This is a genomic window from Micromonospora sp. NPDC005206 (assembly GCF_040608175.1).
GTDB lineage: Bacteria > Actinomycetota > Actinomycetes > Mycobacteriales > Micromonosporaceae > Micromonospora.
The window spans coordinates 112,996-225,201 of record NZ_JBEXHU010000015.1; the positions used below are offsets into that span (position 1 = coordinate 112,996).

At 71.8% G+C, this 112,206-nt stretch carries 111 protein-coding genes, 3 tRNA genes and 4 pseudogenes (2 of these 118 cut by a window edge); 60 read left to right on the plus strand and 58 right to left on the minus strand.

All coding sequences use genetic code 11. From position 1 onward, the window contains the following. The 4 genes from grpE to ABZU69_RS23355 form a co-directional block, all read left to right on the plus strand. A protein-coding gene (gene grpE / locus ABZU69_RS23340; protein WP_354966456.1) for a nucleotide exchange factor GrpE crosses the window boundary here: on the plus strand, positions 1–603 show its 3' portion. The gene continues 162 nt to the left of window position 1, outside the view; only the last 603 of its 765 coding nucleotides appear in the window; its start codon lies beyond the left edge, outside the window; it ends in the stop codon at positions 601–603. Between the two features lie 85 nt (positions 604–688). Next, positions 689–1,870, plus strand: a complete 1,182-nt coding sequence (gene dnaJ, locus ABZU69_RS23345) for a molecular chaperone DnaJ (protein WP_354966457.1) — start codon at positions 689–691, stop codon at positions 1,868–1,870. A 30-nt stretch (positions 1,871–1,900) separates the two neighbouring features. Continuing rightward, a complete protein-coding gene (locus ABZU69_RS23350) occupies positions 1,901–2,341 on the plus strand; it encodes a helix-turn-helix transcriptional regulator (RefSeq protein WP_203173989.1) in 441 nt (146 codons plus the stop codon). 132 nt (positions 2,342–2,473) lie between these two features. After that, complete coding sequence (locus ABZU69_RS23355) at positions 2,474–2,686, plus strand: hypothetical protein (protein ID WP_354966458.1); 213 nt, start codon at positions 2,474–2,476, stop codon at positions 2,684–2,686. A gap of 92 nt (positions 2,687–2,778) precedes the next feature. Here the strand turns inward: ABZU69_RS23355 and ABZU69_RS23360 are convergent, their stop codons facing one another. The 4 genes from ABZU69_RS23360 to ABZU69_RS23375 all read right to left on the minus strand — a co-directional run bounded on the left by ABZU69_RS23360 (position 2,779) and on the right by ABZU69_RS23375 (position 6,521). Next, entirely contained in the window at positions 2,779–3,210 is a 432-nt protein-coding gene (locus tag ABZU69_RS23360) for a hypothetical protein (RefSeq protein ID WP_354966459.1), read from the minus strand. A 211-nt stretch (positions 3,211–3,421) separates the two neighbouring features. Next, entirely contained in the window at positions 3,422–4,627 is a 1,206-nt protein-coding gene (locus tag ABZU69_RS23365) for a cation:proton antiporter (protein WP_354966460.1), read from the minus strand. 5 nt (positions 4,628–4,632) lie between these two features. Further along, a complete protein-coding gene (locus ABZU69_RS23370; RefSeq protein WP_354966461.1) occupies positions 4,633–5,133 on the minus strand; it encodes a TrkA C-terminal domain-containing protein in 501 nt (166 codons plus the stop codon). Positions 5,134–5,384: 251 nt separating this feature from the next. Beyond that, positions 5,385–6,521 carry an epoxide hydrolase family protein gene (locus ABZU69_RS23375; RefSeq protein WP_354966462.1) on the minus strand — a complete coding sequence of 379 codons (1,137 nt, stop codon included), beginning with the start codon at positions 6,519–6,521 and terminating at the stop codon, positions 5,385–5,387. 85 nt (positions 6,522–6,606) lie between these two features. On the opposite strand from ABZU69_RS23375, the gene ABZU69_RS23380 reads away from it, so the two are divergent. The 9 genes from ABZU69_RS23380 (at position 6,607) to ABZU69_RS23420 (ending at position 14,840) form a co-directional block, all read left to right on the plus strand. Next, positions 6,607–7,260: a helix-turn-helix domain-containing protein gene (locus ABZU69_RS23380; RefSeq protein ID WP_354966463.1), complete on the plus strand. Its 654-nt coding sequence runs from the start codon at positions 6,607–6,609 to the stop codon at positions 7,258–7,260. 86 nt (positions 7,261–7,346) lie between these two features. Beyond that, complete coding sequence (gene clpB / locus ABZU69_RS23385; RefSeq protein ID WP_354966464.1) at positions 7,347–9,938, plus strand: ATP-dependent chaperone ClpB; 2,592 nt, start codon at positions 7,347–7,349, stop codon at positions 9,936–9,938. Between the two features lie 125 nt (positions 9,939–10,063). Continuing rightward, a complete protein-coding gene (locus ABZU69_RS23390; RefSeq protein ID WP_354966465.1) occupies positions 10,064–10,444 on the plus strand; it encodes a hypothetical protein in 381 nt (126 codons plus the stop codon). 143 nt (positions 10,445–10,587) lie between these two features. Then, positions 10,588–11,208, plus strand: coding sequence for a DUF4178 domain-containing protein (locus tag ABZU69_RS23395; RefSeq protein ID WP_354966466.1), 621 nt, complete (start codon positions 10,588–10,590; stop codon positions 11,206–11,208). A 92-nt stretch (positions 11,209–11,300) separates the two neighbouring features. After that, positions 11,301–12,140 (plus strand): hypothetical protein, encoded by an 840-nt coding sequence (locus tag ABZU69_RS23400; RefSeq protein WP_354966467.1) that lies wholly within the window; start codon positions 11,301–11,303, stop codon positions 12,138–12,140. A 72-nt stretch (positions 12,141–12,212) separates the two neighbouring features. Beyond that, positions 12,213–12,878, plus strand: coding sequence for a hypothetical protein (locus tag ABZU69_RS23405; RefSeq protein ID WP_354966468.1), 666 nt, complete (start codon positions 12,213–12,215; stop codon positions 12,876–12,878). Positions 12,879–12,887: 9 nt separating this feature from the next. After that, positions 12,888–13,697 carry an SDR family oxidoreductase gene (locus ABZU69_RS23410; RefSeq protein WP_354966469.1) on the plus strand — a complete coding sequence of 270 codons (810 nt, stop codon included), beginning with the start codon at positions 12,888–12,890 and terminating at the stop codon, positions 13,695–13,697. A gap of 168 nt (positions 13,698–13,865) precedes the next feature. Then, positions 13,866–14,405: an orotate phosphoribosyltransferase gene (gene pyrE, locus ABZU69_RS23415; protein ID WP_354966470.1), complete on the plus strand. Its 540-nt coding sequence runs from the start codon at positions 13,866–13,868 to the stop codon at positions 14,403–14,405. Positions 14,406–14,462: 57 nt separating this feature from the next. Further along, positions 14,463–14,840: a metalloregulator ArsR/SmtB family transcription factor gene (locus tag ABZU69_RS23420; protein WP_007454255.1), complete on the plus strand. Its 378-nt coding sequence runs from the start codon at positions 14,463–14,465 to the stop codon at positions 14,838–14,840. 170 nt (positions 14,841–15,010) lie between these two features. Here ABZU69_RS23420 and ABZU69_RS23425 read toward each other — a convergent pair whose 3' ends face one another. Together ABZU69_RS23425 and ABZU69_RS23430 are read right to left on the minus strand one after the other, a co-directional pair. Continuing rightward, on the minus strand, positions 15,011–15,832 hold the full coding sequence (locus ABZU69_RS23425) for a DedA family protein (protein WP_354966471.1): 822 nt from the start codon (positions 15,830–15,832) through the stop codon (positions 15,011–15,013). Positions 15,833–15,975: 143 nt separating this feature from the next. Continuing rightward, a complete protein-coding gene (locus ABZU69_RS23430; protein ID WP_354966472.1) occupies positions 15,976–17,571 on the minus strand; it encodes an LPXTG cell wall anchor domain-containing protein in 1,596 nt (531 codons plus the stop codon). Positions 17,572–17,739: 168 nt separating this feature from the next. Between ABZU69_RS23430 and ABZU69_RS23435 the strand changes: the two genes are divergently transcribed. Continuing rightward, a complete protein-coding gene (locus ABZU69_RS23435; protein ID WP_354966473.1) occupies positions 17,740–18,219 on the plus strand; it encodes a SigE family RNA polymerase sigma factor in 480 nt (159 codons plus the stop codon). 2 nt (positions 18,220–18,221) lie between these two features. Then, complete coding sequence (locus ABZU69_RS23440; RefSeq protein ID WP_354966474.1) at positions 18,222–19,286, plus strand: LCP family protein; 1,065 nt, start codon at positions 18,222–18,224, stop codon at positions 19,284–19,286. A gap of 1 nt (position 19,287) precedes the next feature. Here the strand turns inward: ABZU69_RS23440 and ABZU69_RS23445 are convergent, their stop codons facing one another. Next, positions 19,288–19,500, minus strand: coding sequence for a hypothetical protein (locus ABZU69_RS23445; protein ID WP_354966475.1), 213 nt, complete (start codon positions 19,498–19,500; stop codon positions 19,288–19,290). A gap of 121 nt (positions 19,501–19,621) precedes the next feature. Between ABZU69_RS23445 and ABZU69_RS23450 the strand changes: the two genes are divergently transcribed. Further along, entirely contained in the window at positions 19,622–20,005 is a 384-nt protein-coding gene (locus ABZU69_RS23450; RefSeq protein WP_354966476.1) for a phage holin family protein, read from the plus strand. A gap of 162 nt (positions 20,006–20,167) precedes the next feature. After that, the gene (gene fbaA / locus ABZU69_RS23455; RefSeq protein ID WP_089018268.1) at positions 20,168–21,193 is read left to right on the plus strand and encodes a class II fructose-bisphosphate aldolase; all 1,026 of its coding nucleotides are present in this window, start codon (positions 20,168–20,170) and stop codon (positions 21,191–21,193) included. 52 nt (positions 21,194–21,245) lie between these two features. Here fbaA and ABZU69_RS23460 read toward each other — a convergent pair whose 3' ends face one another. Beyond that, positions 21,246–22,445 carry a hypothetical protein gene (locus ABZU69_RS23460; protein ID WP_354966477.1) on the minus strand — a complete coding sequence of 400 codons (1,200 nt, stop codon included), beginning with the start codon at positions 22,443–22,445 and terminating at the stop codon, positions 21,246–21,248. A 248-nt stretch (positions 22,446–22,693) separates the two neighbouring features. Between ABZU69_RS23460 and ABZU69_RS23465 the strand changes: the two genes are divergently transcribed. Then, positions 22,694–23,122 carry a DUF3151 domain-containing protein gene (locus ABZU69_RS23465; protein WP_354966478.1) on the plus strand — a complete coding sequence of 143 codons (429 nt, stop codon included), beginning with the start codon at positions 22,694–22,696 and terminating at the stop codon, positions 23,120–23,122. 51 nt (positions 23,123–23,173) lie between these two features. Here ABZU69_RS23465 and ABZU69_RS23470 read toward each other — a convergent pair whose 3' ends face one another. Then, complete coding sequence (locus ABZU69_RS23470; protein WP_354966479.1) at positions 23,174–24,781, minus strand: chromosome partitioning protein; 1,608 nt, start codon at positions 24,779–24,781, stop codon at positions 23,174–23,176. A 208-nt stretch (positions 24,782–24,989) separates the two neighbouring features. Here ABZU69_RS23470 and ABZU69_RS23475 point away from each other — a divergent pair, with 208 nt between their 5' ends. Then, the gene (locus ABZU69_RS23475; RefSeq protein WP_354966480.1) at positions 24,990–25,466 is read left to right on the plus strand and encodes a hypothetical protein; all 477 of its coding nucleotides are present in this window, start codon (positions 24,990–24,992) and stop codon (positions 25,464–25,466) included. A gap of 340 nt (positions 25,467–25,806) precedes the next feature. Here ABZU69_RS23475 and ABZU69_RS23480 read toward each other — a convergent pair whose 3' ends face one another. Next, the gene (locus ABZU69_RS23480) at positions 25,807–26,883 is read right to left on the minus strand and encodes a hypothetical protein (protein ID WP_354966481.1); all 1,077 of its coding nucleotides are present in this window, start codon (positions 26,881–26,883) and stop codon (positions 25,807–25,809) included. A gap of 124 nt (positions 26,884–27,007) precedes the next feature. On the opposite strand from ABZU69_RS23480, the gene ABZU69_RS23485 reads away from it, so the two are divergent. The 5 genes from ABZU69_RS23485 to ABZU69_RS23505 all read left to right on the plus strand — a co-directional run bounded on the left by ABZU69_RS23485 (position 27,008) and on the right by ABZU69_RS23505 (position 32,169). Next, a complete protein-coding gene (locus ABZU69_RS23485) occupies positions 27,008–28,297 on the plus strand; it encodes an adenylosuccinate synthase (RefSeq protein WP_354966482.1) in 1,290 nt (429 codons plus the stop codon). 834 nt (positions 28,298–29,131) lie between these two features. Further along, on the plus strand, positions 29,132–29,413 hold the full coding sequence (locus ABZU69_RS23490; protein WP_354966483.1) for a DUF559 domain-containing protein: 282 nt from the start codon (positions 29,132–29,134) through the stop codon (positions 29,411–29,413). Between the two features lie 85 nt (positions 29,414–29,498). Then, positions 29,499–30,749, plus strand: coding sequence for a phosphoribosylamine--glycine ligase (gene purD, locus ABZU69_RS23495; protein WP_354966484.1), 1,251 nt, complete (start codon positions 29,499–29,501; stop codon positions 30,747–30,749). A 60-nt stretch (positions 30,750–30,809) separates the two neighbouring features. Beyond that, positions 30,810–31,331, plus strand: coding sequence for a SigE family RNA polymerase sigma factor (locus ABZU69_RS23500; protein ID WP_354966573.1), 522 nt, complete (start codon positions 30,810–30,812; stop codon positions 31,329–31,331). Between the two features lie 13 nt (positions 31,332–31,344). Then, positions 31,345–32,169 (plus strand): hypothetical protein, encoded by an 825-nt coding sequence (locus ABZU69_RS23505; protein ID WP_354966485.1) that lies wholly within the window; start codon positions 31,345–31,347, stop codon positions 32,167–32,169. Positions 32,170–32,175: 6 nt separating this feature from the next. On the opposite strand, the gene ABZU69_RS23510 is transcribed toward ABZU69_RS23505, so the two are convergent. The 3 genes from ABZU69_RS23510 to ABZU69_RS23520 form a co-directional block, all read right to left on the minus strand. Then, positions 32,176–33,738, minus strand: a complete 1,563-nt coding sequence (locus ABZU69_RS23510) for an AMP-binding protein (RefSeq protein WP_354966486.1) — start codon at positions 33,736–33,738, stop codon at positions 32,176–32,178. Between the two features lie 108 nt (positions 33,739–33,846). Beyond that, on the minus strand, positions 33,847–35,061 hold the full coding sequence (locus ABZU69_RS23515; protein WP_354966487.1) for an acyl-CoA dehydrogenase family protein: 1,215 nt from the start codon (positions 35,059–35,061) through the stop codon (positions 33,847–33,849). Position 35,062: 1 nt separating this feature from the next. Continuing rightward, on the minus strand, positions 35,063–35,515 hold the full coding sequence (locus ABZU69_RS23520) for an SCP2 sterol-binding domain-containing protein (RefSeq protein ID WP_354966488.1): 453 nt from the start codon (positions 35,513–35,515) through the stop codon (positions 35,063–35,065). Between the two features lie 69 nt (positions 35,516–35,584). On the opposite strand from ABZU69_RS23520, the gene ABZU69_RS23525 reads away from it, so the two are divergent. Continuing rightward, positions 35,585–36,223 (plus strand): TetR/AcrR family transcriptional regulator, encoded by a 639-nt coding sequence (locus ABZU69_RS23525; RefSeq protein WP_354966489.1) that lies wholly within the window; start codon positions 35,585–35,587, stop codon positions 36,221–36,223. Between the two features lie 11 nt (positions 36,224–36,234). Here ABZU69_RS23525 and ABZU69_RS23530 read toward each other — a convergent pair whose 3' ends face one another. After that, positions 36,235–36,882: a DedA family protein gene (locus ABZU69_RS23530; protein ID WP_354966574.1), complete on the minus strand. Its 648-nt coding sequence runs from the start codon at positions 36,880–36,882 to the stop codon at positions 36,235–36,237. Between the two features lie 167 nt (positions 36,883–37,049). On the opposite strand from ABZU69_RS23530, the gene ABZU69_RS23535 reads away from it, so the two are divergent. Beyond that, the gene (locus ABZU69_RS23535) at positions 37,050–38,195 is read left to right on the plus strand and encodes a histidine kinase (RefSeq protein WP_354966490.1); all 1,146 of its coding nucleotides are present in this window, start codon (positions 37,050–37,052) and stop codon (positions 38,193–38,195) included. Continuing rightward, positions 38,192–38,833 carry a response regulator transcription factor gene (locus ABZU69_RS23540; RefSeq protein WP_354966491.1) on the plus strand — a complete coding sequence of 214 codons (642 nt, stop codon included), beginning with the start codon at positions 38,192–38,194 and terminating at the stop codon, positions 38,831–38,833. Before ABZU69_RS23535 ends, ABZU69_RS23540 begins: the two co-directional genes overlap by 4 nt. 25 nt (positions 38,834–38,858) lie before the next feature. On the opposite strand, the gene ABZU69_RS23545 is transcribed toward ABZU69_RS23540, so the two are convergent. The 3 genes from ABZU69_RS23545 to ABZU69_RS23555 form a co-directional block, all read right to left on the minus strand. Next, positions 38,859–39,479 carry a DedA family protein gene (locus ABZU69_RS23545; RefSeq protein WP_354966492.1) on the minus strand — a complete coding sequence of 207 codons (621 nt, stop codon included), beginning with the start codon at positions 39,477–39,479 and terminating at the stop codon, positions 38,859–38,861. Positions 39,480–39,708: 229 nt separating this feature from the next. Beyond that, a complete protein-coding gene (locus ABZU69_RS23550) occupies positions 39,709–40,533 on the minus strand; it encodes a MaoC/PaaZ C-terminal domain-containing protein (RefSeq protein WP_354966575.1) in 825 nt (274 codons plus the stop codon). A 140-nt stretch (positions 40,534–40,673) separates the two neighbouring features. Continuing rightward, positions 40,674–42,038: a 3-oxoacyl-ACP reductase gene (locus ABZU69_RS23555; RefSeq protein ID WP_354966493.1), complete on the minus strand. Its 1,365-nt coding sequence runs from the start codon at positions 42,036–42,038 to the stop codon at positions 40,674–40,676. Between the two features lie 55 nt (positions 42,039–42,093). Here ABZU69_RS23555 and ABZU69_RS23560 point away from each other — a divergent pair, with 55 nt between their 5' ends. Continuing rightward, positions 42,094–43,386: an acetyl-CoA C-acetyltransferase gene (locus tag ABZU69_RS23560; protein ID WP_354966494.1), complete on the plus strand. Its 1,293-nt coding sequence runs from the start codon at positions 42,094–42,096 to the stop codon at positions 43,384–43,386. Positions 43,387–43,443: 57 nt separating this feature from the next. After that, the gene (purB, locus tag ABZU69_RS23565) at positions 43,444–44,868 is read left to right on the plus strand and encodes an adenylosuccinate lyase (protein ID WP_354966495.1); all 1,425 of its coding nucleotides are present in this window, start codon (positions 43,444–43,446) and stop codon (positions 44,866–44,868) included. 102 nt (positions 44,869–44,970) lie between these two features. On the opposite strand, the gene ABZU69_RS23570 is transcribed toward purB, so the two are convergent. Together ABZU69_RS23570 and ABZU69_RS23575 are read right to left on the minus strand one after the other, a co-directional pair. Continuing rightward, a complete protein-coding gene (locus ABZU69_RS23570) occupies positions 44,971–45,534 on the minus strand; it encodes a YbjQ family protein (RefSeq protein WP_354966496.1) in 564 nt (187 codons plus the stop codon). A 24-nt stretch (positions 45,535–45,558) separates the two neighbouring features. Further along, positions 45,559–46,241, minus strand: a pseudogene (locus ABZU69_RS23575) (trypsin-like serine protease). A 354-nt stretch (positions 46,242–46,595) separates the two neighbouring features. On the opposite strand from ABZU69_RS23575, the gene purS reads away from it, so the two are divergent. The 4 genes from purS to ABZU69_RS23595 all read left to right on the plus strand — a co-directional run bounded on the left by purS (position 46,596) and on the right by ABZU69_RS23595 (position 51,123). Further along, positions 46,596–46,859, plus strand: a complete 264-nt coding sequence (purS, locus tag ABZU69_RS23580) for a phosphoribosylformylglycinamidine synthase subunit PurS (protein ID WP_030332194.1) — start codon at positions 46,596–46,598, stop codon at positions 46,857–46,859. Continuing rightward, the gene (gene purQ / locus ABZU69_RS23585; protein ID WP_354966497.1) at positions 46,856–47,539 is read left to right on the plus strand and encodes a phosphoribosylformylglycinamidine synthase subunit PurQ; all 684 of its coding nucleotides are present in this window, start codon (positions 46,856–46,858) and stop codon (positions 47,537–47,539) included. The genes purS and purQ overlap by 4 nt, the downstream gene beginning before the upstream one ends. A gap of 106 nt (positions 47,540–47,645) precedes the next feature. Next, on the plus strand, positions 47,646–50,363 hold the full coding sequence (gene purL / locus ABZU69_RS23590) for a phosphoribosylformylglycinamidine synthase subunit PurL (RefSeq protein WP_354966498.1): 2,718 nt from the start codon (positions 47,646–47,648) through the stop codon (positions 50,361–50,363). A gap of 4 nt (positions 50,364–50,367) precedes the next feature. Beyond that, on the plus strand, positions 50,368–51,123 hold the full coding sequence (locus tag ABZU69_RS23595) for a 2-phosphosulfolactate phosphatase (RefSeq protein ID WP_354966576.1): 756 nt from the start codon (positions 50,368–50,370) through the stop codon (positions 51,121–51,123). A gap of 125 nt (positions 51,124–51,248) precedes the next feature. Here the strand turns inward: ABZU69_RS23595 and ABZU69_RS23600 are convergent, their stop codons facing one another. Beyond that, positions 51,249–53,306, minus strand: coding sequence for a hypothetical protein (locus tag ABZU69_RS23600; RefSeq protein ID WP_354966499.1), 2,058 nt, complete (start codon positions 53,304–53,306; stop codon positions 51,249–51,251). 160 nt (positions 53,307–53,466) lie between these two features. On the opposite strand from ABZU69_RS23600, the gene ABZU69_RS23605 reads away from it, so the two are divergent. The 5 genes from ABZU69_RS23605 to amcA all read left to right on the plus strand — a co-directional run bounded on the left by ABZU69_RS23605 (position 53,467) and on the right by amcA (position 58,183). Beyond that, positions 53,467–53,820, plus strand: a complete 354-nt coding sequence (locus ABZU69_RS23605; RefSeq protein ID WP_354966500.1) for a sterol carrier family protein — start codon at positions 53,467–53,469, stop codon at positions 53,818–53,820. 167 nt (positions 53,821–53,987) lie between these two features. Continuing rightward, the gene (purF, locus tag ABZU69_RS23610) at positions 53,988–55,526 is read left to right on the plus strand and encodes an amidophosphoribosyltransferase (RefSeq protein WP_354966501.1); all 1,539 of its coding nucleotides are present in this window, start codon (positions 53,988–53,990) and stop codon (positions 55,524–55,526) included. Between the two features lie 62 nt (positions 55,527–55,588). Beyond that, positions 55,589–56,743, plus strand: a complete 1,155-nt coding sequence (purM, locus tag ABZU69_RS23615) for a phosphoribosylformylglycinamidine cyclo-ligase (protein WP_354966502.1) — start codon at positions 55,589–55,591, stop codon at positions 56,741–56,743. Between the two features lie 131 nt (positions 56,744–56,874). After that, on the plus strand, positions 56,875–57,978 hold the full coding sequence (gene amcB / locus ABZU69_RS23620) for a cyclophane-forming radical SAM peptide maturase AmcB (protein ID WP_354966577.1): 1,104 nt from the start codon (positions 56,875–56,877) through the stop codon (positions 57,976–57,978). Then, positions 57,947–58,183: a multiple cyclophane-containing RiPP AmcA gene (gene amcA / locus ABZU69_RS23625; protein ID WP_354966503.1), complete on the plus strand. Its 237-nt coding sequence runs from the start codon at positions 57,947–57,949 to the stop codon at positions 58,181–58,183. The genes amcB and amcA overlap by 32 nt, the downstream gene beginning before the upstream one ends. 143 nt (positions 58,184–58,326) lie before the next feature. On the opposite strand, the gene ABZU69_RS23630 is transcribed toward amcA, so the two are convergent. Both ABZU69_RS23630 and ABZU69_RS23635 read right to left on the minus strand, forming a co-directional pair. Then, complete coding sequence (locus ABZU69_RS23630; protein ID WP_074315844.1) at positions 58,327–58,542, minus strand: DUF3073 domain-containing protein; 216 nt, start codon at positions 58,540–58,542, stop codon at positions 58,327–58,329. Positions 58,543–58,840: 298 nt separating this feature from the next. Next, positions 58,841–59,923 carry a Glu/Leu/Phe/Val dehydrogenase dimerization domain-containing protein gene (locus tag ABZU69_RS23635; RefSeq protein WP_354966504.1) on the minus strand — a complete coding sequence of 361 codons (1,083 nt, stop codon included), beginning with the start codon at positions 59,921–59,923 and terminating at the stop codon, positions 58,841–58,843. A gap of 193 nt (positions 59,924–60,116) precedes the next feature. Here ABZU69_RS23635 and ABZU69_RS23640 point away from each other — a divergent pair, with 193 nt between their 5' ends. Both ABZU69_RS23640 and ABZU69_RS23645 read left to right on the plus strand, forming a co-directional pair. Further along, positions 60,117–60,956, plus strand: coding sequence for a hypothetical protein (locus ABZU69_RS23640; RefSeq protein ID WP_354966505.1), 840 nt, complete (start codon positions 60,117–60,119; stop codon positions 60,954–60,956). A 250-nt stretch (positions 60,957–61,206) separates the two neighbouring features. Then, the gene (locus ABZU69_RS23645) at positions 61,207–61,416 is read left to right on the plus strand and encodes a BldC family transcriptional regulator (RefSeq protein WP_007073996.1); all 210 of its coding nucleotides are present in this window, start codon (positions 61,207–61,209) and stop codon (positions 61,414–61,416) included. 70 nt (positions 61,417–61,486) lie between these two features. Here ABZU69_RS23645 and ABZU69_RS23650 read toward each other — a convergent pair whose 3' ends face one another. After that, positions 61,487–61,876, minus strand: a complete 390-nt coding sequence (locus ABZU69_RS23650; RefSeq protein WP_354966506.1) for a PPOX class F420-dependent oxidoreductase — start codon at positions 61,874–61,876, stop codon at positions 61,487–61,489. A gap of 53 nt (positions 61,877–61,929) precedes the next feature. Here ABZU69_RS23650 and ABZU69_RS23655 point away from each other — a divergent pair, with 53 nt between their 5' ends. Continuing rightward, on the plus strand, positions 61,930–62,709 hold the full coding sequence (locus ABZU69_RS23655; protein WP_354966507.1) for a class I SAM-dependent methyltransferase: 780 nt from the start codon (positions 61,930–61,932) through the stop codon (positions 62,707–62,709). Between the two features lie 78 nt (positions 62,710–62,787). On the opposite strand, the gene ABZU69_RS23660 is transcribed toward ABZU69_RS23655, so the two are convergent. Beyond that, positions 62,788–63,090 carry a hypothetical protein gene (locus ABZU69_RS23660; protein ID WP_354966508.1) on the minus strand — a complete coding sequence of 101 codons (303 nt, stop codon included), beginning with the start codon at positions 63,088–63,090 and terminating at the stop codon, positions 62,788–62,790. Between the two features lie 176 nt (positions 63,091–63,266). Here ABZU69_RS23660 and ABZU69_RS23665 point away from each other — a divergent pair, with 176 nt between their 5' ends. Together ABZU69_RS23665 and ABZU69_RS23670 are read left to right on the plus strand one after the other, a co-directional pair. Beyond that, entirely contained in the window at positions 63,267–64,124 is an 858-nt protein-coding gene (locus ABZU69_RS23665; RefSeq protein ID WP_354966509.1) for a 3-hydroxyacyl-CoA dehydrogenase family protein, read from the plus strand. Beyond that, entirely contained in the window at positions 64,100–64,867 is a 768-nt protein-coding gene (locus tag ABZU69_RS23670) for an enoyl-CoA hydratase/isomerase family protein (protein WP_354966510.1), read from the plus strand. Before ABZU69_RS23665 ends, ABZU69_RS23670 begins: the two co-directional genes overlap by 25 nt. 66 nt (positions 64,868–64,933) lie before the next feature. On the opposite strand, the gene ABZU69_RS23675 is transcribed toward ABZU69_RS23670, so the two are convergent. Beyond that, positions 64,934–66,277, minus strand: coding sequence for an ABC transporter substrate-binding protein (locus tag ABZU69_RS23675; RefSeq protein ID WP_354966511.1), 1,344 nt, complete (start codon positions 66,275–66,277; stop codon positions 64,934–64,936). A gap of 155 nt (positions 66,278–66,432) precedes the next feature. Here ABZU69_RS23675 and ABZU69_RS23680 point away from each other — a divergent pair, with 155 nt between their 5' ends. Then, positions 66,433–66,822 (plus strand): hypothetical protein, encoded by a 390-nt coding sequence (locus ABZU69_RS23680; RefSeq protein ID WP_354966512.1) that lies wholly within the window; start codon positions 66,433–66,435, stop codon positions 66,820–66,822. Positions 66,823–66,878: 56 nt separating this feature from the next. On the opposite strand, the gene ABZU69_RS23685 is transcribed toward ABZU69_RS23680, so the two are convergent. After that, positions 66,879–67,319 carry a hypothetical protein gene (locus tag ABZU69_RS23685; RefSeq protein ID WP_354966513.1) on the minus strand — a complete coding sequence of 147 codons (441 nt, stop codon included), beginning with the start codon at positions 67,317–67,319 and terminating at the stop codon, positions 66,879–66,881. Positions 67,320–67,445: 126 nt separating this feature from the next. On the opposite strand from ABZU69_RS23685, the gene ABZU69_RS23690 reads away from it, so the two are divergent. Continuing rightward, complete coding sequence (locus tag ABZU69_RS23690; protein WP_354966514.1) at positions 67,446–68,150, plus strand: DUF2786 domain-containing protein; 705 nt, start codon at positions 67,446–67,448, stop codon at positions 68,148–68,150. A gap of 23 nt (positions 68,151–68,173) precedes the next feature. On the opposite strand, the gene ABZU69_RS23695 is transcribed toward ABZU69_RS23690, so the two are convergent. Next, positions 68,174–68,701 (minus strand): SRPBCC family protein, encoded by a 528-nt coding sequence (locus ABZU69_RS23695; RefSeq protein WP_354966515.1) that lies wholly within the window; start codon positions 68,699–68,701, stop codon positions 68,174–68,176. Positions 68,702–68,867: 166 nt separating this feature from the next. Between ABZU69_RS23695 and ABZU69_RS23700 the strand changes: the two genes are divergently transcribed. Then, entirely contained in the window at positions 68,868–69,776 is a 909-nt protein-coding gene (locus ABZU69_RS23700; protein ID WP_354966516.1) for a hypothetical protein, read from the plus strand. A 69-nt stretch (positions 69,777–69,845) separates the two neighbouring features. Next, the gene (locus tag ABZU69_RS23705; RefSeq protein ID WP_354966578.1) at positions 69,846–70,226 is read left to right on the plus strand and encodes a VOC family protein; all 381 of its coding nucleotides are present in this window, start codon (positions 69,846–69,848) and stop codon (positions 70,224–70,226) included. A gap of 105 nt (positions 70,227–70,331) precedes the next feature. Here ABZU69_RS23705 and ABZU69_RS23710 read toward each other — a convergent pair whose 3' ends face one another. Genes ABZU69_RS23710 through ABZU69_RS23720 form a run of 3 tightly spaced genes read right to left on the minus strand, consistent with a single transcriptional unit; the run spans position 70,332 to position 71,766 of the window. Beyond that, positions 70,332–70,958, minus strand: coding sequence for a dihydrofolate reductase family protein (locus ABZU69_RS23710; protein WP_354966517.1), 627 nt, complete (start codon positions 70,956–70,958; stop codon positions 70,332–70,334). Continuing rightward, complete coding sequence (locus ABZU69_RS23715) at positions 70,955–71,431, minus strand: SRPBCC domain-containing protein (RefSeq protein ID WP_354966518.1); 477 nt, start codon at positions 71,429–71,431, stop codon at positions 70,955–70,957. Before ABZU69_RS23715 ends, ABZU69_RS23710 begins: the two co-directional genes overlap by 4 nt. After that, positions 71,428–71,766: a metalloregulator ArsR/SmtB family transcription factor gene (locus ABZU69_RS23720; RefSeq protein ID WP_354966519.1), complete on the minus strand. Its 339-nt coding sequence runs from the start codon at positions 71,764–71,766 to the stop codon at positions 71,428–71,430. The genes ABZU69_RS23715 and ABZU69_RS23720 overlap by 4 nt, the downstream gene beginning before the upstream one ends. Before the next feature lie 176 nt (positions 71,767–71,942). On the opposite strand from ABZU69_RS23720, the gene ABZU69_RS23725 reads away from it, so the two are divergent. After that, positions 71,943–72,269: a hypothetical protein gene (locus ABZU69_RS23725; protein ID WP_354966520.1), complete on the plus strand. Its 327-nt coding sequence runs from the start codon at positions 71,943–71,945 to the stop codon at positions 72,267–72,269. A 412-nt stretch (positions 72,270–72,681) separates the two neighbouring features. Here ABZU69_RS23725 and ABZU69_RS23730 read toward each other — a convergent pair. From ABZU69_RS23730 to ABZU69_RS23765, 8 genes are all read right to left on the minus strand, one after another. Further along, positions 72,682–72,755 (minus strand) — tRNA-Phe (locus ABZU69_RS23730). A gap of 99 nt (positions 72,756–72,854) precedes the next feature. Further along, a tRNA-Asp gene (locus ABZU69_RS23735) sits at positions 72,855–72,928 on the minus strand. 31 nt (positions 72,929–72,959) lie between these two features. Further along, positions 72,960–73,032, minus strand: a tRNA-Glu gene (locus ABZU69_RS23740). Positions 73,033–73,186: 154 nt separating this feature from the next. Next, on the minus strand, positions 73,187–73,981 hold the full coding sequence (locus ABZU69_RS23745) for a polysaccharide deacetylase family protein (protein WP_354966521.1): 795 nt from the start codon (positions 73,979–73,981) through the stop codon (positions 73,187–73,189). A gap of 75 nt (positions 73,982–74,056) precedes the next feature. Continuing rightward, positions 74,057–75,001: a MerR family transcriptional regulator gene (locus ABZU69_RS23750; RefSeq protein ID WP_354966579.1), complete on the minus strand. Its 945-nt coding sequence runs from the start codon at positions 74,999–75,001 to the stop codon at positions 74,057–74,059. Continuing rightward, positions 74,991–75,611 (minus strand): isopentenyl-diphosphate Delta-isomerase, encoded by a 621-nt coding sequence (gene idi / locus ABZU69_RS23755; RefSeq protein WP_354966522.1) that lies wholly within the window; start codon positions 75,609–75,611, stop codon positions 74,991–74,993. The genes ABZU69_RS23750 and idi overlap by 11 nt, the downstream gene beginning before the upstream one ends. Further along, positions 75,608–77,089, minus strand: a complete 1,482-nt coding sequence (gene crtI / locus ABZU69_RS23760; protein WP_354966523.1) for a phytoene desaturase family protein — start codon at positions 77,087–77,089, stop codon at positions 75,608–75,610. Before crtI ends, idi begins: the two co-directional genes overlap by 4 nt. A 28-nt stretch (positions 77,090–77,117) precedes the next feature. Then, on the minus strand, positions 77,118–78,260 hold the full coding sequence (locus tag ABZU69_RS23765; protein ID WP_354966524.1) for a polyprenyl synthetase family protein: 1,143 nt from the start codon (positions 78,258–78,260) through the stop codon (positions 77,118–77,120). 65 nt (positions 78,261–78,325) lie between these two features. Here ABZU69_RS23765 and ABZU69_RS23770 point away from each other — a divergent pair, with 65 nt between their 5' ends. Continuing rightward, entirely contained in the window at positions 78,326–79,246 is a 921-nt protein-coding gene (locus ABZU69_RS23770; protein WP_354966525.1) for a phytoene/squalene synthase family protein, read from the plus strand. A gap of 38 nt (positions 79,247–79,284) precedes the next feature. Here ABZU69_RS23770 and ABZU69_RS23775 read toward each other — a convergent pair whose 3' ends face one another. Continuing rightward, the gene (locus ABZU69_RS23775; protein WP_354966526.1) at positions 79,285–80,385 is read right to left on the minus strand and encodes a serine hydrolase domain-containing protein; all 1,101 of its coding nucleotides are present in this window, start codon (positions 80,383–80,385) and stop codon (positions 79,285–79,287) included. A gap of 90 nt (positions 80,386–80,475) precedes the next feature. Between ABZU69_RS23775 and ABZU69_RS23780 the strand changes: the two genes are divergently transcribed. Then, on the plus strand, positions 80,476–81,951 hold the full coding sequence (locus ABZU69_RS23780; RefSeq protein ID WP_354966527.1) for an FAD-dependent oxidoreductase: 1,476 nt from the start codon (positions 80,476–80,478) through the stop codon (positions 81,949–81,951). A gap of 32 nt (positions 81,952–81,983) precedes the next feature. Here ABZU69_RS23780 and ABZU69_RS23785 read toward each other — a convergent pair whose 3' ends face one another. Further along, positions 81,984–82,181, minus strand: coding sequence for a DUF4267 domain-containing protein (locus ABZU69_RS23785; RefSeq protein ID WP_354966528.1), 198 nt, complete (start codon positions 82,179–82,181; stop codon positions 81,984–81,986). 216 nt (positions 82,182–82,397) lie between these two features. On the opposite strand from ABZU69_RS23785, the gene ABZU69_RS23790 reads away from it, so the two are divergent. The 7 genes from ABZU69_RS23790 to ABZU69_RS23820 all read left to right on the plus strand — a co-directional run bounded on the left by ABZU69_RS23790 (position 82,398) and on the right by ABZU69_RS23820 (position 95,664). After that, the gene (locus ABZU69_RS23790) at positions 82,398–83,399 is read left to right on the plus strand and encodes a LacI family DNA-binding transcriptional regulator (protein WP_354966529.1); all 1,002 of its coding nucleotides are present in this window, start codon (positions 82,398–82,400) and stop codon (positions 83,397–83,399) included. A 373-nt stretch (positions 83,400–83,772) separates the two neighbouring features. Next, positions 83,773–85,152, plus strand: coding sequence for an extracellular solute-binding protein (locus ABZU69_RS23795; RefSeq protein ID WP_354966530.1), 1,380 nt, complete (start codon positions 83,773–83,775; stop codon positions 85,150–85,152). An 87-nt stretch (positions 85,153–85,239) separates the two neighbouring features. Next, positions 85,240–86,193, plus strand: a complete 954-nt coding sequence (locus tag ABZU69_RS23800) for a sugar ABC transporter permease (RefSeq protein ID WP_354966531.1) — start codon at positions 85,240–85,242, stop codon at positions 86,191–86,193. A gap of 12 nt (positions 86,194–86,205) precedes the next feature. After that, a complete protein-coding gene (locus ABZU69_RS23805) occupies positions 86,206–87,093 on the plus strand; it encodes a carbohydrate ABC transporter permease (RefSeq protein ID WP_354966532.1) in 888 nt (295 codons plus the stop codon). Between the two features lie 99 nt (positions 87,094–87,192). Continuing rightward, positions 87,193–88,860, plus strand: a complete 1,668-nt coding sequence (locus ABZU69_RS23810) for a glycoside hydrolase family 13 protein (protein WP_354966533.1) — start codon at positions 87,193–87,195, stop codon at positions 88,858–88,860. 153 nt (positions 88,861–89,013) lie between these two features. Then, positions 89,014–91,878 carry a discoidin domain-containing protein gene (locus ABZU69_RS23815; protein ID WP_354966534.1) on the plus strand — a complete coding sequence of 955 codons (2,865 nt, stop codon included), beginning with the start codon at positions 89,014–89,016 and terminating at the stop codon, positions 91,876–91,878. A gap of 84 nt (positions 91,879–91,962) precedes the next feature. Further along, complete coding sequence (locus ABZU69_RS23820) at positions 91,963–95,664, plus strand: discoidin domain-containing protein (RefSeq protein ID WP_354966535.1); 3,702 nt, start codon at positions 91,963–91,965, stop codon at positions 95,662–95,664. A gap of 1 nt (position 95,665) precedes the next feature. On the opposite strand, the gene ABZU69_RS23825 is transcribed toward ABZU69_RS23820, so the two are convergent. Continuing rightward, positions 95,666–96,466 carry a crotonase/enoyl-CoA hydratase family protein gene (locus ABZU69_RS23825; RefSeq protein ID WP_354966536.1) on the minus strand — a complete coding sequence of 267 codons (801 nt, stop codon included), beginning with the start codon at positions 96,464–96,466 and terminating at the stop codon, positions 95,666–95,668. 79 nt (positions 96,467–96,545) lie between these two features. On the opposite strand from ABZU69_RS23825, the gene ABZU69_RS23830 reads away from it, so the two are divergent. Beyond that, on the plus strand, positions 96,546–97,397 hold the full coding sequence (locus ABZU69_RS23830) for a Rieske 2Fe-2S domain-containing protein (RefSeq protein WP_354966537.1): 852 nt from the start codon (positions 96,546–96,548) through the stop codon (positions 97,395–97,397). 565 nt (positions 97,398–97,962) lie between these two features. On the opposite strand, the pseudogene ABZU69_RS23835 reads toward ABZU69_RS23830, so the two are convergent. The 12 genes and pseudogenes from ABZU69_RS23835 to ABZU69_RS23890 form a co-directional block, all read right to left on the minus strand. Continuing rightward, positions 97,963–98,916 (minus strand): annotated as a pseudogene (locus ABZU69_RS23835) (LysM domain-containing protein); the annotation flags it as partial. Positions 98,917–98,930: 14 nt separating this feature from the next. Further along, positions 98,931–99,317, minus strand: coding sequence for a hypothetical protein (locus tag ABZU69_RS23840; RefSeq protein ID WP_354966580.1), 387 nt, complete (start codon positions 99,315–99,317; stop codon positions 98,931–98,933). A 68-nt stretch (positions 99,318–99,385) separates the two neighbouring features. Next, positions 99,386–99,853 (minus strand): TadE/TadG family type IV pilus assembly protein, encoded by a 468-nt coding sequence (locus ABZU69_RS23845; protein WP_354966538.1) that lies wholly within the window; start codon positions 99,851–99,853, stop codon positions 99,386–99,388. After that, positions 99,850–100,272, minus strand: a complete 423-nt coding sequence (locus ABZU69_RS23850; RefSeq protein WP_354966539.1) for a TadE family protein — start codon at positions 100,270–100,272, stop codon at positions 99,850–99,852. Before ABZU69_RS23850 ends, ABZU69_RS23845 begins: the two co-directional genes overlap by 4 nt. Positions 100,273–100,300: 28 nt before the next feature. Then, complete coding sequence (locus ABZU69_RS23855) at positions 100,301–100,504, minus strand: hypothetical protein (RefSeq protein ID WP_354966540.1); 204 nt, start codon at positions 100,502–100,504, stop codon at positions 100,301–100,303. Between the two features lie 24 nt (positions 100,505–100,528). After that, complete coding sequence (locus tag ABZU69_RS23860) at positions 100,529–101,386, minus strand: type II secretion system F family protein (RefSeq protein ID WP_354966581.1); 858 nt, start codon at positions 101,384–101,386, stop codon at positions 100,529–100,531. Then, the gene (locus ABZU69_RS23865) at positions 101,386–102,288 is read right to left on the minus strand and encodes a type II secretion system F family protein (RefSeq protein WP_354966541.1); all 903 of its coding nucleotides are present in this window, start codon (positions 102,286–102,288) and stop codon (positions 101,386–101,388) included. Before ABZU69_RS23865 ends, ABZU69_RS23860 begins: the two co-directional genes overlap by 1 nt. A 4-nt stretch (positions 102,289–102,292) precedes the next feature. Next, positions 102,293–103,837 (minus strand): CpaF/VirB11 family protein, encoded by a 1,545-nt coding sequence (locus tag ABZU69_RS23870; protein WP_354966542.1) that lies wholly within the window; start codon positions 103,835–103,837, stop codon positions 102,293–102,295. Next, positions 103,830–104,627: pseudogene (locus tag ABZU69_RS23875) on the minus strand (ParA family protein); the annotation flags it as partial. The pseudogene ABZU69_RS23875 and the gene ABZU69_RS23870, both read right to left, overlap by 8 nt. A 2-nt stretch (positions 104,628–104,629) precedes the next feature. Continuing rightward, positions 104,630–105,283 (minus strand): SAF domain-containing protein, encoded by a 654-nt coding sequence (locus ABZU69_RS23880; RefSeq protein ID WP_354966543.1) that lies wholly within the window; start codon positions 105,281–105,283, stop codon positions 104,630–104,632. Between the two features lie 37 nt (positions 105,284–105,320). Continuing rightward, positions 105,321–106,315 (minus strand): annotated as a pseudogene (locus tag ABZU69_RS23885) (hypothetical protein). Beyond that, positions 106,309–106,827: a hypothetical protein gene (locus ABZU69_RS23890; protein WP_354966544.1), complete on the minus strand. Its 519-nt coding sequence runs from the start codon at positions 106,825–106,827 to the stop codon at positions 106,309–106,311. Before ABZU69_RS23890 ends, ABZU69_RS23885 begins: the two are co-directional and overlap by 7 nt. A gap of 743 nt (positions 106,828–107,570) precedes the next feature. On the opposite strand from ABZU69_RS23890, the gene ABZU69_RS23895 reads away from it, so the two are divergent. Next, positions 107,571–108,290, plus strand: a complete 720-nt coding sequence (locus tag ABZU69_RS23895; protein WP_354966545.1) for an A24 family peptidase — start codon at positions 107,571–107,573, stop codon at positions 108,288–108,290. A 206-nt stretch (positions 108,291–108,496) separates the two neighbouring features. Here ABZU69_RS23895 and ABZU69_RS23900 read toward each other — a convergent pair whose 3' ends face one another. The 4 genes from ABZU69_RS23900 to ABZU69_RS23915 form a co-directional block, all read right to left on the minus strand. Then, positions 108,497–109,123, minus strand: coding sequence for a phosphatase PAP2 family protein (locus tag ABZU69_RS23900; RefSeq protein ID WP_354966546.1), 627 nt, complete (start codon positions 109,121–109,123; stop codon positions 108,497–108,499). 140 nt (positions 109,124–109,263) lie between these two features. Further along, on the minus strand, positions 109,264–109,728 hold the full coding sequence (locus ABZU69_RS23905; protein WP_354966547.1) for a hypothetical protein: 465 nt from the start codon (positions 109,726–109,728) through the stop codon (positions 109,264–109,266). A gap of 101 nt (positions 109,729–109,829) precedes the next feature. Beyond that, positions 109,830–110,063 carry a hypothetical protein gene (locus tag ABZU69_RS23910; RefSeq protein ID WP_354966548.1) on the minus strand — a complete coding sequence of 78 codons (234 nt, stop codon included), beginning with the start codon at positions 110,061–110,063 and terminating at the stop codon, positions 109,830–109,832. A 149-nt stretch (positions 110,064–110,212) separates the two neighbouring features. After that, on the minus strand, positions 110,213–110,554 hold the full coding sequence (locus ABZU69_RS23915) for a hypothetical protein (protein WP_354966549.1): 342 nt from the start codon (positions 110,552–110,554) through the stop codon (positions 110,213–110,215). A 187-nt stretch (positions 110,555–110,741) separates the two neighbouring features. Between ABZU69_RS23915 and ABZU69_RS23920 the strand changes: the two genes are divergently transcribed. Next, positions 110,742–111,902, plus strand: coding sequence for a low temperature requirement protein A (locus ABZU69_RS23920; RefSeq protein WP_354966550.1), 1,161 nt, complete (start codon positions 110,742–110,744; stop codon positions 111,900–111,902). 50 nt (positions 111,903–111,952) lie between these two features. Here the strand turns inward: ABZU69_RS23920 and ABZU69_RS23925 are convergent, their stop codons facing one another. Beyond that, positions 111,953–112,206: the final stretch of a P1 family peptidase gene (locus ABZU69_RS23925; RefSeq protein WP_354966551.1), read on the minus strand. It continues 790 nt past the right edge of the window; only the last 254 of its 1,044 coding nucleotides appear in the window; its start codon lies off the right edge, out of view; it ends in the stop codon at positions 111,953–111,955.

Sequence of the window (112,206 nt, forward strand, 5' to 3'; positions counted from 1 at the left end):
GGCAGCGACGTTCCGGCCGAGGGCCTGGTCGAGGACGCCGAGGTCGTGGTCGACGAGATCGAGATCGAGGCCACCCTGGTCGACGGGTCGGCGCCGTCCAGTCCGCCGGTGGTGGACGCCCCGGCGCAGCCGGTCGACGGTGCCGGCACCGGCACCGGCTCGCCGCTGGGTGCCGAGCTGGAGGCGCTCCGGGCCGAGCTGGACGAGCGGACGCGGGACCTGCAGCGGGTGTCGGCGGAGTACGCCAACTACCGCAAGCGGGTGGACCGGGACCGCAGCCTGGTGCAGGAGCAGGCGACCGGCTCGGTGCTGGCCGCACTGCTGCCGATCCTGGACGACCTGGACCGGGCCCGGGAACACGGCGACCTGGTCGGGCCGTTCGGATCGGTGGCGGAACAGCTCACCACCGCGCTGGGCAAGTTCGGCCTGACCGCCTTCGGCGAGCAGGGCGACCCGTTCGATCCGACCCGGCACGAGGCGGTCGCGCACCAGACCTCGGCCGAGGTCGGCGAGCCGACCTGCGTGCAGGTCATGCGGCGCGGCTACCAGCTCGGTGAGCGGCTGCTGCGCCCCGCGCTGGTAGCGGTCGCGGATCCGGAATAGTGCGAGACGGTGACCGGTTTGTCCCGCCCGCCGCGATGCGGTGGGCGGGACGGCCGGGCCACGAAGGTCGGAAGGGGGTGGACCGGTGAGTTCGAAGGACTGGCTCGAGAAGGACTTCTACGCCGTGCTCGGCGTGGACAAGGCCGCCTCCGCGGATGACATCAAGAAGGCGTACCGCAAGTTGGCTCGGGAGTCGCACCCGGACCACAACCCGGGCGACCCGAAGGCCGAGGAGCGGTTCAAGGCCGTTTCCGAGGCGTACAACGTGCTCTCGGACAGCAGCCGCCGCCGGGAGTACGACGAGATGCGCTCGCTGTTCGGCTCGGGCGCGTTCCGGCGTAACGCACGGGGCGCCGGCCAGCCGGGCGGCATGCCGTTCGACGTCTCCGACATGTTCGGCGGCGGGGCGGGGGGCGACCGTCGCTTCGGCGGGGCCGGCTTCCAGGACCTGTTCAGCTCGATCTTCTCCGGCGGCTCGGCCGGTGGGCAGTCCGCGCCGCGCGGTCCGGCCCGGGGTCGGGACGTGGAAGCCGAGGTGGCGCTGGACTTCGGCGACGCGGTGCGGGGCGTGACCCTGCCGCTGACGCTGCGCGCCCCGGGCGTCTGCGACACGTGCCACGGCAACGGCGCCAAGCCCGGCACCCAGCCGCGGACCTGCCCGGCCTGCCACGGCGCCGGGGTGACCACCCGCAACCAGGGGTCGTTCAGCTTCTCCGAGCCGTGCCGCACCTGCCAGGGCGTCGGCACGGTGGTCGAGGAGAAGTGCCCGGAGTGCCACGGCAGCGGTGGGGTCACCAAGACCCGCACGCTGAACGTGCGCTTCCCGGCCGGGGTGGCCGACGGCCAGCGGATCCGGCTGGCCGGGCGGGGCGAGCCGGGTGAGCGCGGTGGCCCGGCCGGTGACCTGTTCGTGCAGGTCAAGGTCCGGCCGGACGAGCTGTTCGGTCGTACCGGTGACGACCTGACGTTGACCGTGCCGGTCACCTTCGCGGAGGCCGTTTTCGGCACGGACCTGCGGGTGCCGACGCTCGACGGCGCGGTGACCCTGCGGGTCCCGCCCGGCACGCCGAGCGGGCGCGTGCTGCGGGCCCGGGGCAAGGGTGTGGTCCGCCGCGACGGGCAGGCCGGCGACCTGCTGGTCACGCTGGACGTGGTGGTGCCGGCTCGATTGTCGGACGAGGCGCGGACGGCACTGGAGGCGTTCGCCGAGCAGAGTCCGCCGGCGGCCAGGGAACATCTCGACGCTCGGGTGCGTCGGGTCAGTTAGTCCGGTGGGATGGACGCGGAGGTGAGCGGGATGTCGGGCGAATTCCTCGGTTCGAGTGACCCTGCCTACGAGGCCAAGGTGCTGATGATCTCGGTGGCGGCACGAATGGCGGGGATGCACCCGCAGACCCTGCGCCAGTACGACCGTCTCGGCCTGGTGCAGCCCGGCCGGGCGGCCGGCGGCGGGCGTCGCTACAGCGTCCGTGACGTGGTGCTGCTGCGCGAGGTGCAGCGGCTCAGTCAGGACGACGGGATCAACCTCGCCGGAGTCAAGCGGATCATCGGGCTGGAGCGGCTGCTGGAGCAGGCGCAGCAGCGGGTGGCCCGGCTGGAGGCGGAGCTGGACGCCGCGTACCGCCGGGTGGCCGAGCTGGAGTCGTTGGCCCGCTTCCCGGGCCGCGATCTGGTGCCCACCAACCGCACGTCCACCGCCCTGGTGGTCTGGCGACCCCGCCGTACGCCCGATCGCTGACCTGCTCTTCCGGTTCCTTTCTTCGGCCCGGCCCGCACCGGATTTCCCGGCGCGGGCCGGGCCGTTCCGGCTAGCCTGTCGATACGGGTTCTATCGGCTTAATTCGGACCTACCGGCATAGCAGGGGGAGCGATGGCGGAGCCGGCGAAGAAGATGGCCCAGCAAATGGCTCAGCAGACGGAGGACCGGCTCGAAGACCTGGCCGACACCGTCCGCGAGAAGTTCGACAAGGTGACCGAGGGAAGCTTTCGGGACCGGATCACCGAAGGGCGGTTCGCCGACCAGGTCGACCACGGCGTCGACCAGGCCCGGGCCGAGACCCAGCGAAAGCAGACCGACCGGTAACCGACGTGCGGGCCGGGACCCACGGGGGGTCCCGGCCCGTTCGTCGTCCTGAGTGCGGGCCGGGACGCAGTGACGCCCGCGGTGGGGCGGCGTCAGCCGAGGCGGCGGTTCTCGCGGACCAGGCCGCCTTCGCACCAGTCCCGGTAGACGAAGAGATCCGGTCGGGCCAGCAGCACGCGGCCGTTGTGTGCCCAGATCTTCATCAGCTCGTCGCCGTCGCGCTCGGCCTGCTCGACCAGCTTGCGGAAGCGGCGCTTGGGGTGGGCGCGGAAGTTCGTCCGGATGCCGTCGGCCGCGTAGATGTAGAGGCAGTGCAGCGCGAAGCGGCGGGCCGGGCAGGTCGGGTCCATCGCCAACTCGAAGAGCGTCAGGATGAGCCGGTCGCCGGAGACCAGTAGGTCCCAATCCGGCGGCATCGAAGCCAAGGGCACCGAATCGGGCTGGTACGCCCAAGCTCGCAACTCCGCCGGAGTCGGATCGACGGGGTTGGCGAAGCCGTGGAACGTCGACTCCTGCACGCTCACCGGCCAACCTTCCACTTTCGCCCGCGTTGGCACTGGCCACCCGCGGACCTTGGCTGCTGGGGCGAAACGGTAACCCGCCGTCGGGTGCTGCGGTAGTCCCCGCAGGGAGCAATTCAGCAACCGTTGGCCTGGCCTGGTCCACCGGATGGTCGGAGGGCCCGCCCACCGCCGTTGACGTGTCGATCGGGACCATGTCAACGGCGGTGGCGCGTCAGTCGTGGATCGGAACCGGCTCCCGCCGCTCGGCCGCCGCACGGGTGCGCAGCCACCGCTTGAACCACGGGAAGTCGGGCAGTCGGGCCAGCATCGGCCCGGTCACCACGGTAATCAGGACGTACGCCGTGGCCAGCGCCGCCAACCGCGGCTCGACGCTGCCGGCGGCCACCGCGAGCCCGGCGATGACGATGGAGAACTCACCGCGGGGTACGAGTGCCAGGCCGGCCCGCCATCGACCAGGTTCGGCGATGCCGACGCGGCGAGCCGCGAGGTAACCGGTGAGCGTCTTCGTCGCCATGGTGACCACGGCCAGCGCGAGCGCCGGCAGCAGCACGGGTGGGATGTCCCGTGGGTCGGTGACCAGCCCGAAGAAGACGAAGAACACCGCGGCGAACAGGTCCCGCAGCGGGGAGAGCAGCTCGGTGGCGTGGTGTGCCACCGGCCCGGAGAGCGCGATGCCGACGAGGAACGCGCCGACCGCCGCCGACACCTGGAGCTTCGCCGCGAGACCGGCGATGAGCAGGGTCAGCCCGAGTACGCCGAGCAGCAGCGCCTCCGGATCCTTCGCCGACAGGGCGGAGGAGATCAGATGGCCGTACCGGATGGCGAGCACCAGCACGAGCAGCACCGTTCCCACCGCCACGGTGAGCGCGATGCCGCCGCCGAGCAGGCCGGTGCCGGCCAGCACCGCGGTGACCAGCGGCAGGTACAGGGCCATCGCCAGGTCCTCGATCACCAGGACCGAGAGGATCACCGGGGTCTCCCGGTTACCGAGTCGGCCCAGGTCGCCGAGGACCTTGGCGATCACTCCGGAGGACGAGACCCAGGTGATGCCGCCGAGCACCAGGGCGGCCACCCAGTCCCAGCCGAGCAGCAGGGCGAACGCGGCGCCGGGCAGTGCGTTGAGTACGCCGTCGATCAGCCCGGCCGGGGCCGCCGACCGGAGGTTGCCGACCAGTTCGTTGGCCGAGTACTCCAGGCCGAGCATGACCAGCAGCAGGATGACGCCGATCTCGGCCCCGACCGCGAAGAACTCCTCGCTGGCCGCGAGCGGGAGCAGCCCACCGTGCCCGAACGCCAGCCCGGCGAGCAGGTAGAGGGGGATGGGCGAAAGACCGACGCGGCGGCTGAGTCGACCGAGGACACCGAGCAACAACAGCAGCGCGCCGACCTCGACGAGCAGTGTGGTGGAGTCGTGCATCCGCCTCAGCCGTCCGGGTCACTGTCGGCGAGGATGGCGGAGACACCGTCGAGACCCTTGCGGGTCCCCACGACGACCACCACGTCACCGGCTGCGAAGCGGAAGGTGGGAAGCGGCGAGACGATCACCTCGCCGTCGCGCAACACCGCCACGATGGAGGCGCTGGTGCGGGTACGCGCCTTGGTGTCACCGAGCTTCCGATTGACGTACCGCGACCCCGCCGTGATGGCGATCTGCTCGGTGAGCAGACCGGCGGCCTGCTCGCGCAGCCCGGAGAGCTGGCCGAGCATCAGCGACGCGCCGAGGATGTCGGCCAGCGCCTCCGCCTCGTCGTCGGTCAGCGGGATGTCCGCCTGGCAGGAATCGGGATCGTCGGGGTCGTAGAGGACAAGATCCCGGCGGCCATTGCGGTGGGAGACCACGCCCAGGCGGCGTCCGGACTCGGTCACCAGATCGTGACGTACCCCGATCCCGGGAAGGGCGGTCTGCTCGACTCGTACTCGCACCCGCCAAGGCTACCGCCTAGTGAACCAAGCCCAGATCTTGGTCGAGTTCGGCCCCTCCAGGGGCCACCTCCTTCCAAGATCGATGGCTCCCGCTCGATCTGAGGCCCTCGTTGATCGACTCGGTTTCGGCGATGTCGCGGTGTCCCGGCAGTCCGGACGCCCCGACTTCCGGGAAGCGGAGTGGACCTACCACTCGGGATGCGCCGGTACCCACCCCGGCAGAGCGGGGTGGGCACCCGGGCGCGCCACGGTCAGCGAAGGCTGGCGAAGAACTCGCGGACATCCGCGACCAGCACGTCGGTGGCCTGGTGGGCGGCGTAGTGGCCGCCGACGTCGCCGCGGCCCTCGACGTCCGTTCCGTACGCCGTCCACCGGACGATGTTCGCGTGGTCCCGCTCGGCGAAGCGGCGGATCGACTGGAAGTCACCGGGGAACATGGCCAGCGCGGTCGGCACGGTGGTCGGCCCGGTAGGCGCGTCGCCGGCGTGCGCGTCCTCCCAGTAGAACCGGATCGCCGAGGTGGCCGTGCCGGTGAACCAGTAGAGCGCCACGTTGGCCAGGATGAAGTCGGCGTCGAGGCTCTCGTCGAAGAGTTGGGCGTTCCAGGCCAGCAGCCCGACCGGCGAGTCGGCCAGCCCGAACGCCAGGGTCTGCGGCTGCTGGCTGTGCACCTGGTTGAAGGAGAACTTGTTCTCGTAGAACCACTGGAGGTGCTCGAGCGCCGCCTGGTCCGCCTCGGACAGCCCGGCGAACTCGGCCGGGTCGCCCGAGGGGAACGAGAAGAGCTGGGTGACGTGCACGCCGAGCACGTGCGCCGCGTCGATCCGGCCCAACTCCGGCGCGACCATTGAGCCGGCGTCGTTGCCGACCGCGCCGTAGCGGTCGTACCCCAGTCGGCTCATCAGCTCGGCCCAGGCGCGGGCGGTGCGGTACCGGTTCCAGCCGGCGCTGCGGGTCGGGCCGCTGAACCCGAAGCCGGGCAGCGACGGGATGACCAGGTGGAAGGCCGGCGCGTCCGGTGCGGTCGGCTCGGTGAGCGGGGCGATCACGTCCAGGTACTCCAGCACCGAGCCGGGCCAGCCGTGGGTGAGCACCAGCGGGGTGGCGTCCGGCCGGGACGACCGGACGTGCAGGAAGTGGATCTGCTCGCCGTCGATCTCGGTGACGAACTGCGGGTACCCGTTCAGTCGGGCCTCGACTGCGCGCCAGTCGAACCCGTCCCGCCACCGGTCGACGAGGGCGCGGACCCGGTCGGTGCTCATCCCGTAGGTGGCACCGGCGCCGGGCAGGTCGGCGGGCCAGACCGTGCGGCCGAGCCGGGCTGCCAGGTCGTCGAGGGCGGTCTGCGGGACCTCGACGCGGAACGGGCGGATCGCGGTGCCGGTCATCTCGGTACTCCTTCGGAACGGAATGTTTCGTTCCGCTACCACAGTAGCAGACCGGAACGGTCCGTTCCACTGCTATTCTGGTGGCATGCCACCTCCCCGCGGAAAGACGGACGCGCCGCTGGCCGGCCGCCGTGCCCAGGCCGCCCGCAACAACGAGGTGATCCTCGAGGCCGCCCGCGCGGTCTTCCTCGACGATCCGAAGGCGCCGATCGCCGCCGTCGCCGAACGTGCCGGCGTCGGCATCAGCGCGCTCTACCGGCGGTACGCGGGCAAGGAGGACCTGCTGCGCCAGCTCTGCCACGACGGGTTGCGCCACTACATCGCCGAAGCCGAGACCGCCATGGCGGAGCCGGACGACTGGGCCGCGTTCGCCGGGTTCCTGGCCCGGGTGGTCGACGCCGACGTGCACTCGCTCACCGTTCACCTGGCCGGCACCTTCACTCCGACCGAGGAGATGGGCCGGGACGCGATGCGCGCCAGCGAGCTGGCCACCGCCCTGTTCGAGCGGGCCCGCTCCAGCGGGCGGCTGCGCCCCGACGTGGTCGTGCAGGACCTGGGGCTGCTGCTGGAGGCGTGCGCCGCGGTGCGCGTACCCGATCCGGAGCGGACCGGGCAGCTGCGCCGCCGTCAGCTCGCGGTGCTGCTGGCCGGACTGTCGACCGGGCCGGACACCGACCCGCTGCCCGGCCCGCCACCGGCGGCCGGGGAGTTCGACTGGCGCTGGCGTCGCCGAGAGTGATGGGCGTCACAGCGTTAGGGTTGAGCGGAATACGCTCAACTCTGGTTGGGTCCAACCCAATGGACAACGCCGATCCGGGGGAGCCCATGAACACCGAACGCCTCACCACCAAGAGCCGCGAGACCATCACCGGTGCCGTCGCCCTGGCGAACCAGCGCGGCCACGCCACCGTGGAGCCCTGGCACCTGCTGCTGTCACTGCTGGACACCGACGGCTCGACCGCCGCCGGCCTGCTGCGCGCGGTCGGGGCCGACCCCGCCGAGCTGCGCCGGGCCGCCCAGCGCGCGGTCGACGCCCTGCCGGCCGCGCGGGGCTCCAGCATCGCCGAGCCCACGCTGGCCCGGGAGTTCGTCAACGCCATCGGCGCCGCCGAGCAGATCGCCCGGCCGCTGGGCGACGAGTACACCTCCACCGAGCACCTGCTCGCCGGCCTGGCCCGGGTCGGCGGCGCGGTGTCCGGCGCGCTGACGTCGGTCGGCGCCACCGAGGAGACCCTGGTCGCCGCCTTCCCGAGTGTCCGGGGTGGGGACCGGCGGGTCACCACCGCCGACCCGGAGCAGACCTACCAGGCCCTGGCCAAGTACGGCGTGGACCTGACCGCCAGCGCCCGCGACGGGAAGATCGACCCGGTGATCGGCCGGGACTCGGAGATCCGCCGCGTGATCCAGGTGCTCTCCCGACGTACCAAGAACAACCCGGTTCTGATCGGCGAGCCCGGCGTCGGCAAGACCGCCATCGTCGAGGGGCTCGCCCAGCGGATCGTGGCCGGTGACGTGCCCGAGTCGCTGCGCGACAAGAAGCTGGTCTCACTGGACCTCGGCGCGATGGTCGCCGGCGCCCAGTACCGCGGCCAGTTCGAGGAGCGGCTGAAGTCCGTGCTGGAGGAGATCAAGAACTCCAACGGGCAGGTCATCACCTTCCTCGACGAGCTGCACACCGTCGTCGGTGCCGGCAAGGGTGAGGGCTCGATGGACGCCGGCAACATGCTCAAGCCGATGCTCGCCCGCGGTGAGCTGCGGATGGTCGGCGCCACCACGCTGGACGAGTACCGGGAGCACATCGAGAAGGACCCGGCGCTGGAGCGCCGCTTCCAGCCGGTGGTGGTCGGGGAGCCGACCATCGAGGACACCATCGGCATTCTGCGCGGGCTCAAGGAGCGCTACGAGGTGCACCACGGCGTGCGGATCACCGACGCCGCGCTGGTCGCCGCCGCGTCGCTGTCCGACCGCTACATCACCGACCGGTTCCTGCCGGACAAGGCGATCGACCTGGTCGACGAGTCCGCGTCCCGGCTCCGGATGGAGATCGACTCCCGGCCGGTCGAGGTGGACGAGATCGAGCGGGCGGTTCGCCGGCTGGAGATCGAGGAGATGGCGCTGGCCAAGGAGCCCGACGCCGCGTCCGCCGAGCGGCTGGAGCGGCTGCGCAAGGAACTGGCGGACAAGCGCGAGCAGCTCACCGTGCTCTCCGAGCGTTGGCAGACGGAGAAGAGCCACATCACCAAGCTCTCCACGGCCAAGGAGGAGCTGGAGCGCCTGGGCGGCGAGGCCGAGCGGGCCGAGCGCGACGGGGAGCTGGAGCGCGCCGCCGAGCTGCGCTACGGCCGGATCCCCGCGCTCAAGGTCGAGCTGAAGCAGGCCGAGGAGGAGCTCGCCCAGCTCCAGGCCGACGGCGCGATGCTGAAGGAGGAGGTCGGCGCGGACGACATCGCCGCGGTGGTTGCCTCCTGGACCGGCATCCCGGCTGGCCGGCTGCTGGAGGGCGAGACGGCCAAGCTGCTCCGGATGGAGGAGTCGCTGGGCGGCCGGGTGGTCGGCCAGGCCGAGGCGGTGGGCGCGGTCGCCGACGCGGTGCGCCGGGCGCGGGCCGGCGTGGCCGACCCGGACCGCCCGACCGGCAGCTTCCTCTTCCTCGGCCCGACCGGTGTCGGCAAGACCGAGCTGGCCAAGGCGCTCGCCGAGTTCCTCTTCGACGACGAGCGGGCGATGGTCCGCATCGACATGAGCGAGTACGGCGAGAAGCACTCGGTGGCCCGCCTGGTCGGTGCCCCGCCCGGCTACGTCGGCTACGAGGAGGGCGGCCAGCTCACCGAGGCGGTGCGCCGTCGGCCGTACTCGGTGATCCTGCTGGACGAGGTGGAGAAGGCCCATCCGGACGTCTTCGACGTGCTGCTCCAGGTGCTCGACGACGGTCGGCTCACCGACGGTCAGGGCCGCACGGTCGACTTCCGTAACGCGATCCTGATCCTCACCTCCAACCTCGGGTCGTCGGTGATCAGCGACCTGACGCTGGCCGATGAGCAGCGCCGGGAGGGGGTCCTCGCCGTGGTCCGGTCGCACTTCAAGCCGGAGTTCCTCAACCGGCTGGACGACATCGTGGTCTTCGCCTCGCTGCGGGGGGACGATCTGCGCTCCATCGTGGACATCCAGCTGGACCGGATGCGAAAGCGTCTCGCGGACCGTCGATTGGCGCTGGACATCACCGAGTCCGCGCGCCAGTGGCTCGCCGAGCACGGCTACGACCCGATCTACGGCGCCCGCCCGCTACGCCGCCTGGTCCAGACCGCGATCGGCGACCAGCTGGCCAAGGCCCTGCTCTCGGGCACGATCCGCGACGGCGACACCGTCAAGGTCGACCTGACCACCCCCACCAACACCCTGACGGTAACCCCGGCCTGACCCCACCCCGCCTCCCGGCCCAACCCGCGGTGATCAAGAGGTTTGCGTCATCGAGATGTCCTCTCATGATGCAAACCTCTTGATCAACAGGGTGGAGCGGGGGTGGGCGGGGAAAGGATGGGGGCATGTTCGGCATCGGGAAGAAGTGGGAACGGGAACTGGGCTCGGCCGTTGACGAGTTGGTCGCGGCCGACACGCTTGCCTTCGGTGGCGTCGGCTTCGCCGGCACGCTGCTGCCGGTGACCGAGGCGTACCAGCGGGTCGAGGCCGCCCTCGACGACCACCCCGAGGAGGTACGCCGGCAGCTCGACCGGGTGCTGGCCGAGGGCTCACCCGCCGGCCGGGCGTACGCGGCCACGCTGCTGGAGCGGATCGACCCGACGGCGGCCCGGGCGACCTGGACGTCACTGCGGGACGACCCGACGGAGTTCACCACCTTCGTCGGCTGCGTGATGGGGCGCTCCACCCTCGGCGAATACGCCACCCAACGACTCGCCGCAGCGTGATCCACCGCTCTGTCCACAGTGCAGACGGCCACGCGCGGCAACGCCCCGGCCGCCGTGAGTAGCTGAGCTTTCCGTCACGACGCGAGTCGCTTCGGTGTCGGGGGTTGTTACCGTCTGCGCCGACGTACCTGGGGAGGTGGTCGGTGGACGGGTCGGTGACGTACCTGGTGGCGGCGGTGGCCGTACTCGCGGTGGCCGTGTTCGTGATCATCGTGCGGGCCCGGCGACGGGCGGCGACCCGGCCCGGCGGTGCGGTGCCCGGCGGGCGGCCGCCGCGCGGCCGCGCGGCGGAGTCGCTGCGCGGTGGCCCGCACCGTCTGGCCCCCGGCGACCGCGTGCGGATCCGCGAGCGGGAGTACGCGGTGAGCGGCACGATCCGCCTGGTCGAGGGGGACTGGAGCTGGGTGCAGCACCTGCTCGACGACGCCTCCGGCACCCGCCACCGGTTGTCCGTGGAGGACGGCCCCGACCTGGAGTTGGTGCTCTGGACCGCCGAACCCGGCGCGACCGTCACCCCGGGCGCCCCGACCATCGACCTCGGCGGGCGGCGCTACACCTGGGCCGAGACCGGGCAGGCGCGGTACACCGCCACCGGCGAGACCGGGCTGCCGGCGGCCGGGACGATGCGCTACCACGACTACGAGTCCGGCGGCGGCGCGCGACTCTCCTTCGAGGCGTACGGCGAAGAGGGCTGGCGGGTCGCCGGCGGCGACCTGCTCGACCCCGCCGAGCTGACGATTCGACCCACCACCCAAGAGCGCTGAGCCGGTCCCGACGGGCGCGCCGGGTTGGCCACGGCATGCCAGAGTGGCCAGTTGCCGATACGGTGTGGGCGCGATCTTAGGGAAGGAGAATCGTGGTCGATTCCCAGAGCACGCCGGCCCGCCAGCGGCCATCCATCGTGACGATTTCCAGCTACCTGCTCTTCCTGTTCCTGGCGTGCCAGGTGATCAGTCTGATCCTCACCCTCGCCACCATCGGCAAGACCCGTGACGTGCTCCGCGAGGCGTACGAGGGCAGTTCCGCGAACGGTGCCGAGCAGGTGGCGGACTTCTTCTTCGCCTTCGGCATCGGCAGCAGCATCGTGCTGCTGCTGCTCGCGGTCGCCCTGGCCGTGCTGGCCCTGCTCAACAACCAGGGTCGCAACGGCGCCCGGATCACCACCTGGATCATCGGCGGCATCATGGTCTGCTGCGTGGGCGGCACCCTGCTCAGCGGGGCCGCCGGCAGCTTCACCACCGGCGTGGACACCGGCGGCGACATGCCGAGCGGCGAGGAGATCCAGCGCCGGCTGGACGAGGCGCTGCCCTCCTGGATCACCCCGGTCAGCCTCCTGCTCGGCGTGATCAGCCTGCTCGCGCTGCTCGCGGCGCTGATCCTGCTGGCGCTTCCGAAGGCCAACGAGTACTTCCGCAAGCCCACCGCGGGCTGGGAGCCGCCGACCCCGGGCGCCAGCTACCCGGGTTACCCGCAGGCGCCGGGCCAGCCCGGCTACCCGCAGGCCCCCGGACAGCCGGGCAACCCGTCGAGTGGCGAGCCGGGTTACCCGTCGACGCCGGGCCAGACGACCGGGTCGGAGCCGGCTTACCCGCCGCCGCCCGGCCCGTCGCCCTCGTCGGGCCCGTCCGGCACGGACCGACCGGACGACACGCCGCCGGCCGACCGTCCCGGGCCGACCCCGCCGTCGACGAGTTGACCGTTCGATAACCACGACGCCGACGATCCCTCCGAGTAGGTTGCAACCCGACGCCTACCGGAGGGATTCGTCGTGTCGTACCCGGAATCGGCACCGGCGCGCCGGCCGGCCGTGGTCTTGCTGGCCGCGGCCGTGCTGCTGGTGATGGCGATCGCCGCACTCGCGTACACCGTCATCGACCTGGCGGTGCTCGGCCGCACGGTCGACGCGTTCCGCTCCGCCGCCCGGGACACCTCGGCGAGTCCGCAGCAGGTCGACGATGTGGTGACCCTGCTGCGCGTGTCCGCGGCAGTCTCGGCGGTGGTGGCGGCGCTCTCCACGCCGGTGCTCGCCGGTCTGGCCGTCGGGTTGCTGGCGGGTCGTGCCGGCGTCCGGGTGGCCACCTGGGTCGTCTGCGGGCTCGGCCTGCTCGCCGGCTGCTGCAGCGTGGCGGTGCTCATCGGTGAACGGGCCGCGCCGCTGCGGCTGGGCGCCGGCGAGCGGGCCACCGCCGAGTTGCTGGGCCTGATCGGTGACGCGTACCCGTCGTGGTGGATCCCGCTCAACGCCGGACTTTCGGTTGGACAGGGCCTCGGTTACCTTGTGGTAGCTACGCTGCTGGCCCTGCCGGCGGCCAACGCCTGGTTCGGTCGGCACCGTCCGACAACGCCTACCGTGCCGTCCGCTCCGCCCGGGTTCCCACCCGCCCCGCACCAGCCCCCGCCGGCGCAGACCGCGCCCCCGTACCCGCCCAGGTGAGGACCGCCCGTGACGCTCGACCCCGCGATCGCCGAGCGACGGGCCCTGATCACCGGCGCCACCGCCGGCATCGGCGCTGCGTTCACCCGCCGGCTGGCCGCTGACGGCTGGCACCTGGTGCTGGTCGCCCGGGACGCGGGCCGGTTGACCGAACTGGCCACCGAGCTGGGTGCCCGACACGGCCGCGAGGTCGAGACGATCTCGGCGGACCTGTCCACCGACGACGGCTGCGCCGTGGTGGAGCAGCGGCTCACGGACGGCGGCCCCGTGCACCTGCTGGTCAACAACGCCGGGATCAGCCTCAACAAACCGTTCCTGCGCTCCTCTGCCGAGGACGAGGCCCGCCTGCTGCGGCTCAACGTGCACGCGGTCATGCGGCTGACCCTGGCGGCGCTGCGGCCGATGACCGAACGGCGCGATGGGGCAGTGATAAATGTCTCTTCGGTTGCCGGATTCGGCGCGGTGATGCCGGGATCGACCTACTCGGCCAGCAAGGCGTGGGTCACCAATTTCAGTGAGTCCGTCGGCCAGTCGGCACGGCCGTTCGGGGTCCGGGTGATGGCCCTCTGCCCCGGCTACACCCGTACGGAGTTCCATCAGCGGGCCGGCATCAACATGTCGAAGACGCCCGAGTGGATGTGGCTGCGGGCCGAGGATGTGGTCGACGAAGCCTTGCGTGACCTGGGCAAAGGCAAGTTGGTCAGCATTCCGGCGTGGAAGTACAAAGTGGCCGTTGCCGGCCTGCGGCACGCGCCGCGAAGGCTGCTCCAGGCGGTCGCCCGGGACACCCGCGGCAGGATCGGTCGAGACGAGCGCTGAGCACCCAGGGCCGCCCGGTCTCCCGGCGCCAGTGCCGGTACGTTGGCTCACCGCGATCGGGCCGATTGCTGAGCGTAGTCGGACATCGCCAACCATCTGTCCCCCAGCGGGCTGATCAGGGTGGACCCCACACGCGGCGTCCAGACTTGCGCAGTAACCTCTATCGCCATGGGGGACCACGACGACCTGCGTAAATTCATTACCGACCTGGCTGTGGTCCACGGACGGGTCGTGCTCTCCTCGGGGCGGGAGGCAGACTGGTACGTCGATCTGCGTCGCGTCACGCTCCATCACCGGGCCGCCCCGTTGGTCGGCCGGGTGCTGCTCGACCTCACCGCCGACTGGGAGTACGACGCCGTCGGCGGGCTCACCCTGGGCGCGGACCCCATCGCGCTCTCGATGCTGCACGCCGCTGCTCCGACCGGTCGGGCCCTGGACGCTTTTGTGGTGCGCAAGGCGGGTAAGGCGCACGGTCTACAACGGCGCATCGAGGGACCGGAGGTGGTCGGCCGCCGAGTGTTGGCGGTGGAGGATACGTCCACGACAGGCGGAAGTGTGTTGACCGCGGTCGAGGCGCTTCGTGAGGCCGGGGCTGAAGTCGTGGGCGTGGCGGTTATTGTTGATCGAGGCGCCGGCGACGCGGTGCGAGCCGCCGGATTGCCGTACAGGGCGGCCTATACGTTGGCTGACCTCGGCCTTGTGGCGTAAAAGTTTGCCGATTCGGATCTGCTGATATGCAGGCGGATCGATGCTGCTGGTGGAAGGATGGAATACGTGGGAACTGCGTTGGCCGAAATGACTATGCCTCAGATCTCGCCGCTTGCCGGTGAGCCGATCGAACGTGCCGATGCCGAGCGTCTCGCGGGGGTCCTCAAGGCCCTTGCCGATCCCGCTCGGTTGCGGCTGCTCAGCCTGATCCAGTCGGCCCCTGAGGGCGAGGCGTGCGTCTGTGACCTGACGGCGCCGCTCGGCCTCTCTCAGCCGACGGTCAGTCACCACCTGCGTATCCTCACCGAGGCCGGCTTGCTGGAGCGGGAGAAGCGCGGTGTCTGGGCGTACTACCGGCTGGTCCCGAGTGCGATCGCGACGATCGCCGACCTGCTGACCCCGCCGCGTAAGCGGGCCACCAAGAAGGCCCGCTGAAGCAGGCGCTGCACGCCGTCCCGCGCCGGGATGGTGTTCGGTGGCGAGCCAGGGGTGGCGCCACCGCTCGGTGACGTCTGCTCGTCCCCGGCCGCACCGCCGGAGGCCGGGTCCGACATGCCGACGGCCGACCCCCTCACCAGGGGGCCGGCCGTCGTCGTACCCAGGGTTCAGCGCTCCTGCCCGTGCTCCGGACGCTGGCGGCCGTGCGGGTGCTCGTCGTGGTCGAACGTCTCGCGGACTGCTTCGACCGCGCCGACGGCGCTGGCCGCCGCGACCACCGCGACCGCCTCGCCACGCTTGCGTGCCCGCCGGTCGCGGAGGAACTCGAAGAAGATCGGCAGCACCGAGATCACGATGATCAGGGCCACCACCGGCAGGATGTAGTGGTCGATCTTGTCCCCGATGGCCTGGTAGATCTGCTCGGCCAGCAGGTAGCCGATCAGCAGGATGCCGTCCACCCACAGCACCGCGCCGACGATGTTCCAGAGCAGGAACTGCCGGGCCGGCATGCCGAGCGCGCCGGCGACCGGGTTGAGGAACGTCCGGACGATCGGGATGAAGCGGGCCAGCACCACGGCCTTCGCCGGGCCGAACTTCTGGAAGTAGTACTCCGCCTTCTCCACGTACTCCTTCTTGAAGAGCCGGGAGTTGGGCCGCTCGAACATCCGCCGGCCGTACCGCGCGCCGAGCCAGTGCCCCACCTGGGCGCCGACGATCGCGCAGATCGGACCGCCGATCAGCAGGCCGGCCAGGGAGAGTCGGGTGCCGTCGCCGAAGATGGCGTCCGCCACGGGCGAGGCGGCCACCCCGGCCAGGAACAGCAGCGAGTCGCCCGGGAAGAAGAAGCCCACCAGCAGGCCGGTCTCGGCGAAGAGGATCACCCAGACGCCGATCAGCCCGAAGGTCTGCAACAGCTCCTTGGGATCGAGCGGGTTCAGGGCGACGCTCTCCGCGAGCGTGCGGGTCTTCTCAGCTGTGTCCACGGCCACAAAGGGTACCGAAGACCGCGTCTCTTGCCGCGCCGGACCGTACCCACACCACCCGCTGGCGCATCCCCCGAGGCGAAGGGTGTCGCAACGACGGTGCCCCGCCGACCGGGATGGTCGGCGGGGCACCGGTGGTGCGGGTTGGATCAGGCGACGAAGCGGGTCCGGCGGCGCTTGGCCACCAGGTAGCCGCCGACGCCCGCGGCGAGCAGCAGCGCGCCGATGCCGGCGATCAGGCCGGTGGACTGGCCGGTGATCGGCAGCGCGCCACCGTCGTCACCACCCTGGCCGCCGCTGCCATCCTGGTCGCCCTGGTCGCCCTGGTCGCCCTGGTCGCCGGACGCGTTCACCAGGATCTTGGCGGTGTCGTTGGCCGGCTTCAGGTCGGCGTAGAAGCCGCCCTCGCACTCGCACGGGACGTTGACCTTCACCGCGCCGGTGGCGTTGGCGATGACCTTGTCGATACGGAACTTGAACTCGCCGGTCAGTTCCTCGCCGGCCGGGGCGAACGGCCCGGGATAGCAGCGGTATTCGGCAGCGCCGGGAGTCCCGGCGTCCTCCCACTCCGCGTCCTCACCGGTACGCGGGGCGCACTCGGCCGGCACCTCCACCGCGGTGGTGCCGGTCGGCACCGTGACGTCGACGAAGGTGACGTCGGTCTCGGTGCGGATGTACTCCAGGGTGGCCGGGCCGTTGTTGCGGAAACCAAGGGCGGCGGTCACCACCGCACCCTTGGCGCCGGTGAACTTGGCGCCGACGGCCTCCAGGTCCGTACCGTTCTTGCCGGTGACCTCCACCCGCAGCGCACTGTGGTTGTTGCTCGGGTCGGTGTCCGTCTGCATGGCGCGGCTCGCACCCGGGGCCTGGGTCAGCGACAAGGTCTTGCCCGTACCCAGGCGGGCCGCCTTGGCGCCGGCCTCCTCGCGGACGCCGGCGAAGTCCTCGAAGTCTCCCGTGGTCATGAACCAGATGTCGCCGAACTCGGTGCTCGGTGCGTAGGTGTCCTTGGCCAGCTCGTAGTTCAGGGTCGTCGTAGCGCCCTCACCGACCGGAATCTTCTCGTCGAACTCGCAGGCGAACAGGAAGTCCTCGGCGTAGTAGCAGTTGTCGAACCGCTCCTTGGTCCGGATGCCGTAGTCGTTGTCGAACAACGCCACCACACCCTCGATGTCGGTCTTGCCGACGTTGCGGACAGTCAGCGGGGCCTGGAACGCGGCACCGGGCGCTGCCTTGACCTGGGTTTCGGGTCCGCCCGCCAGGTCGACGCCCTCGCCGACGCGGATGCGGGAGACGTAGTTGGCGACGTCCTTGCCGGCGGTCTGGAGGCTGACCTTCAGCTCGCCGGCGTCGCCGGTAGCCGCTTTGTCGGTCGGGGCGATGATGACGTCCCCGAGGAATCCTCCGTACAGCTCGTCGACGACCACCGGGAAAGGTTCCGTGCAGACCAGCACTCCGGCATCGTCGGCGGAGCAGTCGTTGCCCGTGTCGCCGGCCAAGGTGATCTTGTCGGCCAGTGAGCGGTAGTCGTAGCGGACGGTGACCTCGTTGAGGACGGTCGGCTCAGAGCCGAACAGCTTCGGCCCCCGGACGACGCCGGGCGAGTCGGCCGCGACGGTGACGTCCTGGAAGTAGAGGTCGAATTCGGCAGCCGGATCGGCGATGGCCGGACTGGCGGAGGCGGCGACGAACGCGCCTGCTACGCCCAGTCCGGCGAGCAAACGCCGGGTGGAGTGGGTGAGCATGTGGGGGTTCCTCCAGTGGGGGATTCAGGTGGAGCCTGCGGATCCTAAGGAATCGCTAAGGTTGGCCGCCGCCCCGAATGCCAAGACCGGCCGAAAGGTTGATCGGCGTCACCGCAACGTTCGATCGCCCCGCTTCCGTCATCTGAGGCAGGAGCCCCGGGAGGTGCAGTGACGTACGAGGAGTTCGCGGACACGCGACTGGCCCCGCTGCTGCGGTACGCGGTGATGCTCACCGGCGATCCGCACCAGGCGCAGAATCTGGTGCAGGAGACGATGGTCCGGGTCCAGCTCAACTGGCGACGGGTCGCCCGAGCGGACTCACCCGAGCGCTACGTGCGCCGGATGCTCACCAACCAGTACGTCGACTGGAAGCGCGGTTCCTGGATGCGCCGGGTGCTGCTGCGCGGGGAGCCCGATGAGGCGCTGGCGGCACCCGTCGACCACGCCCAGTCCGCCGTCGACCGGGACCAGATCTGGTCCTGGCTGTCCCGGCTGCCGCGCCGGCAACGGGCCACCCTGGTGCTGCGCTACTACGAGGACCTGCCCGACGCCGAGATCGCCGACATCCTCGGCTGCGCCGTCGGGACCGTACGTTCGTCCATCTCCCGGGCCCTGGCCACGCTCCGGGCCGAGTACGTGGAGGCGTGAACATGATCGAGGATGACCTGCGTGCCGCCTTCGCCCGGCACGAACCGATGACCCCGCCGACCGGTCCGCTGCGGGCCACGATCGACCGCCTGGTGACCCGGCGGCGGCGTCGTCGCCGCCGGTGGCAGGCCGGCAGTGCGGCGTTGGCGCTGCTCGGTGCACTGGGGATCGGGGTGCCCCTGCTGACTCCGGAGCGCGCCGGACCGCCGCCCGCCGCCGATCTGATCGGCGAGTCCGGTCGGCCGGTGCCGACGGGCGCGCTGAACATCCTGCTGCTCGGCCTCGACGGCGACCGGCGGGAGGTGTCGCGAACTGACGCGATGCTGTTGGTGCACATCCCGGCCGACCACAGTCGTCCGTACCTGATCTCGCTGCCGCGTGACCTGGGGGTGCCGATCCCGGGCTACGGCACCAACAAGTTGAACGCCGCGTTTCCGTTCGGTGCCGGGTTCACCCGGCCGGAGATGACCAAGGGTTACGAGCTGACTCGGCGTACGGTGACCGAGTTGACCGGGATCCGGGTGGACGCTGGTGTGGTGCTGACGTACCCCACCGTGCGCGCGCTGACCGACGCCGTGGGCGGAGTGCCGGTCTGTCTGCCCGAGCGGGTGCTCTCCGTCCACACGAAGCGGGTCTTCCCGGCGGGCTGTCAGCGTCTCGGCGGCGCCGCGTCGGTCGACCTGCTCCGCCAGCGCTACGGTCTGCCCGAGGGCGGCCACGACCGGGACCGGAACGCCCGGCTCTTCGCTGCCGGTCTGGTCCGCCAGGCCACCGACCAGGGCGTGCTCACCGATCCGGTACGCCTCACCAGACTGCTGGCCGCCGTCGGCCCGGACCTCGTGGTGTCACCCGACCGGGCCGCCGTGCTGGACCTGCTGCGGCTCGTCCCCGCGCTGCGATCGGTCGAGCCGGTCGGGCTCAGCCTGCCGGTCGTCGAGCCGACAGGGCAGGACCGGTACCTGCGCCTCAACCCGAAGCTCGCCCCGGAGTTCCTGACCGCGCTGCGGGAGGACCGGCTCGACGAATGGACGGCCCGTCACCCGAAGCTGGTCGACGCCGGCCGCTGATTCAGCGGTAGTCGTCCTCGTCCCCGGTGACCACCCGGGCCTGCTCCATCGCGTCCCAGTCGTCGACCTCCAGGCCGCGGTGCGGCTCGCCGTCGACGTCGGCGGGGCCGACCACCGCGGCCTGCTCGACCGCGTCGGCCGGCTCCGCCTCGGGGTCGCGTTCGTCCGGGGCGAGGTGGTCGCCGGGGGTGAAGTCCTCATCGGGCTGACCCATCGTTCCTCCCGGGGGCTCGGTGCACGGTTCCCACCCACCGTACGGGCTGTGCCGGCGCCGCGCGGAAGTCGAGTCGGTCGAATCACCCATGGGCGGCGCGGCCCGGTGCCAGGATGGGGCCGTGGGCTTCCTCATCCGGCTGGCGATCACCGCGGTCGCGTTGTGGGTGACCACGCTGATCGTGCCCGGGGTCGAGGTGCACGGACGCTCGGGTGGCAACACCGTGCTCACGCTGATCGTGGTCGCGCTGATCTTCGGCGTGATCAACGCGGTGCTCAAACCGGTGATCAAGGTCGTCGGTTGCGTGTTCTACCTGCTGACCCTGGGCCTGTTCGCGCTGGTGGTCAACGCGCTGCTGTTCCTGCTCACCGACCGGATCGCCCGCGGGCTCGACCTGCCGTTCCAGGTGGACGGTTTCTGGGCGGCGTTCTGGGGCGCCATCGTGATGACCGTGGTCACCTGGCTGATCAGCGTCATCGTGCCGGACCGCCTGGGCAACCGGTGACCGGATCCCTTGCCACCGCCCGACGGGTGGGCCAGGGCCGGGTCGGTTGTTTCGGCGCACCTCACCTACGGGATACTGCCGGGCGGAGGACAGCGCGGTCCGGCGCACCCGTGAACAACAGCGGCCAGCACGGCCGAGAGTGGTAAGTAAGGAGCGTTCGATATGCCCATCGCTTCCCCCGAGGCTTACGCGGAGATGCTGGACCGCGCCAAGGCTGGCCGGTACGCGTACCCCGCGATCAATGTCACCTCCTCCCAGACGCTGAACGCGGCGCTCAAGGGCTTCGCCGACGCGGAGAGCGACGGCATCATCCAGGTCTCGACCGGTGGCGCCGAGTACCTGTCCGGCCCCTCGATCAAGGACATGGTCACCGGCGCGGTGGCGTTCGCCGCGTACGCGCACGAGGTGGCCAAGAAGTACCCGGTCAACATCGCGCTGCACACCGACCACTGCCCGAAGGACAAGCTGGACGGCTTCGTCCGGCCGCTGATGGGCATCTCGCAGGAGCGGGTCAAGCGGGGCGAGCAGCCGCTGTACCAGTCGCACATGTGGGACGGCTCGGCCGTGCCGGTGGCGGAGAACCTGCAGATCGCCTCCCAGCTCCTCGACGAGGCCGCCAAGGGCAAGATCGTCCTTGAGATCGAGGTCGGCGTCGTCGGTGGCGAGGAAGATGGCGTCGAGAACGCCATCAACGACAAGCTCTACACCACCGTCGAGGATGGCCTGGCCATGGTCGAGGCGCTCGGCCTCGGCGAGAAGGGCCGCTACATGGCGGCCCTGACCTTCGGCAACGTGCACGGCGTCTACAAGCCGGGCAACGTCAAGCTCCGGCCGGAGATCCTCAAGCAGATCCAGGACGCGGTCGGCGCGAAGTACGGCAAGGACAAGCCGCTCAGCCTGGTCTTCCATGGCGGCTCGGGCTCCCTGCTGAGCGAGATCCGCGAGGCGCTGGACTACGGCGTGGTGAAGATGAACATCGACACCGACACCCAGTACGCCTTCACCCGGCCCGTCGCGGACCACATGCTCCGCAACTACGACGGCGTGCTGAAGATCGACGGCGAGGTCGGCAACAAGAAGCAGTACGACCCGCGTACCTGGGGCAAGGCCGCCGAGGCCGGCCTGGCCGCCCGGGTCGTCGAGGCGTGCGAGCACCTGCGCTCCACCGGCACCACGATGTCCAAGTAACGACGTCCCACCGACGGCCGGCCCCCTCGGGGAGCCGGCCGTCGTCGTTTCGTCAGGCGGACGCGGTGAGCAGGCGGACGGCCTCGCGGACGTCGTCGGTCAGGTGGATCGTCGACGACAGGTCGCCGAACGGGGACGCGGCCAGCAGCGGGCGCAACAGCGCCTCCACCGGCAGCTCCCGGGTCCAGTACGCCCGGTCGAGGAAGACGTAGGCGCCGCTGACACCGTCGGTGCCGTAGTAGGTCTTGGTCGCCGCCTGGAACACCTCCTGCACCGTGCCCGCCCGCCCGGGGGCGAACACGATGCCACCCCGGGCGAGCCGCAGGATGGTGTCCTCCCGGATCGCGTTCGAGAAGTACTTGGCGATCCGCCCCGCGAACAGGTTCGCCGGCTCGTGCCCGTACAGCCAGGTCGGGATGGCCAGCCCGCCGGCCCGCGCCCATCCCGCGTCGGCGCCGCGCTGCCGGGGCACGCCCGCGTACCGCTGCCGGACCGTCAGCGCCACGGCGGTGTACCGCTGGTGGTCGGTGAAGTCGGGCGCGGTGGCCAGCAGGTCGATCGCCGCGGTCAACTCCGCCGCCGGCTGGTCCGCCAGGTAGGCGCCGAGGTTCGCCGCCTCCATCACCCCGGGACCGCCGCCGGTCACCACCAGCCGGTCGGCCCGGGCCAGCTCCCAACCCAGCACGGCCGCCATCCGGTACGCCGGGCTGCCGCGCCGCACCGCGTGCCCGCCCATGATGCCCACCACCGACTGCGGCCCGTGCTCGTCCAGCCAGGCCCGGGTGGCGTCGGTCAACGCGTTGTCCACGCCGTGGTCGTGCAGACGCTGACCGAGCGCCTCCTTGACGTCCGGCAGCGCGCCGCCGTGCGCCCGGTAGTGCTCGTACACCCGGGTGTCGTACATCCCGGTGAACCCGCCCTCGGCGAACCCGGCGGCCAGCTCCTCCGGGGTGTAGAGGTGCGCCGGTTGGGTCGGGTACGGCAGCCCGGAGAACGGCGGCACGACGTTCGCCCCACGCCGGACCAGGTCGGCGCCGACCTCCCGGGAGGCGAACCGGCAGCCGACGAAGAGGGTGCCGGTGACCTCGACGCCGGTCAGGTCGGGCACCGGGGCCAGGTCGAGGCGGAGCCCCTGCACGGTCAGGCCGGTCAGGCGGCCGGTGGCCAGCTGCTGGTCGAACTCGTCGCGGGTCTGGACCTCGTTGACGTGCAGGTGCGGCTCGATGATGTCCGCGGGAGGTGGGGTCGGCACCCGGCCATCCTGCCCGTCCGCCGGGACCAGCCAAACCCCGGGCCGGGGCGGAACCGACAGGAGCCCGGCGGCCGTGGCCACCGGGCTCCTGCGTAACCGGGTCCTGGGGAGGCTCCGGACCATTAGTTGTAGTGGAAAACACCTGGCGGCGGCATAGGCCGCAGGCGTGACCAACTCCTCAGCCGTTCAGCGGAGCACGTCGGCCGACCCGCTCGCGTGTCGCCCTGTCCAGCGGGTTGAATGGGACGATGCAGAACCTGTTGCCAGAGCCACCGGCCACCCTCCTACCCGCGAACCACGAGGCCGACGCAGCCCTGGCCGCCGCCGAACAGGCAGCCAGCGACCAGGCGTACGCCGAGGTGGCGGCCCGATTCCCGACCTACAGCGCCGCCTGGGCCGAGCTCGCGGCCCGGTCGTTCGCGCAGGGCCAGGTGGTGACGGCGTACGCCTACGCGCGCACCGGCTACCACCGGGGCCTGGACCAGCTGCGCCGCAGCGGCTGGAAGGGCCACGGCCCGGTGCCGTGGTCGCACGAGCCGAACCAGGGCTTCCTCCGCTGCCTGTACGTGCTCTCCCGGGCCGCCGACGAGATCGGCGAGGCCGACGAGGCGGCCCGCTGCGCCCAGTTCCTCCGCGACTGTGACCCGGCGGCGGCGGACGCGCTGGCCAGCAACTGACACCCGACCCGACGGCCGGTCCGGCACACGTCCGGGCCGGCCGACGGCGGGCTACAGACCCTCGGCGACCGCGGCGGCGATCTTGAGCCAGGCGTCCCGGGTGGCCGAGGAGAGCCCCCCGTACCGGATCGGCTCGCCGCTGTCGATGAGCCGCTCGTACGGCGCCAGCAGCACCGCCCTGGTCCGGGCCGCGAAGTGCTCCTGGATGGCCGGTAGGTCGATCTCCTTGCGGGACGGTGGCATCGACACCACCGTCACCGCCTGCCGGACCAGCCGTTGCCGGCCGCTCTGCTCGAGGTGGTCGAGCATCCGGGCGGCCGTCTCCGCCGAGTCGTTACGGGCGGACATGGTGACGACCAGTTGGTCGGTGGCGTCCATCGAGGCCTGCCAGTTCTGCGCCCGGACGTTGTTCCCGGTGTCCACGAAGATCAGCTTGTAGAACCGGCTGACCACCTCGCGGATCTCGGCGAACGCGGCCGCGGTGAGCATCTCGCCGCCGGTGGCCGACTCGTCCGAGGCGAGCACGTCGAACATCCCCTCGCCCTGCGAGCGGACGTACTGCGACAGATCGCCGACCCGCCCGTGGGCGCCCTGGAACTGCCCGAGGTCGCGCAGCATGTCGCGCACCGTGCGGGAGTGGAAGTCCTGTTGGGCCCGCATCCCGAGAGTGCCCTGGGTCTCGTTGTTGTCCCAGGCCAGCACGTAGCCGCCGCGCTTCTGGCCGAACGTCATCGCGAGCAGCAGGATGGCCACGGTCTTTCCGGCGCCGCCCTTGGGATTGACCACGGTCACCTGCCGCAGCCCGCCGAAGTTGCGGCGCACCATCTCGATGTCCCGCTTGAGCTCCTGCTCGTGCCGCCCGGGAGCCAGCCGGAGCAGCCCCATCTTGTTGACCACCGCGCGGACGCCCATCGTGGCCACCGGATCGGCCGGCCGTACCTGTCGGCGCCGGGCGAAGTCCTCCGCGGTCGGCGCCGCGGTGGTCTCCGGCTCCCAGGTGGCGTCCGGATAGCCGGTGGCCGGCACCCGGGTCACCCCCGCGGCCTCCTGATACGACTGCGGCTGCGCTGGGGGTGCTCCGGGGGCGCTCTGCTGCCAGGGTGGCGGATACCAGCCCGGCGACGGCGGGAACGGCCCCGGAGGCGGGGCCACCGGGCCAGCCTGCTGCGGCGCCGGGCTGCCGTGCGGCGGCTCGGCGAACTGCGTCGGGCCGGGCGGGGGCGGGATCGGTGCCGGGCCGGCCTGACCGGGGATCGCCGGCGGGTACGCCTGGCCGGGATACGCCTGGCCGGGATACGTCTGGCCGGGGTGCGTCTGGCCGGGCCCGGCGTTCGGGGCGGCCGGGTGCGGTGGCGGTGGGACGGGAGGCGCGGGGACCGGCGGCGTTCCGGCGGCCGCCTCGTCGTGGGCCGTCCCGGTCGCGCCGGCCGGCCGCTGCGGCGGATACGCCCAGGGCGACTCGGTCGCCGGCCGTGCCGTTCCGGCAGATCCGTCCTCACCGGTGCCGGCCCGGCTCGCCGCCGGCCCAGCCGTGGTGGGGTCCGCGGTCGCGACTTCGTGTGCTGCCGGTGCGACCGGATCCGGGCCGGCGGCGGGCGCGGCGGACGCCGCCGGGCGGTCCAGGGAGAACGGCAGGTCCAGGTCGACGCCACCCGGCACGATCGGCGGGGCCGGGACGGCGACCGGACCCGGATTGTCGGCCCGCCCCGGTGCCGTTCCCGACGCGGAAGGCTCCGACCCGGGCAGAGTGGCTGCCTGCGGCGCGGGACCGGCTGCCTGCGGAGTGGCGCTGGCTGCCTCGAACGTGGGACCGGCCGCCTGCGGCGCGAGGCTGGCTGCCTGTGGCGCGGGGCCGGGTGCCTGCGGCGTGGCGCTGGCCGCCTCGGGCGTGGAGCTGGCTGCCGCGGACGCGTTGCCTGCCGGCCCGGGCGGGCTGTTCGTGGCCGTCAGCGCGGTGCTCGGTGTCGCGGCGCTGGCCGGGCCACCGTTGCCGCCGGGTGTGTCGGTGCTGCTGCTCGCGGGCCTGGTCGAGCCGGTCGCCGAACCGGCGGCCCCGACCACCGCGCCGGTCGCCGGGGCAGGGCTGGTAGCCGGGGCCGGGCTGGTAGCCGGGGTAGGGCCGGTCGATGGGGCTGGGCCGGTCGCCGGGGTGCTGGGCGCGGCACCGGTGGTCGACGGCGTCGGTCGGGCGTCGTCAGCCGTCCCGCCGGGAGCGTCGGGGGTCGGTGGGTCGGCCGGCGGTGGCCAACTCGGCCGGGCCGGGGCCCAGCCCGACGCGCCGCCGGAGGGGCCGGTGACGCCCCAGCCGCCGGGCGCCGGCACGGCACCCGTGAGCGACGGATAGTCGGACGGTGACGGTGGAGTCCGCGCCGCTGCCCCGGGCTGCCCGGGTACCGGAGGACGGCCCATCGGCGGCGCGGCCACAGGTGGCGGCACGGTCGACGGCGGTGCGGCCGACGGCGGGCCACCTCGCTGCTCGGAGATCGACGCCCATGGCGGTGCCGCGGCATCCGCTCCCGGGTCGGCCGGATCCGGTGGCCAGAGTGGTTCGATGTCCCGCTCCGGCACCGGCTGCTGGCCGGGCAGCTGCGCCCGGTCGGCGTTCTCGTCCATTACGGTTCCTCCCCAGTCCTCCTGCGAGGATAGGCCCACCGGCCGACGAGGGTCGGTCGGCGCAGCCGGGGTCAGATCGCCCAGATCGCCCAGGCGCCCGGTTCGATCCACCAGGACCGCTTCCGGGTCAGCTCGCCTTCGACACCGTCGTCGAGGTAGGGCACCTTTCCCTCCCGGGGCAGCACCGACACCGCCCGCCCGCGAGCACGCCGCACCTCCAGGCGTACCCGCTTCCTGCCCAGCGCCGAGCGGCCGACCACCGGCACGGCCACCGCGACCTCGACCTGGCCGTCGGCCGGGTCCGGCGCGGCCAGCAGCGTCACGTCGTCGACCATCGCGTACCCACCGGCGTTACCGATCGCACAGGCCAGCAACAGTTCGTCACCGTCGGTGAGGACGGTGTCGTCCACCTCGACCCGGGCCCGCCAGTGCAGCGGCCGGCCGGCGTCGTCGGCGGCGCCGAACAGGGCGCCGTCCAGGGTCACCGAGCCGCCGTCGTTTCGCAGCAGATCCAGCCGGCGCGGCGTGCCGTCCAGCACCGCGGCGGCCACCGCAGCGGGGTCGCGGGGCAGCCCGAGCTGCGCGGCCAGGTCCCGGTGGGTGCCGCCGCGCGCCGGGTCGAGCGGGAGTACGGCAACCGGGGGCAGGTCGGGCAGGGTTCGATCAGCGGGCAGGTCCGCCGGGCGGCGGCTCGGCGCTGGCGCGTACCGCCGGACCAGCCGGCGCAGCACTGCGCGCAACTGCCCGTCGCTGGCCGTGGCGACGACCAGCCGGGTCTTGCCGTCCGGGTCCGGCCAGGTGAGGCCGTCCGGGCGCGGCGGACCGTCGAGACGGGACAGCGCCTCGTCGATCTCGGCGTCCGAACGCGCGGTGACCGTCTGCACCCGGGCGCCCCGGGCGGTCAGGGCGTCGGCGCAGGCCAGCACCGGCACCCGGGGCCGCTCGGTGGCGCACCCGTCCGCATCGCCCCGCGCCCCACCGCCGTCACCCGTCGTGTCACCGCCGGTCGTGTCACCGCCGGTCGTGTCACCGCCGGTTACCGGGTCGGTGTCGGCTCCGGTCGCACCGCCGCAGCAGGTCCCGCCGCTGCCGCACCCCCCGGAAGCGTCCCGCTCCGAACCGAGGGTGAGCAGCACCACGTCGTACACCGAAGGAGCCTCCTGCCTCTCGCCGCGACCCCTGCCGGCCGCGCCGTCACTACTTGTTAACCTGACACCCCGGGCTCGCCAACCGGTCGCCACCTGGCACCCGAGCCTTCTGGAGGCGGAAAAGATGCCAGCGATCGTGCTCCTCGGCGCTCAGTGGGGCGACGAGGGCAAGGGCAAGGTTACCGACCTGCTGGGTGAGCGGGTCGACTACGTCGTGCGCTACTCCGGTGGCAACAACGCGGGCCACACGGTGATCACCCCGGACGGCCAGAAGTACGCACTGCACCTGATGCCCTCCGGCGCGCTCTCGCCGAGCGCGATGATCGTCATCGGCAACGGCGTGGTGGTCGACCCGAAGGTGCTGCTCACCGAGATCGACGGGCTGGCCGAGCGGGGCGTGGACGTGTCCCGGTTGCGGATCTCCGGCGACGCGCACCTGATCATGCCGCACCACCGGGCGCTGGACCGGGTGATCGAGCGGTACCTCGGCTCGTCCCGGATCGGCACCACCGGCCGGGGCATCGGCCCGGCGTACGGCGACAAGGTGGCCCGGATCGGCATCCGGCTCCAGGACCTGCTCGACCCGGGCATCCTGCGCAAGAAGCTGGAACTCGCGCTGCGCGAGAAGAACCAGATCCTCTTCAAGGTCTACAACCGCAAGGCGATCGACCTCGAGGCGACCGTCGAGGAGTACCTGGGATACGCGGAGCGGCTCAAGCCGTACATCGCCGAAACCCGGGCGATGCTCTGGGACGCGCTGGACCGGCACGAGACGGTGCTGCTCGAGGGCGCCCAGGCCACCATGCTCGACATGGACCACGGCACGTACCCCTTCGTGACGTCATCCAACCCGACGGCCGGTGGCGCCTGCGTGGGTGCCGGCATCCCGCCGACCGCGATCAGCAAGGTGATCGCGGTGAGCAAGGCGTACACCACCCGGGTCGGCGCGGGCCCGTTCCCGACCGAACTGTTCGACGCCAGCGGCGAGCACCTCCGCAAGATCGGCGCGGAGTACGGCACGACCACCGGGCGGGAACGCCGGTGCGGGTGGTTCGACGCGGTGGTCGCCCGGTACGCCTGCCGCCTCAACGGCGTCACCGACCTGGTCATCACCAAGCTGGACGTGCTCACCGGGCTGCCCAAGGTGCCGATCTGCGTCGGCTACGAGATCAACGGCGTCCGGGTCGACGACATGCCGATGAGCCAGACGGACTTCCACCACGCCACGCCCGTGTACGAGGAGCTCGACGGCTGGTGGGAAGACATCACCAAGGCCCGCACGGCTGACGAACTGCCGGAGAACGCCCGCCGCTACATCGCCCGCGTAGAGGAACTCTGCAACACCAGAGTCAGCGTCGTAGGCGTAGGCCCCGGCCGCGACGAAAACGTCCTCCTCCACCCCCTCCTCCCCTAACCCCACCCCGGGCCCCCGGCCCCCCGGCCTCTCACCCCGCTGATCAAGAGGTTTGCGTCAGGATCCGGCTCCAAACTGACGCGAACCTCTTGGTCAACTGTGTGGGAACTGGTTCTCCACAGGGTTGTGGGGGTTATCCACAGGGGCTTTGGTGGGGTGGGGTGCGTGGGCAGAGTGGGGCGGTGGGACCACACCAGCTTCTTCGCGACGTCGCGGCCGAGCAGGATGGGATGGTCACCCTGGCGCAAGCGTTACGCGCCGGCCTGACCCGGGACCAGGTCCGACAGCTTTGCCGATCCGGCAGGTGGCAACGCCTCGTCCGGAGCTGTTTCGTGCCGACCGCCGAGTTGAGTGACGCGGCATTGCACCGGGCGCGGGTTCGGGCAGCAGTGACAAGCCTTGGCCCAGGTGCCTTCGCTGTCTTCGACACCGCACTGGAGCTGTACGGCATCGCGGGGCTTCGCCGGGCTTCGCAGGTTCACGTCTCGGTTGCGATTGACCGGCCACGATCCCAGCGCGCTTTGGCGCCGTGGCTCGTCGTGCACCAGTTGACCGTCGGTCCCGGCGACATCACCGTGGTCGCGGGTGTCCGTGCCACCTCCCCGCTCCAGAACGTCTCCGACGTCATTCTCCAAGTCGATCGTTACCCAGCGGTCTCCGTCCTCGACTCAGCACTGAACCAGGGCCGGCTCACCTCAGCGCAACTGGCGATGATCCCGAGCCTGATTTGCGGCCGGCGGGGTGCGGTCGCGGCGCGGGTCTGTCTGGCAGAGGCGGACGGGCGGGCGCAGTCGCCGCTGGAGACCCGTACCCGACTCCGCTGCGTCGACGGCAGTGCCGCCCGACGCGTTGCAGCTAGAGATCCGCGACGTCGACGGCTATCTGCTCGGAATCGGCGACCTCGGCTGGCGCGCCCCGCGGGTGATCGCAGAGGCCGACGGCCGGGACGCGCACGCCTCGCCGCAGGCGGCCTTCGCCGACCGCCGCCGTCAGAACCGCCTGGTCAACGCCGGTTGGACCGTCCTCCGCTTCACCTGGTCGGACACCCTCCAGCCGGACTACATCCCCTGGACAGTCCGCCAAGCCCTCGCCGCCGCCCGCTCTCGTCGATCATGAGGTTGGCGGCTCAGTGGATCGCCAATGGGCCCGCCAACCCCATGATCAACGGGGGTGGGGGTGGGGGACAGTAGGATCCTGGGTCGTGCGGGTTCTTCTGGTGGGTGGTGGGGGGCGGGAGCATGCGCTCGCGCTCGGGTTGGCCAACGATTCGGCCGTTACCGCGCTGATCGCGGCGCCGGGCAATCCGGGGATCGCCAGCGTGGCCGAGCTGCGGGCGGTGACTCCGACCGACCCGGCCGCGGTGGCCGCGCTGGCCGTGGAGACCGCGGCGGACCTCGTGGTGATCGGGCCGGAGGCGCCGCTGGTCGCCGGGGTCGCCGACGCGGTACGCGCCAAGGGCATCGCCGTGTTCGGGCCGTCGGCCGAGGCTGCCCGGCTGGAGGGTTCCAAGACGTTCGCCAAGGACGTGATGACCGCCGCCGGTGTCCCGACCGCGCGGGCCTACACCTGCACGGATGACGAGAGCACCGGACGGGCGCTGGACGAGTTCGGCGCGCCGTACGTGGTGAAGGACGACGGGCTCGCCGCCGGTAAGGGCGTGGTGGTCACCGACGACCGGTCCGTCGCGCTGGCGCACGCCCGCGAGTGTGGCCGGGTCGTGGTCGAGGAGTTCCTCGACGGGCCGGAGGTCAGCCTCTTCGTGGTGACCGACGGCGAGGCGGCGCTGCCGCTGCTGCCCGCGCAGGACTTCAAGCGGATCGGCGACGGCGACACCGGCCCGAACACTGGAGGCATGGGCGCGTATGCGCCGCTGCCCTGGGCCTCGCCCGGCCTGGTCGACGAGGTCATGCGCGACGTGGTCCACCCCACCCTGGGCGAGTTGCGCCGCCGCGGCACCCCGTTCGGCGGCCTGCTCTACGTCGGGCTCGCGATGACCGCTGCGGGCCCCCGGGTGATCGAGTTCAACGCCCGGTTCGGCGATCCGGAGACCCAGGTGGTGCTGGCGCTGCTGGAGACGCCGTTGGGCGGGCTGCTGCACGCGGCGGCCACCGGCACGCTGGCCGGGCACCCGCCGCTGCGCTGGCGGTCCGGCGCCGCGGTCACCGTAGTGCTCGCGGCCGAGGGCTATCCGGCCGCGCCGCGTACCGGCGACGTGATCACCGGCGCGGACCGGCCGGGCATCATCCACGCCGGCACCGCCCGCCGAGCCGACGACGGGGCCCTGGTCTCCGCCGGTGGCCGGGTGCTCTGCGGTACGGCCACCGGCACCGACCTGGCCGCCGCACGGGCTGCCGCGTACGCCCTGGTGGACGGGGTGGAATTGGCCGGCTCGCAGCACCGCACCGACATCGCCGCCGCTGCAATCGACGGCCGGATCAGAATTCCCGGCTGATTCGGGCAACCCTCGCCCGTCCCGCCTCCGTTTGAACCGTGAGGCGAGGAGGTGGCTGGATTGCCGGCCGACATCGAGGGTTACCGCGAGCACGTGGGTGCGCGGCTGGAGCCGCTGCGCCGCACCGCGTACCTGCTCTGCGGTGACTGGCACACGGCCGACGACCTCGTGTCGGCGACGCTGGTGAAGCTGCTCCGGCACTGGCGCCGTGTGTCCGGGATGGACAGTCCGGACGCATACGTCCGCCGTACCCTCCTGCGGGTCTGGTTGGACGAGCGGCGCCGGCCCTGGCGGCGGGAGGCCGCCTGGGCGGAGGTGCCGGACCGTCCGGCGACGGGCGGCGGCACCGAGGGCACGGCGGACCGGCTGACCATCCTCGCCCTGCTGGCCGAGCTGCCACCACGCCGGCGCGCGGTCCTCGTGCTGCGCTACTTCTGCGACCTGTCCGTCGAGGAGACCGCGCGCGAACTGGGCTGTACCCCGGGCACCGTCAAGAGCCAGTCGGCGCGGGCGATCGAGGCGCTGCGGGGGCGCCTCGTCGGTGCGTCGGCGCGAGCCGAGGAGGCAGGCACCGATGGATGAACTCTCCGACCAGATGCGCGCGGCGGTGGCGTCGTCGCCGCCCACCGGAATCGACGTCGACCGGCTGATCGCCGACGACCGGCAGCACCGCCGCCACCGTGCTTGGGCGATGGCGGGTACGGGGACGGCGGTTGTCGCGCTCGCGCTGACATCGGCACTGGTGGTCGGGCCGGTTCCGGACACTCTGAAGCTGCCGGGCGGCTCACCGTCCGCCGGCCCGTCGCTCTGTGCGGAATGGAAACGGCCGTCCAATCGGCCCGAACCGCCACTTCAGACGTACGACACGGTGCGCGCCCGCCCGACCGAGCCACCCGACGAGGGCGTGGCCCGGCTGACCGGCGTGCTGCGACGGGCCCTGGAGGAGCACCTGCCGGCCGGGCTGACAATCACCAATCGGCAGCCCACCTGTGACCTGGTCCAGTTCCGCTACTCCCCGAGCACGCCGTCCTACGGGACCAGCCCGGAAGTCAGGAGGGGAGAGCAGGTCGAGGATCTGTCCGTGACGCTGGGCCCGGCGGGTGTCGACGAGCCGCGGGGATGCGATGCCGTGACGGATGGCAGCAGCTGCACGAGCACCCGTCTTGCGGATGGCAGCCTTCTCACTACCAGCACAGCGCTGAATCCGATGCACAAGGGGGTGGACCAGCGTTCGGCGCAGGTGTGGCGAACCGACGGCACCCACGTGTTGGTGAGCACCAGCAACTTCCTGACCATGGTAGAGAACCTCGACAAGAATCCCGACGGTCCCCGCTCGCTGGATCCCGCCCCGCCGCGGTTGATCAGCATGGAGCAGTTGACGGCCATCGCCACCACGCCCGGCCTGACGCTCTATCCCTGACCGGGCTCAGCCGTAGTAGCGGCGCAGTTCGCGGCTGACCACCTTGCCGGTGGCGTTGCGCGGCAGGTACTTCACGAAGATCACGTCACGGGGTACGGAGAAGCGGGCCAGGTAGTGCCGGACATACTCGCGGACCGCCTCGGGGTCGAGCGTCTCGCCGGGGTGCAGGGCGAGGAACGCGGCGAGCCGCTGGCCGTACTCCGGGTCGGGCACTCCGATCACCGCGGCCTCACGAACCTGCGGAAGCCGGGCGAGCAGGTCCTCCACCTCGGACGGGAAGACGTTCTCACCACCGGAGACGATCATGTCGTCCGCGCGGCCGTCGACGAAGAGCAGGCCGTCAGCGTTGACCCGGCCGAGGTCGCCCGTGTCGAGCAGGCCGTCGTGGGTCTCCCGGGTCGCGCCTGACGTGTACCCCTCGAACAGCATCTCGTTGCCGACGAGGATCCGGCCGACCCGGCCGCCGGGCACCGGCTCGCCGTTGTCGTCGAGGATCTCCAACCGGGTGCCGTGCGGGGGTCGGCCGGCGGTGGTGGGTGCCTCCCGCAGGTCGACCGGACCGGCGATGGAGGCCCAGGAGACCTCGGTCGATCCGTACAGGTTGTAGAGCACGTCGCCGTAGGCATCCATGAACGCCGGGGCGAGCCCGCCGGGCAGCGCCGAGCCGCTGACCGCGACCACCTTCAGCGCGGGCCGCGGGTCCGGTGGCGGCACCTCCAGCAGCCGTTGGAGCATCACCGGTACGGCGAAGAGGGCGTCACACCCGTGCGCGGCGAGCGTTGCCAGCGTGGCGGCCGGGTCGAAGCGGCGGTGCAGCACGATGGTGGCCCGCAGCGCGAAGGACACTTGGAGCGCCGCGTACCCCCAGGTGTGGAAGATCGGTGCGGCGATCATGACCGTGTCCCGGGTGTGCAGCGGGATCCGGTCGATGATGGACACCAGCGGGCCGAAGCCGTTCGGGGTGGGCCGGCGGGCGCCCTTGGGCGAGCCGGTGGTGCCGGAGGTCAGCACGATGATCCGGCCGTCCCGCTCCGGTGGGCGCAGCTCGCCCGGCAGTGCCCCGGCGATCAGCTCCGCGTGGGCGCGCTCGTCGACCCGGTGCAGCTCGGCCGGGAGCCCGAGGACCAGCTCGGCGAACTCGTCGTCGTGCACCAGCACCCGCAGTCGTTGCTCCTCGGCGACGGTGGCCAGTTGCGCGGCGGACAGGCCGGTGTTGACCAGGACCGAGTCCACGCCGAGCAGGGTCGCGGCCACGATCGTCTCGATGAGGCCGTGGTGGTTGCGGCAGAGCAGACCGATCCGGTCGCCGGCCTGTACGCCGAGCGCGGCGCGCAGCGCGCGGGCCAGCCGCTCGGCCCGGTCGAGCAGCTCCTGATAGGTCAGCTGGGTGCCGTGCTCGTCGAGCACCGCCGGGCGGCCGGGGTCCCGGGCGGCGGCTTGGCGCAGCTCACCGGCGAGGCTCCAGCCCCAGGTGCGCAGGGCGTTGAGCTGTGCGGCGACGCGGATGGGTCGGCCGGGGGTGAGCAGGCCGCGTCGGGTCAGCGTGGCGACGACGAACGGCAGGTCCATGCCCTTGGGCCTCCTTCAGTGGTGCACGGATGGGCCCCCGGAGGGGCCCATCCTCGGACTCTGCTGTCGATCATGCACCGGATCCGCCGGGCTGCCCAACCGCTGTGATCAGCGGATCTGCATTCCGGAGATCGCCCGGGAGATCACCAACCGCTGGATCTCGGAGGTGCCCTCGAAGATGGTGTAGATCTTCGCGTCCCGGTACCAGCGCTCCACCGGGTGGTCGCGCAGGAAGCCGGCTCCGCCGAGCAACTGCACCGCCTTCTCGGTGACCGACACCGCGACCTCGCCGGCCTTGAGCTTGGACATCGACCCCTCGCCGGCGGTGAACGGGCGGTTGTTGCGGCCCATCCAGGAGGCCCGCCAGACCAGCAGCCGAGCCGCGTCGATCTCCATCCGCATGTCGGCCAGCGCGAACGCGACCGCCTGGTTCTCGATGATCGGCCGTCCGAACTGGACCCGCTCCTTGGCGTACTCCAGGGCGTACTCGTAGGCGGCCCGGGCCACGCCGAGCGCCTGCGCGCCGACGGTGGGTCGGGACAGCTCGAAGGTGCGCATCGCGGCCTGCCCGCTGGCCCGCTGCCCGGAGCGGGCCCGGTCCAGGCGTTCCAGCAGGGCGTCCCGGCCGCCGAGCAGGCAGCGCCCGGGCACGCGTACGTCGTCGAGGAAGACGTCGGCGGTGTGCGACGCGCGCAGCCCCAGCTTGCGCAGCTTGCGGGTGGCGGCCAGGCCGGGGGTGCCCGGCGGTACGACGAACGCCGCTTGGCCCCGGGAGCCGAGCGTGGGGTCGACCGAGGCGGTGACCACGTGCACCCCGGCGATCCCGCCGTTGGTGGCGTACGCCTTCTGCCCGGTCAGCACCCACTCGTCGGTGGCCTCGTCGTAGACCGCCCGGGTGCGCATCGCGCCGACGTCGGAGCCGGCCTCCGGCTCGCTGGTGCAGAACGCGGCGACGGCCGGCGAGTCGACGTCGCCGAAGCACTGTGGCACCCACTCGACCATCTGGTCGGGGGTGCCCGCGCCGTAGATGGCGGCGACGGCGAGCGCGGTGCCGAAGATGCTCAGCCCGATGCCGGCGTCACCCCAGAAGAGTTCCTCGCTGGCGATGGGCAGGGAGAGCCCCGTCGGGTCGGCCCAGCAGGTGGCGAGGAACTCGAAGCCGTAGAGGCCGACCTTGGCGGCTTCCTGGATCACCGGCCACGGGGTGTCCTCCCGCGCGTCCCACTCGGCGGCGGCCGGGCGCACGACCTCGGCGGCGAAGCCGTGCACCCAGTCGCGCAGATCCCGCTGTTCCTCGGTCAGGTCGAGCGAGAACTCGGCCATCTCAGGCCTTGGGGATGTCGAACAGGTTGGCGATGTTGGCGGCCAGACCGAGGTCGCCCTTCGCCTTCAACTTGCCGGTCATGAACATCATCACCGGGTTGGCGCCACCGGAGACGATCTTCAGGAACTCCACCGGGCCCATGGTCAGGCTCAGCTTCGGGTCGTGCTGCGGGGTCTCGTTCACGTCGCACTTGCCGTCCGCGATGACCACCTCGTAGGTGTCGCTGCCGCCGTCCGGGCGACCGGTGATGACCCAGTGGATGACCGCGTTGGTGGAGCCGGCCCGGTCCGCGCGGAACAGCGACGGCATCCGGTCGAACACCTCGCCCAGGACCTTGCCGCGCAGATCACCGGACATCACCTGGGCGATCTTGTCGTCCGGGGTGGACTTGACCAGCTGGGCGAATTCCTTGGGGCCCACGTTGGCGAAGGTGGCCGGGTCGAAGTCAGTCATGAGACGCGCCTTCCGGGAAGATTTGGCTACTCGCGCGTAACCCTACGCACGAGTAGGTATGCTCGCAAGGTGTCCACCGCTCCCGCCTTCAAGCGCCTGCCACGGGCCGTCCGTGAGCAGCAGATGCTCGACGCGGCCGTGAAGGTCTTCTCCCGGCGTGGCTTCCACGCCGCCAGCATGGACGAGATCGCGGAGGACGCCGGCATCTCCAAGCCGATGGTCTACGCGTATCTCGGCACGAAGGAGGAGCTCTTCGTCGCCTGCCTGCACCGGGAGGGCACCCGGATGATGCAGGCCATCGCCGGCGCCGCCGCGCCCGACCTGCCGGCCGACGAACGGCTCTGGCGAGGGTTGCGGGCGTTCTTCGGCTTCGTCGGCGCGTACCGCGACGGCTGGGCCGTGCTCTACCGGCAGGCCCGGGGCGAGCAGCCGTTCGCCGGCGAGCTCACCACCATGCGGGCCCGGCTGGTCGAGGTGGTCGCCGGGATGCTGGACCACGCGCTGCGCGCCGAGGGCCGCGAGGTCACCGCCGTCGACCTGGAGGTCGTCGCGTACGCCCTGGTGGGAGCGACCGAGTCGCTGGCCGACTGGCTCGCCGACCACCCGGAGGCCGACCCGGAGAAGACCGCCACCCGGATGATGAACGTGGCCTGGCTCGGCGCCGGCCAACTCCTGCACGGCGTCACCTGGCGTCCGCCGGCCGACTGACCGCCCGGACATCACCGCACCGGTGTCCGACCCACCGGCTCGGCCGTCTGAGCCGGTCCCGCGGATCGGCGACGGTTGCGGAGCCAGCGGACCACCTCGACGACCAGGGTCACCGTCAGGGCGAGACCCAGACCGAGCAGCAGGCCGCGCACCGGGTCCTGCTCGAAGGCCATCCCGCCGAGGTAGCCGACCAGCGCCGAGTAGAGCCCCCACGAGCCGGCGGCCAGCGCGTCGAAGGCCAGGAAGCGTCGACGGGGGTAGTGGACGGCTCCCATGGTGAGGGTGACCGCGGTTCGACCGCCCGGCACGTAGCGGGCCACGGTGAGGATCAGGCCGCCCCGGTTGGCGATCCCCCGACGGGCCCACTCGATGGCGGCCCGGCGCCGTCCGTCGGACGGCACCCGGTCGATCAGCCGGCCGCCACCGCGCCGACCGATGGCGTACGAGACGTGGTCGCCGACGAGAGCCCCGGCGGCGGCAACCAGGATCACCGCGGGCAGGTATGGCGCGCCGGATGCCGCGAACACCCCGGCGGTGATCACTGCGGTCTCGCTCGGCACCACCGGGAAGAAGCCGTCGAGCACCGCGATCGCGAAGATCGCCAGGTACACCCACGGCGAGGACATTGTCTGGTGCAGCAGGTCGAGCAGGTCCATGATCCCGATGCTGGTGCCGGCGGCGGCCGCCGCCATCGGCCAGTGGTCAGCCGAGCGACACGACTTAGGTAGCGTCCGGCCCGGACGGCGGGTAGGGGTCTTCCCCCACCGCACCCGGGTCTGTCGGGCGCGGACGGCACGATCCGGCAGTGGAGCCCTACGCTCGCTGCGTGGTTTCCCAAGCCGTCGTCCTGCGGTGGGTCGTCGACCGGTACGCCCCGCTGCTGCTCGCCGTCGTGGTCGCCGCCGCCGTATGGGCCAGCGCGACCGGCGCGATCGGGGTCCGCTCGCCGTTGCCGGGGGTCGTCGCACTGCTTGTGGCGCTGGCTTCGGGTTGGGCGGTCGGCCTGGTTCGGACCCGCCGTTGGCCACTGTTCCTGGCCGCCGCGGTCAGCTGGCTGGTGCTCGCCGCCGCGGCACCCGGAGTGGTCGCCTCGTACCAGGCGGGCCTGCGGCTGCGTGGCCGCCGGCTCACCAGGTACCTCGTCGGGGTCGCCCTGGTGCTGACCGGTGGCGTGCTGGTCGGGCTGGCAGTGGGCGGTGTGCGTCGACTCACCACCGCCACCTTCGGCAACGTGCTGCTGCTGACCGCCTGCCTGGTGGGGCTTCCCCTGGTCGTCGGCCTCTGGGTGCGGGCCCGTCGGGACACGCTCGCCGCCCTGCGAGACCGAACCGAGCGGCTTGAACGCGAACAGGAGGCCCGCGCCGACCGGGTCCGCGCCGAGGAGCGGACCCGGATCGCCCGGGAGATGCACGACGTGGTGGCGCACCGGGTGTCGCTGATGGTGGTGCACGCCGGGGCGCTGGAGGTGACCGCCACCCACCCCGAGACCGTCGAGGCCGCCGCGCTGATCCGCGAGACGGGTCGGCAGGCGCTCACCGACCTGCGCGAGGTGCTGGGCGTGCTGCGACAGGCCACCCCGGTGCCCGAGCTGGCACTCGACGCGCTGGACGAACTGATCGGGGAGTCCCGCGCCGCCGGGCTGCGGGTGTCCCGGCGGGACGAGGGCGTGGCGACGACGCTGCCGGCAACTGTGGGACGCACCGCGTACCGGGTGGTGCGGGAGGCGCTGACCAACGTGCGCAAGCACGCCGCCGACGCCGAGACGACGGTCTGCCTGCGCTACCTGCCGGGCGGGTTGGAGGTGGCGGTCCGCAACGGCCCGTCCACGGGCGGGCGGGCCCTGCCCGGTGCCAGCCACGGGTTGCTCGGGCTGCGCGAGAGGGTGGAGCTGCTCGGCGGCCGCCTGGAGGCGGCGCCCGTGGAAGGTGGGTTCCTGGTCCGTGCCCTGCTCCCGGTGGCGGGTGCGGCGTGATCCGGGTGGTGGTGGTCGACGACGAGCAACTGGTCCGCACCGGGCTGCGGCTCATTCTGGAGGCGGCGCCGGACATCGTGGTGGTGGGCGAGGCGGCGGACGGTGCCGGCGCGCTGGAGCAGGCCCACCGGTTACGCCCCGACGTGATGCTGCTCGACGTGCGGATGCCGGGCATCGACGGGCTGACCGCCGCGCCCGAGGTGGTCGCCGCCGGCCCCAAGGTAGTCATGTTGACCACCTTCGACCTCGACGAGTACGTGCACCGGGCGTTGCGGGCCGGAGCGGTGGGCTTCCTGCTCAAGGACACCCCTCCCCGGGAGCTGGCCGCAGCCGTCCGCACGGTGGCGGCCGGGAACGCGATGCTCGCCCCGACGGTGACCCGGCGACTGATCAGCTCGTTCGCCGAGCGTGGTCCCGCCCGTCGGGACGCGGCCCGCCAGCGGCTCACCCGGCTCACCGACCGCGAGCTGGACATCGTCCGGGAGGTGGCGCGCGGGCGCGGCAACGCGGAGATCGCCCGGCGGCTCACGATGAGCGAGGCCACTGTGAAGGCGCACGTCAGTCGGGCGCTGGCGAAGCTCCAGGCGGACAACCGGGTGCAGCTGGCGATCCTGGTGCACGACGCGGACCTGCTGTGAGCGGTGGCAGCCCACCCCGGCCCGGTCACTGGCGGGGGGTGGGGTGGCGACGCGCCCGGCGGCGTAGCCAGCGGATCAACTCCAGCAGGAACGTGATCGCCACCGAGAGGCCGATCCCGGCGAGGATTCCCTTGATGGGGTGGCGCTCGAAGACCAGTCCACCGAAGTAGCCGAGCAGACCGCAGTACAGCGCCCAGGTGATCGCCGCGATCGTGTCGTAGAGCAGGAACGTCCGGCGGGGATACCGCACCGCGCCCATGGTCAGGGTGACCGCCGTCCGGCCACCCGGCACGTACCGGGAGGTGGTCAGGATCACCCCGCCGCGCCGGTCCACCGCGCGTCGGGCCCACTTGGTGCTTGCCTGCCGGCGGCTGCCGGCGGGAAACCGGGCGAGCCGGTGCGCGCCGCCGCCCCGCCCGACGGCATACGAGATGTGGTCACCCACGAGCGCACCGAGGGCGGCGCTGATGATCACCAGGGCCAGGTTGGGGTGGCCGCCGTTGGCGGCGAGCACTGCTGCGGTGATCACCGCCGCCTCGCCCGGCACCGCGGGGAAGAACGCGTCGACCGCGGTGAGCCCGAAGATCAGCAGGTACACCCAGGGTGAGGTGACCAGCTGTCGGAGCAGGTCGAGCGCGGAATCCATGCCTTCATGCTCGCCGGGTGCGACCCGGCGGGGTGGCCGAGTCGCCGGATCACCCGAGTGTGGCCACGAGCGTCAGACCGAGCGGGCCAGAGCCGGTGGGGCGAGCAGTGGGACGTGCGGGGTCTTGTCGCCAGCGGTGGGACCGTCCGAGGTCAGTACCACCGGCTGCGGGGGTCGGCCAGCGGCAGGGTCGGGTCCTGCCAAGCCCGAATCCGACTCGGCGGGGGCGTCAGCTCACGAGACCCGCCAGATGTGGTCGACCGCGCGAGTCGTGCAGGGCGAACCCGCCGTCCGGTAGCAGGGCGAAGCTCGCCGTGCTCGGTAGCGGTACAGGCAACTTGAAGGCGACCTCGACGGTGTAGGCGTCCGGCAACCGGTTCTCCAGTGCGGCCAGGCAGCGCGCCTTGCTCCACATGCCGTGCGCGATCGGTCGGCGGAAGCCGAACAGCCGCGCCCCGAGCAGGGAGGTGTGGATCGGGTTGTGGTCCCCGGAGACGCGCGCGTACCGCGTGCCGACGCGGGGCTCCACCCGCCAGCGGGCCGTGGCGACCGGCGCCTCGGGGCGTCCGCTCTGGTGGCGCCGCTCACCGCCTCCGGGCTTGCGCTCCCGACCGAGGTACGTCGACACGCCGCGCCAGACCTCCTCCCCGTCGACCGAGCCGACCAGCACCACGTCCACCTGCCGCCCCCGGTCGTGCGGGCGCAGGTCCTGGGCGTACGTCGTGAAGTCGAGGGTCTCGTCGGCGGTGATCGGGCGGCGCACGGTGATCCGGTTGCCCACGTGCACCACGCCGGTCAGCGGAATGGGGAACTCCGGCGCGGTCATCAGCCGCAGGGCCAGCGGGAAGCCCATGACGTGCGGGAACGTCGCGGGCAGCCGGTCGGTGAGCCGAAACCCGCAGACCCGGTCGTAGTCGGCCAGGTGCGCCCGGTCGACGGTGACCCCGCTCGCGGCCAACTCGACCGCCGGCAGGCCGGGCCCGCGCCGCCCGCCGCCGAGGCCGGGCAGCGCGCCGAGCAACGCCCGCCGGTAGAGCGCCCCGGCTTCCGGCATCCGGGGCAGTTCGACCCGGGTACGGCCGCCCGACTCCGGCAAGCCTGCCGCGGCCAGCGTCTCCGCCGACAGCGCCTCCGTCGGGCCGTCGATCAGCTCGTGCAGGGAGACGTCGTCGTCCGGCTTCCTCCGCGCGCCCATCACGCCCCCAGCAGGCTCTGGCCGCAGACCCGGACCACGTTGCCGCTGACCGCGCCGCTGGCCGGCCAGGCGAGCCAGCCGATCGTCTCGGCCACGTCGACCGGCAGCCCGCCCTGGGCCAGGCTGTTCATCCGCCGACCCGCCTCGCGGACCACCAGCGGGATGCGCGCGGTCAGCCGGGTCTCGATGAAGCCGGGGGCCACCGCGTTGACGCTGATCCCCCGGTCGTGCAGGGCCGGGGAGAGCGAGTCGACCAGACCGATCACGCCGGCCTTGCTGGTGGCGTAGTTGGTCTGCCCCCGGTTGCCGGCGATCCCGGCGATCGAGGAGACCGACACGATCCGCCCGCCGGCGGGGATGAGCTTCCGCTCCAGCAGCACGTCGTTGATCCGCTCCTGGCTGGAGAGGTTGACGTCGATCACCTGGTCCCACCGGTCGGCGTCCATCCGGCCGAGCGTCTTGTCGCGGGTGATGCCGGCGTTGTGCACCACCACGTCGACCCGGCCGTGCCGGCTGGCCAGGTGGTCGGCGAGCCGGGTCGGCGCGTCCGGCGCGGTCAGGTCGAGCTGGACGGCGGTGCCGCCGATGTCGTTCGCCACCGCCGCGAGGGCGTCCCCGGCGGCGGGAATGTCCAGCGCCACCACTTGGGCGCCGTCGCGGGCCAGCACCCGGGCCAGCGCGGCACCGATACCCCGGGCGGCGCCGGTGACCAGCACGACCTGCCCGTCCAGCGGGCGGTCCCAGTCGGCCGGCGCGCTCGCGGTGCCGGTGCCGACCCTGATCACCTGCCCCGAGACGTACGCGGACCGGCCGGACAGAAGAAATCGGAGCGTGGACTCCAGACTGACCTGGGTGGCCGCGTCGGCGTTCTTCGTGACGTACACCAGTTGGGCGGTGACGCCCCGGCCGAACTCCTTGCCGATGCTGCGGACCAGCCCCTCCAGGGCCCGCTGGGCGGTCGCCGCACGGGGCGTCGGGCACTCCCGCGGCGGGGTGCCCAGCACGATCACCCGACCGCTGGGCAGCACGGCCCGGGCCTGCGGGTGGAAGAAGTCGTAGAGCTGGCGCAGGTCGGTCGAGTCGGTGATTCCGGTCGCGTCGAAGAGCAGTGCGCCGTACCGCTGCGGGGTGTCGGTGTGGGTCGCGGCGGCCGGGTCGGCCAGCTCGACCCCGGCGGTGGTCAGGATCCTGGCGACCGGCTCGGCGAGCCGGCCGCCGGTGGCCGCGCCGAGCAGCGCCGGCCCGGGCAGCAGCGGGTCGCCGGGGTGGTGTCGGCGCAGTCGCGGCGGGTCGGGCAGCCCCAGGCGCTTGACCAGCGTGCGACCGGCGGCCGATTGGACGAAGCTCGCGTACCTGTCGGTCATGGGCGTAGCCTACTGGCGAGTAGGGTTCGAGCAACACATGTCGAGGAGGCGGATCGTGCAGAGCATCCGGCGGGTCGCGGTCATCGGGGGCAACCGAATCCCCTTCGCCCGTTCCAACTCCCGCTACGCGGAAGCGTCCAACGCGGACCTGCTCGGCGCGGCGCTGGACGGTTTGATCGCCCGGTACGGGCTGGCCGGGCAGCGGGTCGGCGAGGTGGTGGCCGGGGCGGTGCTCAAGCACTCCCGTGACTTCAACCTGACCCGGGAGGTCGTGCTCGGGTCCCGGCTCGATCCGCACACCCCGGCGTACGACATCCAGCAGGCCTGCGGCACCGGCCTGGAGGCGGCCATCCTGGTCGCCAACAAGATCGCCCTCGGGCAGCTGGACGTGGGCATCGCCGGTGGCGTCGACACCACCTCCGACGCGCCCCTGGCGGTCAACGAGGAGATGCGCCGGACCCTGCTCAAGCTCAACTCCGCCCGCACCCTGGGCGAACGGCTCAAGATCGCCGCGAAGCTGCGCCCGCTCCAGCCGTTCAAGCCGGAGATCCCGCGCAACGCCGAGCCGCGTACCGGGCTGTCCATGGGAGACCACGCCGCCCGCACCGCGCTGGGCTGGCAGATCGACCGGCGCTCCCAGGACGAGCTGGCGCTGCGCTCGCACCAGCGGCTGGCCGCCGCGTACGACCGGGGTTTCTTCGACGACCTGATGACGCCGTACTTGGGCCTCACCCGCGACCAGAACCTCCGCCCCGACACCAGCCTGGACAAGCTGGGCACGCTCAAGCCGGTCTTCGGCACCCGTGGCCCGGACGCCGAGCAGGCCACCATGACCGCCGGCAACTCGTCGCCGCTCACCGACGGCGCGTCCACGGTGCTGCTGGCCAGCGAGGACTGGGCGAAGGCGCACAACCTGCCGGTGCTGGCCTGGTTCAGCTGGTCGGAGGCGGCGGCGGTGGACTTCGTGCACGGTGACGAGGGGCTGCTGATGGCCCCCGCGTACGCGGTGCCCCGGATGCTGGCCCGGGCCGGGCTGACGCTCCAGGACTTCGACTACTACGAGATCCACGAGGCGTTCGCCTCGCAGGTGCTGGCCACCCTCGCCGCCTGGGAGTCGCCGGAGTTCTGCAAGGACCGGCTCGGCCTGGACGCCCCGCTCGGCGCCATCGACCGGGACCGGGTGAACGTCAACGGCTCCTCCCTGGCCGCCGGGCACCCGTTCGCCGCCACCGGCGGGCGGATCGTGGCGACCCTCGCCAAGCTGCTGGCCGAGAAGGGCAGCGGACGCGGGCTGATCTCAATCTGTGCCGCCGGAGGTCAGGGCGTGACGGCCATCCTCGAACGCTGAGCGGGCATCCTCGGCCCGGTCCGGGTGCTGGCCGGCACGTGCGGGACAATGAGGTACGTGACGACGATCCCCAACGTGCTCGCCAACCGGTACGCCTCGCCCGAGTTGGTCGCCCTCTGGTCACCGGAGGAGAAGGTCCGGATGGAGCGGCGGCTCTGGCTGGCCGTGCTCCGCGCGCAGCGCGATCTCGGTGTGGCCGTGCCGGACGGCGTGGTCGAGGCGTACGAGCGGGTGCTCGACCAGGTGGACCTCGCCTCCATCGCGGAGCGGGAGCGGGTCACCCGGCACGACGTGAAGGCACGGATCGAGGAGTTCAGCGCGCTCGCCGGGTTCGAGCACGTGCACAAGGGGATGACCTCCCGGGACCTCACCGAGAACGTCGAGCAGCTCCAGGTGCGCGCCTCGCTGGAGCTGATCCGGGATCGTGTGGTGGCCACCCTGGCCCGGCTCGCCTGGCTCGCCCACGAGCACACCGAGCTGGTGATGACCGGCCGTTCACACAACGTGGCGGCGCAGGCCACCACGCTGGGCAAGCGCTTCGCGTCGGCGGCAGAGGAGCTGCTCATCGCGTACGAGCGGCTGGAGGAACTGATCGCCCGCTACCCGCTGCGCGGGATCAAGGGGCCGGTCGGCACAGCCGCCGACCAGCTCGACCTCTTCGACGGCGACGCCGACAAGGTGGCCGAGCTGGAGCGCCGGGTCGCCGAGCATCTGGGCTTCTCCCGGGTGCTGGACAGCGTCGGGCAGGTCTACCCACGATCGCTGGACTTCGACGTGCTGGCCGCGCTGGCGCAGACCGCCGCCGCGCCGTCGTCGCTGGCCACCACGATCCGGCTGATGGTCGGCCAGGAGCTGGTCACCGAGGGCTTCAAGCCGGGTCAGGTCGGCTCCAGCGCGATGCCGCACAAGATGAACACCCGCTCGTCCGAGCGGGTCAACGGCTTCGCCGTGATCATCCGGGGCTACCTGTCGATGGTCGGCGAGCTGGCCGGTGACCAGTGGAACGAGGGGGACGTGTCCTGCTCGGTGGTCCGCCGGGTCGCCCTGCCGGACGCTTTCTTCGCCGCCGACGGGCTGTTCCAGACCTTCCTCACCGTGCTCGACGAGTTCGGCGCGTACCCCGCCGTGATCAACCGGGAGCTGGAGCGGTTCCTGCCCTTCCTGGCCACCACGAAGATCCTGGTGGCGGCGGTCCGACGCGGCGTCGGCCGGGAGGTCGCGCACGAGGTGATCAAGGAGCACGCGGTCGCGGTGGCGCTGGCCATGCGCGAGAAGGGCTCGCCGGAGAACGACCTGTTCGACCGGCTCGCGGCGGACGGCCGACTCAACCTGTCCCGCGCCGACGTCGACACCCTGGTCGCCGACCGCACCGCCTTCGTCGGCGCCGCCTCCGCCCAGGTGGCAGCGGTAACCCGCCGCATCACCGAGGTGGTCACGGCCCACCCCGAAGCCGCCACCTACTCCCCGCCCCCCATCCTCTAACCCCCTGGACCCTTCACTGGTTGATCATGAAGTTATTGCCCCGACACGCCGAGGCGAAGGGCACTAACTTCATGATTACCGGGCTGGGCCGGGGCGGTTGGGTCAATCGCCGGTGGGGGTTTCGGGCGCGGTGCGGAGGTTGGGGGCGCTGGCTGGTTCGGCGATGCCGCCCGGTGCCTCCACGACTGCTGGCTGCTGCGCGGTCTCCGCAGCGATGGCGGGCTGGTCGGCGGGCATGACGTCCGGCATGACGGGTGCGACGATCACCGCAGTGCCGTACGCGCAGATCTCCATCCACATCTCGCCGCAGTCCCGGCTGTCGAACCGCATGCCGATCACCGCGTTGGCGCCGAGCCGCAGGGCCTCCTCGCCGAGCCGGGCCACCGAGTCGGTGCGCCAGCGGGTCAGGTTGTCCGGGGCCATCGGGTCGTACGCGCCGCCGCGCAGGTTCTTGACCCCCTCGCGGTACGGGTTGCGCGTCCTGGCCATCGATGACACCACCTCACCGAGAATCTGGCGGATCTCGTAGCCGGGCAGTTGCTCCGTCGTCACGACCAGCACGATTCCGATGCTGTCAGGAGCGGCGTGACCCGATCGTGCGCATTGTTCACCTGATCGGATGCTGCAAAACGACGCGGCGCGGACGGCCGGCGCAGGGCCTGCCATCCACGCCGCGTGGGGCGCTAACCGTCAGACACCGGCCACCGAGGTGATCCAGGCCCGGTTGTACGCGACACTGCCGTAGTTCTGGATGCTGGAGCCGTCGGCCGTCGAGGCCACCCCGACCTGCTGGCGTTGTAGAACTGCGGGCCGCCCGAGTCGCCCCGCCAGGCGTTGCCGTTGATCCTGCTGCTGCGGATCGCCTGGCCGCCGTACGCGTCGGTGGCGCTGTTGCTGGTCACCCGGACGGTGGCGGTCTTGAGCTGGCTGGACGCCGAGCAACCGCTGTAGCAGGTCATGCCCCAGCCGTAGATCGAGTTGGTCGAGTTGATCGGCGGGTTGCTGCTGGCCAGGCTCACCGCCGAGGTGCTGACCGCGCTGGAGAGGCGCATGAGGGCCAGGTCGTTGCGGGTGTAGGTGGCGCTGACGGTACGGGTGACCCCGCCCGAGGAGCGGTAGACGCTGCCGACCCGGACCGACATGGTGCCGCTGATGCAGTGCCGGGCGGTGAGCACCCACTGCGGGGCGATGACGCTGCCGGAGGAGGTGAACGAGCCGTTGCTCATCACGGCGGCGGCCCAGGGGGCGGACGAGACGGTGCCGCCGCCGATGATGGGTTGCGGGCCGGCCGGGGCGGCGGTCGCGCCGGACGCGGCGCCGAGGACGCCGGCGAGCGCGATGCCGAGCAGGGCGAGCAGGGGACGGATGCGTATCGGGTGGACTCCTTGGGCGGGGCGGACCCCGGGGTCGCCGGGTGCGGGAGGGCGACAGCGGGGGTCCCCGCCGTCGCTGACATCGAACGATGTCGATACAGTAGAGCCCCCGGCGACTGTTTTCAAGAATTCGATCGAGGTTAACCAATGTAACGGTTCGGCCACCCTCAGCGCCGTATATGCCCTGGTGAGGCCGCGTGTCCCGCGTGGCGGCCCGTCCCGGCCGCCGGTTGTGCCGAGCACTGCCTGAACTGCAGCCGGCCGGTGCGGCCGCGGCGGTATCTGCCAGGTACGCTGGCTGCGCTCGCCCGTTGTGGGTCGGCACCCAACTGCGTACACAGTCAGGAGTGCCCAGTGCCTCGCGTCGTCGTCGACGTCATGCTCAAGCCCGAGATCCTCGATCCGCAGGGCCAGGCCGTCGCAAACGCGCTGCCCCGGCTCGGCGTCAGCGACGTCGCCTCGGTTCGGATCGGCAGGCGGATCGAGATCGAGTTCACCGGTGAACCGGACCTGGACCGAGCTCGGGAGATCGCCGACAAACTGCTCGCCAACCCGGTCATCGAGGACTTCACCGTCCGCCTGGTCGAGGCCGACGAGACCGCGGACGCCCGCTCGTGACCGCCCGGGTCGGTGTGGTCACCTTCCCCGGCTCGCTCGACGACGGGGACGCGGCCCGAGCCGTCCGGATCGCCGGGGCCGAGCCGGTCCGGCTCTGGCACGGTGACCCGGACCTGCACGGGGTGGACGCGGTCGTGCTGCCCGGCGGCTTCTCCTACGGCGACTACCTGCGCTGCGGCGCCATCGCCCGGTTCGCTCCGGTGATGGAGACGATCGTGGACGCCGCCCAGGGCGGTCTGCCGGTGCTCGGCATCTGCAACGGCTTCCAGATCCTCTGCGAGGCGCACCTGCTGCCCGGGGCGCTCACCCGCAACCAGCACCTGCACTTCCGCAACCGGGACCAGATCCTGCGCATCGAGTCGGCCGGCACCGCGTGGACCAACGCGTTCCAGCCCGGCCAGGAGGTGCTCGTCCCGGTGAAGAACGGCGAGGGCTGCTACGTCGCCGACACCGCCACGCTGGATCAGCTCGAGGCCGAGGGTCGGTTGGTCGCCCGCTACGTCGGCGGCAACCCGAACGGGTCGCAGCGTGACATCGCCGCGATCACCAACGCCGCCGGCAACGTGGTCGGCATCATGCCGCACCCCGAGCACGCGGTGGAGGCGCTCACCGGCCCCTCGCTGGACGGCCTCGGCTTCTTCACCTCGGTCCTCAAGCACCTGGTGGGGGCGCCGGCGTGAGCGCGAGGAGTGAACCGCGAACGAAGTGTGGGGCGGTGACCGGCGGCACGATCATCGGTCAGCTCAACCGCCGGTCGGGCGGGCACGAGCGCAGCGAGGAGAGGTCATGACCACCCATCCGGACCCGGTACGGGACACACCGGAGGCGTACTCCGCCCCGGCGCAGCCGACCGAGCCGAGCCCGGCGCAGCCCGCCGCCCCGGCGACCGCTCCCGCCCAGCCGGCCGCCGTCGACTGGACCGAGGGCGTGGACACCGTGCCGCGCGCCGGTGGCACCCCGGGAGAGCTCCAGCCGTACACCGAGCTGGGGCTCCGTGACGACGAGTACGACCGCATCCGGCAGATCCTCGGCCGTCGGCCCACCCAGTCCGAGCTGGCGATGTACTCGATCATGTGGAGCGAGCACTGCTCCTACAAGTCGAGCAAGGTGCACCTGCGCCAATTCGGTGAGAAGGCCCCGCACAGCGACCGGCTGCTCGCCGGCATCGGCGAGAACGCCGGCGTGGTGCAGGTCTCCGACGAGCTGGCGGTGACCTTCAAGGTCGAGTCGCACAACCACCCGAGCTTCGTCGAGCCGTACCAGGGTGCGGCGACCGGTGTCGGCGGCATCGTCCGGGACATCCTCGCCATGGGCGCCCGCCCGGTCGCGGTGATGGACCCGCTGCGCTTCGGCGCCGCGGACCACCCGGACACCGCCCGGGTCCTCACCGGCGTGGTCGCCGGCGTGGGCGGCTACGGCAACTGCCTCGGCCTGCCCAACATCGGTGGCGAGCTGGTCTTCGACCCCTCCTACCAGGGCAACCCGTTGCTCAACGCCCTCTGCCTGGGTGTGCTGCCGGTCGACCGGTTGCAGAACAAGGCCGCCGCCGGCCCCGGCAACGTGGTCGTGCTGATGGGCGCCAAGACCGGCCGGGACGGCATCGGCGGTGTTTCGGTGCTGGCCAGCGCCACCTTCGACGAGGGCAGCGAGCAGCGCCGCCCCGCCGTGCAGGTCGGCGACCCGTTCACCGAGAAGCTGCTGATCGAGGCCTGCCTGGAGCTGTACGACGGCCAGTTGGTGGTCGGCATCCAGGACCTCGGCGGCGCCGGGCTGACCTGCGCGCTAACCGAGACCGCCGCCGCGGCCGGCACCGGCATGCGGGTCTGGCTGGAGCGCGTGCCGCTGCGTGAGCCGTCGATGGACCCGCACGAGATCCTGGCCAGCGAGTCCCAGGAGCGCATGCTGTTGGTCGTCGAGCCGGACAAGCTCGACGCGGTGCTCAAGACTGCCGAGAAGTGGGGCGTGCTGGCCACCGCCATCGGCGAGGTCACCGCGCCGGAGCCGGACGGCAGCCCGGGTCGGTTGCTGATCACCTGGCAGGACCACCTGGTGGTCGACGTGCCGCCGGGCTCGCTGGTCGACGACGGTCCGGTCTACGCGCGGCCGATGCGTGAGCCGGCCGACCTGATCCTGCTCCAGGCCGACCGGGCCGAGACGCTTCCCCGCCCGGCCGACCCGGAGGCGCTGCGGGAGACCGTGCTGCGCATGATCGCGTCGCCCAACCTGGCCGACAAGACCTGGGTCACCGAGCAGTACGACCGCTACGTGCTGGGCAACACCGTGCTCGCCCAGCCGGAGGACGGCGGCGTGATCCGGATCGACGAGCGGACCGGGCTCGGCGTGGCGCTGTCCGTGGACGGCAACGGCCGGTACGCCCGGCTCGACCCGTACAACGGCACCAAGCTGGCGCTGGCCGAGGCGTACCGGAACGTGGCGGTGACCGGCGCGAAGCCGATCGCCGTGACCAACTGCCTCAACTTCGGCTCCCCGGAGGACCCGGGCGTGATGTGGCAGTTCGCCGAGGCTGTACGCGGTCTGGCGGACGGCTGCCTGGAGCTGGGCATCCCGGTCACCGGCGGCAACGTCAGCTTCTACAACCAGACCGGCGCGGCGGCCATCCACCCGACCCCGGTGGTCGGCGTGCTGGGCGTGCTGGACAACGTCGCCGACCGGGTCCCGATGGGCTTCGTCCCGCGCGCCGGTGGCGACCACGACCAGCTCTACCTGCTCGGTGAGACCAACGTGGAGCTCTCCGGCTCGGAGTGGGCCTGGGTGACGCACGAGCACCTCGGCGGCATCCCGCCACAGGTCGACCTGGCCCGCGAGAAGGCGCTGGCCGACCTGCTGGCCGAGGCCGCCCGGGTGGGTCACCTCACCTCGGCGCACGACCTCTCCGACGGTGGCCTCGCCCAGAGCCTGGTCGAGGCCTGCCTGCGCCGCGGCGTCGGCGCTCGGATCGCGGTGCCGGAGCACTTCGCCGGCGGCTCGATGCCGTTCGTGTACCTGTTCAGCGAGTCGGCCGCACGGGCGCTGGTGTCGGTGCCGCGCGGCCACGACAAGGCGTTCGCGGCGCTCTGCGCCGAGCGCTGGGTGCCGTTCGAGCTGATCGGCGTCACCGACCCGGCCGGCGGCGCGCTGGAGGTGCACGGCCAGTTCCGGATCGGGCTGGACGAGCTGCGCGCCGCGCACACCGAGACGTTGCCGCGCCTCTTCGGCGGCGCCGCCGCCGTCGAGGTGCCCGCACCGGCTGCTGGCGTGGCGGGGGCGGTCGAGGCCGTGCCGCTGCCGGTCGCGCAGGCCGAGCTGGTTGCTGCCGAGCCCGTTGATGTGGCGGCGGTGGTCTCCGAGCCGATCGCGTCGGCCGGCCCGGTTCCGCAGGCCGGTGCCGTCGAGCCGGTCGCCGAGGCTGCCGAGAGCCCGGTCGAGCACACCGAGCCCGCCGGGCCCGGTGAGTCGTCCGAGGCTGACTCCGGTGTCACCGAGCCGTCGCCTGACGAGCGCTGAGGCGTTGGCGGCCGCCGTCTACGGCCAACCCGGCTCCGGTGCCCGGTTCGACTGGGGGCTGACCGGGGCGGCGGAGCTGGGTCGGGTCTGCGCCGCGCTGGTGGTGGTGGACGTGCTCTCGTTCACCACCTCGGTGGAGGTGGCGGTCGGCCGGGGCATGCGGGTGCACCCGTTCCCGTGGGGTGAGCAGGCCGCCGAGTACGCGCTGCGGGTCGGCGCGGTGGCCGCGGTGGGCCGTCGGCGGGTGACAGCGGAGCATCCGTGGTCGCTCTCGCCCGCCGCGCTGAGCACCGCGCCGGTGGTGGCGGATTTGGTGCTGCCCTCGCCGAACGGCTCCGCGATCAGCGCCGCCGCCAGCGCCACCGGGCTGCCGGTGGTCGCGGCGTGCCTGCGCAACGCCGGGGCCGTCGGGCGTTGGCTGCGCCGCCAGGGGTACGGCACGACGGACGCCCCGATCGGCGTGATCGCGTCGGGGGAGCGGTGGCCGGACGGTTCGCTGCGCCCGTCGGTGGAGGACCAGCTCGGCGCGGCCAGCGTGCTCGACGGCCTCTCCGGCGTGCCGGGTGGGCTCTCCGTGGAGGCGGCCATGGCGCTCGCCGCCCTGGCGAGCACTCCGGACGTGCCCGCCGCGGTGAGAGGTAGCGTCTCGGGCCGGGAGCTGACCGAGGGTGGCTTCGCCGAGGACGTCGACGTCGCCGTCCAGGTCGGCGTGTCGGACGTCGTTCCGGTGCTCCGCCAGGGCGTGTTCTCCGCCGCCTGACCGCCGGGCGTCGGCCTGCCGTTACACCCCGACCTCACTGTCCACGAGTGAACCTTCCGACAGCGAAACGGCCGCCCGGATCTCCGGGCGGCCGTTTCGCTGTGCCGTAGGCAGTGCGTGCCGGGTCAGTCGTCCAGCCAGTCGAGGCGTCGACCCCCCCGCTCAGTCGGCGGCGGGCTGTCCGCCGGCCGAGCCCGGCCGGACTGCTGACCGTAGCCGCCCTGGTCGTAGCCGCGGTCGTCGTAGCCGCCGCCGCGCTGGGCCGGGGGCTCCTGGCCGTAGCCGCCCTGGTCGTACCCGCCAGCGGCCTGTTGGCCGTAGCCGCTCTGGTCGTAGCCGCGGTCGTCGTAGCCGCCGCCGCGCTGGGCCGGGGGCTCCTGGCCGTAGCCGCCCTGGTCGTACCCGCCAGCGGGCTGCTGACCGTAGCCACCCTGGTCGTACCCGCCGGCCTGCTGGCCGTAGCCACCGGTCGGCTCTGCCGCCCGACCGCCGTACGGGGCGGGGTCGGACTGGCCGTACCCCTGGCCCTGCTCCGGCTGGTAGACGCCGGTGGCGTACGGGTCGGCCGGAGCCGGGTACTGCGTGCTGTCGCCGGTGTACCGGCCGGTCGGCTCGTCGAAACGCTCGCCGTAGCCCGCACCGCCAGCGGGAGCCGGCGGATAGCCGGCCGCACCGGCCGGGGCCGTGTAGTCGCGGCTCCCGTAGCCGCCGTCGGAGGACGGCGTGCCGCCGTAGCCGCCGCCGGAGGACGGTGCGCCGCCATAGCCCGCACCGGAGCCGGGCGCGCCGTAGCCGTCGCCAGCCGCGCCAGCGCCGTAGCCGTCGCCAGCTGCGCCCGCACCGTAGCCGTCACCGGCTGCGCCGTAGCCACCCTCGGGAGTTGCCGCCGTGCCGTAGCCGCCACCCGAGGCGGAGGCGTTGCCGTAGCCGCCCGCGCCGTACCCGCCGGGTGCCGGCTCGTCGCCGTAGCCGGTGCCGCCCCAGCTCTGCTGGCCCGCCGCGCCGTACGGCTGCGCCGGCGCGCCGTACGGGTCCGGTGGGACGTCGTCGACCACCGGGCGGTGCATCATCGTCGGCGCCTCGCTCAGCCCCGCACCGCCGACCATCGTCGGGTCCGGTGCGCCGAGCGGGCGGTTGACCACCCGCGTCTGGTCGTCGGCCCCGCGGAACCCGCCCCGGGCCGCCGGCACGGCGCCGGCACCGGCAGGGTCGTCGTCCTCGTCGCCGTTCTCCTTGCGCTTCATCCAGAGCAGCACGATCGTGCCGACACCAGCGGCGACGAGCAGACCGCCGAGCAGGATGATCAGGTACGAGCTGAGGCCGCCGCCGTCCTCCTCGTTGGAGGCGTTCGCCGGGGCGCCCGCGCTGGCCTCCTCGGTGGCCTCCTCCTCGGTGCCCTCCTCGACCGGTTCCTCGGTGGGGGTGGCCTCGGCGCTGGCGGACGGGGTGGGGCTCGGGGTCACCTCGACCTTGAGGGCCAGGCTGACCCGCTGGCCGGTGACGGACTGCCCGGCGCCCGCGTTGATGGTCTTCCGGCCGAGGACGTTGTCGAAGCTGGCGCCCAGCTCGAGTCTGCCGGGCGCGATCGGGTTGCCGGTGGTGCCGGTGAAGCGGAAGTTACCGCTGCCGTCGCTGGTGGTGTCGTGGCGCTTGCCCGCGCTGTCCAGGAGCATCACCACGGCGTTCGGCACGGCGTCGCCGTTGGCCTGCACGATCACCTTGCCGGAGACCGACTTCACGGTCTGCGCCTGCGGCGGTGGTGGCGCGGCCTTGCCCTTGACGGTCAGCGAGAAGGTCTTGGTGTCCGGGCCGGAGTCGGCCTCGACGGCCACCGTGACGGTGGCGGTCGCGTCGCCCGCGTTGTCGTTGGCCGCGATCCTGACCAGCACCGACTTCGCTTGGGGATTGCCAAGGCCGGGGAAATCGACGTCGCCGCACCCGCTGGCGCAGCTGACGCCCGACGGTAGCCCGGAGAGGCTGATCTTCGCGTTACGGTCGCTGTCATCGGGAGTGACGCGCACGGTGATCGTGGCGTCGCTGCCGGCGCTCACGGTGACCGACCCAGGTGATACGTCGACACTTGCGGCCAGGGCTGGTGTGGCGGGGACGGCGAGCAGAGCGCCGGCAACCAGCGCTACGACCACACCGGCCCGCTGCTTCCAGGCACGTCGGTGTGTTGACACGTCCACCGCCTTCCGGACTGACTTCCCTTGACCGGCGGGGCGCCGGGCCGGGGATTATCACGGTACGAATACGCCGTCGGCAACTATGCCTTGTCTGACTGGATCGGCGCGACCCAGGGCCAACGTCGGGCACTCTGCCCGCGGGTCGTATCGTCCCGTCGTGTCCTCTCCGTACAGAAAGTCCGCCGCCGTTGCGGCGGTATTGTCGGCGCTCGACGAGGGGCGTACGCCCGAAAGGCCGGTAGTCCGGGAGGCGGTCCGGTCGTTGTTGGCCGGCCTCGCGGAGCGCGCCCCCGGCCGATCGGTGGAGGTGCGCGTCCCACCATACGGTGCGATCCAGTGCGTTCCTGGCCCTCGACACACCAGGGGAAACCCGCCAAACGTGGTCGAGATGGCCCCGGACACCTGGCTGGCGCTGGCCACCGGGCGAATTGGTTGGGTCGAGGCGGTCACCGAGGGTCGCATCCAGGTGAGCGGAGTCCGGGCGGACCTCTCGGCATATCTGCCCCTCTAGCTGCCCGGATGTCCAGCTCTCCGTGACGCTCGGCAGGGAAATCGTGACTTTCTGTATTGACGGCGATTCGCGTACACTGTCAGGCGACGACAGTGGTCCCGGCAGAGGAGTGTGGATCCACCCGTGATCCCCGCCAAGCCGGTCCAGACCAGCATGAGGGAGCGGTAGTGCCCCGAGGCGACGGCCGGCTGAGCCACGACCTTGACCCCCAACGACCCGGCCCCCAGGATGCCTGCGGCGTCTTCGGCGTCTGGGCCCCCGGTGAAGAGGTCGCCAACCTGACCTACTTCGGTCTCTACGCGCTGCAGCACCGCGGCCAGGAGGCGGCGGGCATCGCGGTGAGCGACGGCTCCGGCGTGGTGGTCTACAAGGACCTCGGCCTGGTGGCCCAGGTCTTCGACGAGCCCACCCTGGCCAGCCTGCGCGGCCACCTGGCGATCGGGCACGCCCGCTACTCCACGACCGGCGCCTCGAACTGGGAAAACGCCCAGCCGACGATCCGGTCGACGAGTTCCGGCACGACCATCGCCCTGGCCCACAACGGCAACCTGGTCAACACCACCGAGCTTGAGAAGGAGGTCGCCGAGCGCGGCCTCGTCGCGGACGGCTCGACGAACGACACCTCGCTGGTGACCATGCTGCTGGCCAGCCGTCCGGACCTGTCGGTCGAGGCGGCCGCGCTGGAGGTGCTGCCGCAGCTGCGGGGCGCGTTCAGCTTCGTCTTCATGGACGAGACGACGCTCTACGCGGCCCGCGACCCGCACGGCGTACGCCCGCTGGTGCTCGGCCGGTTGGAGCGCGGCTGGGTGGTGGCCAGCGAGACCGCCGCGCTGGACATCGTCGGCGCCAGCGTGGTGCGCGAGGTCGAGCCGGGCGAGCTGATCGCGATCGACGAGGACGGGCTGCGCTCGACCCGGTTCGCGTCGCCGGAGCCGAAGGGCTGCCTCTTCGAGTACGTCTACATCGCCCGCCCGGACGCCACGATCGCCGGGCGCAACGTGCACGCGGCGCGGGTGCAGATCGGCCGGCAGTTGGCCAAGGAGCACCCGGTCGAGGCCGACCTGGTGATCCCGGTGCCCGAGTCCGGCACCCCGGCCGCGATCGGCTACGCCGAGGCGTCCGGCATCACCTACGGCGCCGGCCTGATGAAGAACCCGTACGTGGGGCGCACCTTCATCCAGCCGTCGCAGACCCTGCGCCAGCTCGGCATCCGGCTGAAGCTCAACCCGCTGCGGGAGAACGTCCGGGGCAAGCGGCTGGTGGTCGTCGACGACTCGATCGTCCGCGGCAACACGCAGCGGGCCATCGTGCGGATGCTGCGCGAGGCGGGGGCGCTGGAGGTGCACGTCCGGATCTCCTCCCCGCCGGTCAGCTGGCCGTGCTTCTACGGCATCGACTTCGCCACCCGGGCGGAGCTGCTGGCCAACGGGTTGGACAACGACGGCATCCGGCGGTCCATCGGTGCCGACACGCTGGGTTACGTTTCGCTTCCTGGCCTGATCGCCGCGACCGAGCAGCCGAAGACCCGGCTGTGTCGGGCGTGTTTCGATGGGGAGTACCCGATCGAGCTGCCGGCTGGCAACCTGATCGGCAAGCACGTGCTCGAAGGGGTGGGCCGACGGGTCGCCAACTCGGCACCGGAGGCCCCGCACACCGACGGCCCGCTCGTCGCCACTCCAGGTGGCGTGACCGCAAACCGCCCGTAGCACCAAACTGGCGCGGCCCGGCCACCGCCGGCGCGGCACCGAGAACCACAAAGGGGAGAACCGTGACGCACGTGTCCGAGCGCAGCGGCGCAGGAAGCAGCCCGACCGGCGCCGGCGGCGACCGCCAGCTCTGGACGGCCGGCGCCAGCCGTCAGGCGCGCAAACGCTCGGTCTCGTACGCCGACGCCGGTGTCTCCATCGACGCGGGCGACCGCGCGGTGGAACTGCTCAAGTCGAAGGTGCGCCAGACCCGTCGCCCCGAGGTACTGGGCGACCTCGGCGGCTTCGCGGGCCTGTTCCGTCTGGACACGACGAAGTACAAGAACCCGATCCTGGCCTCCTCCACGGACGGTGTGGGCACCAAGCTGGTGATCGCCCAACAGATGGACATCCACGACACGGTCGGCATCGACCTGGTCGCGATGGTCGTCGACGACCTGGTGGCCTGCGGTGCCGAGCCGCTCTTCCTGCTCGACTACATCGCCACCGGCGAGGTTGTCCCGGACAAGGTCGCCGAGATCGGCGCGGGCATCGCCGACGGCTGCCGGTACGCCGGCTGCGCGCTGCTGGGCGGGGAGACCGCGGAGCACCCGGGTGTGCTCCGCCCGGACGAGTACGACATCTCGGCGACCGGCGTCGGCGTGGTCGAGGAGAGCGACATCCTCAGCCCGGATCGGGTCGAGGTGGGTGACGTGGTGATCGCCATGCGCTCCTCCGGCCTGCACTCCAACGGCTACTCGCTGGTCCGTCACGTGCTGCTCGGCGCGGCCCGGATGCGGCTGGACATCGTGATCGACGACTTCGGCCGGCAGCGGACCCTGGGTGAGGAGCTGCTCACCCCGACCAAGATCTACGCCAAGGACTGCCTCAAGCTGATCGCCGAGGCCGAGGTGCGGGCGCTGGCCCACGTCACCGGTGGTGGCATCCCCGGCAACCTGGTCCGGGTGCTGCCGGAGCACGTCGACGCGGTGGTCAACCGGTCCACCTGGAAGCCGCAGCCGGTCTTCGACCTGATCCAGTCGAAGGGCCGGATCGACGACCCGGAGATGGAGTCGACCTTCAACATGGGTGTCGGCATGTTCGCGATCGTCTCGGCCGAGGACGCCGACCGGGCGCTGGCCACGCTGACCGGCCGTGGGGTCGAGGCGTGGCAGGCCGGCGAGATCATCGAGGGCACCGGCAAGGTGCAGATGGTTGGCCAGCACACCCGCGGCTGATCACGCTCTGGTGATCGTACGGGCACCTGATCAGGGCTTCACCCGAGTGGCCAACGCCGCCTAGCCTGAAGGGCACCCCTCAGGCTAGGTGGAGGAGGGCGATGGCTGCTCGGGGACGGTCGTTCAGCGGGATGCGTGGCCTGGCCACGGTCCCGTCGTACGTCGTCATGCAGCCCACCACCCTCTGCAACCTCGACTGCGCGTACTGCTACCTGCCCTTCCGGGCCGCCGACCGGCGGATGCCGGTGTCGGTGGCCGAGGCGGTGGCGGCGGTGGTCAACCCGTGGGCGGCGGCCGGCCGCTTCTCCGTGGTCTGGCACGGCGGAGAGCCGCTGGCGGCCGGCCGGGAATGGTTGGGCGACCTGATCGCGCCGTTCGGGCCAGAGGTCGAGCACCACGTGCAGACCAACGCCACGCTGATCGACGATGACTGGTGCGCCTTCTTCGCGGAGCATGACGTGCGGGTGAGCGTGAGCGTTGACGGGCCCCGGGAGCGCAACGGCGACCGGGTCAACCGGGGTGGTCAGCCCGCGTACGACCGGATTCTGCGCGGGGTGGACGCGTTGCGCCGACACGGCCTGCCCTTCTCCGCGCTGGCCGTGGTGTCCCGGCCGGAGCCGGGGCTCGCCGCCGAGCTGTACGACTACTTCCTCGGCCTGGGCTGTGACGTGCTGGGCATCAACATCGAGGAGACCGAGGGGGTCAACACCCGGGACAACCGCCACGACCGGGCGGCGGTGACCGCGTTCTGGGCGGAGCTGGTGGCGGTCTGGCGCCGGGAGCCGCGGATCCACCTGCGCGAGATCGAGTGGTCACTGCGCTACGCGGCGGCGGTGCTCGATGACTCGGCGGACGCGGTGCTGCCCCGCCGGTTGGACCCGATCCCGACCATCGGGCACGACGGTTCGGTGACCGTGCTCTCCCCGGAACTCGCCGGCTTCACCGACCCCCGCTACGGCGACTTCAGCAGCGGTAACGTGCTGACCACCCCGCTGGCCGAGATTCTCACCGGCGCCGGGGCGACCCCGTGGGTGGGCGAGTTCCTGGCCGGGGTGGAGGCGTGTCGGGCCTCCTGCTCGTACTTCGGGTTCTGCGGCGGCGGTCATGCCGCCAACCGCTACTTCGAGTTGGGGCGGTTCGACGGCACGGAGACCGAGCACTGCCGCAACAGCAAGATCCGCCTATTGGAGGGAGTGTTGGAGCATGCCCGAGACCACCAGTCACCGGCGCCCTGAGCGCGGAGCGGATGACGCTCCGGACGGCGTCGCCGAGCGGGTGCGGGACGCGGCCCCAGGGCTCGTCGCGCTCCTGCAGGAGGCCGAGGACGCGCGACGGCTGCGGGCGGAGGTGCCGGGCGGAGGCGGCACCAGCGCCGTCTGCGCCTGGAACCACTTCGAGAACATCCCGACCTTCTACAACTGGAACAACCGCCCGCGCTGACGGTGACCGCGATCAGGGGCCTGTCGGCCGGCCGGAGTGGTCTCCGGCCAGGACAGGCCCCTGATCGTCGGCACCGGTGTCGCTCCCGACGGGCACATGCGTGAGCACGCGGGGGTCACCGCGTGCTCAGCTACGTCGAGAGGTCAGCGGGTCGGACGGATCCAGGGATCCGGGTCGTCGTCCGCGTGATCCTCATCATCGTCGTCGACGAACTCTTTAGAGTCGTCGTCGAAGTGGTGCTCAGACTTACCAGCACCCGCCAGTTCACGCTGCAAGGCGGTGAGGTCGGTGTTCGGGGAGTGGTACTTCAACTCCCGGGCCACCTTCGTCTGCTTGGCCTTAGCACGGCCGCGCCCCATGGCTCGACCCCCTCGCACAGAATGCGGGGCAGCCCGAAGGCGGGCCCCGATGACGTCAGGCATCTCTCGTGGCTCTTACGGTACATGGGGATGCCATCGTTCGGCACCTCGGGTTACCGTCAGCCGGCTCTGCGAGTCGCGGCGAACCGGCCGTCACCCAGTGTACCTGGTAAGGAGCGGAGCGGAGAGCACCCGTGACACCGGACAAACACCCTGAAGTTGACCCGACCCCAGCCTACCGATCGCGGACCGGCGCGGGGCCCGGAGGCGGATCCGGTCGGTCCGCCTCCGGGAACGCTCAGCGCAGGTGGATCGTGCGCAGCCGGCCGACCTCGGCCATCCGCCGCTCCGCCAGCCGGTCCGCGGCCACCGCCGGCGGCACGCCCTCGGCATCGGCCAGGTGCAGGATCTGACGGGTGGTGTCGTAGATCCGGGTGGCGCGCAGCTTCGCCCGGTCGAAGTTGAAGCCCTCGATCTCGTCCGCCACCTGGATCACGCCGCCAGCGTTGACCACGTAGTCCGGCGCGTACAGGATGCCCCGGTCGGCGAGCAGCTTCTCGATGCCCGGGTGGGCGAGCTGGTTGTTCGCGGCCCCGGTGACAACCTTGGCCCGCAGCGCCGGCACGGTCTCGTCGTTCAGCGCGCCACCCAGCGCGCACGGGGCGTAGACGTCGATGTCGGCGGCGACCAGCGCGGCGGCGTCGTCCACCAGGGTGATCTGCGGGTGGTTGGTGCGTGCCCACTCCAGCGCCTTGGGGTTGACGTCGGTGGCCACCACCTCGGCGCCGTCCTCCAGCAGGTGCCCGGTCAGGTACTTGCCGACCTTGCCCAGGCCGGCCACGCCCACCCGGCGGCCGTGCAGGCTCGGGGTGCCCCACACGTGCTCGGCGGCGGCCCGCATGCCCTGGAAGACGCCCCAGGCGGTCAGGATCGAGGAGTCGCCCGCACCGCCGTGCTCCACGCTGCGGCCGGTCACGTAGCTGGTCTCCCGGGCCACGATGTCCATGTCCGCCACGTACGTGCCGACGTCGCAGGCGGTGTAGTAGCGGCCGGCCAGCGACTCCACGAAGCGGCCGTAGGCGCGCAGCAGCGCCTCGCTCTTGATCTGCTCGGGGTCGCCCCAGATGACCGCCTTGCCGCCGCCCAGGTCAAGCCCGGCGAGAGCGTTCTTGTACGCCATCCCGCGGGACAGGTCGAGCACGTCGGCGAGCGCCGCGTCCTCGTTGGCGTACGGGTAGAAGCGGGTGCCGCCCAGCGCCGGCCCCAGCGCGGTGGAGTAGATCCCGATGATCGCCTTCAGGCCGCTCTGCTTGTCCTGGCAGAACACGATCTGTTCGTGACCGGTCGATACCGGGTCGTCGGTGCTCGCGAATACGCCCATGGCTTGCTCCTGGAGTGGTGTGCGCCCTTGTGGGACGCGGACCTGGTGGACCCCGGCGGGGATGCTGCCGGTGTGGTCGAGCCTAGTATCGGCCGCCGTGGCGTCGCCCGACGCGCCGCCGCCGTCTCACGTTGCGGCGCGCGTGGTCCGGCCGCTGACCGCGTAGGGGTGCGGTTCGTGGGAGGATCGCGCCGTGCCGTCGCTCTTCGCTTCTTACCTGCGCGTGTACGAACCGCTGACCGCCTTCGACCGGGACCGCCAGAGTTACTGGCGTCGCTACGTCTCCGAGGGGCGGGCGGTGGCCCCGGTGGAGGGCCCCGGCCGGCAGCGGACGGCGGTGATCGAGGCACTGGGTGCGGGCTGGACGCGGTTGCCGGACCCGCCGGACGAGGCGTACGTCCTGGAGACGGACGACAGCCTGCTGGTCTGCCCATGGAACCTGCGGATCCGGGTCGCCGAGGCGGCGCTCAGCGCCCGGGACGGGGTGCCCTCGGTGCTCGCCGACGCCTTCGTGCCGCAGGTGCTGGCCGGGCAGGCCAGAGCGGTCGTGGACGACTGGCGCAGCGGCGCCCGGGTGCTGGAGCACGGGGTGCCCCGGGTGCACGAGCAGATCGCCACCTGGGGCGTGCCGCTGCGCTGGTTCGTGCTCTTCGACCCTGCGGAGCGGGACCTGGTCACCCAGCCGGGCCGCCGCGCGCTGCGCTACCGCACCGAGATATCCAAGGCCCGCCGCCGTTCGTCGCGGGCGCTCTCGGTGCTGCGCAAGTCGGTGGGCGAGGCGCCGATCACGGAGGCGGTGGAGGAGGCGGCCCGCTGGCTGGAGGAGTTCCACCCGCGCTCGGTGGTGGAGCTGGACTACGGCGGTCTGGTCGACCTGCTCTCCGATGAGACGCTGGCCGCGGACGATTCCCCTGAGCTGGTCGCCGGCGGTCTCGCCGGGTTGTCCCGTGGTGAGGCCGACGAGGCGTCCGCCGCGTACGACAAGCTGGTGGCACGGTGGCGCGCGGTGCAGCTGCTGGAGCGGTGCAACTGAGGCAAATCACCCGCACAGCGCTCCCAAGGCGAGGTGCGCTCGTAGTTGACGCATCACGAACCGTGATCATGAGTCCGAATAAGGTACTTTCTTCCGTGTAAAAGTCGTAAAAATCGGGCATGGTTCATCCGTCCGTCTAGGGACCTTCATCCGTTCGGCCCATGTCGGACATCGGGGACTAGCCGGACCATGGGAGACGCGTCGGCCGGCGGGACCCCGGCCGATGTCTATACATGTGGAGGAGTGACCGATGGCATCGCGAACGCACGAACCAGAGCCGCTACTCACGCCGGCCGAGGTGGCGTCGATGTTCCGTGTCGACCCGAAGACGGTGACCCGGTGGGCCAAGGCTGGCAAGCTCAGCGCCATCCGCACGCTGGGTGGTCACCGTCGATACCGCGAGTCGGAGGTCAGGGCGCTGTTGCAGGGCCAGATCCCGCAGCAGCGGCAGGGCGACTGAGCCGGCAGTAGTTTTCCGGGAAAGGGGCGGTGGATCGCGATCCACCGCCCCTTTCCATGCCCGGCCGGCCTCAGCCCTTTTCCTCGGCCAGCGTCACCCGGATGCCGACCGTGCCACCCTCACCCCGGCGCAGCCGGCTGCCGAGCAGGCTCAGTCGACCGATCAGCCGGTACTTGTGCTTGAGCAGGTCGCGTATCCGGCCGGTGTCGCCGCCGTCGCAGATCGTCGCGTGGGCGGTCACCTCCGCCCCGTGCGGCCGACCCCGCACGTCGCACGGCGCCACGGTCACGTCGCCGTTGCGGCGGATCCGCTTGACCTTGCCGGAGTCGGCCCGGGTCCAGACCGCCAATGTCTCGCCGTCACGGACCGACCAGACGGGCGTCGGCACCGCCCGACCGTCCTTGCGGAAGGTCGTGAGCAGGATGTACTTCTCAACCGACAGCCGGTCCAGCATGGTCACGCCGCCAGGATACGGCCGCTGCGGGCCGCTGAGTGGCCGGATAGCGTGACGTCATGACGGGGGAGCCTAAAGTCGGTGACGTGATCGGCGAACTGTTGCGGGACACGCTCGCCGTGGCCACCGGGGTGGGCCCCCGACCGCTGGTCGGCGGGCGGCTGCCCCGGCCGGTCATCGAGATCATCGAGCGGGACGACGGGTTGATCAACGGTGCGCCGGCCGCGCACTACCTGGACGGGCCAGCGGACTGGCAGCCGTACGACCACCGGGCGGTGGACCGGGTCCGGGGCGAGACGCTGGACATCGGCACCGGTGCCGGCCGGATCGCGCTGCTGCTGCAGGAGCGCGGCGTACCGGTCACCGGGCTGGACACCTCGGCGGGTGCGCTGACGGTGAGCCGGCGCCGCGGGGTCCAACGGCTGGTGCACGGCACCGTGGACACGCACGTCGCCGACGGCCAGCGGTACGACACGTTCCTGCTCCTCGGCAACAACCTGGGGCTGTTCGAGGGGCGGGAGCGGGCACCGCAGTTCCTGGCCGCTCTCGCCGCGCTGGCCCGGCCGGGGGCGCAGATCATCGCGCACGGCACCGACCCGTACGGCACCCGCGACCCGCTGCACACCGGCTACCACGAGCGCAACCGCCGCCGGGGCAGGCTCGGCGGCCAGCTCCGGCTCCGCCTGCGCTACCGGGAGCTGGGCACCGAGTGGTTCGACTACCTGGTCTGCTCGGCCGACGAGTTCGCCGAGCTGGTGCGGGGCAGCGCCTGGCGGCTGACCGATGTGGACGACCGGGACGCCCCGTACTACCTGGCCACCCTGCGCCTCGCCAACTGACCGCCCGGCACGCCCGCCCAGTGTTAGGAAGGGCCCCTTGTTATCGCCAGGCGATAACAAGGGGCCCTTCCTTACGGCTCAGACCTGGACGGTCGGGGGGAGCTGCTCGGGCGGGAGGCCGCCGTCGCCATCGACCACCTCGTCGGGGGTACCGTCCTCGTCGATGTCGACCATGGTGATGTCCACCTTGCCGTCACCGTCGGTGTCGAACTGGAACAGGTCGGCCTTGCCGTCGCCGTCGGTGTCCACCACCCACACGTCCGTTTGGCCGTCGTTGTTCGTGTCGGCGCGCAGCAGGTCGACCCGCTCGTCTCCCCGGGTCTCCACGGTCTCCCCGTCGGTGCTGCCCGGGTCGGTGACGCTCTCCGGTGCCTGGCTCATGTCGACTGGTCCTTCCCTCGGTTGACGGGCCGTCTGTACCCGATCCCACGCTCCCCCACGCATGGGCCGGCTCCACGTGCTGAATAGGGTCGCACCATGAGCGAGCGGACCAGGCGGATCACCCGGGCCGGCGTGGCGGGGACCCCGCGCGCCGCCGGGCGGGACAGGGAGGCGTGATGAGCGATCGTTTCGTGGTCGTCGGTGCGGGCACGATGGGGCTCGGCATCGCGTACGTGGCGGCCGGCGCCGGGCACGCCGTCGAGCTGGTCGAGGTGGACCCCGACCGGGGCGCGACCGCGCTGAACCGGCTCGCCGAGCTGTGGGAGCGGGCCGTGCAGCGCGGGAAACTGGACGCCGACCAAGCCGCGGCGAACCGTCAGCGGGTGACGCTGCGTCCGACTCTCGCCGAGGTCGCCCCCGCGCCCGAGGTGATCGTGGAGGCGGTGCCGGAGCGGCTCGACCTGAAGCGGGCGGTGCTGCGTGACGCCGCCGCGCTGCACCCGGCGCTGCTGGCCAGCAACACCTCCAGCATCGCCATCGGTGACCTGGCCGCCGGTCTGGACCGGCCCGAGCGTTTCCTCGGTCTGCACTTCTTCAACCCGGTCTGGGCGATGGCGCTGCTGGAGATCGTGGTCGGCCCGGCCACCGCCGAGGAGACCACCGCCGCGGCCGTCGCGCTCGCCGCCCGGCTGGGCAAGGACCCCGTCGTGGTACGCGACCTGCCGGGCTTCGCCACCTCGCGGCTCGGGGTCACCCTCGGCCTGGAGGCGATCCGGATGGTCGCCGACGGGGTGGCCAGCCCGGCCGACATCGACAAGGCGATGGTGCTGGGCTACCGGCACCCGGTCGGGCCGCTGGAGCTGACCGACCTCGTCGGCCTGGATGTGCGGCTGGACATCGCCCGCACCCTCCAGGCCGCGTACGGGGATCGCTTCGCGCCGCCGCCGTTGCTGGTCGAGATGGTGGCCGCCGGACGGCTGGGCAAGAAGTCCGGGCACGGTTTCTACCGGTGGGACGGCGGTGCCAAGCAGTGAGCGGGGGACTGCGGATCGAGGAGCGGCCGGACCGGCTGGTGGTCACCCTGGACCGGCCGGAGAAGCGCAACGCCATCGACGCCGACCTGATCACCGAGCTGCACCAGGTCTGTGCCGAGTTGGAGGCGCACCCCCGGCTGCTGCTGCTCACGGGGGGCGCGGCGGGCATCTTCGCCGGTGGCGCCGACATCGGTCAGCTCCGCGAGCGGGGCCGTACGGACGCCCTGGCCGCGATCAACTCGGCCGCCTTCGCCCGGATCAGGGCGCTGCCGATGCCGAGCGTGGCGGCCGTGGACGGTCCGGCGCTGGGCGGTGGCGCGGAACTGGCGTACGCCTGCGATCTGCGGGTGTGCACCGCGCGGGCCGTCTTCGGCCAGCCGGAGGTCCGGCTGGGAATCCTGGCCGGCGCCGGCGCGACCCACCGGCTGCCCGCGCTCATCGGCGAGGCCCGGGCCAAGGAGCTGCTCTTCACCGGCCGGCGCGTGGATGCCACGGAGGCGCTGCGGATCGGTCTGGTGAACCGGGTGGTGGACGAGCCCGGTGACCTGCTGGCGGTGGCGCACGGGCTGCTGGACGAGATGGCCCAGGGCTCGTCGCTGGCGCTGCGGCTGACCAAGCTGGCGGTGGACGCGCCGGCCGCCGCGCACCCGCAGCTCGACCTGGTCAGCCAGGCGGTGCTCTTCGAGGACGAGGAGAAGCACCGCCGGATGACCGAGTTTCTGGAGCGCCGCCGGCCCCGTTGACCCCCCGGACGGGAACGGCCGCACCGGCGGGATGCCGGTGCGGCCGTCGAGGTCCGCGGTCGGTGCTCAGTGCCGGATCTGCACTCCGCTGTCGGCGAGCGCCCGGATCACCTGGGCGGATTCGCCGAAGCCGATGACCAGCACGGCGTCCGCGCCGAAGTCCTTGATCTCCTTCGCACCACCGGTGAAGTCGACCGGAGGAGCCTTGGCATCGGCCGGCGGCTCATAGGTGAGCAGCTTGATGCGGTCTTCGGCGATGCCGGCCTTCTGCAGCTCGTCGCGGGCGGTGGCCTGGAGGCCCTCGCCGTAGGAGTCCTTGCGGGCGACGATGACGATCTTCTGCGACCCGTCGCGGAGGATCACGTCGGCCAGCGCCCGGCCCTGGAGGCTGTCCGGCGGGGCGGTCCGGAAGTAGAGGCCATTGTCCTCCACGTCGGTCAGGCCGGCGTCGGTGTTGCACGGCGAGAAGAGGATCATTCCGGCCTTCACCACGTCCGGCAGCACCGCCCGGGAGATACCGGATGCGCCGGCGCCGATGATCAGGCTGACGCCGTCCGCCACGTGCTTGGCCACGGTCGCCTTGGCCACCGCCGGGTTGGTGCCGTCGTCGCCGTCCACCCAGGTCACCGGCTTGCCCAGCGCGCCGCCAGCGGCGTTGACCTCTCTGATCGCCAGCGCCGCGCCGGCCGCCATCGGCGCGTAGGAGAGCGCCAGGTCACCGGTCTTCGGCAGCAGGCCGCCCAGAATCAGCGGCTCCTGGTCGGGGTTCTTTCCCGAGGGCTGCTTCTTCGGCTTCGGCGGCGTCTTGGTGCTCGCCGCCGACTCGGTGCCCGCCCCGACGAACTCGGTCTTGCCGTCGTTGATCTGCTGCCCGTCGAAGGTCAGCGTCGCGTAGCTCGCGGTGGCCGGCTCGCCCTTGTCGGTGAAGCCCGCCCGGGTCAGCGACACGCTGCGGTACTCGATGTCGCGCCCGGCGCGGGCCAGCGCCAGGCAGGTCACCGGGTCCTCGCAGCGTTGACCGTTGTTGGTCACGCCGACGATCTGCTTCGCGATGGCCGCCGGGTCGGTGCTCCCGGCCAGTTGGGCGGCGAGCACCCCGATCACGACCGCGTCGTACGTCTCGGCGGAGTAGAGGTAGTCCGTCAGCGCCGGATCGACGGACCGTAGCCGGCTCTTGAAGTCCTCCGGTAGCGGGGTGAGCGGCGTCGTTCCCTTCATCCCATCGACGAGATTGGCACGTTCCTTCAACTCCGCAGGGTAGGAGTTGAGCATGTTGCCGTCCGTGCCATAGAGGCGCACCTGTTGGGCGCTTTTCTCCTCGGCCTTGTCATTCCCACAGGCGCTTGTGGCAAGCAGGATCGTCGCGCAGGCGGCCAGTGAGGCCACCCGCGAGCGGCGTGATACGAGCATGGTCGTCCTTCCTCCGGCGAAGGTCCGCTGCGCACATTAGCGTGCCCGGGCCGGCGGCGGGACTGTGGAGGTGGCGTAATGCGCAGGTCGCCCGCCTTGAACACGGAGAGTGACGGTCGGCGGGGCCCTTGACCGCCTCTCCTACTGTGCGCTGAGTGACGGACCTACCACAGCAGACGTTCGATGACGCGGCCGCCGTGCTCCGCTCGGCGCTCGCAGGGGATGGCGACGCGGTGGTGGGGACATTCGACGCGGTCGTCGAACGCGCCGGCCTGAGCGGCGCCTACGGGGTCGCCTGGTGCCTGGCCGCGACGATGCTCGGTGACGCGCCGCCCGGTAGCGGCTGCGCCCTGGACTTCCCGGGGATCGACCAGGCGGATTACGACACCCGGTGGGTCGCACGCTTCGTCAGCGCGTACGCGAACCGGGATGTGCCGACCGGGGAGGCGCTGTTCGGCGCGGCGGAGGCCGACGGGCTGCTCCCCGACTGCCTGCTCACCCTCGCCGGGTCGACGATCGCCACCCTGCGCAGCAGGGCCGCCTGACGGTGTCGCCCCGTCGCGACGCCCGCCGGGGCCGGACGTCGCGACGGGTGGGTCGCTCAGAACGCGTGGTAAGCGACCAGCGGCTCGTACTCGTAGCGCAGGTTGTCGAAGCGGACCCGGAAGTTGACCCCGTCGCGGACGTTGGTCGCCACCACGGTCCAGCCTGAGTTGGCCGGCAGGTAGGTCCAGTAGTTGCAGGCACCCGTCTTGTCGACGAATATCACGCACGCCTCGGTGCCGTACGCGCTGGCGTTGCGTACGTTGATGTCGCCGCAGCGGCTCGTGGTGCGGTACGTGCCGGCCTGACCGCCGTAGCCGCCGGTCTGGAAGTAGGAGCGGACGGCCCCGCCGTAACAGGTGGCGAGCGGGGCGTAGAGGTTCACCTCGGGGGCGGGGGCGGGGGCGAGGGCGGCCTGCGCGGCCCCGGCGGGCGCGCCGATCGAGAACAGCGCGGCGGCCGTGGCGGTGGCGAGCAGTCGGGCGCTCGGGGATGACATGCATGCCTCCGGAACAGTTGGTCTGACCATCCGTATCGGATGGTGGAGCTGATCGTGACGATGATACGTATCGATCGATGCCGGCGCGGCCCCGTGCCGGACGGTGGATGTGATAGCTCTGGGGGCATGTCCGAGGCGATGCTCAGCAAGGTGCGCAAGCTGCTGGCCCAGGCCGAGGACCAGGCCTGCACGCCCGCGGAGTCCGCCGCGTTCACCGCCAAGGCGACCGAGTTGATCGCCCGCTACGGCGTGGACCGGGCGCTGCTCGCCGCCCGGGACCCGACCACCGACCCGGTCGGCGACCGCGTGGTGGACATCGTCGCCCCGTACGCCCGGGACAAGGTCGGCCTGCTCGCCGCGGTCGCCGAACCGTTGCGCTGCCGCTGCGTACGCCGTCGGCAGGGCAACGGGTTCGCGCTGCACCTGTTCGGCTTCGCCAGCGACCTGGAACGGGTCGACCTGCTCTTCACGTCGCTGCTCGTGCAGGCGGCGCACGGCCTGGCCGGCACGGCGGTGCCGGCCGGCGAGCATCCGGCCGCCTTCCGCCGGTCCTGGCTCGCCGGGTTCGCGCAGGTGATCGGGGGACGGCTCTGGATGGCCGAGACGGCGGCGGCCAGTGGCTCGGGCACACCGTCGGTGGCGCTCGTGCTGGCCGACCGCTCCGACCGGGTGCAGCGACGACTCGCCGAGCAGTACCCCCGGCTGCGCACCGCGCCGCCACGCCGGCTGGCCGGCACCGGCTTCGGGCCCGGGGCGGAGGCGGGACGCCGCGCGGACCTGGGCGGCCGGGACCTCGGCGGCTCGGCCACCGAACGACAACTCGGGCGCTGACCTGCCGGAGTGAGGGCTGTCGGTCAGGCGGGGGTGGTGGGGTCGCGGCGCGACACCGTGGCGAGGTAGCGGGTGAGCAGCTCGTGCCAGCCGGCGGTGAGCGCCTTGCGGTATCCCTCGGCCGCTTCGCCGTGCCGGTCGAAGTGGCGGTGCTCCAGCTCGACCCGGGTCCGCTCGGGGCCGTCGGGGAGGAACAGCACCTCCACCTCACTCGCCCGGGCCGGGTCCGGCACCGGCACCCGGTCCGGGCCGAGCTGCCAGACGAAGACCAGCCGTCGCGGGGGATCCCAGGTGAGCACCCGGCCCCAGTCGGCGCGGAAGTTGTACGGGCCGATCTCGTAGAGCATGCCGCCGGCCCGCGGCTCCATGCCCAGCTCGGCCAGGGCCTCCGGGCCGGACCAGGTGTATTCGGTGACCCACCACTCGGCCAGGTCGTCGGTGAAAACCGCGAACGCGTGCTCGGCGGGACCCGGGACGAGGAGGGTGCACCGTAAGGAGAACCGTTCCAGGTCCTGCCGGATGTCGGCCGGATCAGTCATCCCCTGTCCCATAGGCCCGGACCATACCGGCTCATGCTCGGGTGTGCAGCTTCGCGAAGTGCCCGGTTCCGGACAGTCGGTCGCCGGTCCGTCACGGACGGGATGCCCCGCGGGAAAGCGGGTAAGCGCGCCGGACGGCCCGGACGAGCCGGGCGAGAGTGCGGCGGAGCGGGAGAGCATGAGCGAGAGCGCGCAGCAGCGGGAGCCGGGCCGGGCCGACGGCGGTGGGGATCCGGACGTCCTGCTCGACATTCCGAAGGTCTCGGTCGACTCGATCCGGCTGGCCGTGGACGGGCTGGACGCCGATCTGTCCCTGCGGGCCCGGCTGGCCAACCTGCTTCAGCTCGACGCCGGCGTACGGGTGCACCTGCAGGGCGTGGAGCTGGACATCAACGGGGTGCACGCCGAGGCGCAGCTGCGGGTGCGGCTGGAGCAACTGGTGGCCATTCTCGGCCGGGCGCTGGACACGATCGACAACAACCCGCAGATCATCGACGCCATCTCCCGGACGGCCGGCGTGGCGATCGACGACGTCAACCGCAGCGCCCAGCAGTTGGCCTCGGGGGCGGCCGAGGTCACCGGGTCGGCGCAGCGCTCCGGCGACGTACTCGACCAGGGCCGGCAGGGCGGCGCGGCCGCCGACCGGCCCCGACCGGGCCCCAGCCGTCCCGGCTTGGGCGAGCCGGGCCGCGCCGAGCCCGCCGGTCCGGGCGGACGCTGCCCGGAGGGCCGCCCACCTGAGCGGCAGGGGCCGCAGGGCCCGGGGCCTGCCGGCCAGGGGCGTGCCGGCCAGGGACCCGAGGGGCAGGGGGCTCAGCGGCAGGGTGCCGAGGGGGCGGGACCTGAGCGGCAGGCCCGCGACCAGAGCGGCGGATCGGCGGCCCCCGGTCCCGGACCGTCGGGAGGTGGCGGCGGCGGTCAGGACGGTGCCGGTGGCGTCTCAGGTGGGGCGCAGGCCGCCGCACAGAGTGCGGCGCAGCTCGCCGAGCAGGCGGGGGAGACCCTGCGGCAGGCCGGGCGCAGCGTGTGGGAGGCGATCCAGGGCGGCATGGCGCAGCACCGTCAGCAAGGGCACCGGGACGGCTGACGGCGCTCAGCCCGGCGACTCGCCTCCACTGCGGTGACGCGGGAGCGCTGATAACGTCCGGCCGTGTCGATGTTCCGTACGCCGCAGATCATCCTCTTCAGTGCGGACGTTCCGCGCGCCGTCGGGTTCTACTCGCGTCTCGGGTTCACCGAGACGTTCCGGGTCCCGACCGAGGGCGAGCCGATTCACGTCGATCTCGTGCTCGACGGCTACAAGATCGGCATCGCGTCGGTCGCTTCCACCCGTGATGACCACGGCCTCGACCCGGTGCCCGAGGGGCAGCGGGCCGCCGTGATCCTGTGGACCGATGACACGGCCGCCGCGTACGCCCAGGTCACCGAGAGCGGGGCTCCCGCGCTGGCGTCCCCCCACGAATGGCTCGGTCGCCTGCTGATCGCATGGACCGCCGACCCTGACGGCAACCCGATCCAGATCGTCCAGCCGCTCTGATCCCTCGGCGTCAGGATCATGCCTTCCAGAGGCCCGGTCCTTCCCGGGGACGGCAGATGTACGGCCAGCGTGCAGCAGGACGTGGTCAGATACTTGGAAGCGCGTCTACGCGAAGGCGGCGACCCCCTCGTATTCTCCGCTGGGTGCGTCGCCGACGGTCTCGTATTCGAGGAGCAGTAGACCCTTCGCCGTCACCTCCTGATGCAGCAGCCGGAGGCCGACAGACTCGCTCGGGTGGGCGAGCAGTCGGCGCCCGGACCCGATGACCGTAGGGGCGACGACGAGCCGCAGTGTGTCGACCAAGCCCGCCGACAGCAGCGAGTTGCCCAGAAATGCGCTCCCGTGGATCTGGAGTTCCCGCCCCGGCTGCGCCTTCAGTGCCCTGACCGTCTGGACCGGGTCGCCCCGCAGCACGGTCGTGGGGTTCCAGCTCCCCGCGGTGAGAGTGTTCGACACGACGTACTTAGGCAGCGAATTCATCCGCCCGGTGAAGGGATCGTCCGGCGCGGTGATCTGCGGCCAGTCGCGCGCGAACGCCTCGTACGTCCGGCGCCCGAGCAGCAGGCCGTCGGCGAGGTCGAGCCAATCAGAGGCGCGCTGGATGAACAGTTGGTCCATGTAGGGGACCAGCCAGCCGCCTCTCGCGAAGCCGTCGCTCGTGTCCTCGGTGGCCGAGCCTGGCCCCTGACTGACCCCATCGAGCGTGATGAACTCCGTTAGGGCGATCTTCATCGTAGGGCCGCGCTCTCGGCGAGCCCAGCGAGCTGTTCCGTGACCGACGTCCAGCCTTCGGAGAAGCCGACCTCCTCGTGACGAGCGCGAGCGGCGGGATCGCCGTGGCGGACGACGACCTGGTATCGCGTGCCCTCTGGATGATCGTTCAGCGTGATCTCGGCGGTCATCAGCACCGGCGCCGGGCTCGTGGGTCGCCACTCGCTGTCGATGGCGTTCGTGAACACGATGCGCTCGAGATCGTCGACGATGAGGAAGCACGCGTTGACGTGCGGAACGAACGTGGTTCCGTCGTCGCTCAGCCGCGTCACGAACGCGCCGCCCGGCCGAACCTCCAGGCGGTCGACACGACACACGGCCGGAGCGGGCACCCACCACTGTTCGAGGCGGAACGCGTCAGTCCACGCGCTCCACACGGTTGTCCGAGGGGCGCGGATGACCCGCTCCAGGCTGAGGTCGAGGTCCGGGTTCATTGCTGGTTCTCCTTGAGATTGGTGACGAACTGCTCCAGGCGGTCGGTGCGTTCATCCCAGATCCGGCGCTGCTCCGCGAGCCAGTCGTCGACAAGGACGAGGCGCTCGTGGTTGAGCACGCAGGTGCGCACCCGGCCCGACTTCACGGTGCGGATCAGCCCGGTCGACTCGAGCGTCCGCACGTGCTTCATGAACGAGGGAAGGGTCATCGGGAACTCGCGCGCGAGATCGCCGACGCTCGTGGGCCCGCGACCGAGGCGACGGACGACAGCGCGCCGAGTCGGATCGGCGAGCGCGACGAACACGCCGTCGAGCTCCGCCGCATACTGTGCCATGTGGCTAAGTATTGCCTCGGCCCGACACTTAGCGCAAGGGCTAAGTGTTTACAGCTCCGAACTGAGGCTCACGATCGGGCCGTCGACGGTGGCCATGCCAGGGCAGGAAGTTGGCGGAGGCTGCCGTGCGATCTGTCCTGCAATTGCGCGCTTGACGCCCCTCCGATGATGGGCGCATGAGCCTGTATGACGAGGACCCGGGCACGATCGCCTTGCGCGTGGGGGTCGTGGTCCTCAGCCTGGGCTCGGTTGTACTCGGGGTGCGTGTGGCCGTGTCACGACGGTTTCCCGCAGCCTGGGTTCGGCTCGCACGCCTGAAGCCGGGAGAGCGGTCCCAGCCCGTGCGGGTGGGCATGGCCCAGGCCATGATCGGTGCGGGCTTTCTGGTCCAGCAGGCACCGTTCTTCATCTCCATGCCCCTTCCGCTTGGACGCGCCCTGTTCGCGGGTTCACTGCTGTTGGTGCTGACGGCGGCGGGAGTGTTTTCGCTGCTCCGTCGCTAGCTGCGCATGGTGAATGTGCCGGGGCAGCGGTGCGACATCACCGTGCGCCGCGAGTTCTGACAGGGCTTTAGCGCTCTCACGATCACGGCCGTCGACGGCGTGTAGGTACCGCCGGGCCGCCGCCATGGACGAGTGCCCGAGTCGCTCATCAGATCCGCCAGTGTCGCGCCGGTCTGCGCGGCGAGGGTCTGCCCGGTGTGCCGCAGGTCGTGGAAGGTCAAATCATCAAGGCGGCCCGCAACCGGGCCGCGCCGGCTCGTCCGTGCAATCCACGTGCGACAGGAGTCGGCCACCAGCGGGATTCCGGGGTCAACGATGGTCAGACCGGACAGACGGGCTGGCGGGGTGGTAAGCAAAGCGCCGACCGGCGTCTCCGCTGATCGGCGCTTCTGTAGCCCGGCGAAAGGCTATGTGGCCAGGGGCGGGGTCGAACCGCCGACCTTCCGATTTTCAGTCGGACGCTCGTACCAACTGAGCTACCTGGCCGTATCGCTCGGCTCATGCTACCCGCCAACAGGGTGGGCCGCTGGCAGGGTTGCACGCTCCGATACGCAGAACGCCGCGCTGGGCGCGGCGTCGGCGCTGCGGTCCTGACGGGACTTGAACCCGCGACCTCCGCCTTGACAGGGCGGCGAGCACTCCAACTGCTCCACAGGACCTAGCTTGTGTTGCTCCGGCTTGCGCCGGTCGTGCCCCCAACGGGATTCGAACCCGTGCTACCGCCTTGAAAGGGCGGCGTCCTGGGCCGCTAGACGATGAGGGCGGCCCCGCCATCATTGCACATTCGCAACTTCAAGCGGACTTGCTCCCATCCGGCCCCGCCGGAGGCTTAGAAAGCATACGTGATGCGTGGTCGGTCGACAAAACCGGTATGGCCGGAGCCTCAGTTCGACGCATAACCGCAGGTCAGGGCCGGTCTAGCGCAATCGGGTGACGCCGAAGCGTCGCTTCAGGTCGGCGATCACGTGCGGGCAGGCGGCGAGCGTCGCGGCCCGGTTGCCGCCGCCGTCGTGCAGCAGCACGACGGCGCCGGGACGGGCGGCGGAGTGGACCCGCTTGGTGATCGTGGCAGCGGTCGGCTTGTCCCAGTCCTGCGGGTCGACGTTCCAGTGCAGCGGCCGCATGCCGAGATCCTTCGCCACCTCCAGCACCTCCGGCGTCCACCGGCCGCCCGGCTGACGGTAGAAGGGAACCTTCGCGCCCGGGGCAGCCGCCTGGATGGCCTTGTTGGTCCGGGACAGGTCGGCCCGGATCTCGGCAACCGGCCGGCGAGCCAGCTCAAGGTCGTGCCGCCAGCTGTGGTTGCAGAGCTGGTGCCCCTCCCGGACGATGCGCCGGACCAGCTCCGGGTGGCGCTGCACCTCACGGCCGACCAGGCAGAAGGTGGCGGTCACCCGGGCCGCCCGCAGTTGGTTGAGCACCTTGGGCGTCCAGGCCGGGCTGGGCCCGTCGTCGAAGGTCAGGGCCACCGGGCGTACGCCGGTGCTGCGCCGCAGGCCGGCCGGGAGCTTGGCCGGCAGGGGCCGCAGGATGGGCTTCGGCGGCTTGGCGAGGGTGGGGTGTGGCGACGGAGTGGGTTTCGGGGTGGGCGGCATGGTCGACTCGACCGGCTGCGGCGCGCCGACGGGTGCGAGGGTGCCGTCCGGCTGGGCACAGCCGGCCAGGGCCAGCACCACGGTGAGGGCGGACGCCAGGAGGGCGCGGGCTTGCATCTGTTCGCTCCCGGGGGGTCGGGGTAGGCGGACGCCCCGACGCTAGTGGACGCCGCTGAGGGCCGACAGCCCCGGTCAGGCCCCTCTCGCCTGGTCCAGCGAGTCACGGACCGCGACGGCGAGCGAGACCGCCTCGGTCAGGTCGGCCGGCCGCACCACCCCGGAGGGCAGAGTCTCGGCCCGCCAGCCGGGGCCGGCAGCGAGGACCAGCAGCGGGCGGCGGGGTGCGGCGAGCAGCGCGCTGAGCTGAGCCGGGTCCGCGGTGGCCCGGGTGTGCGACCAGAGCACCACGGCGGCCGGCCCGGTCCGGGTCACCGCCTCGACGAGGGCGGCCACCGGCACCCGGGCGCCGAGCATCCGGTAGGTGAGCCCGGCCTCGCCGAGCGCGGCGCCCAGTGCTTCCAGCGGCAGGCTGTGCTGCTCCTCATCGGCGCAGGAGAGCAGGATCCGGGCCGGTCCGCTGGCCGCGGCGGCCCGGCTGCTCGCCGCGAACGCCTCCGACACGCAGCGGGAGACGAGGTGTTCCACCTCGATCAGGCCGCCGGTGGCGGCGTGCCGGTCACCGATGCCGACGAGGACCGGGCGCAGCAAGTGATCCCAGGTCGCGACCACTCCGCCGACGGCCAGGGCCTGCGCGATGGTCTCGCTGATCGCCGCCGCGTCCAGCCGCATGGCGGCCCGGGCCAGTCCTCTGGCGGCCGGGCCGGCGCGGCCTACCGGGATGGTTCCGCCGCCGTCGCGACCCGGGGGGCGGATTCGGCTCCGGGCGACGGCGTCGGCGGGCGTGGGATCGGGCGCCTGGCGGGCCCAACGAGCCGCCTCGGCGGGGCTCACCCCCTCGGCGGTGAGCCGTCGCATGATTTCGAGACGGGCCAGGTCGGCCGGCGTGTACCGGCGGTGGTGGCCCGGGATGTGTTCACTGGGACCGAGCCCGTAGCGCTGGTGCCAGGTGCGCAGCGTGGTGACCGCGACCCCCAGCCGACGTGCGACCGCGCCCGCGCTCAGTGCCTCATCGACCACCTGACCGCTCCGCCGCGTCATCCGCCGACGATCCGGACGGGGTCACCGCCGGGCCGGGTACGCCGGACGTCGGCTCCGAGGGGCGCAGCAGCCGGTTCACCACCCCGCCCAGCCAGGGTGCGTATGAGCGGGGATCACGGTCGAGCTCGGCCTCCAGGGCGGCGGGGTCAGCCCAGCGCAGCTCGGCCACCTCGTCCGGGTCGGGTAGCAGCGGGGCGGCGGGGCGGAACTCGCCGCGCAGGACGTGGTCGTACTCGAACTCGACCCGCCCGGTGGCCGGGTCCTCGGCGTAGTAGACGTAGACGCCCACCTCGGTCAACTCGACGGGGCCGGTGCCCAGTTCCTCGCGCAGCCGCCGGTTGGCCGCCTCGGCGAGCGGTTCGCCCGGTTGGGGGTGGCCACAGCAGGAGTTGGCCCAGCGCAGCGGGAACCGGGTCTTGACCGCTGCCCGCCGCTGGAGCAGCACCTGACCGTCCGGGTCCACCAGCAGCACCGAGAAGGCCCGGTGCAGATGCCCCGGCGGTTGGTGCGCGGCCGCGACGGTGGTCTCACCACGAGCCCGGCCGGCGTCGTCGACCAGCTCGACGAGGTGCTCCTCGCGGCTGCTCACCGGCCCTCCCCGGTGATCCGGCCGGCGGCCAGCTTGCCGGAGATCAGCACCATCGGCACGCCGACCCCGGGCTGGGTGCCGGAACCGACGAAGACCACGTTCGACAGGTCGCGGTGCAGGTTCGAGGGGCGGAACGGACCGGTCTGGAAGAGGCTGTGCGCGGCGGCGAACGGGGTCCCGGCGGCCATGCCCTGCTCCGCCCACTCGGCGGGCGTGATCGCCCGCAGCACCTCGACCCCGGCGCCGAAGCCGACGTAGCCGCGCTCCTCCAGGGTGCCGACCAGCTGGTCGCCGTAGCGCCGGGTCAGGTCGCCGCGCCACTCGAACGGGGCCCGGTCGAGGTTGGGCACCGGGGCGAGCACGTAGTAGGTGTGCCGGTCCGGCGGGGCCACCGACGGGTCGGTCCGGCTCGGGTTGGTGACCAGCAGCGACGGGTCGGTCATCAGCTCGCCCCGGCGGATGACCTCATCGAAGGTGCCCTTCCACGCGCGCCCGAAGTGGATGTTGTGGTGGGCGATCTTCGCATATCCCTGCCGGGACCCGACGTGCAGGACGACGCAGGACGGCGAGTAGGTGAGCCGCCGCTGGCGGGCGGCGGGGAGCAGGTCCCGGTAGGCGACCGGCAGATCGGGGTTGAGCACCACCACGTCCGCCGGCACCAGCTCGCCGTCGGCGGTGAGTACGCCGGTGGCCCGGCCGTTCGCGGTCTCCACCCGGGTCACCGTGGTGTCGTACCGGATCTGCACGCCGTGTTTCTCGGCCGCGCCGGCCATCGCCTTGGACACCGCGTGGATGCCGCCGCGCGGGAAGTAGACCCCGGCCACCGAGTCGAGGTACGCGATGACCGCGTAGATGGCCAGCGCGTCGTGCGGGGCGAGCCCGGCGTACATCGCCTGGAAGGAGAAGATCCGCTGGGTGCGCGGGTCCCGGAAGAACTGGTTGATCTTCGTCTGGAGTCGGCGGAAGGCTCCGCCGGCGAGCAGCTTGAGCAGGTTGCCGGTGATCAGGTCGGTCGGCGCGTCCAGGTTGCGCTCGATGAAGTCGGCCCGCTCCAGCCGCCACAGCTCCCGCGCGTAGTCGACGAAGCGCAGGTAGCCGTCGGCCTCGCGGGGGCCGCAGACCCGGGAGATCTCGGCCGCCATCCGGGTGGTGTCGGTCAGCACGTCGAGGGTCGAGCCGTCCGGGTAGTACGCCCGGTAGGCCGGGTCGAGTGGGGTCAGGTCGAGCCAGTCGCCCAGCTCCTCCCCGACCGCCCCGAGCGCCTCGGCGATCAGCTCGGGCATGGTGAGCACGGTCGGGCCGGTGTCGAACTCGTAGCCGTCCGCGGCGAGCCGCCCGGCCCGCCCGCCCGGCACCGGCTCACGTTCCAGCACGGTCACCTGCCGGCCGCTGCCGGCCAGGTGCAGCGCACAGGCCAGCCCGCCCAACCCGGCGCCGACGACCACCACCCGGTCCGTCCGTCCTGTCACCGTCCGCACGTGGCCACCTCCTTGGAGAAGTCGTTCATCAGGCCCGCCGGTTGGTGGCGGCGGTGGCCAGCCCGGTCAGCGCGGTTCGCGCCGTCCGGTCCACGGGTGTGGCGTCGAGCGCGGCCAGCGCGTCACCCACCCGCTCGGCGATCATCCGCTCCACCCGCGCCACCGCCCCGGTGTCGGCGATCAGCTCGGCCAGCCGGTCGACCCGGCCCTCGCGGGCCCGGTCCAGCTCCTTGAGCTGGGTCGGGGTGGCCAACTGCCGGGCCAGCATGAGCAGCGTGGTCGGCTTGCCGGTGCGCAGGTCGTCACCGGCCGGCTTGCCGGTGGCGGCCGGGTCGCCGTAGGCGCCGAGCAGATCGTCGCGGAGCTGGAACGCCTCGCCGACGGCCAGGCCGTAGCGGGTGTACGCGGTGGCCAGCGGGTCATCGGCGGGCACCCCGGCCAGGCAGGCGCCGTAGAGCAGCGGTCGCTGGACGGTGTAGCTCGCCGTCTTGTAGCGGGCCACCCGCAGCGCCCGGTCGGTCGACCAGTTGACCACGTCGTTCTCGCCGAGCACGTCCAGATACTGCCCGGCGATGGTCTCCACCCGCATCTGGTCGTAGCACCGGCGGACCTCGAACAGCCGGGCCGGCGCCACGGTGGCGTGCGCCAGCAGCCGGTCGGCCCAGACCACGCAGAGATCGCCGATGAGCACCGCGACCGCTTCGCCGAACCGGCCGGGGTCGCCCCGGCGGCCGGCGGCGACATGTTGCGCGGCGAGGGCGACGTGGGTGGTGGGCCGGCCTCGGCGGGTGGCGGAGGAATCCATGACGTCGTCGTGCACGAGCGCGAAGGTGTGCAGCAGCTCGAGGGCGGCCAACGCGGGTAGCACCGGGGGGAGTGGCTCGCTGCCGCCGACCGCCCCGCGCCAGCCCCAGTAGGCGAAGGTGGGCCGGATCCGCTTGCCTCCGGCCAGCACGGCCCCTCGCGCGGAGGCCGCGAAGTCGCCCATCGCGGCGTCGATCTCGGCGAGCGAGTCGACCTCGCCGTTGAGGAAGGTGGTCAGGGTGTCGTCCACCGCCGTGATCAGGTCCTGGGTGTACGCGGCCAGCACGGCGCGGACTGGATTGGCCCCATCGCCCGGCCGTGCCGGCGTCACGCGGATCGCGCTACCGGCAACTGCGTCGTTGGCCATGCGGCCGAGCGTACCCTAGAGTTACGAGTTGCGTCGATTGGTGCGTCGATAAATGAGGAGGGCCGGTGGACGCCGATCTCACCGCTGCCTATGACCAGTGCCGTGAACTGCACAGACGCCACGGTCGCACCTACTATCTCGCCACCAGGCTGCTGCCCGCCTGGAAACGGCGGCACGTGCACGCCCTCTACGGATTCACCCGCTACGCCGACGAGATCGTGGACGGCACCGAGGACCTGCCGCCGGCCGAGCGGGCCGCCCGGCTGGACGACTGGGCCAGCCGCTTCGTGGCGGGCCTGCACGGCGCGTCGGTCGACGACCCGCTGCTGCCGGCCGTGCTGCACACGATCGCCGTCTTCAACCTCGACCGGGACGACTTCGCGTCGTTTCTGAAGAGCATGGCGATGGACCTGACGGTCACCGCGTACCCGACCTACGACCACCTGCTCGACTACATGGAAGGCTCGGCGGCGGTCATCGGCACCATGATGCTGCCTATCCTGGGCAGCTCCGACCCGGCCGAGGCCCGGGAGCCGGCTCGGCAGCTCGGCTTCGCCTTCCAGCTCACGAACTTCATCCGGGACGTCGCCGAGGACCTCGACCGGGGCCGCACCTACCTGCCGGACGAGGACCTGGCGAAGTTCGACGTCACCAACGACGAGCTGGCCCAGGCCCGCGCCCGGGGTCGCGGCACGCCCCGGATCCGCGAGCTGATCGAGTACGAGGTGACCCGGGCCCAGGCGCACTACGCTGCCGCCGCGCCCGGCATCACCATGCTCGCGCCGGCCTCGCAGGCCTGCATGCGCACCGCGTACGCCCTCTACGGCGGCATGCTGGACGAAGTGGCCGCGCAGGGATACGACGTCTTCGCCCGGCGGGCCCTGGTGCCGCAGCGGCGCCGGATGGCGGTGGCCGCCCGCGCCCTGCTCACCCCCGCCGGCACCCCGGTCACCATCCCCGGCCCGAAAGGAAGGGCACCTTATTAACGCCTGGTGTTGTACAAGGGGCCCTTCCTAACATCCGGTCACAGGCACGAGTGCAGTGCCTCGACGAGTTCGTCGACCCGGTCGTGCTCGGCCAACTGCGCGGTGGCGTACGCGAAGGTGTATCCGCGCTCCGGGTCGGCCCACGCGCTGCTGCCGCCGATGCCGCCCATGCCCCAGCTGCCGTCCGGCTCCCACTGCATGCCCAGCGTCCACTGGACCTGGCGGTCCAGCACCAGATCCGGCCCGTCGTACTGGACCCGGGTCGCCTCGGTCACCAGCTCCGGGCTGACCAGCCGGACGCCGTCCAGGACACCGCCCGCCAGCAGGCCGGCGTAGAGCCGGGCCAGGCTGGACGCGGTGGCGTGCAGGTTGACCGCGGGGACCTCGGCGCCCCGCCAGAGCGGACTGTTGAGCATGGCCAGGTCCCGTCCGCCGGGCGGGTTGTCCATCGAGCGGGCACGGAGAGAGCCGGGCTCGCCGAGCATCCGGACCGGCCATTCCGGGTCGCCGTAGCGCAGGTCCGCACAGCGCCGCTGGTCGGCCTCGGACAGCCCGAAGCCGAGGTCGAGCAGCCACCGGCCGGCGATCTCCTCGGCCAGGAACCGGCCCACCGAACGGCCGTCCACCCGGCGGACCAGTTCGCCCACCAGGTGCCCGTACGTCCAGGCGTGCTCCCCGGCCACCGAGCCGGGCGCCCATTCGGGGTCGGCGGCGGCGAGGTCGCCGGTGAGCAGCGCCCAGTCGACGATCGCGGTGGCCGGTCGGGGCACCGGGAAGGCCGGCAGCCCGGCGGTGTGCGACAACACCTGACGCACGGTGGCCGGGGTGCGAAACTCCGGCCAGTACCGGGCGACCGGCGCGTCGAGATCGACCCGACCCCGGTCGGCCAGCATCAACAGGCAGAGCGCGGCCACCGGCTTGCCGACCGAGTAGACGTTGACCAGCGTGTCCGGTCGCCACGGGTCGCCGTCGGCCGGACCGTCGGCCCCATCGCTGGATCCGGAGGTTGTGCGGGAGCCGCCGACCAGGTCGATCACCGGATGGCCGTCGTACCAGACGGTCAGGCTGGCACCGGTCTCCCGACCGGCGGCCAGCAGGTCGTGGAAGCAGTCCCGGACCGGGGCGAAGCGCGCGTGCATCCGGCCACCGTAGGCGCTCCGGCCCGGTGCGCGCGCCGGCTTTTCCCGGCCTCGGTGGTCGGGGCCGGGCCGCTGGGGGATGCTGTCGGGGTGGCGGAGCCGGAGTTGGTGGATGTGGTCGTGGTCGGGCTCGGGGTCGGCGGCGAGGAGGTGGCCGGGCGGCTCGCCGAGGCCGGCCTGAGCGTCGTCGGCGTCGAACGGGACCTGGTCGGCGGGGAGTGCCCGTACTGGGGCTGCATCCCGAGCAAGATGATGATCAGAGCGGCCAACGCGCTCGCCGAGGCGCGTCGGGTCGACGGGCTGGCCGGGACGGCGCAGGTCCAGCCGGACTGGGCGCCGGTGGCGAAGCGGATCCGCGAGGAGGCCACCGACACCTGGGACGACACGGTCGCGGTGCGGCGGTTCACGGACCGCGGTGGCCGGTTCGTCCGGGGCAGCGGCCGACTCGACGGCCCGGGCCGGGTCCGGGTCGGCGACCAGGTGTTCCAGGCCCGGCACGGGATCGTGCTGGGCACCGGCACCCGAGCGTCGGTGCCGCCGATTTCAGGTCTGGCCGACACTCCGTACTGGATCAACCGTCAGGCGATCGAGGTCGAGCAACTGCCGGAGTCACTGCTGGTGCTCGGCGGTGGCGCCATCGGGTTGGAGCTGTCCCAGGTCTTCGCACGGTTCGGGGTGCGGGTCACGGTGGTGGAGGCGCTGGACCGGGTGCTGGCCGTCGAGGAACCGGAGGCGTCCGAGGTGGCCGCCGCGGCGCTGCGCGCCGACGGCGTGGAGATCCACACGGGGGTACGAGCCGAGCGGGTCGAGCACGACGGGAGCCGGTTCACCCTGCACGGCGCCGGCGGGGCGGAGTTCACCGCGGACCGGCTGCTGGTGGTGACCGGCCGCCGGGCACACCTGGAGGAGTTGGGGCTGGACACGGTCGGGGTGGACGCCGCCCAGCGCTACCTGCCGGTGGACGATCGGCTGCGCGTCACCGATGGCATCTGGGCGGTCGGTGACGTGACCGGCGAGGGGGCGTTCACCCACATCGCCATGTACCAGGCGGCGATCGTGATCGCCGACGTGCTGGCCCAGGCTCGGCAGGCGAACGCGGGGCCGGACGCCAGCGGCACCGCCAGCGTGGTCGGCGGCGCGATGGGCGCGGCCAGCTCGCTGGGCTCCAGCGCGTCGAGCGGATCCGCGGGCAGTGTGCCGCGCGCCGACTACCGCGCGCTGCCCCGGGTGACCTTCACCGACCCCGAGGTCGGCGCGGTCGGGCTGACCGAGCAGCAGGCCCGGGAGCGCGGCATCAACGTGCAGATCGGGTACACCAAGCTGGGCAGCTCGACCCGGGGCTGGATCCACCGGGTCGGCGACGAGGGGTTCATCAAGCTGATCGCGGACGCCGACCGGGGCGTGCTGATCGGCGCGACCTCGGCCGGCCCGGCCGGCGGCGAGGTGCTCTCCGCGCTGGTGGTGGCGGTGCACGCGGCCGTGCCGCTGAGCCAGCTCCGGCACATGATCTACGCCTATCCGACCTTCCACCGGGCCATCGAGGACGCCCTGCGCAACCTGCGGTGACGTGTGCCCGACGTCGCCCAGGTGACAACCGGTTACGCGACGAGCAGGAGCACGCTGATCGCCAGCATCACCACGGCCGTGATCCCGTGGATGCCGTAGACGGCAACCTTGGGACCGTTGCTGCGCAGCACGATCAGCGCGTCGCCGACGGGTATGACGGTGGCGACCAGCATGAACCAACCCAACAGGTGGGGTGTCGCTCCAGCCAAGTCACCTGGAGCGCGTTGCACGGCATGGCTGTCCTGTCGGACAGTGGCCGCATCCCCCGGACGGCCAGGAGGGACGGCTCGACTTCCTCGTCACTCAGATCGCCGGCATCCCCGATGAAGCATCAAGTGGCAACTGAAGGCCAAGGCTCTGAGCAGGGCCACCCGCCGCAGCGGAGAAGCAACTGCCCGGCAGTTCCCTGTTCATTTCTTTCATTTCTGTGACGTACGATTGCGGCCGTGACCAAGCGGTTGACTGAAGTTGCCAAGAAGGCGGGCGTCAGCGAGGCCACCGTCAGCCGGGTGCTCAACGGCCGGGACGGGGTCTCCGAGGCGACCCGGACGGCCGTGCTGACCGCGTTGGACGTGCTCGGCTACGAGCGGCCGACCAAGTTGCGCGGCGAGCGTGCCCGGCTGGTCGGGCTGGTGTTGCCCGAGTTGCAGAACCCGATCTTTCCGGCGCTCGCCGAGGTGGTCACCGGGTCCCTCGCCCAGCGTGGCTACACCCCGGCGCTCTGCGCCCGCACCATCGGTGGCGTCTCCGAGATGGACTACGTGGAGATGCTCCTCGACCACCAGGTCTCCGGGGTGATCTTCGCCGGTGGCTCGTACGCGTTGGCCGACGCGCGGCACGACCACTACCGACGGCTTACCGACCGGGGCCTGCCGGTGGTGCTGGTGAACGCGGGGGTGGACGAGCTGGGCTTCCCCCGGGTCTCCACGGACGACGCGGTGGCGGTGGAGCAGGCGTACGGGCACCTGCGCTCGCTGGGGCACGACCGGATCGGGATGGTGCTCGGCCCGGAGGGGCACGTGCCGTCCCGGCGCAAGCTCGACGCGATGATCCGCGCCGCGGGCTGGACCGACGACACGGAGTGCGTCGAGCGCTCCAGCTTCTCGATGGAGGGGGCGCGGGTCGCCGCGACGAAGCTGGTCGAGCGTGGTGTCACCGGGATCATCTGCGCCAGCGACGTGCTGGCGCTGGGCACCATCCGGGCCGCGCGCCGGCTGGGTCGTGTGGTGCCGACCGACGTGTCGGTGGTGGGCTTCGACGACTCGGCCTTCATGACCTGCACCGACCCGCCGTTGACCACCGTGCGGCAGCCGATCGAGACGATGGGGCAGGCCGCGGTGGACCTGCTGGTCACCCAGATCGAGGGTGTCGGCGTGCTGCAGGACGAGTTGCTGTTCGAGCCCGAGCTGGTGGTGCGTGGTTCCACCGCCCCCGCCCCGGGCCGCTGATCGGCAGGCGGGCCGCCGACTGACCGTCCCGGCCCCGCCCCCGGATCGCTGAGACGACCTCCCGGCCGTCGACCGCTTCTCGCGGTCGGCGGCCGTTCTCGTTGCTGCTCGAATACCGCAGCGACGGCCTGGTCTGCTGACGGGCCATAAGGGACCAAAGGTCATCATCTCGGGCCCGTTTCGAAGTCCTGTCGACATTTGCCGTTAGAAAGTCGTGTCCTTTCACTACAGCATCGATACCTTGCCGAAATGAGTCGGCCTCGTTACAGTGACTCCACTCACACGTGGCTCCGGCGCAGTTACCGGCGGTCAGGTCGCATCACCGCAGCTCATCGAACGTCATGGAGACACCCGTTCCCGAAGGGATGGACAGATGTCCGTACCGCAATACCGAAAGGCTGCGGCGTTAGCGCTCGTGGCCGGCCTGGGGTTCAGCCTCACGGCATGCTCCACGAAGAGCGACGACAAGGACACGAACGCAGGCGGCAAGGTCACCATCACGGTCGACTGCCAACCCGTCGGCGCTCAGAAAGAGCTGTTGAAGAACTGGAACGATGATGTCGCCGAGTTCCAGCGGCAGAACCCGGACATCGTCATCAAGAGCGTGAGCGTCGGCGAGCAGTGCAACAACCCGCCGGACTTCACCGCCCGTCTCGCCGGCGGCACCGTGACCGACGTGTTCTACGGGTACATGACCGATCTCCAGCAGGTGCTCGACTCCGGCCAGGCGATGGACATCTCCCAGTACGCCAACAAGGACGCCATCCCGACCTGGGACAGCGTTGACCCGGCGCTCAAGGAGGTCTTCACCGACGGCGGCAAGCTCTACGCCGTCCCGGTGAAGAACTACTCGATGGGCCTGGTCTACAACAAGGTCCTGTTCCAGCAGGCGGGGCTCGACGTGAACAGCCCGCCCAAGACCTGGGGCGAGGTCCGGGCCGCCGCCAAGAAGATCTCCGCGCTCGGCAACGGCATCGCCGGCTACTCGGAGTACAGCGCCGGCAACACCGGCGGCTGGCACTTCACGTCCCTGCTCTACTCGCAGGGCGGCCAGGTGCTGACGCCGGACGGCAAGAAGGCCGACTTCAACAACGCGATGGGCAAGCAGGTCCTGCAGAACATCAAGGACATGCGGTACGGCGACAACAGCATGGGCGCCCGGCAGCTGCTGCAGTGGGGCGACCTGCTGACCAACGCCGGTGCGGGCAAGGTCGGCATGTTCATCGGCGCGCCGGACGCCACCCAGGCGATCGTCAGCCAGTTCCAGGGCAAGTTCCAGGACTGGGCGATGAGCCCGCTGCCGGGTCAGGACGGCGCGGCGAAGGGCACGCTCGGTGGCGGCGAGGGCTACTTCTTCAAGAAGGACCTCACCCCCGAGCAGGTCAAGGCCGGTCTGAAGTGGATCGCGTACCAGAAGCTGACGCCGGGCAAGGGCCAGTTCGACTACGTCCGGGCCAAGCCGCAGAACTACCCGGTGGGTCTGCCCCAGCCGCTGCTCTTCGCCAACGGCAGCGAGGCGCAGAAGCAGGAACTCGAACTGCGCAAGGCCAACGCGAACGTCGACACCGCGAACTTCGCGATCTTCGAGGCGACCCCGGTGCCGATCAAGGGTGAGCCGCGCAACGCGCAGGCGGTCTACGCGGTGCTCGACGCCGCGATGTCCGGGGTGCTGACGAACCCGAACTCGAACATCGACGCGCTGCTCAAGACGGCCGAGGAAAAGGTCAACCAGCTCCTGGCTGCCGAGAGCTGATCCGGTCAGGTGGGGGCCGGTACGCCGACCCGGCCCCCACCCCATCCGCGCCACACCGTCCGGTCACTGACTCACCCAGGAGTTGCCTTGGCGATCACCACCGTCCCGGGTACCACCAGAAAGCCGGGACGTCCCACGCCGCCCTACACGGGGCCGCAGCGTACGAGCCTCGGCCGCAAGGTGCGGGACAACCTCACCGGTCACGCGTTCCTGATCGGGGCGGTGCTCTGCTTCGTCGTCTTCTCCTGGTACCCGATGATCCGCGGCATCGTGATGAGCTTCCAGCGCACGCGGCGCGGCGAGACCACCTGGGTGGGCTGGGACAACTACTCCCGCATCATCGCCGACCCCAGCTTCTGGCCCGCCTGGCAGAACACGCTCTACTTCACGGTGCTCGCGCTCGTCCTCGGGTACGCGGTGCCGTTCTTCGTGGCGATCCTGCTCAACGAGTTCCGCCACGCCAAGGGATACCTGCGGATCCTGGTCTACCTGCCGGTGATGCTGCCACCAGCCTCGGCGCTGTACCTCTTCAAGTTCTACGCGTACGACCCCAGCGAGGCGGGTCTCTTCAACGCGATCCTCAAGGCGCTGCACCTGCCCACGTCGCAGTGGATGCAGTCCCCCGACATGACGATGCCGGCGATGGTGCTCGCGTCGACCTGGATGAACATGGGCGGCGCCGTGCTGATCTACCTGGCGTCGCTGCAGAACATCCCGGGCGAACTCTACGAGGCTGCCGAGCTCGACGGCGCCGGGATCTGGAAGCGGATCCGCCACGTGACGATCCCGCAGACCCGGCTGATCCTCGCGCTCCTGGCGATGATCCAGATCGTCGCCACGATGCAGCTCTTCATCGAGCCACTGATCCTCGCCAACGGCGCGGGCGCGGAGGATTCCGCGACCTCCGTGGCGTACCTCATCTACCAGCACGGCTTCTTCCAGAACGACCTCAACGGCGCCGCGGCGCTCGGCGTGCTCATGCTCGTGGTGCTGGCCGGCTTCTCCGCCGCCTACCTGCGGCTGAGCGCGAAACAGGACTAGGACGGGCGAGACATGGCACAGGACTCCGGCACCCGGACCCTCATCTCTCACGCGCAGCTCCGCCGTGGGCGCGGCAGGTTCATCTACTGGGCTCTGCTCACCGTCGTCGTCGTGGGCTTCACGCTGGTCTTCCTCGGGCCGCTCTACTGGATGGTCACCGGCGCGCTCAAGTCCGGCCAGGAGATCGCCCAGACGCCGCCGTCGCTGTTCCCGAAGGACCCGCAGCCGCAGAACTACATCGACGCCTGGAACAACCTGGACCTCGCCAAGCTGCTGTTCAACACGTTCTACTACGCCGCCGGCGCGGTGGTGTTCCAGCTCGTCCTCGACACCGCCGCCGCGTACTCCCTGTCCAAGCTTCGGCCGATGTTCGGCAACGTGATCCTCGCGCTGATGCTGGCGACGCTGATGATTCCGGCGATGGTGCTCATCGTCCCGCAGTACGTGACCGTGATCGACCTGCCGATCCTGCACATCAACCTGCTCGACTCGCCGTTCGCGATCTGGCTGCCCCTGGTCGCGAACGCGTTCAACATCTTCCTGCTGAAGCGGTTCTTCGACTCGATCCCCGAGGAGCTGATGGCGGCGGCCCTGGTGGACGGGGCGACGCCGCTGCGCACGCTGTGGTCGATCATCCTGCCGATGTCCCGTCCCATCCTCGGCGTAGTGTCGATCTTCGCCGTGACGGCCGTCTGGAAGGACTTCCTGTGGCCGAAGCTGGTCATGCCGTCGCCGGAGACCCGGACCGTCAGCGTCGGCATCTACGCCTTCGCGGGTGGTACGCCCATGAACGTGGTCATCGCCGCGTCGGTCATCGCCGCGGTCCCGACCGTCATCGTCTTCCTGATCTTCCAGCGGAACATCATGTCCGGTCTGACCACAGGCAGCCTCAAGGGATAGCGACCAGCGCAACCTCCCGTGGCGAACAACAGCCGTTCGCCCGACACACTCTCAGGTCCGGCGAACCCGCCGACGTACTGAAACAGAAAGCAGGTGCTCGTGTCCACAGCAGACAGCAGTCCGTGGTGGCGTGGAGCGGTGATCTACCAGGTGTATCCGCGTAGCTTCGCCGACGGCAACGGCGACGGCATCGGCGACATCGCCGGTATCCGGTCCCGGCTGAATCATCTGTCCGCGCTCGGCATCGACGCGATCTGGTTCAGTCCCTGGTACCCCTCCCCGATGGCCGACGCCGGCTACGACGTGTCCGACTACCGCGACATCGACCCGGTCTTCGGCACGCTCGCCGAGGCGGAGGCGCTGATCTCGGAGGCACACGCGCTGGGCATCCGGACCATCGTCGACGTGGTACCCAACCACTGCTCGGACGTGCACCCCTGGTTCCAGGCCGCGCTCGTCGGCGGGCCCGACGCGCCGGAGCGGGACCTGTTCTGGTTCCGTCCCGGCCGGGGCCCGAACGGCGACCAGCGGCCCACCGACTGGGTCGGTGAGTTCGGCGGCCCGACCTGGACCCGGACCACCAACCCGGACGGCAGCCCCGGCGACTGGTACCTGCACCTGTTCGCCCCCGAGCAGCCGGACTTCAACTGGGACCACCCCAGGGTGCGCGCCGAATTCGAGGACATCCTGCGGTTCTGGTTCGACCGGGGGGTGGACGGCATCCGGATCGACTCGGCCGGGCTGCTGGTCAAGGACGGGACGCTGCCCGAGGTCCACCCGGACCTGCCGCACCCGTTCCACGACCTTGACGGGGTGCACGACATCTACCGGGGCTGGCGGCGCGTCGCCGACGAGTACCCCGGCGAGCGGGCCCTGATCGGTGAGGTGTGGTTGCCGGATCGGCAGCGGTTCGCCAACTACCTGCGCCCGGACGAGCTGCACGCCGCGTTCAACTTCGACTTCCTCGGCTGCGCCTGGGACGCCTCGGCCCTACGCGAGAGCATCGACGGGACGCTGAGCGCGCACGCGCCGGTCAACGCGCCGGCCACCTGGGTGCTCTCCAACCACGACGTCACCCGGCACGTGACCCGCTACGGCCGGGCGGACACCACGTTCAGCTTCGCCGCCAAGCGCGAGGGGACCCCCACCGACCTGGAGTTGGGCACCCGCCGCGCTAGGGCCGCCGCGCTGCTGTCGCTGTCGCTGCCCGGCGCCGCCTACGTCTACCAGGGTGAGGAGCTGGGGCTCTGGGAGGTCGAGGACATCCCGTACGCGCTGCGCCAGGACCCGATGTGGGAACGCTCCGGCCGGGTCGACCCCGGTCGGGACGGCTGCCGCGTGCCGCTGCCGTGGGCCGGTGACGAGCCCCCGTTCGAGTTCAGCCCCGACGGCGCCGCAACGCCATGGCTGCCCCAGCCGGCCGACTGGAAGGACCGGACGGCCCGGGCGCAGACCGGCGACGCCGCCTCGATGCTGGAGCTGTACCGGGCGGCGATCCAGATCCGGCGGGCCGACCCGGCGCTCGGCGACGGCGAGATGAGCTGGCTGCCCGCACCGGACGGCGTGCTCGCCTTCAGCCGTGGCGGTGGCTTCCGCTGCCTGGTCAACCTCACCGACGCCCCGGTGCCGCTGCCCGGCGACGGGGACCTGCTGCTGGCCAGCGGGCCGCTCGACGAGGGTCTGGTGCCGTCGGACACCGCCGTCTGGCTGCGTACCGCCCAACCTGCGGACGAGCCGCGGGCGGCGGACGGGCCTGGCCTGACCTGATCGCCGTGGTGCCGGCGGCCCGTCCCGGCCGCCGGCACCACACCACCATCCCGGCCCCGCGCCGGACGACGAGGAGGAAGGAGGAACGGGGGACGCCACGCCGCACGGACACGGGGGGATCTGGCCTGCCTGACGAAAGGGAGAGCGCAGCTCATGGCCAACCACACCACCGGCACCCCGCACCATTTCCGACACCCGACCCGGGTAGCGTTGGCCGCCATCGTCGCCACCCTGCTCGCCGCGACATCGGTGACCGCCCTCGCGATCACCGGCACCGCGACCCCGGCCTCGGCAGCCGGGCTGTCCCCCTTCGACATCCCCGGCCGGGGCGCCACCGTCCCGTTCGTCGAGCACGAGGCCGAGAAGGCCGCCCACACCGGCACGAAGATCGGCCCGGACCGGCGCTACGGCACGCTGCCGTCCGAGGCGTCCGGCCGGGAGGCGGTCACCCTCGACTCCGTCGGCGAGTACGTCGAGTTCACCCTCACCGCCCCCGCCAACGCGGTCACCTTCCGGCACAGCCTGCCGGACAGCCCGGCCGGCACCGGCCGGGACGCCGCCATCGACCTGCGGGCCAACGGGAACCTGCTGAAGTCGGTTCCGGTGACCTCGAAGTACGGCTGGTACTACGGCGGCTACCCGTTCAACAACAACCCGGGCGACACCAACCCGCACCACTTCTACGACGAGACCCGGGCGATGTTCGGCAGCACCTACCCGGCCGGCGCCAAGATCCGGTTGCAGGTCTCCTCGACCGCCCAGTCGCCCAGCTTCACCATCGACCTGGCCGACTTCGAGCTGGTCGGCGGGCCCCTCGACAAGCCCACCGGTGTGCTCGACGTGGTCACCGACTTCGGCGCCGACCCGAGCGGCGCGACCGACTCGACCGCGAAGTTCCAGGCGGCGGTCGACGCCGGGAAGGCCCAGGGCCGGGCGGTCTGGATCCCGACCGGCACCTTCACCCTCTGGGACCACGTGGTGGTCGACGGGGTGACCCTGCGCGGCGCCGGCCCGTGGTATTCGGTGCTCGGTGGCCGGCACCCCACCGACCGCAAGCGGGCCGCCGGCATCTACGGCAAGTACGTCCCCGGCGGTGGGTACACCGGCGCGGTCCGCCCGCACGAGGCCGGCGGGCCGAGTCGCAACGTGACGCTGCGGGACTTCGCCATCATCGGCGACATCCGGGAACGGGTGGACGACGACCAGGTCAACGCGCTGGGCGGGGCGATGACCAACTCGGTGGTGGACAACCTCTGGCTGGAGAACACCAAGGTCGGGGCCTGGATGGACGGCCCGATGGACAACTTCACCATCCGTAACAGCCGGATCCTGGACCAGACCGCCGACGGGGTGAACTTCCACACCGGCGTGACCAACTCGACGGTGACCAACACCTTCGTCCGCAACACCGGCGACGACGCGCTCGCGATGTGGGCGCAGAGCGTGCCGAACGTCAACAACTCCTTCACGCACAACACCATCGGCGTGACCCTGCTGGCGAACCACCTGGTCAGCTACGGCGGTCGGGACATCAAGATCACCGACAACGTGACGGCCGACTCGCTGACCAACGGTGGCGGCATCCACGTCGCCAACCGCTACCCCGGCGTGCAGGGCGCCACCGGAGTCCAGGGCACCTGGACGATCGCCCGGAACACGTTGATCCGCAACGGCAACTCGGACTACAACTGGAACTTCGGCGTCGGGGCGGTCTGGTTCTCCGCGCTCAACGAGGCGTTCCAGCAGCCCACCATCAACATCACCGACACCGACATCCTGGACAGCTCGTACGCGGCGCTGCACTGGATCGAGGGCCAGACCAATGGCATCAACCTCAACAACGTACGGATCGACGGCGCCGGCACGTACGCCCTCCAGGTGCAGGCGCCCAGCCAGGTGTCGTTCACCAACGTGCGGGCCACCAACATCGCGCAGAGCAACCCGATCCACAACTGCGTGGGCGGCGGCTTCCAGATCACCCAGGGCGCCGGCAACTCCGGCTGGTACACCCCGACCCCGTACTGCGGCCCGTGGCCCGACCCGCAGTGGGGCGGTGGACCCAGCACCCCGCCGACCACCCCGCCACCCACCACTCCGCCACCCACCACCCCACCGCCCACCGGGGGGAACCTGGCGCTGAACCGGCCGGCGACCGCCACCAGCACCAACCAGAGCTACACCGCGGGCAACGCGGTGGACGGCAACGCGGCCACCTACTGGGAGAGCGCCAACAACGCCTTCCCACAGACCGTGACCGTCGACCTGGGCTCGGCACGGTCGGTCGACCGGGTGGTGCTCAAGCTGCCCGCCGGCTGGGAGCGCCGTACCCAGACCCTGTCGGTGCTCGGCTCCACCGACGGGTCGTCGTACGCCACGTTGGCCGCCTCCGCCGGCCGGGTCTTCGACCCCGGCACGGGCAACAGCGTGTCGATCGGCCTGCCCGCCGGTGATCGCCGCTACATCCGGGTGAGCATCACCGGCAACACGGGCTGGCCAGCCGCACAGCTCTCCGAGGTCGAGGTGTACGGCGGCACGCCCACCACGCCGCCGCCCACGACGCCGCCCCCGACGACTCCGCCCCCGACCACGCCGCCACCCACCGGCAACCTGGCGGCCGGGCGGCCGGTCACCGAGACCAGCCACGTCGACGTGTACGCCGCGCTGAACGTGGTGGATGGCAACCCGAGCACCTACTGGGAGAGCGCCAACAACGCGTTCCCACAGTCGGTGACCGTGGACCTGGGAACCGCCCGGTCGGTGTCCCGGGTCGTGCTGAAGCTGCCGCCGTCATCGGCCTGGCAGACCCGCACCCAGACGCTGTCGGTGCTCAACTCCGCCAACGGCTCGTCGTTCACCACCCTGAAGGCGTCCGCCGGCTACACCTTCAACCCGGCCAGCGGCAACACGGTCACCGTGACGTTCGCGCCGACCAGCCAGCGGTACCTGCGGCTGACCGTCACCGGCAACAGCGGCTGGCCGGCCGGTCAGCTCAGCGAGTTCGAGGTCCACTCCAGCTAGGTCGGCGGCCCCGCCCAGCCGGGGCGGGGGCACCGGCTCCGGGCACCACACCCCACCCACCCCCGAAAGAGGTGTAGCGACCCCATGTCCAGTAACGGCACCAGACGAGGCACGCCGCCAACCGGCGCGCCCAGTTCCGTCCCCCGAACCACCCGCACCGGCCACCGGCGGCTGCTCGCCGGCGTACTCGCCGGGACGCTCCTCGTCACCGCCCCGGTCGTCACCCCCACGGCCAGCGCGGCACCGGTGGCCGACCCGTCCGCGGCCGCCGCGCGCGTGGCCATGCTCGCCGGACTCTCCGCCACCATGACCGCCAGCACCCACAACCAGAACTACGTGGCGGGCAACGCCAACGACGGCAACGCGGACACCTACTGGGAGAGCGCCAACAACGCGTTCCCGCAGTGGATTCAGGCTGACCTCGGCGCCACGGTCAGCGTGGACCGGGTCGTGCTCAAACTGCCGCCCGCGTCGGCCTGGCAGACCCGCACCCAGACACTGTCGGTGCTCGGCTCCACCAACGGCTCGTCGTTCTCCACCCTGAAGGCGTCGGCCGGCTACACGTTCAACCCGGCCACCGGCAACACCGCGACCGTCAGCTTCACCGCCGCCAGCACCCGCTACGTGCGGGTGCAGGTCACCGGCAACACCGGCTGGCCGGCCGCCCAGTTCTCCGAGGTCGAGGTCTACGGCGCCGTCGGCAGCCCCGACACGCAGGCCCCCAGCGTCCCCGGCAACCTTTCGTACACCCAGCCCTCGAGCGGGCAGATCCGGCTCACCTGGTCCGCGTCCACGGACAACGTCGGGGTGACCGGCTACGACGTCTACGCCAACGGCGGACTGCGCGGCAGCGTCAACGCCTCGACCCTGACGTACACCGACAGCCAGCCGGACAGCGCCACGGTCTCCTACTACGTGCGGGCCAAGGACGCGGCCGGCAACCAGTCGGCGAACAGCAACACCGTGACCCGGACCGGCACCGGCAACCCGCCGGTCGGCACCAACCTGGCGGTCGGTAAGCCGATCACCGCCTCCGGGTACGTGCACACGTTCGTGGCCACCAACGCCAACGACAACAACGTGGCCACCTACTGGGAGGGCAACGGCAACCCGAGCACGCTGACCGTGCAGCTCGGCGCGAACGCCAGCCTCAGCCAGATCGTGCTGAAGCTGAACCCGGACGCGGCCTGGGGGGCGCGTACCCAGAACATCACCGTGCTCGGCCGCGACCAGGGCTCGTCGACCTTCACCACCCTGGTCGGCGCGGCGAACTACAGCTTCAACCCGGCCAGCGGCAACACGGTGACCATCCCGGTCTCCGGTGCGGCGGCCGACGTACGGCTCTCGATCGCCTCGAACACCGGCGCCCCGGCCGGACAGGTGGCCGAGTTCCAGGTCATCGGCACCCCGGCACCGAACCCGGACCTGACCGTGACCGGCATGTCGTTCACCCCGTCCGCGCCGGTCGAGACGAGCTCCATCACGCTCTCGGCCACCGTGCGCAACGCGGGCTCGGCGGCCTCCGGCGCCACCAACGTCAACTTCTACCTGGGCGCCACCCGGGTCGGCACCGCGTCGGTCGGCGGCCTGTCCGCCGGCGCCTCGACCACGGTCAGCGCCGCCATCGGCACGCGTGACTCGGGTAGCTACCCGCTCAGCGCGAAGGTCGACGAGTCGAACACCGTCGTCGAGCAGGACGACACCAACAACAGCTACACCAACCCCAGCCCGCTGGTGGTCAGCGCGGTCGCCAGCTCCGACCTGGTCGCCTCGGCCGTCGACTGGTCACCGGGCAACCCGCCCCCCGGCAGCACGGTGAACTTCTCCGTCTCGATCCGCAACGCCGGTAACCAGGCGTCCGCGTCCGGCGCGCACGGCGTCACCCTGACCGTGCTCAACGAGTCCGGCGCCGTGGTCCGTACCCTGACCGGCTCGTACTCCGGTGTGATCAACGCCGGGGCGACGGTCGGCCCGATCAGTCTCGGCACCTGGACCGCCGCGAACGGCAAGTACACCGTCCGGGTGGTGCTCGCCGCCGACGGCAACGAGCTGCCGGTCAAGCAGACCAACAACACCAGTGACCGCCCGCTCTTCGTGGGGCGCGGCGCCAACCTCGGCTACGACATGTACGAGGCCGAGGACGGCACGACCGGCGGTGGCGCCGGGCAGGTCGGGCCGAACCGGGACATCGGCAATCTCGGCGGTGAGGCGTCCGGACGTCGTGCGGTGACCCTGAACAGCACCGGCTCGTACGTCGAGTGGACCACCCGGGCGGCGACCAACACGCTGGTCACCCGCTTCTCCATCCCCGACTCGCCGGGCGGCGGGGGCATCGACTCGACGCTGAACATCTACGTCAACGGCACCCTGCACAAGCCGATCAACCTGACCTCCAAGCACATCTGGCTGTACGGCGCGGAGGCCAGCCCGAGTGACTCGCCGAGCGCCGGCCCGCCCCGGCACCTGTACGACGAGGCGAACGTGATGTTGAACTCGACCATCCCGGCCGGCAGCAGGATCCGTCTGCAGAAGGACCCGGCCAACACCACCACGTACGCGATCGACTTCGTCAACCTGGAGCTGGTCGCGCCGCGCGCCAACCCGGACCCGGCGCGGTACCGGGTGCCGACCGGTTTCAGCCACCAGGACGTGCAGAACGCGCTGGACGCGGTTCGGATGGACACCACTGGCAACCTGATCGGCGTCTACCTGCCGGCCGGCACGTACGAGACCGCGCAGAAGCTTCAGGTGTACGGCAAGCCGATCTCGGTGGTCGGCGCGGGCATGTGGTACACCCGCTTCCAGACGCCGACGAGCCAGTCGAACACCGATGCGGGCTTCCGGGTGGAGTCCTCCGCCAGCGGGTCGTCCTTCTCGCACATCGCCTTCTTCGGCAACTACACCGTCCGGCAGGACGGACCGGGCAAGGTCTGGGGCGAGTTGAAGGACGTCGACAACATGACCCTGGACAGCGTCTGGGTCGAGCACACCGTCTGCGCGTACTGGGGAGTGAGCGTCAGCGGGTTGACCATCCGCAACAGCCGCTTCCGGAACACCTTCGCCGACGGTGTGAACCTGACCAACGGCAGCACCAACAACCTGATCACCAACACCGAGGGGAGGTCCAACGGCGATGACGCGTTCGCCCTCTTCTCGGCCACCGACCAGGGTGCGTCGACCTCCAACAATGGCAACGTGTTCGAGAACCTCTCGGCCACGCTGACCTGGCGGGCGGCCGGGCTGGCGGTCTACGGCGGCTACAACAACATCTTCCGCAACCTGTACATCGCGGACATGTTGACGTACTCGGGGCTCACCATCAGCTCACTGGACTTCGGCTACCCGTTCATCGGGTTCGGCGCCAGCCCACCGACCCAGTTCCAGAACATCTCGCTGATCCGGGCGGGTGGGCATTTCTGGGGAGCGCAGACATTCCCCGCGATCTGGGTCTTCTCCGCCTCGAAGGAGTTCCGCGGCATCCGGGTGTCCGACGTGGACATCGTCGACCCGACGTACACCGGGATCATGTTCCAGACCAAGTACAACGGACCGCAGCCGGAGAACCCGATCACCGACACGGTCTTCACCAACGTCTCGATCAGCGGCGTCCGTAAGAGCGGTGACGCGTTCGACGCGAAGTCCGGTTACGCGATCTGGGCCAACGAGATGCCGGAACCCGGTCAGGGCCCGGCGGTCGGCTCGGTCACCTTCAACAACCTGCGGCTGACCAACAACTACCAGGACATCCGCAACACCACGTCGACCTTCACCATCAACCGCAACTGATCTAGCCCGCACCGGATGCCGCCGGGAGGTTCCCCCCTCCCGGCGGCATCGTGCCGTGCCGGCCCGCACCAGCGGCGAACCGGGCTGCGCCGGCCTCCGCGTCGGTGGCCAGCGAGACCATCCCGTACGCCAGCTCGGTCGCCATCGCCTCCGACTCGGGCTGGCCCGCTCCGGCCAGCACCGCCGCCCGGTCGTTGCGCAGGCAGGTCTGCGGGTGCCGGGCGATCCCCGCCGCCAGCTCCTCGGCCGCGGCCCGCGCCTGGCCGGGCGCCACAAGCCGATTGACCAACCCCATCGCGTACGCCTCATCGGCCGGCACCGGTCGGCCGGTGAGGATCAGATCCATCGCACGACTCTCACCGATCAGCCGGGGCAGTCGGACCGTGCCGCCATCGATCAGTGGCACTCCCCAGCGGCGGCAGAACACGCCGAGCGTCGCGTCGGACTCGGCGACCCGCAGGTCGCACCAGAGCGCCAACTCCAGGCCGCCCGCCACCGCGTACCCGGAGATCGCCGCGATCACCGGCTTGCTCAGCGCCATCCGGGTCGGGCCCATCGGGCCTTCCCCCTCCGGCTCGACCCGGTTGCCGCTCGGCGTGCCGATCGCCTTGAGGTCGGCGCCGGCGCAGAACGTGCCGCCGGCACCCCAGAGCACGGCCACCGCCGCGCCGGGGTCGGCGTCGAAGGCTCGAAAGGCGTCGGCCAGGGCTCGCGCGGTCGGCCCGTCGACGGCGTTCCGGGCTGCCGGTCGGTCCAGCACCACTGTCGTCACCGGCCCGGCGCGTTCCACCCGTACACCCATCGGCCCAGCATGCCCGCCGCGCCGCAGGTCTGTCACCGCCGACCGGTTTGCGACCGCGTTCGCCGGGAAGTCGGTACGGGTGCGAGCGCTATTGACGAGAGTTGAGCAGGATTCAAGGCTGGACCGGGTGGGTGACCGGCTCCAGCGGGCGGTCCTCGGCACGCTGCGTCCGCGGCGGCTGCGGGACCTGCTGCACGGAGTGACGCTGGGGCATCCGCTGCATCCGGCGATGGTGCAGGTGCCGGTGGGCGCCTGGATCAGCGCCGCGGTGCTGGACCTGATGCCCGGGCAGCGCCGTCCCGCCACCGTGCTGGTCGGTCTGGGCACCGTCAGCGCGCTGCCGGCGGCGGTCGCCGGGCTGAACGACTGGGCGGCACTCTCCCGGGACCAGCGCCGGGTCGGCCTGGTGCACGCCGTCGCGAACACCGTGGGAGTGACGCTCTACGCCGGTTCGCTCGCCGCACGGATGTCCGGGCGGCACGGCGTCGGCCGTACCCTCGGCTTTCTCGGGCTCTCCGCCGTGAGCCTCGGTGCGTACATCGGCGGTCACCTGGCGTACAAGCAGGGTGCGCAGGTCAACCAGAGCATCTCCGAGATGCACCTGATTAGCGACGGCTGGCACTCGCTGGTCGACATGGCCGCGCTGCCGCAACGCACACTGGTCACCCGCGAGGTGGACGACGTCTCGGTGATCCTCTACCGGCACGGTGACGATGTCACCGTGATGCTGGAACGCTGCCCGCACCAGAGCGGGCCGCTCGGCGAGGGTGAGGTGGAGGAGATCGGCGGCCACGCCTGCGTGGTGTGCCCGTGGCACGGCAGCGCCTTCCGGCTGAACGGCGGCGAGGTCGTGCAGGGGCCGTCCGGCAACGACCAGCAGATCCTGCCCACCCGGATCGAGAACGGCGTGCTGCAGACCCGCCTGCCCTGACATCCGGCGAACGGGTATCCGCCCGGGGCCTGGTGCCCGGCGCTCGGGCCAGGCTGCCGGGTTGCCGATCGCTGCTCACCCTGCGCCGCCTGGCCCTGTGTCCGCGCTGCGGGGACGGTGTTGCTTTCAGCGGATATACCTCAGAGTCATATTTATACCTGTGAGGCATAACGCTCTCGGGACCCAACGTGCCGCCAGCCCGGCGTGACCACCAACCTGGCGGACGTCGGGAGTCCGTCGCTTGACCGCCACACGGCGGCGACCATGGTGGGGACCGACCGGGACGGGCGGGCGCCGGTCAGCCGCGCCGGTGCCGACCAACCTGCGGTCCGTCCGGAACGGAGTCCAGGCCGGGCCCGCCGGCCAGCAGGCCACCGTGTTCGTCGTAGCCGCCCCAACCCTCGTCGCCGGCCCGCCCGGGCGCGCCGGTCGGTGCCATTCCGCCGCTCGGTCCGGCGGTGATGCGGGCGGCCCGGGTCGTGGTCCCAGCTGTGCTGCCGATGCTCCGGCCCGCGGCGCCCCGGGGCGTGCGGGTGGATGCGGCCAGCCGAGGGGCCGCACCGGCGGTGGCCGGACGGCGGCGCAGCCCGAGCACCGCGCCGATCTGGGCGCCGACGATGCTCGCCACGGCCAGCACAGCGGAGACCGCCAGCGGCCGGTTGACCGGGTCGGTAGCGCCGGGCCGGGCGGCGCCGACGGTCATCGCGGGAGGCTGACCGGCGGACTCCGTACCACCGGGCGGTGTGGGTGCCACCCGCTCCGGTGCGGCCCGCTCGGGTGCCGGGCGGGGCGCTGGCGGCTTGGGCGCTGGCCGGGCGACCAGCCGGCCGGTGGCGTGCGAGCGGGCACCCTGGTCGGTGGCCTCGGCGGGCAATCGGAGCAACTGGCCGGGACGGATCCGGTCCGGGTCGTCGAGCCGGTTCAGCTCGGCCAGCCGTCGGTAGTCGGCGAACTCGTCCAGGTAACGCTCGGCCACCTCGCCGAGGTAGTCGCCCCGGGCCACGCGGTACACCGGAGACGCCTCGTCACTCGCGGCCGACGCCGACGCCGACGCCGGACCGGCCAGGGTGGCGACGGCCGGCGAGTCCGGGTGGGCGTACGGCGTGCCGGCGTAGACGGCGGCGGCGCTGGCGGCGGCCGGGCTGGCCGCGAGGATCAGCGCCACCGAGCCGACCAGGGCGGCGGCGGCCTTCTGCTGCCGGCTCATCCCGGGCAGCTTCGGCGCCGGCCGACGCACGCTTTGTGCAACCAGCTCGACGAGGACCGAGAATGCGAACGTGGCCCAGCCGAACCAGCCGGCCAGCGCCAACGCCCGCAGAAAGAGCTGGCCGTCATCCCTGCTGGTCAGCGCGGTGCCCACCTCGGCGAGGCTCGGCAGGTGGTCGGGCAGAGGGTTGCCCGCGAAGGCGAGCAGCGCGACCGGCGCGCCGGCCAGCAGCGTACAGAGCACGATCAGCGCGCCAAAGCCGGTGAGGATCCGTCCGGTCCGCCGTACGACGGACCCACCCGATGCGGGCATGGCTGCCTTCCTTCCTACGGTTCCTGCGGTGATGGCTCGCGGGTGATGGCTCGCGCGGTCGCCTCGCCGGTGACCCTGACCGTGCGGGCGAAGCCGAACAGCCCGAGCATCGAACGGCGGTAGGTGATCGTGACGCGAACCCGGACGAGGGTCTCCCCGGCGACTTCCGGGAAGCTCACGGTGTGGCCGGTGGTGCCGGCGGCGGCCAGGTAGTTGGCGACCGCGACGCGGGCCTGCGGCCGGTTGAGCCGCGTCGGCCCGCCCTCGATCGCGGTGGCCCGGTCGATGGCCTGCCCACCGGCCCGGGCCGCCTCGGCGGCCAGTTTGTCGGAACGTTGCAGGGTGCGCAGCTGCCCGGCGCCGTCGAAGGAGAGGCCCACGATGGCCAGTACGCCGGTCATCGCCACCGCCAGGAAGATGCTGACCCGGCCGTGCTCACCGGTGTGCGGAGGCCGGGGAGCGAACGCGGTCACTGCCGGCTCCGGTAGCGGTCCAGCGGAGAGGTGAAGTCCGCGGTGATCCGGTTGTCGGTCGGCATACCGGGCACGACGCTCAGCGAGATGTCCTTGAACGACACCAGGCAACTGATCTCCACCGTCACCGTGGCGTCTGCACCGAGCGGGCTGCTGAAGGCGGCGTCGAAGCTGGTGGACCTGCCGGCGACCGAACCGGTGAACGTCGGGTCGAGGTCGTTGCTGCAGGCCAGCCCGTGCCAGTCCAGCTGTTTGCGGGCGGCCTCCCGCGCCGCGGTCCGCGCGGTGTCGGCATTCCGGGAGATCGAGGCGGCGCGGGCCGCGTCGTGCGCGGCGGCGTCGATCGCCTCCGCCGCCACCGCGCTACGCCCGGCCACGCCGGCCAGCACCATCAGCGCGATGAACGCGGGTGCGAGCACCGCCACCTCGATGGAGACCGAGCCCCGCTCGACGCCGCGGCTCATGGCGTGGTCACCCGTTCCACTGTCCCGTGCGCGGTCTGCCGCACCGCGAAGTCCACGCCGGGCACCACCGACAGGGACCGGCCGCGCACCGTGCAGGTCACCTCGGTGTCGGTGGTCACGCAGCTTGGGCCGGTCTTTGCCCAGCCCACCAGCCAGCCGCCGGTGGCGTTCAGGAAGCGGGTGGCGCTGGCGACCCCGGCGTCGTCCGGAGCGTCGTACAGCCGCTGGGCGTTGACCCCGCTCTGCGCGGCGTTCAACGCCGTGGAGCGGGCCAGGAAGACGGCCGCGACCTGGAGCGACGCGAAGAGCAGCACCAGGATCAGCGGCATCACCACCGCCAGCTCCACCGGGTTGGCTCCCCGCTCCCGGTCGCCGGCCGCGAGGTGGCGCGCCGGGCGTCGGCCATCACCCGGCGCCACCTCGGGAACGCGACTCGGCGCACGCCGGCTACTTCGGGTTCGTGTGGTTCGGGATGGCCTTCATCCAGTCGTTGGCCTTGCCCAGGGCCAGGCCGGTGACGATGGTCGCCACGAAGACCAGACCGAAGATGATCACCGCGGTCGGCACCGGGCTGTCGCCGCGCTCGCCGTCGCGGCGCAGCTCGGCCAGACGCGTCGTCATCACGACGTGCAGGTAGCTGATGATGGACATGGCGTACTCCTTCTCGGGGTGGGGTCAGACGCGGGCGATGAACGGGTAGACGACGAAGCCGAGCAGCACGAAGACGAGCAGTGCGCCCGGAATGTCGAGCTTGCTGGTCACCCCCTCGGCGCGGGCGAGGTTGTCGGTGCGGATCTGGTCGCGTAGCGAGTCGGCCCGGCTGCGCAGGGTCTCGTGCACCTGCGCTCCCTCACTCCCGGAGGAGCGCATGATCGCGCCGACGTCGCCCAGTTCCGGAATGCCGATCTTGTCGACGAGGTCGCGCAGCTCGTCCCAGGGCGCGTGCATCTGCATCTGGGCGATCCGCAGCGACTCCTGGATCCGGTCGAAGACCCAGCCGTCGCACACGGCCGCGGCCCGCTCCAGCGACTGCACGGGCCCGTGCGCGGCGGAGAGCTGCAACGCCACCAGATCCAGGTACGTGCAGACGGCCTGGCGGAACTCGTCCCGGGCGGCGTCCGCCTTGGCGAGCACCGACCGGTGCGCCAGCAGCCCGGCGATCAGCGCCATGCCGAGGCTGCCGAGCACCGGTACGACCAGCGGTAGCGAGATACCCAGCACGAACAGCGCCACCCCGAGCAGGGTCGGCACGGCCAGCCCGATCAGCGCCGACAGCGCGTACTGCTCGGAGGTCTGGCCGATCAGGGCGAGCTGCCGGTGCGGCGGCCGCAGCCAGCGGGCCAGCCCGGTCAACCAGTCCAGTTGCCGGGACGCGGGAGCGGCGACCCGGCCGGTGCCGGCCGGCTGGTGCAACCGGCGCAGTGCCGGTCCGAGCGCCGGGGTCGCCGGCACCAGCTCGCGGACCACCAGGAACAGACCCAGCCCCACGGCAGCTCCACCGCACACCGCGATGGCCAGGTGCCAGTTCACGATCACGCGATCACCTCCTGCGGGTCCGGCGACGGCAGGAACCGGGCCGGCCGCTGCGGCTGGCTCATCGACCGCACCCAGGCCAGCAGGCCGATGAAGGCGGCACCGAGGGCGGCCATCACGAGTTGACCCACCGGTGTGCCGTACGGCTCGATGTACTCGGTGTTGATCAGCCCGTACGCCAGGGTGGCGAGGGTCATGCCGGTGAGGAAGCGGACCGCGAACCGGGGCTGGGTGCGCTTGGCCTCGATCTCCCGGCGGGTGGCGACCTCCGCCGCCGCCGCGCCGGCGATCGAGCCGAGTACGTCACCGAGCCGCTCGCCCCGGTCGGTGAGGTGCAGGATCAGCGCCGCCACCACCTGGTCGCAGACCGGGTCACCGATGTCGTCGGCGAACGCCAGCAGCGCGGAGCGGGCCATCCAGCCGGCCTGCAACCGGGCGGCGAGCAGCCGGACCTCGTCCTCGATGCCGGGTGGCACGCTGCCGATCGTGCCGATGATCGACTGCTGGAGGCCCTGCCCGGTGCCGGAGACGTCCTTGAGTCGGCGGGTCCACTCGCCGACCGCCTCGATCCGGGCGATTGCCCGTTGCTCGGCCTTGCCCACCGCGAACAGCCACGGGGTGCCGGGCACCGCCACCGCCACCAGCAGACCCACCACCGGCAGCCCGGTCAGCAGAAAGGCCAGCGCGCCGGCGACCAACGCGGTGATCAGCAGAGCCTGGTAGGCCCGTCGCTCGCCGGGGGTGGCGCCGGAGCCGCGCCAGAGCCGGCTCAGACCCGGTCCGGCGCCCGGGCCTGGGCCGGCGGGCCGCCGGGTGCCGATCAGCGCGACCACGGCCAGCAGCAGACCGGCGACACAGGCGGCGCCGGAGACCACCGCGATCAGTTCCAGGTTGTCCCGCACCGGATCACCGCCGGGCCAGTCGGGTCTGCCGGGGGCGGCGCCAGGCACCGGTGCCAGCCTCGATCCACCGGGTCAGCAGCCGGGCGTCGTAGCCCACCCGCAGCAGTTGCTCACGGACCCGTTCCGGCAGGTGCCGGGGGACCGCGCGGCCGTCGGGGCCGGGCCCGAAGACCGTGGTGGTGGTGATGCGCCCGGCTTCGCCAGCCCCGATCACCTCCTCCACGTGCGAGACGAACCGGTGCTTACGGCCGCCAATCGCGGTCTCGTCCTCGACGGTGACGTAGACGATCAGGTCCAGGGCGTTGCCGGCCATCCGGCGGGCCTGGTCGACGGTCATCTCGCGGCCGTGTGCCAGCGCCAGCTCGACGATCCGTTCACCGACGCCGGCGGACGTGCGGGCGTGGATGGTGCACATCGAGCCCCGGCTGGTGGTCATCGCCTGGAGCATCGGCACGATCTCCCGGGACCGCACCTCACCCACGATGATCCGCAGTACGCCCATCCGGAGCGAGAGCGGGATCAGGTCGGCGATCGTCACCTCGCCGGCCGGCCGGCCGTCGAAGCCACGTTCGCCGTGCCCCTCGCGGGCCTCGAAACTCATCACCGCCCGGTGCCGCTCCCGGCGGCGGGCCGGCAGCAGCTCCCGGCTCTCCTCCAGCAGCACGTACGGCTCGTCGGGCGGGATCTCGTTCATCAGCGCCCGGATGATCGTGGTCTTCCCGGCGCCGGCCAGCCCGGCGACCATGATGTTCAGCCCGGCGCGCATCGCCGCGCGGAGGAAGTCGCGCAGCAGTGGGTCGATCATCTCGTCCAGGTCACCCCGGGCGCCGGCCACGTCGTCCAGGCTCACGTCCAGGGTGTTGTGTTTGCGAATCACCGCGTACGGGCGGTGGCTGACCAGGAACACCGCGGCCAGCCGGCTGCCGTCGGGCAGTTGCAGGTCGAGGGTGGGCTTCACGGTGGACAGTGACCGCTCGGTCGCGCCCGCACGGCGTGCCGCCGCCTGGAGGATCTCCACCAGTTCCGCGTCGCTGTCGGCGATCGGCTCCGCCCAGTCGACCCCGCCGCCGTGCCGGGTGATGCGTACCTGGTCGCAGCCGAGGATGTGCACCTCCTCGATGGTGTCGTCGACCAGCAGGGTCTGCAGCCGACCCAACCCGACCAGCTCGGCGGTCACCTGGTCGAGCAGCAGGCGTTCCTCACCGGCGGCCATCGGCGTGCCGGCCCGGCGGACCGCGTCCGCGTACTCGGCGACCACCGTGACGGCCAGCCGGGCCCGCTCGGTGTCCTCCTCGTCGACGGTGAACTCACGGCCGCGCTGCCACAGGGTGAGCCGCTCGGTCAGTTCCCGGCGCAGCTCCCGGACCACCTGGAAGTCCATCCGGGGGCGGGGTGGCGGCTCCGGCGGCGGGCTGGCCGCGGGTGCCGGAGGCGGCGCCGGCAGTGGCACCGAATGGTGCCGGCCGTTCGGCGCGGCCAGCGGCGGCGTCGTGGAGGTGACGCCGGGCGGCTGTTGGCGCGGGTCGGCGGAGACCGGTTCCAACCGCATCCGGCACTCCCTGCTGCACCGGCCAGGCCAGCCGGGCGCGCCGCCGTTCCAGCAGCGCGCCGACCGGCACCTCCAGCGCGGCCGCCGCGCGCAGCAGCGGCCGTCCGGCGCGTACCGTCCCGCCCAGGCTGAGCACCCCGGCGGTACGCGAATCGTGCGGCAGCCGGGCGATCACCGGCAGTTTCAGCGCGCGGCTGATCTCGGCCCGACCTTGCCCACCACCGACCAGCAGCAGCCGCAGGGTGCCCGGCGGCACCCGGTGCTCGGCGAAGTCCCGTTCGATCGCGGTGACCACCGCCCGGGTGCCGGAGAGATCCGGCAGCTCGGCCCGGGTCACCAGCAGCACCACCGAGGCGGCCCGCAGCACCGGCCACGGCGGGCCGTTGACGTGCAGCCGGCCGCAGTCGACCAGCACGTCGTAGCCGGGGGTGCCGCGGTCCAGGGCGTTGAAGTAGTCGGCGAAGCGCTGCCAGAGCGGGGTGACGCTGCCGGCCTGCGTCGGGTCGACCAGCCCGGGCAGCAGCAGCCGTTCCCGCCGGGGCGCGTCGAGGTCGACCAGCTGGGACCAGAAGGCGGTCTCCAGGCTGCCGTCGCGCAGCTCCCCGACGGCCAGCTCGCCGATGCCGCGCGGCCCGTCCAGCTGACCACCCAGGTAGCCGGCGAGGATCGACCCGCCGGCCGGGTCGCACTCCGCGAGCACCAGTCGTCGGTGCCAGGCCAGCGCGCAGGCCAGCGCCGAGGTGGTCACGCCGGGCGAACCCTTCGCGGACACCAGCGCGATGATCGCCATGTTCAGGCCGCCTCGGTCAGCACGACGGCGATCCGCTCCTGCGCGGCCAGCGCCACCACCGCGGGCACGTCCCGGATGGTGAGCGTCAGGTACAGCACCTTGTCGTCGTTGGCCGGGCTCACCATGTCGATCACGGTGGCGGAGAAGCGGGTGCCCGCGGCAGCCGCTCCGGTGGCGTTGTCGTCCGGGGTGCTGACCAGCAGGACCTTGTCGCCGGGGTGCAGTTCACGCGCTGGCACCTGCGCGGTCTTGAGGCCGAGCGCGATCTGCTGCTGGCCGGGGCCTAGCAGCGCGTCGTCGGTGACCTGCCCCAGCGTGAGCAGGGTGCCCGGGACCAGCGCCACGGCGGCGCGCTTGCCGACCACCTCGTCCAGCCGCCCGGCGGGCACGGGACGCAGTCCCTGACCGCCGGCGACCTGCACGGCGATCAGGTCGGCGGCGCTGATCTCCCGCCCCACCTCCACCGGCCGGGCCACCGCGAGGTAGCTGCCGGTAGCCCGGACCGAGGTGACCGCGAACGCCGCGCCCAGCCCGCCCAGCGCGATCAGGAGTACAGCCAGACCCAGCAGCCCCGGGCGGATCCGGCGCTGCCGGACCACCTTGGGCGGGCTGACCGGCGCGTCCACCGGGGTTCCGTTGCGTGTCGCGAGGCTCACCGGACCAGCTCCGTCGAAAGCCACTCGTTCCGCCCGCTCATCGCGTCACCACCTGGAGTTCGTTGATCTGGATCGGCACGGTGCCGCTGGTCCGGTCTGCGGAATCGGTTCGCCCTGGACGCCGCCGTTGGTCCACCACCGCACCGTCCAGTACGTGGTGGCGCCGACCCGGTAGGTGCCGGCCTTCGGGTAGCCGCTGTCGTAGCCGCAGTCCGGGGACGGCTGGCCGGCGTGTTTGCCCTTCGCGTCGTACGGGGTGCCGGCGCCCGGGCAGGTGACCTTGTCGCCGTTGCCCATGTCCCAGACGATCCGGTCGACCTTCGCCTCGATGGAGACGGTCAGCCCACGGTCGGACGCGGAGGCGTGCAGCGGGCCGAAGTAATTGGCGCTCGGTGTCGCCCACATCCAGACCGGCAGGCCGACCAGTCCGGGGCCGACGCTCTTGCGGGGTGCCACCCTGAGCCGCGCCGGCAACAGTTTGATCGACGCCAGGGCGCGGCGGGCCAGCTCCTCCGGGTCGGGCGGTGCGCCGTAGCCGGGCGGTGGCCCATCCAGCAGCACCATGTCCTGGGCACCCAGGTCGCCGCCGTTGCAGGTCTGCAGATACCACTGCTGGCCCTCGGGCGGCTCGACGTCCCCCTCGGTCAGCTTGTAGTAGCACCCGTCGCCGTTGTTGAACCGGCCGAGCAGGTCGTCGTAGCAGGGGATGGTCCGCCCGCCCCACTGGCAGACGCCGCCACCACCTCCGCCGCCGGAGTCCCCGCCGCCGGAGTCCCCGCCGCCGGAGTCCCCGCCGCCGTTGTCGCCGCCGCCGCCGGGACCGCCCGGCGTGCCGGGCTCGTCGTCCCAGACGCTGCAGTCCGGCTGGTCGAGCGGGCACTCCGCCCCGGGGTCGGCGCGCCGGGCGGCGCCGGCCGGCACGGTTGCACCGACCACCAGCAGCAGCGCGAGGCCGATCCCGGTGAGTGCCCGGCGGGGCGTCCCGGCCCGGGCGGTACGGGCCGGGGCGCCCCTTCCTCCCCAGGTCAGCACGGCTGGTCCCGGTGCGCGGCACTGGAGTTGATCAGCCAGCGGCCGTCGGGATAGCGGGTCGCGGTGGCGGTGGCCAGGTGCCTGCCGCCGCCACTGCCCGGGACCACCCGCTTGTCCTTGGCGTAGACCAGCCGGTAACCGCTCGCGTCCAGGCAGTCCTGGATCTCCACCGTGGCCGGGGCCGAGTCCAGGCTGATCGAGGTCACGGTCGGGTCGGACTTCACCGCCCCGGTACGCATCGCGCCGTGCTCCTTTGCCTCGCGAATGGACACTCGCACCCGAGTGAGCAGTGGATCGGCGAGATACCGGGACAGTTCCGGCGCGCGCGGATCACTGCGTCGACTCGCCGTACGCGAGGCGGCGAGATAACCGGAGTACGCGTCGAGCGCCGCCTTTTCCGCAGCCCGCCTTTCGACCTCCCGGTCCGCTTGTTGTCCGTCGCTCCGGGCCGGCGCCGGCCGTTCGACGGCCTCCCGTCCGCTGCCGCAGGCGGTGACTGACACCGCCGCCACGACCGCTAGCAGGCAGATTGCTGCTCGCCTGAGCTGTCGTCCGCGCACCGTCGAGCCTCCTCGTGGTCGCCCGGTGCGGCGACGGATCACCGCCGCCGGGCATGCGGAAGCGCGCCCGGATCAGCACATCCGGAGCCGTTCATTGCGCTTCTGCATTCACCGTTACGGATCTTTTACAAATGGATGGTCCTGTGTCGGTCGGTTGTTGCAGTGAGGCTTGCGTCACACCCAAGGGGCGAGCATAGGCTGACGCTCGCCGATGCAACAGAGGCAATTCAAGTGAACACTCTGCGTGATGACAGGTGGTGGTGAGGGGTGTCTGTGCCGCGCTCCGAGCATCGGCCGACCGACGGGCGGGCCACGGCCTGCCCACTCCGGGCCGAACGGGTCGGCAGGGACCGCTCCGCCGGTCCCGAGAGTGGGACATCGCGGCGTCATCCCGGCATCCGGGCGGAGCCGGCGTCCGATCGAGGAGCCGCACCGGCCGGCGGGATGGCTGGCCCGGGCCCGGCCCGGGAGGCCGTCGGACGACCGGCTGCCCACGTCCCTTTCTGCGCCATCCGCTACACCCAAGCGATCGTTCAGTCACGATCCGTGTTCGCCTTCGCGCTCGACGCACGGGCCGTGCGGGCGTCGACATGCCGCTGACCGGCCCTCCGGCGGCCGTACCGGGTCAGGAGAATCCACCCGATCGGCACCCCGCACCCCCGCCGTCCGGTGCCACGAGCGCCTGGCTCCCCGCCGTGCTGGCGACCGTGGCGGTCAGCCCGCTCCTGCGGTTGGCCGTCCTGCGTCACGCCGTACCGTCGGGCACCGCCAGCCGGACCGGCTGCGACGCGTGCGGGGCGCCGGTCGGGCTGACCCGGCCCTGGCCCGCGCTCGGCCCGGCCGGCCGGTGCGGTCGCTGCCGCGCCCGGGTCGGCCCGCCGCCGGGAACCGTCGAGCTGGCCGCGATCGCCGGGCTCGCCGTGGTGCTGCTGCTGGCGCTGGCCGGTCCGCCAGGTGGGGCGTTGCCGGCGCTGGCCTGGTGGCTCGGCTGGACGGTCCCGGCGGTCTTCGTCGACCTGGCCGTGCACCGCCTGCCGGACCGGCTCACCCTGCCGGCGGCGGCCGGGACGTGGCTGCTGCTCGGCGCGGCCGCGCTCGGCGACCCCGAGCCGGGGCCCTGGCTGCGAGCCGTCGCCGCGGGCGCGGGGCTGGCGGTGCTCTTCGCCGGCAGCACGCTGCTGCTCGGCCGCCGCGGCTTCGGGCTGGGCGACGCCAAGCTGGCGCTCAGCGTGGGCGCGCTGCTCGGCTGGTACGGCTGGCCGTTCCTGCTGCTCGGGCTGCTTCTCGCGTTCGGGCTGTCCGCGCTGGTCAGCCTGGGCCTGTTGGCCGCCCGCCGGGCCCGCTGGTCCACCCACCTTCCGTTCGGCCCGTTCCTCCTGCTCGGCACCCTCGGCACCCTCCTGCTAGCCACCTGACTGCCGCCCGTGGGACGCCCGCCGCCCGCCGCCCGCCGCTCAAGATCGTGCTCGATTCACGATGTAGTTGCCTCTGCCGCGCCTGAGACCACTACAACCAGGATCGAGCACGATCTTCGGCGGCCAGATGCCGTCGGGTGGGACGTCGTCACGCTCGGGAGGGCGTGCGCGGGGCGTAGCGCCCGGGCGACGCGGGGCGGGCGGGATCAGGGGCGGGGCCGGCCCGCCAGGTCGGGGACCGGGCGACGGGCGTCGGCGCGGCGGCGTAGCGCTTCGGTGGTCGGGCGGGCCAGCACCGGGGTGGCCAGCGCGGCGACCAGGGCGCCGAGGAGCAGCCCAGCGATCACGTCGTGCGGATAGTGCACGCCCACGAAGACCCGCGAGATCGCCGCCAGCGCGGCCAGCGGCAGCGCGACCAGTCCGAGTCGGCGGGAGAGCAACAGCGTGGTGATCGCCAGCGCGCCGGCCAGGGTTGCGTGATTGCTGGGAAACGACCAGTCGCCCGGTGGTGGGCAGCTGCCGGCGATGATGGCCCGGCCCACCGTCCGGCACGGTCGCTCCTCGTCCACCACGGTCTTGAGCCATTCGCTGCCGGCGTACGCCAGGAGGGTCGGCACCGGCGCGACCAGGGCGAGTGCCCGGTCGTGCGGGCCGCCGGACAGGCGGCTCAGCGCGGCAACCAGCAGCAGCGCGCCGAGCAGCAGGATCATCCCCTCGGTGGCGTGCCCGACGAACCACTGCACCGGGGGCGGGCTGTCGGCGGCGACGCCGATCACGTCGCGGTACCACTCGGCGCTGATCTCCGGAACGTCCATGTTGCCGGTGTCGACCATGCATCACCTCACCAGATGTTCATACCCCGTTCATCTGGGAGAAAGGGTAGGAACGCAGCAGGCGGCCGCGCAGGAGTCGAAGGTCGGGACGGCTTACCGACCTTCGTCCAGCGACCGCACAGCCGCTCTGCTTGGTGGCCTCAGGTCGGCCCGAGGCCGCCGGCCATCCGTTCGCGGACGGCCTCCAGCGCCTCGAAGGCGTACGCCCAGTTGTGGCACTTGAAGCTGCGCAGGCCGTCGATGGTCGTGTGGCAGTCGGCGCAGCGCACTCCGGGGATGGCGTCCGGGATCTCGGTGTTGACGTACTTGCGTTCGCCGAGGATGACGGTGGCGATCATGTTCTTGTCGTGCAGGCCGGAGAGCGCCGACGAGACGATGTCGTACCAGGTGATCCGCCGGCCGCACTTCGGGCAGTCCGGCTCGTCGCCGCTGACCCAGAGCGGGGCGCCGATGGTGCGCGCCGGCATGCCGAGCAGCTTCTCCAGCCGCCGGACGTCCGATTCCGGGGTGGTCCACCGGTGTCGGCCGGGCAGCGACGCGGGTGAGTCGTACACGGCGCGGAACAGGTCGTGGTCGACCTGCACGGTCTCCCGCTGACTGGTCATCGGCGTCCCCCTCGACGGTCGGTGCTCCCACCGTCGTCCCTGGTGGGGCAGGCTACAACCGGATCAACGACACGGCGGGGCGACCAGCCCCTGCCGCAAGGTCAGGGTGCGGCCGGTGCTGGACCGGCCGCACCCCGACGGACGGCCTCGCCGGCCAGCCGCGAGCGGCGGCGGTCGTCGTTTGTGGTGAGGTCGAACTTGTCGTACAGCCGCGACAGGTGTTTCTTCACGGCGCTCTCGGTGACGTGCAGGGTGGCCGCGATCGCCCGCACCGGAGGTGGCTCGGGGAATGGCACCCCACCCTCGACGAACGGGCGGCAGAGCACGGTCAGCACCTCCTGCTCCCGGCGCGTCCGGGCGGCGGGGACGCCGGCTCGACGTGCATGGTCTGGGGGCGTCAGCAGACCTTGCTGGTCGAGCCGCCCGTCGAGTTCAGGTAACCGGTGACGTGCGTGCAGTGGGCGGCCGTGTTCGCGGGCGCGCCTCACAGCTCCGCGCGGGTCGTGTTGTTCAGCTCGCCCACGCCGTAGTCGGAGCCGCTGTCGCTGTGGTCGATCACGTGCACGTACAGGTCCCAGTTGGAGTGGGTGTTGCGGTACTGCTCCCAGACGTAGATGTAGGCGTAGTTGTAGCCGCAGCCGTAGTACTGCTTGACCGAGGCGGCCTCCATCCCGCCGACTGTCAGCACCCACGTCGTGCCGATCTGGCGGACGCTGGAGCAGCTGGCTGGCGTGCTGGCCATCGCCGGCGACGCGGTGAACACCGAGGTGGCGGCGGCCGCGGCGAGCGTCGCGGTGACGGCGAGGGTACGGCGGAGAGTCGACATGGAAAACCCTGCTTTCTCTGGTGGACCTGAGCTGCACCACCAGCAGACCAGCCGCCCGGATCGGGCGACAGGTGGCGAACCGGCGACCTTTCCTCCCCACCCGACCGCGCCCGTTGCCGGCTTTCGCCGCGGCGGCCGGTCCCGGGTGGTACGACGGACGCAGGGCATGCCGCCGGGAGGAGCGCTGATGGTGAGCAGGCCCGAACGGCTGCTGCGAGGAAGGGACGTCCCGCTCAGCGCCTCCTTCCTGGAACTCTTCTTCGACCTGGCGTTCGTCCTCGCCCTCAGCCAACTGGCCCAGCACCTCCTCGCCGACCTCACCCTGGTGGGCGCGCTGCGCACCGCGCTGCTCCTGACCGGGGTCTGGTGGATCTGGGTGACCACCACCTGGCTGGCCGACTGGTACGACCCGGAGACTCAGGCGCTGCGTGGGCTGCTGATCGGCGCCACGCTGGGCAGCCTGCTGGCCGGGGTGGCGATCCCGCAGGCGCTGGACGGGCGAGGCCTGCTCTTCGCCGGCGCGTACGTCGCGGTTCACCTTGCCCGGGGCACGGTCACCGGCCTCATGTTGCGCGGTCACCCGCGGCAGAGCCGGGCGCTGCGGATCCTCTGCTGGTACGGCGTCTCCGCCGTACCGTGGCTGGCCGGCGCGTTCCTGCCGGAGTGGCGGGTGCCGCTCTGGGTGCTCGCTCTCGCGATCGACCTCATCGGCCCACGACTCGGCTGGCCCACGCCCCGGCTGGGTCGGGCCCGACAGGAGGAGCTGCACCTCGCCGGTGAGCACTTCGCCGAGCGGTACCAGCAGATCATGATCATCGCGCTAGGCGAACTCGTCCTGGTCGCCGGCCTCACGTACGCCCGCACCCGCCTCAACCTCCCGGAGACAGCCGCGTTCCTGCTGGTCTTCACCACCGCTGTGCTGATCGGTCTGCTCTACGTGACGCCGGCCGGCCAGCGTCTGGGCCCGGCCATCGAGAACGCCGACCCGTCCCGGCTAGGGGTCGCCACCAGCTACCTGCACCTGGTGATGATCGCCGGCATAGTGGTCACCGCCGTCGGGGCCGAACTGAGCATCGCCCACCCCACCGAGATCGGTGACACGACCGCCGTCGTGGTCATCCTGAGCGGGCCCACCCTCTTCCTCGTCGGGCGGATCCTGTTCTCCCTGGCGATCCACCGGCGACTCTCCTGGCCGCGGGTGATCGGCCTGTTCGTCCTGTCCGGCGCGGCGATCGTCCTGCGACTGCCGCTGGTCGCGGCCAGCGCGACCGCCACCGGGGTGCTGATCGTGGTGGCCGTCCTGGACCGTGCGGGCATCGTCACCGCCGCTCGCACCCGAGCCCGTTGACGATCGGTACCCCACTCGCTGTCCGGCCGGCGTCAACTCCACCGCGTGAATCAGGCTGGCGTCGCCAGCCGGCCGGCCGCCGCCAATCGCCGGACCACCGCCCCGTGTGGAATGGCACGACTGGTATGACCGGCCACACCGGTGGTGGTGAAGGCGGTGAAGAGCGAGTTGAGCAGCGCCTCCTCGACAGAATCCAGGACGGCCGCGAAGACCGGGTTGATCTCCCCGTCGGGGATGGGCTGCTGGTCCGGCTCCGCCGTGCTGAACGCGATCGCGTAGTCGCCGCTGCCGTTGCTGTAGGACG

Bases quoted from the DNA above. Each gene is read 5' to 3' on its own strand.
- ABZU69_RS23350 (WP_203173989.1), top strand. From the start codon at position 1,901: ATGTCGGGCGAATTCCTCGGTTCGAGTGACCCTGCCTACGAGGCCAAG.
- ABZU69_RS23355 (WP_354966458.1), top strand. From the start codon at position 2,474: ATGGCGGAGCCGGCGAAGAAGATGGCCCAGCAAATGGCTCAGCAGACG.
- ABZU69_RS23365 (WP_354966460.1), bottom strand. From the start codon at position 4,627: ATGCACGACTCCACCACACTGCTCGTCGAGGTCGGCGCGCTGCTGTTG.
- ABZU69_RS23375 (WP_354966462.1), bottom strand. From the start codon at position 6,521: ATGACCGGCACCGCGATCCGCCCGTTCCGCGTCGAGGTCCCGCAGACC.
- ABZU69_RS23380 (WP_354966463.1), top strand. From the start codon at position 6,607: ATGCCACCTCCCCGCGGAAAGACGGACGCGCCGCTGGCCGGCCGCCGT.
- clpB (WP_354966464.1), top strand. From the start codon at position 7,347: ATGAACACCGAACGCCTCACCACCAAGAGCCGCGAGACCATCACCGGT.
- ABZU69_RS23390 (WP_354966465.1), top strand. From the start codon at position 10,064: ATGTTCGGCATCGGGAAGAAGTGGGAACGGGAACTGGGCTCGGCCGTT.
- pyrE (WP_354966470.1), top strand. From the start codon at position 13,866: ATGGGGGACCACGACGACCTGCGTAAATTCATTACCGACCTGGCTGTG.
- ABZU69_RS23420 (WP_007454255.1), top strand. From the start codon at position 14,463: ATGGAATACGTGGGAACTGCGTTGGCCGAAATGACTATGCCTCAGATC.
- ABZU69_RS23430 (WP_354966472.1), bottom strand. From the start codon at position 17,571: ATGCTCACCCACTCCACCCGGCGTTTGCTCGCCGGACTGGGCGTAGCA.
- ABZU69_RS23440 (WP_354966474.1), top strand. From the start codon at position 18,222: ATGATCGAGGATGACCTGCGTGCCGCCTTCGCCCGGCACGAACCGATG.
- ABZU69_RS23445 (WP_354966475.1), bottom strand. From the start codon at position 19,500: ATGGGTCAGCCCGATGAGGACTTCACCCCCGGCGACCACCTCGCCCCG.
- fbaA (WP_089018268.1), top strand. From the start codon at position 20,168: ATGCCCATCGCTTCCCCCGAGGCTTACGCGGAGATGCTGGACCGCGCC.
- ABZU69_RS23465 (WP_354966478.1), top strand. From the start codon at position 22,694: ATGCAGAACCTGTTGCCAGAGCCACCGGCCACCCTCCTACCCGCGAAC.
- ABZU69_RS23485 (WP_354966482.1), top strand. From the start codon at position 27,008: ATGCCAGCGATCGTGCTCCTCGGCGCTCAGTGGGGCGACGAGGGCAAG.
- ABZU69_RS23505 (WP_354966485.1), top strand. From the start codon at position 31,345: ATGCGCGCGGCGGTGGCGTCGTCGCCGCCCACCGGAATCGACGTCGAC.
- ABZU69_RS23510 (WP_354966486.1), bottom strand. From the start codon at position 33,738: ATGGACCTGCCGTTCGTCGTCGCCACGCTGACCCGACGCGGCCTGCTC.
- ABZU69_RS23515 (WP_354966487.1), bottom strand. From the start codon at position 35,061: ATGGCCGAGTTCTCGCTCGACCTGACCGAGGAACAGCGGGATCTGCGC.
- ABZU69_RS23520 (WP_354966488.1), bottom strand. From the start codon at position 35,515: ATGACTGACTTCGACCCGGCCACCTTCGCCAACGTGGGCCCCAAGGAA.
- ABZU69_RS23545 (WP_354966492.1), bottom strand. From the start codon at position 39,479: ATGGATTCCGCGCTCGACCTGCTCCGACAGCTGGTCACCTCACCCTGG.
- ABZU69_RS23550 (WP_354966575.1), bottom strand. From the start codon at position 40,533: ATGCCGGAAGCCGGGGCGCTCTACCGGCGGGCGTTGCTCGGCGCGCTG.
- ABZU69_RS23555 (WP_354966493.1), bottom strand. From the start codon at position 42,038: ATGACCGACAGGTACGCGAGCTTCGTCCAATCGGCCGCCGGTCGCACG.
- ABZU69_RS23570 (WP_354966496.1), bottom strand. From the start codon at position 45,534: ATGGCAGGCCCTGCGCCGGCCGTCCGCGCCGCGTCGTTTTGCAGCATC.
- purL (WP_354966498.1), top strand. From the start codon at position 47,646: ATGACCACCCATCCGGACCCGGTACGGGACACACCGGAGGCGTACTCC.
- amcB (WP_354966577.1), top strand. From the start codon at position 56,875: ATGCGTGGCCTGGCCACGGTCCCGTCGTACGTCGTCATGCAGCCCACC.
- amcA (WP_354966503.1), top strand. From the start codon at position 57,947: ATGCCCGAGACCACCAGTCACCGGCGCCCTGAGCGCGGAGCGGATGAC.
- ABZU69_RS23630 (WP_074315844.1), bottom strand. From the start codon at position 58,542: ATGGGGCGCGGCCGTGCTAAGGCCAAGCAGACGAAGGTGGCCCGGGAG.
- ABZU69_RS23635 (WP_354966504.1), bottom strand. From the start codon at position 59,923: ATGGGCGTATTCGCGAGCACCGACGACCCGGTATCGACCGGTCACGAA.
- ABZU69_RS23645 (WP_007073996.1), top strand. From the start codon at position 61,207: ATGGCATCGCGAACGCACGAACCAGAGCCGCTACTCACGCCGGCCGAG.
- ABZU69_RS23655 (WP_354966507.1), top strand. From the start codon at position 61,930: ATGACGGGGGAGCCTAAAGTCGGTGACGTGATCGGCGAACTGTTGCGG.
- ABZU69_RS23660 (WP_354966508.1), bottom strand. From the start codon at position 63,090: ATGAGCCAGGCACCGGAGAGCGTCACCGACCCGGGCAGCACCGACGGG.
- ABZU69_RS23665 (WP_354966509.1), top strand. From the start codon at position 63,267: ATGAGCGATCGTTTCGTGGTCGTCGGTGCGGGCACGATGGGGCTCGGC.
- ABZU69_RS23675 (WP_354966511.1), bottom strand. From the start codon at position 66,277: ATGCTCGTATCACGCCGCTCGCGGGTGGCCTCACTGGCCGCCTGCGCG.
- ABZU69_RS23685 (WP_354966513.1), bottom strand. From the start codon at position 67,319: ATGTCATCCCCGAGCGCCCGACTGCTCGCCACCGCCACGGCCGCCGCG.
- ABZU69_RS23690 (WP_354966514.1), top strand. From the start codon at position 67,446: ATGTCCGAGGCGATGCTCAGCAAGGTGCGCAAGCTGCTGGCCCAGGCC.
- ABZU69_RS23695 (WP_354966515.1), bottom strand. From the start codon at position 68,701: ATGGGACAGGGGATGACTGATCCGGCCGACATCCGGCAGGACCTGGAA.
- ABZU69_RS23700 (WP_354966516.1), top strand. From the start codon at position 68,868: ATGAGCGAGAGCGCGCAGCAGCGGGAGCCGGGCCGGGCCGACGGCGGT.
- ABZU69_RS23705 (WP_354966578.1), top strand. From the start codon at position 69,846: ATGTTCCGTACGCCGCAGATCATCCTCTTCAGTGCGGACGTTCCGCGC.
- ABZU69_RS23710 (WP_354966517.1), bottom strand. From the start codon at position 70,958: ATGAAGATCGCCCTAACGGAGTTCATCACGCTCGATGGGGTCAGTCAG.
- ABZU69_RS23715 (WP_354966518.1), bottom strand. From the start codon at position 71,431: ATGAACCCGGACCTCGACCTCAGCCTGGAGCGGGTCATCCGCGCCCCT.
- ABZU69_RS23720 (WP_354966519.1), bottom strand. From the start codon at position 71,766: ATGGCACAGTATGCGGCGGAGCTCGACGGCGTGTTCGTCGCGCTCGCC.
- ABZU69_RS23725 (WP_354966520.1), top strand. From the start codon at position 71,943: ATGAGCCTGTATGACGAGGACCCGGGCACGATCGCCTTGCGCGTGGGG.
- ABZU69_RS23745 (WP_354966521.1), bottom strand. From the start codon at position 73,981: ATGCAAGCCCGCGCCCTCCTGGCGTCCGCCCTCACCGTGGTGCTGGCC.
- ABZU69_RS23765 (WP_354966524.1), bottom strand. From the start codon at position 78,260: ATGGCCAACGACGCAGTTGCCGGTAGCGCGATCCGCGTGACGCCGGCA.
- ABZU69_RS23775 (WP_354966526.1), bottom strand. From the start codon at position 80,385: ATGCACGCGCGCTTCGCCCCGGTCCGGGACTGCTTCCACGACCTGCTG.
- ABZU69_RS23795 (WP_354966530.1), top strand. From the start codon at position 83,773: ATGTCCGTACCGCAATACCGAAAGGCTGCGGCGTTAGCGCTCGTGGCC.
- ABZU69_RS23805 (WP_354966532.1), top strand. From the start codon at position 86,206: ATGGCACAGGACTCCGGCACCCGGACCCTCATCTCTCACGCGCAGCTC.
- ABZU69_RS23815 (WP_354966534.1), top strand. From the start codon at position 89,014: ATGGCCAACCACACCACCGGCACCCCGCACCATTTCCGACACCCGACC.
- ABZU69_RS23820 (WP_354966535.1), top strand. From the start codon at position 91,963: ATGTCCAGTAACGGCACCAGACGAGGCACGCCGCCAACCGGCGCGCCC.
- ABZU69_RS23825 (WP_354966536.1), bottom strand. From the start codon at position 96,466: ATGGGTGTACGGGTGGAACGCGCCGGGCCGGTGACGACAGTGGTGCTG.
- ABZU69_RS23840 (WP_354966580.1), bottom strand. From the start codon at position 99,317: ATGACCGGCGTACTGGCCATCGTGGGCCTCTCCTTCGACGGCGCCGGG.
- ABZU69_RS23845 (WP_354966538.1), bottom strand. From the start codon at position 99,853: ATGAGCCGCGGCGTCGAGCGGGGCTCGGTCTCCATCGAGGTGGCGGTG.
- ABZU69_RS23855 (WP_354966540.1), bottom strand. From the start codon at position 100,504: ATGTCCATCATCAGCTACCTGCACGTCGTGATGACGACGCGTCTGGCC.
- ABZU69_RS23870 (WP_354966542.1), bottom strand. From the start codon at position 103,837: ATGCGGTTGGAACCGGTCTCCGCCGACCCGCGCCAACAGCCGCCCGGC.
- ABZU69_RS23900 (WP_354966546.1), bottom strand. From the start codon at position 109,123: ATGGTCGACACCGGCAACATGGACGTTCCGGAGATCAGCGCCGAGTGG.
- ABZU69_RS23905 (WP_354966547.1), bottom strand. From the start codon at position 109,728: ATGACCAGTCAGCGGGAGACCGTGCAGGTCGACCACGACCTGTTCCGC.
- ABZU69_RS23915 (WP_354966549.1), bottom strand. From the start codon at position 110,554: ATGTCGACTCTCCGCCGTACCCTCGCCGTCACCGCGACGCTCGCCGCG.
- ABZU69_RS23920 (WP_354966550.1), top strand. From the start codon at position 110,742: ATGGTGAGCAGGCCCGAACGGCTGCTGCGAGGAAGGGACGTCCCGCTC.